Raw genomic sequence first — 92365 nt, 5'->3', positions numbered from 1 at the left:
AAGTCAGCGTGTAATCGCGTTGACTGCGTTTTGCGCCCGAATCCATTGCACACTCCTGAAAAGAAGCCAGAAGGTGTAAACCTTATTCAGGACGAGACACCGCTAATAAAAAAGCCCCGATCAAATCGGGGCTTTTTGTTTTCTCAATTCGACGACTCAAGCAGCGGTCGGCAAATCGTGGCGAGCGAGACGATTAGTCCCAGCTAAGCGCACCACCAGTTTGGTATTCAATCACACGAGTCTCAAAGAAATTCTTCTCTTTCTTCAAGTCCATAATCTCGCTCATCCAAGGGAACGGGTTAGTGGTCCCTGGGTACTCTTCCTTCAAACCGATCTGCGACAGACGACGGTTAGCGATGAACTTCAGATAGTCCTCCATCATCGCAGCATTCATACCCAACACACCGCGAGGCATGGTGTCACGCGCGTATTCGATTTCCAGCTGGGTGCCTTGCAGGATCATCTGCGAAGCTTCTTCCTTCATTTCGGCATCCCACAGGTGTGGGTTTTCGATTTTGATCTGGTTGATCACGTCGATGCCGAAGTTCAGGTGCATGGATTCGTCGCGCAGGATGTACTGGAACTGCTCGGCGACGCCGGTCATTTTGTTGCGGCGGCCCATGGAGAGGATCTGGGTGAAGCCGCAGTAGAAGAAGATGCCTTCCAGAACGCAGTAGTAGGCGATCAGGTTGCGCAGCAGTTCTTTGTCGGTCTCTACGGTGCCGGTGTTGAATTCCGGGTCGGAGATGGCGCGGGTGTATTTCAGGCCCCAGGCGGCTTTTTTCGCGACCGACGGGATCTCGTGGTACATGTTGAAGATCTCGCCTTCATCCATGCCCAGCGATTCGATGCAGTACTGGTAGGCGTGGGTGTGGATCGCCTCTTCGAACGCCTGGCGCAGGATGTACTGGCGGCATTCCGGGTTGGTGATCAGGCGGTACACGGCCAGGGCCAGGTTGTTGGCAACCAGGGAGTCGGCGGTGGAGAAGAAGCCTAGGTTGCGCATCACGATGCGGCGCTCGTCGTCGGTCAGGCCTTCCGGGTTTTTCCAGAGGGCGATGTCGGCGGTCATGTTGACTTCTTGCGGCATCCAGTGGTTTGCGCAGCCGTCCAGGTATTTCTGCCAGGCCCAGTCGTACTTGAATGGCACGAGCTGGTTGAGGTCGGCGCGGCAGTTGATCATGCGCTTTTCGTCAACGGCGACACGGGCGGCGGAGCCTTCGAGTTCGGCGAGGCCTTCGGCGACGTCGAGGGAATCCAGTGCAGCCTTGGCGCGGGCCACGGCGGCCGAGTCTTCCGCGGTCACGGCGCGGGCTTCGAGGGCGGCGGCACCGCCGGCGCTGTCGAGGCGGTCCATGTTGGCTTCGCTAGCGTGGCCGGCGTTGGCGCCTTTCACTGCTGCTACTTCACTGTCTTCTTTGTCGAATTCGTCCCAGCTCAGCATGACGTGTCGTCTCCTGCGTGAGGGCCTGTGCCCGTGTGAAAACTGATTGGTTGGTTTTTCACACGGCCGTACAGGCCGCGTTGGATGTCGTTTTTTGCAGCGGTGCTACGCAGGCAATAAACAGAAAATTTTTACGGGTTTCCGAGAGCCTCTGACGGGCGCAGGCCAGCGTTGTCGCTGCTGCGGGGCTTCAGAATGGCTTTGATCCCTGTAAGGGAATATTGCTGACCCGATTGGGCGGCATTATAGGGAAAAAAACACCGGCGTGGGGGAGGGCGAAACAGCGCAGGGTGGTCGAGCGCTGGGGTGATTTCGATCGGAGCGAGGGTTTACAGGGCTTTCGCCGGGATTGGCCCCGGAGAAATTTTTTTCATTAATTTTTTGGCGTGTGATTGATTGCTCAAAAAATGAGCAAAAAGCCGCGTTTTTCACTATATCTTGTGTTTTGCAACCCTTTTACGTCACTTCAAACACAACTGAGCCCGACCGAAGCCGGGCTGGAATCGACCCTCGATGTTGCGCTGAGTGATCCGATTCGGTGCAGTCTCAAACCATCAATTGGTGCAGCCGTTGCCCATGATGCTGTAACGCAGGATGTGGCGCTGGCCGGTGGAGTCGTCGTACTCCATTTTCATCGGTACGACTTCGCAGACATTTGGAACTTCGCTCATCGATACAACTTTGGCGATGTCCAGGTGAGTGGAGTAAGTGTATTCCTCGATGGCTGGTTGTTGCTGTGCGACATCAGTCGGGACCTCGTCTGCCATGGCGGTTGCGCACAGACTGCTGAGGGCCAGAACCAATAAAGCTTTCATTTGAAATTTACCTTCTTGAGGTCGAGTGGGGTCACGCAACCTTTTTGGGGTTGCGTGTGGAACTTCATCGTTTGGGTTTGTTACTTCAGAGCTGGATTAACGGCCTTCGTGGGGGCTGTAACGTTGTTAATCGCTTTGCCTTGTCGGCGAGGTGAATTTTAGGCAGGCGGGGTAGGGGTAAACAGACCCGGTTTTGATAAACACCTTTGGCAGATTTGGTAACAATCCCCCAAAAACCAAAATATCCCGGCCCGGGCCAATGCCTGAAAGGCCGTGGCCGACGGGGTTCGCGGCAATCGCCACATTTTGTAGGGGCTTGTTACTACCATCGTCGAATGGTTCTATACGGGCGCCCCGGCTACAACAGGGTCATACAAAAACAACTATTACACCGAGGTAGGAAAGATGAGTGCGGCTTCCCTGTATCCCGTTCGTCCCGAGGTTCTGGCCAATACGCTGACCGACGAGGCGACCTACAAAGCCATGTACCAACAGTCGGTCGTCAACCCTGACGGCTTCTGGCGCGAACAAGCCAAGCGCCTCGACTGGATCAAGCCTTTCACCACGGTGAAACAGACTTCGTTCGACGATCACCATGTCGACATCAAGTGGTTTGCCGACGGCACCCTGAACGTTTCCTACAACTGCCTCGACCGTCATCTGGCCGAGCGCGGCGATCAGGTCGCCATCATCTGGGAAGGCGACGATCCTTCCGAAAGCCGCAACATCACCTACCGCGAACTGCACGAACAAGTGTGCAAACTCGCCAACGCCCTGCGTGGTCAGGACGTGCACCGCGGCGACGTGGTGACCATTTATATGCCGATGATTCCCGAAGCCGTGGTCGCCATGCTGGCCTGCACCCGGATCGGCGCGATTCACTCGGTGGTGTTCGGCGGTTTCTCGCCGGAAGCCCTGGCCGGTCGCATCATCGACTGCCGCTCGAAAGTGGTGATCACCGCGGACGAAGGCATCCGTGCCGGCAAGAAGATTTCCCTCAAGGCCAACGTCGACGACGCCCTGACCAACCCGGAAACCAGCAGCATCCAGAAAGTCATCGTGTGCAAGCGCACCGGCGGCGACATCAAGTGGAACCAGCATCGCGACATCTGGTACGAAGACCTGATGAAAGTGGCGGGCACCGTCTGCGCGCCGAAAGAGATGGGCGCCGAAGAAGCGCTGTTCATCCTTTATACCTCCGGCTCCACCGGCAAGCCGAAGGGCGTGCAGCACACCACCGGCGGCTATCTGTTGTACGCGGCCATGACTCACGAGCGCGTGTTCGACTACCGTCCGGGCGAAATCTACTGGTGCACCGCCGACGTCGGCTGGGTCACCGGTCACTCCTACATCGTCTACGGCCCGCTGGCCAATGGCGCGACCACGCTGCTGTTCGAAGGCGTGCCGAACTATCCGGACATCACCCGGGTGGCGAAGATCGTCGACAAGCACAAGGTCAATATCCTCTACACCGCGCCGACCGCGATCCGCGCGATGATGGCCTCCGGCACCGCCGCTGTTGAAGGCGCGGACGGCAGCAGTCTGCGTCTGCTCGGTTCGGTCGGCGAGCCGATCAACCCGGAAGCCTGGGACTGGTACTACAAGAATGTCGGCAAGTCCCGTTGCCCGATCGTCGATACCTGGTGGCAGACCGAAACCGGCGGCAACATGATGAGCCCACTGCCGGGTGCCCATGCGCTGAAACCGGGTTCTGCAGCACGTCCGTTCTTCGGTGTGGTGCCGGCGCTGGTGGACAACCTCGGCAACATCATCGAGGGCGAGGCCGAAGGCAATCTGGTGATTCTCGATTCGTGGCCAGGTCAGGCACGCACCCTGTACGGCGATCACGACCGTTTCGTCGATACCTACTTCAAGACCTTCCGTGGCATGTACTTCACCGGTGACGGCGCCCGTCGCGATGCCGATGGTTACTACTGGATCACCGGTCGCGTGGACGACGTGCTCAACGTGTCCGGCCACCGCATGGGCACTGCCGAGATCGAAAGCGCGATGGTCGCTCACCCGAAAGTCGCCGAAGCGGCGGTGGTTGGTGTGCCGCATGACATCAAGGGGCAGGGCATTTATGTCTACGTCACCCTTAAGAATGGCGAAGAACCGAGCGAGCAACTGCGCCTGGAACTGAAGAACTGGGTGCGCAAGGAGATCGGGCCGATCGCTTCGCCGGACGTGATCCAGTGGGCGCCGGGGCTGCCGAAGACCCGTTCGGGCAAGATCATGCGCCGCATCCTGCGCAAGATCGCGACCGCCGAGTATGAAGGCCTGGGCGACATCTCCACCCTGGCCGATCCGGGAGTGGTGCAGCATCTGATCGATACGCACAAGACCATGAACGTCGCGTAAGCGGCGGGTCTGAAGGCTGAAAAGCCCCGTCCGGCATCACGCCGGGCGGGGCTTTTTGTTTTCCAATAATTATCGGATTCATCCGTCAGGCAATTCCCACTGTTACCCGTCCGCCTTCAAGTTACTGAATGTGTAACCGCCTGCTCCGCAACGGGGCATCCGGAAACGCATTGCCCCGTTTTCGGGCCTCAAAACCCCCGGTGAAAAATAAGACACAACCCCGCGCTTGCCGGATTAGAAGGGTTTGCGAATAATAGGCCCGCAATTTGCAGCATAGATCGGTTCACTGTCTTTCGCTCTTGCATGAAATTGCGGAGCTGTCAATGTGCTCAAGCGGGTTTCTCGGTGCATCTGTAATTAGTTGTCGCATTGAAGAAATATCGGCTTCGGGCCTGTCGTTAGAATGCCGATCACTCGCTCGTCGTGGCTCGTGTTGAAATCGCTGACGGTTTCAATGGGAAATTTCCCACGGATGCAGCACCGCTTTTCTGTTTCACCCATTCGCATATTGGGCTGTCGCTCACTCTGCCGTTTTTGCCCTTTACCGATGGAGTCCCAAGATGAAGAAACTTGTGCTGCTTGGCGCCCTGGCACTGTCCGTGCTGTCCCTGCCGACATTTGCCGATGAAAAGCCTCTGAAAATCGGTATCGAAGCGGCTTACCCTCCATTCGCCTCCAAAGCGCCGGACGGCAGCATCGTCGGTTTCGACTACGACATCGGCAACGCGCTGTGCGAAGAAATGAAGGTCAAGTGCCAGTGGGTCGAGCAAGAGTTCGACGGTCTGATCCCGGCACTGAAAGTGCGCAAGATCGACGCGATCCTGTCGTCCATGTCGATCACTGACGACCGCAAGAAGTCCGTGGACTTCACCAACAAGTACTACAACACCCCGGCCCGCCTCGTGATGAAGGAAGGCACTCAGGTCAGCGAAGGTCTGGCTGAGCTGAAAGGCAAGAACATCGGCGTGCAGCGTGGTTCGATCCACGAGCGCTTCGCCCGCGAAGTCCTGGCCCCGCTGGGTGCCGAGATCAAGCCGTACGGCTCGCAGAACGAAATCTACCTCGACGTGGCCGCCGGCCGCCTCGACGGCACCGTGGCGGACGCTACGCTGTTGAATGACGGCTTCCTGAAAACCGACGCCGGCAAAGGCTTCGCGTTCGTGGGCCCGGCGTTCACCGACGTCAAATACTTCGGCGACGGCGTAGGCATCGCGGTACGCAAGGGCGACGCCCTGAAAGACAAGATCAATACCGCCATCGCGGCCATCCGCGAGAACGGCAAGTACAAGGCAATCCAGGACAAGTACTTCGACTTCGACATTTACGGCAAGTAAAGACGTCGCTCGACCCGTCCGAAATGGCGCAAGCAACAGGATCTCTGCGGTTTGCGCCATTTTTTCATCCCAACTTTCGAGGACCTGAATCATGTTGAAAGGCTACGGGGCTGTCATCCTCGATGGCGCTTGGCTGACGCTTCAGCTCGCCTTGTCGTCCATGGCCCTGGCCATCGTTCTCGGGCTGATCGGCGTCGCGTTGCGCCTGTCGCCGGTGCGCTGGCTGGCGTGGCTGGGCGATCTGTATTCCACGGTGATTCGCGGGATTCCCGACCTGGTGCTGATCCTGTTGATCTTCTACGGCGGTCAGGACCTGCTCAACCGCGTCGCGCCAATGCTCGGCTATGACGACTACATCGACCTGAACCCGCTGGCCGCCGGTATCGGCACACTCGGTTTCATCTTCGGTGCGTACCTGTCGGAAACCTTCCGCGGCGCGTTCATGGCGATTCCCAAAGGTCAGGCCGAAGCCGGCATGGCGTACGGCATGAGCAGCTTCCAGGTGTTCTTCCGCGTGCTGGTGCCGCAGATGATCCGTCTGGCGATTCCGGGCTTCACCAACAACTGGCTGGTGCTGACCAAGGCCACCGCGCTGATTTCCGTGGTCGGTCTGCAAGACATGATGTTCAAGGCCAAGCAGGCGGCCGACGCCACCCGCGAGCCTTTCACCTTCTTCCTCGCAGTGGCGGCGATGTACCTGGTGATCACCAGTGTCTCGTTGCTGGCGCTGCGTCACCTTGAGAAGCGCTACTCGGTAGGCGTAAGGGCGGCTGATCTATGATCTTCGACTACAACGTCATTTGGGAGGCTCTGCCGCTGTACCTCGGCGGTCTGGTCACCACCCTCAAGTTGCTCGCGCTGTCGCTGTTCTTCGGTCTGCTCGCGGCCCTGCCGTTGGGACTGATGCGCGTATCCAAGAACGCTGTGGTCAACGGCGCGGCGTGGCTCTACACCTACGTGATTCGCGGCACGCCGATGCTGGTTCAGCTGTTCCTGATCTACTACGGTCTGGCGCAGTTCGAAGCGGTGCGTGAAAGTTTCCTCTGGCCGTGGCTGTCCAGCGCAACGTTCTGTGCGTGCCTGGCGTTCGCGATCAACACCAGCGCCTACACCGCCGAAATCATCGCCGGCAGCCTGAAAGCCACGCCGAACGGCGAGATCGAAGCGGCCAAGGCCATGGGCATGTCGCGCTTCAAGATGTACAAGCGCATCCTGCTGCCATCGGCCCTGCGCCGGGCGCTGCCGCAGTACAGCAACGAAGTGATCATGATGCTGCAGACTACCAGTCTGGCGTCCATCGTGACCCTGATCGACATCACCGGCGCGGCCCGTACCGTCAACGCGCAGTTCTACCTGCCGTTCGAGGCGTACATCACCGCCGGCGTGTTCTACCTGTGCCTGACCTTCATTCTGGTGCGCCTGTTCAAGCTGGCCGAGCGTCGCTGGCTGAGCTACCTGGCCCCGAGGAAGCACTGATATGGAACGCATCGACCACGTTCTGCCGTGGAGCCACCTGGGCAGCGAACGCAAGATTTCGGTTTTCCGCTTCGGTAGCGGCGAGCGCAAGGCCTACATCCAGGCCAGCCTCCACGCGGACGAACTGCCCGGTATGCGCACTGCCTGGGAACTGAAAAAACGCCTCGGCGAACTCGAAGCCAAGGGCTTGCTCAACGGCGTCATCGAACTGGTGCCCGTGGCCAACCCGCTGGGTCTGGGCCATTTGCTGCAAGGCAACCATCAGGGTCGTTTCGAGGCCGGCAGCGGCAAGAATTTCAACCGTGATTTCGTCGAGCTCAGCGCCCCCGTGGCCGCTACGCTGGAAGGACAACTCGGTGATGATCCGCACGCCAACATCCGTCTGATCCGTCAGGCAATGGCCGATCATCTGGCCGCATTGCCCGAGGCCAGCAGCCAGTTGCAAGGCATGCAGCGCATCCTGCTGCAACATGCCGCCACCGCCGATGTGGTGCTGGACTTGCATTGCGATTGCGAAGCCGCGCTGCACATGTACGCCTTGCCGCAGCATTGGCCGCAGTGGCGTTCGCTCGCCGCGCACCTGGATGTAAAAGTCGGCTTGCTGGCGGAAGATTCCGGCGGCAGCTCGTTCGACGAGGCTTGCTCGTTGCCGTGGCTACGTCTGTCGCGCCTGTTCCCGGACGCGCAGATTCCACTGGCGTGCCTGGCGACCACCGTCGAACTCGGCGGTCAGGCTGACACCACGCCGGCGCAGGCCGAAGCCTGGGCAGCAGGCATTCTGGCGTTCCTCGCCGAGCAAGGCCTGATCCGTGGCGACTGGCCGAGCGCGGCGCACGAGCCGTGCGAAGGCATGCCGTTCGAAGGCACTGAATTGCTCCTGCCGCCGCATCCTGGCGTGGTGAGTTTTCTGCGCAAGCCCGGCGAGTGGGTTGAAGCCGGTGACAAGATTTTCGAAGTGATCGATCCGCTGTCGGATCGGGTCAGCACGGTGTGTGCTGGTACGTCCGGGGTGCTGTTTGCCATTGAGCGGCTGCGTTACGCCCAACCCGGTTTCTGGCTGGCCAAAGTGGCGGGGCGCGATGCGCTGCGCGACGGCCCTTTGCTCAACGACTGACTGTTTTTGTGAGAACCGACCGCATGTACAAACTTGAAGTCCAAGACCTGCATAAACGCTATGGCAGTCACGAAGTGCTCAAGGGCGTTTCCCTGAAAGCGGCCGCCGGCGATGTGATCAGCATCATCGGCTCCAGTGGCTCCGGCAAAAGTACTTTCCTGCGCTGCATCAACCTGCTCGAGCAGCCGCACGCGGGCAAGATCCTGCTCAACAACGAAGAGCTGAAACTGGTGGCGAACAAGGACGGCGCGCTGAAAGCCGCTGATCCGAAACAGCTGCAACGCATGCGTTCGCGCCTGTCGATGGTGTTCCAGCACTTCAACCTGTGGTCGCACATGACCGCGCTGGAAAACATCATGGAAGCGCCGGTTCACGTGCTGGGCGTGTCCAAGGCCGAAGCCCGCGAGAAAGCCGAGCACTACCTGAACAAGGTCGGCGTGGCTCATCGTAAGGACGCGTTCCCGGGGCACATGTCCGGTGGCGAACAGCAGCGTGTGGCAATCGCTCGTGCGCTGGCGATGGAACCGGAAGTGATGCTGTTCGACGAACCGACTTCGGCCCTCGACCCGGAACTGGTCGGCGACGTGCTGAAAGTCATGCAGGCCCTCGCTCAGGAAGGTCGGACCATGGTGGTGGTGACTCACGAAATGGGCTTCGCCCGTGAAGTGTCGAACCAGCTGGTGTTCCTGCACAAAGGCGTCGTCGAAGAAAGCGGCAACCCGCGTGAAGTGCTGGTCAATCCGCAATCGGAACGTTTGCAACAATTCCTCTCGGGCAGCCTCAAGTAATCGCTCCCGTTATGCACCAAATTAGGTCATGCTGCGCAGCGCGCCAGATGGTCTAATTTGGTTGCAGCCGATTTCGGTTTTTCCCTCTGTTTACGTTTCGGATCGCCCGCCATGACTGCCCATCGAATTGGTTTCCTGATTTGGCCCAGCACTAAAGCTCTGACTTTGGCGCTGGCGGAGGAGGCCTTGCGTGTTGCCCAGCGTGTGCATCCGGACGTGGTTTACGAGCTGTCGTTCCTGCAGGCTGAAGCACCGACCGACGGTGAATGGCAACTGCCCGGCGAACCCTGGGCCGGCAAACTCGAAAACTTCCAGAAACTGTTCCTGCTCGCTGACGAGCCACCGACCACGTTGGCGCCGGCACTCAGCAGCGCGCTGAAACAACTGGTGCGAGCCGGTTGTGTGATCGGCGGTCTGTCGGCCGGTGTGTACCCGCTGGCGCAACTCGGTCTGCTCGACGGCTACCGCGCGGCGGTGCACTGGCGCTGGCAGGACGATTTCGCCGAGCGCTTCCCGAAAGTCATCGCCACCAGCCATCTGTTCGATTGGGATCGCGATCGTCTGACCGCGTGCGGTGGTATGTCGGTACTCGATTTGCTGCTGGCAGTCCTGGCCCGCGATCACGGTGCGGAACTGGCCGGTGCGGTCTCGGAAGAACTGGTGGTCGAGCGCATCCGCGAAGGCGGCGAGCGTCAGCGCATTCCATTGCAGAACCGTCTCGGCTCCAGCCATCCGAAGCTCACCCAGGCCGTGTTGCTGATGGAAGCCAACATCGAAGAGCCGCTGACCACCGACGAAATCGCCCAGCATGTGTGCGTGTCCCGTCGTCAGCTGGAGCGGATCTTCAAGCAATACCTCAACCGCGTGCCGAGCCAGTACTACCTGGAACTGCGCCTGAACAAGGCCCGGCAGATGTTGATGCAGACCAGCAAGTCGATCATCCAGATCGGCCTGTCGTGCGGTTTCTCTTCGGGGCCGCATTTCTCCAGCGCCTATCGCAACTTCTTCGGCGCCACGCCGCGGGAAGACCGCAACCAGCGGCGCAGCAGCAGTCCGTTCGAACTGTCGTCGGTGCCGCCAGAGCGCGGTTGATCCCTCGCCAACCACGCCATGGCATTGGCTGCCATGGCGCTGCACCCGTCAGTCTTCGATTTCCAGATCAGGCCTCATTTCCGGTGGGCGCGGCATGCCGTCGATGCCGTTGACGTTCAGGTTGTTGCCCGTTTCCTGATAGTAGGCCCGGACGCGTGCCAGGCTTTGCGGCGACAGCGGGTTGTTGCGCAAGTCGTAGCGGTCGCCGACTGACGCGGGCACATCCATGATTTCTTCCGGCACGTCCGTGATCGCATTGCCGGACAGGTCGATCTCGTTCCAGTGCAGGTTTTCCAGCGTCCCTTTGGGGATTTCGGTGATCCCGGTATCGCTCAGGTCGAGGTCGGTGAGGCTGTGCAGGTTGCTGATGTCGGGCGTCAGGCCCAGCGGGTTGTCGCGCAGGTTGAGCACTTCGAGTTTGTCCATGCTCGCCAGTGCTGCCACCGATTCAGGTGTCAGGCTGATTTCGCAGTCCGGCAGGCTCAGCGCCGTCAGTTGACTCATGGTGAAAATGTCCTTGGGAATATCGCCCAGATTGCATTCGCGAATGGCCAGGCTGTCCAGCCCGGGAAAGGCTTCAAGGAAGCGTCCAAGCCGTGACGAGTGGCCGTCACCCACCAGGAACAGGTCCGGCACATAGGGGAACCGGGCACCGAGTGTCGGCAGTTCGCCGAGGAAACTCACGGTGTGGCTGAACCCGTAGCTGTCGAGACTTGAATCCTCCATCGGGATTTTGTGCCAGCAAGTCAGCAGCGCTTCGGCGAACTGTGAGCGCAGTTGCTCCTGACGCAGGCGCGCGGTTTCGGGCAGTGGTTGGCCGTTGAGTGGGTTCACGGGGATGTCGCCGCTCCACTGCGCGAGGCTGCGGGTGAGATCGCTCAGCGCCATTTCCCGACGAGCCACTTCGTTGCGACCATCGGCCAATGTCCCGCTCAGGCGATAGATAAAAGTGCTGGCCTGCTCATTGTCCATCGCGGGATATAGCGTCTGTACCCTTGCCCGATCTGCCTCATCGGCAAGCACGCCGAGATCACCGCCGGTGCGCCGGAAGTAGTCCTTGACCCGCTCGCGTATCGCGGGGCTCAGGGGGTTGTTGCCGAAGTCGTAGCCATTGCCGATATCCGCCGGCAAGTTGAAGATCTCCTCGGGAATTTCGCTTATGCGATTGTTGTTGAGGATGACGATTTCCAGCTCCGGATGGTTGATGACGCCGTCGGGAACCTCGCTGATGGCGGTGCCGGCCAGGTCGAGAAAATCCAGTGCCGGCAGGGTGCGGATGTCTGGCGCCAGTCCCAGCGGATTGTTGTACAGGTCGAGTTTCTTCAGGCGTGTGAGGGTAGCGAGAATGGCGCGCCCTTGTGCATCCAGCACCACCGCGCAATTGCTCAGCACCAGATTTTCCAGGGTGGGCATGCGTTTGAGCGAGGCCGGCATTTGCTGCAAACCGAGATCGCGCAGCTCCAGGGTTTTCAGCCCTGTAAACGCGCCGAAGAAATCATCGCCGGCGCGCAGTTGGGCGTTACCCGTAATGGACAAGGTGGTGACGTGGCTGAAGTCAGCGTCCAGTGCTGGCAGCTCACCCATGAAAGGGAGGTTGAGCACCAGCCGGTCTGACCGCATTTCGGGCTGGGCGGTCGAGCGTGCACGCCAGAATGCTTGCAGATCCCGGCGGCATTGATCACGGCCGGAGCGTTCGACGACGTTGTCTTCTTCAGTGAGCGGGGTGCCGGTTGACGGATGTCGCTCGGGAATCTCCCCGACCCAGCGGCTGAGCGTGGTCTCCAGCTGTTGCCATTCCGATTCCCAGTGGCCGATTTGAAGTCGACCGTGATCGAGTGTTCCCGGTAACAGATACAACAGGCGACTCGCTTGCTCGGCATCCAGTTCTGGAAACAGGGCTAGCACGCGCCTGATATCGGCCTGCGGCATCGATACGCCGAAATTCTGTCGGGTGCGCTGGTAACGGGACTTGATCCGTTCGAGCGTCGCGAGGGACAGCGGGTTGTCCCCGAGAATGAATTGATTGGGCGAGAGCACGGGCAGGTCGAACAAGCTGTCTGGCAGTTCGCTGATCCGGTTGTGATCGAAGTTGGCCATGATCAGAGTCGGATGTTCGACCAGGCCTTCGGGCAGGTGAGTGATCCCGGTGTCGATCAAACGCACGTGAGTCAGTGCCGGCAATGCCTGCAAATCCGGTGCGGCGCCCAACGGGTTGTGGCTCAGGTTGAGCATCTGCAACCGGGTCATGGAGGACAGGCGGGACGGGGTTGGCGGTGTCAGGGTCAACTCGCAGTACTCAAGCACCAGACGCTCCAGCAACGGCATGCGTTCGCAAGCCTCGGGCAGTTGCTCCAGTTTGAACTCGTGAAGTTCCAGATGGCGAAGACCGGTGAAGGACGATAGGAAAGCGTCGACGCCGCTCAGGGTCGAGTTGCCGTCGAGAGTCAGTTCGGCGATGTGGCTGAAGTCTGCCGACAGCGCGGGTAGCTCGCCAATGAAGGGCAGTTCCGCGATCAGGACGTTGCCTCGTTCTGTGGGTTTTTCGGCAAACCGGAAGCGCCATAGTTCTTCGATCCGCTGAGCGAACAATCGCCTGTTTGTTTGCGTCACGAAGATTTGTCGTGGATTGAGCAATTGCCCCGTGGTCGGATGAACGCTGGGCCCGGCAACAGCCCATTGCGCGAGGTCGGCATTCAGCTGACGGATTTCGGCCTGCCAGTGCCGCAGTTGGCTGCGGCCGAGTTCGAGCGAGCCCGGCAAACTGTAGAACACGTCGCTGGCGTCCTGTGTGTCGAGGTCGGGAAACAGCTGCTGGGTGGTTTCGATATCCGCCGCGTCGGCGAGTACGGCGAAGTCCTGGCCGGTTTCGCGGCAGTACTGCTTGATCCGCTCGCGAGTGCCGGCGCTCAGCGGATTGTTTGAAAGGTCGTAGCTGTCACCGGCCTGGGCCGATAGCTCAAACAGGGCTTCGGGCAACTCGGTGATCTGGTTCTCGCTGAGGATGGCGGTCTTGATTTTCGGGTGATCGAGGAGGCCGGGCGGGACTTCCAGCAAGCCCGTGCGTGACAGATCAAGGTAGGTCAGGGTGTTCAGGGTTTGCAGGTCGGGCACCAGGTTCAGCGGATTGCCCGGCAGTTCCAGTGATTCGAGTCTGGGCATCGCGGCCAGTGCTGTCAGTGATTCGGCAGTGAAGCTCACGCCGCAATTATCCAGCACCAATACCTCCAGCATCGGCAGGCTATTGAGCGTCCGGGTCAGTTGATCCAGTTCGCCGTTACGCAGAATCAAGCGTTTCAACCGAGAGAAACTGCGCAGAAACGGCGCGTCACCGCGCAGGCCTTTGTTGCCGTTGAGGGTCAGTGCGGTGATGTGGCTGAAGTCGGCGCTCAGCTCCGGCAGGTCACCGATGAACGTGGCATCGGCCGTGAAGACATCGGCCCTGGCGTGAGGATGGATCTTCGAGCGGTGACGCCACAGGCGCAGCAACTTGCCGGCGAAAGTCTCGCGTGCGTCCTGTTCCGTGAAGCGCTCGTTGGCCTCAAGCATTGCGCCACTTACCGGGTGGCGGTCGGGGGTATCCCGTGCCCAAACGTTCAGGTCCGCGTTCAATGTGGCCAGCTCGGTTTCCCACGCGGTCAGTTGCAAGCGACCCTGGATCAGTGAACCGGGCAAGCGATAAATCAGGTTGCTGGCCTGGCCTTCGTCGATATCCGGAAAAAGCGCCCTGGTGCGGGTGATATCGGCTTGTTCGGCGCGCACGCCGAAATTGACGCCGGTGCCGGTGAAATAGGTCTTCACTTGCTCGCGTGTGACAGCGGAGAGTGGATTGCCGGAGAAGTCGTATCCGGCGCCGGCGACGGGCGAGAACTCGAACAGCGCTGGCGGCAGCGTGCTGATCCGGTTGTCGGTCAGCCAGGCGCTTCTGATCTGCGGATGGTCGATCAAACCGGGTGGGGTTTCGGAAATCCCGGTGCGGGACAGGTTGAGGTAGGTCAGCGATGGCATGAAGGTCATGTCAAAGCTCGTCCCCAGCGGATTGTCCTTGAGATCCAGCTCAACCAGCTCGTCGAGTGACGTCAGCAGCGCCTGGTTTTCCGGGGTCAGAACGATTCCACATTGACGCAGGCGCAATTGGCGCAGGGTCGGCATGGTCGAGAGGCCTTGCGGCAGGTTGTGCAGGTCGAAGTGCTGTAGATCCAGACGGGTCAGTCGAGGGAAGCGACCAATAAAGTTCTCGATGTCCGCCGATGTTCCACTGCCGCAGAGCTCCAGGCTGACGACGTGACTGAAGTCTGCCGTCAGCTCCGGCAGATCGCCCAGCAACGGTTCGATAAAACGCATGCGGTAGCCAAAGCGCTGCGGGGTTTCCCGGCGCCAGCAACTGAGCAGGGTTCGGGAGAAAAGCTGTCGATCGCGTGCGGCCGCTGCTCGCCGGGCTAGAGACAGTTCCTGGCCGGTTACAGGATCGACCAGCACGTCTCTCAGTCGCCACTGATCAAGGTCGATCTCCAGACGTGCGTATTCGAGGCGCAGGCGCGACAGCTCGGCAATCGGGTTCTCCAGATGGCTTTGCAGATGCTGCACCATCGCCCGCTGACCATCCTCGGTGATGCCGGGAAAAACATCGCGCACCCGCGCTTCCAGAGTGGGCGGAGAATCGTCGGGTGACACATTGCGTGAATAACCTTCAGCGCCCAGCAGACGCAAGGTGTCGACCTCACTGGCGGGAGCGCTTTCGACTGCCAGAGTGAGGCGCAGATTGGCGCGGGGCAGGGGATTGTCGCGAATCAGTTGCCGGAGTTTTGGTCCTTCGCCGATCTGCAGGTTCAGGGCCTGGCGTTGGGCATCAGGCAAGGCTTGCAGCACGCTGGTGTAGAAATCTGTCGGGCCGTGCAACTCCAGTCCGGTCTGATCAAACGGCTGCCACGTGCCATCGGCCCGGCGCACCAGAATTTTCTCGATGGCCGCACCCACGGGGCCGGTGGTGTCGACTCTGTTCCCTGTAAACGACTGGTCGCGGACTTCCAGACTCACAGCATCTGACCAACCCGACAGTAGCGGCAGGCTGTGCAGTGCCAGGGTTTCGGAATCCGGGTTGCGCACCGAATCGATTTCCAGTCCTTCATAGGCGCGGGTGATGCGCAGTTCGTGCAGGGCGGTTTCGCAAAGCTGCTGTTGACGCTCTGAAATTTGCCCTTCGCCCAGTTGCAGCAGCTCGGTGCCGGTGGCGGTGTGAATGAGTTCTTCGATGATTCGGGCTGGCAGCTCTGGTGCGTATCTGGCTACCTGTTGTTCGAGAGGGACATTGCGCGGCTGGCGTGACGCATAACGTTGTTCGAACAGGGCTGGCCGCTGTTGTTCGGCAATCTGCGCGAGCCGGATCCGGAGTTGGCGAGTGCGCACATCGAGGGCGATTTTTTGCCCGAAGTCTTCATTGAGCAGGGTGTTGATTTCGCCCTCGTCGAGGGTCAGCAACAGGGTCTTGAGCAAGTCGCCGTCTACCAGTCGGTCAGCGTGAATCTCGGTCAGTGTGGGCTGCGCATCGCCGGAGGACTGCCAGACCCTTTTGCCCCCGGCATCGATCAGGCGCAGACGCCGTGAGTCCGGCCACAAGTCCTGTTCGTGGAGTAACTGAAGCTGGATCAGCGGATCGGCCTTTCGATAAGTCGCTGGATCGTCGCTGCTCATCTGCTCGATGAACGTCTGCAAATCCTGATCGATCCTGAAACGCTCGAGGGTGTCGGCCAGCAGCGGCGGTATGCGCTCCTGATTCACGTGCATTTTGCGCAAACCGTCTTCGGTGTAACCGCTGACTTTCAGAATGCGTTCGCGCTGCGTCGGGGTAAACGACTCCACGCTGTGGCCGATTCGCTGCAACGCAGTGGTGCCGTCCCATCGCAACGGGTGTTCCAGCTCGGTGTGAAACGCCCCTTCGCCGTTATGCCGCACCACGGGTTCATAGGCGTCGGTGCGTGCAGGGTGTTCGATGCGCCACTTACCGGGCATTTCGTGATCGCTGACGACGTAATGTGCCTGATCCAGCGGTAGCAGTTTTTTACCCTCGTGCCGGTGCAGGCCCTGCGCGTCGGGTGTGGAATCTGCCGCTGGCACGGTGTCGCGGGCATAGTTTTGCAGATCCGGCTTCCAGTACAGGGTTTTGCCGTTGCGCAGTTTCACCGGCCGGAAGCGGTCCATGAACGCCACGACTTCGGCCGGCAACACCTTGGGCAGCTCGGCCATGGCAATGCCGGTGCCACCGCCGAAAGCGCCGAGCTGGATCAGTGATTCGAGCGCAGCAAAGAAATGTTCGCCGGCTTCGGTTGTCTGGCCTTCAGCCCATTCGATGACCGATTCGAAAACCTCGTCGAGCAGTTGGTAAGTGATGTACGCCATCATCATTTCACCCAGAAACGGGATGAACGGCAGGACGACGAACGCGGCGGTTTCCAGGACCGACGCCGCGACACTGACAAACGAATCCCAGCGTTTCCAGCGTGCGTTGCGATCGACCATGGCAGTGGGAACTGCGATCACTGCGGCATCGTTGAGAATTTTGTTCAACTTGCCTTGGTAAAGGTGTTCCAAAAATTGGCCGACGACGGGCGTGACTGCCCATTGCAGGTCAGGCTTTTCGATGGGGGTGTCGCGCCAGGGCGGCAATTGGCTGTCGGCCTGTGGTGGGTGCCATTTGGTTTCGCTCAGTCGTTGCCTGAGCTGGCCGAAAAATTGTCCACGCTGCTCGTGAGCGACGAAGCGGCTGAAGAATCGTTGGTACTCCGTATCGCGTAATTGCCGGGTCAGTTCCTTGGCAAGGTCTGCGGTGGAGCGGTATTCCTTTACCGGATGTTCAGGATCATCCGGAAAGTAAGCCACCACCGTGACTGCGGTTTTTGCGCGTTCGAGGTCTGGTGCAAATATCACGACTCCGGTCAGGGCGACCGACATCATCGTCAAGTCGTGGCAGCGCATTGGCTGACCGTTCATCAATACGGTAGACGCACCATCCAGCAATCGTTCAATCGAATGCCGATTCGCATGTCCGATATCGCCCTGCATGCGCGCCATCTTCAGCGCCGCGCGCAATGCGGTTTTTTGCGCTGTATTGACTCTGTGCCGCAGGACCGCAGCCGCTACCGGGCTGGAGATGGCGAGATTTTCTTCGAGATAAACCTTGTAGCGAGCGCCGATATCCAGCTCTCGGCAAAGATGGGAGAAAGCCGGGATACCGGGTTTTGCGTTCAGTGGTGCCAGCGTTTCGAATTGCCCTGTCGCCGACGGGCGGGTGATGAACGAGGAGCCGCTGGTGTAGGCATCTGCTTCTGTTTCGCCAGCCTCGAAGTTATGCAGGGCTGCATCCAGCAGTGACACCGTCCACGTACGGGTGCCGGTGGTGATGCCTGCTGCCTTCACCGGGATGTACAACTGCAGAAAGGTGTCGTTGACGTTCAGGTCCAGGTCAAACCGCGATTTCAGCGCCTCGGTCAGAATCGGCTCGGCAAAGGCGCTGGCGTTCTGTATCCGTTGGAGCATCTGATCGACGGCATTCTGCGCGGTCATGTGCTGCGTTATGGCGCTTCTGAGCGCTTGATGTTGATCTGCGGGTGCTGACCTGAACGGGTCGGGGAGGGCGCGATGGCTGTTCTTCAAGGCCGTGCGTCGGGCGGGTGACGCCTTGCCCAGCCATTCGGGGATCGCGTTCACCAGCGGTTCATAGTGCGAAGCGGGGTTTTGCGCGGTCGCACCGGGCGTGGGCGAACTGGCGGGCGGTTGCCCGGTGGTGGAAGGCATCGTTGGCGTCCTTGAGCGTCGAAAAAGAGCTCAAGCAGAGCAAAATGCATCCCGTGTCAGGTGGTACATATGTATGACAGGCCAGCCCTTCGCAATTGATAGGCTCGCAGGACTGCTGAAATGGCTGGCGGCAGTTTAAACTGCGCCTTTGCGACGCTATATGTCGCATTGCCGTAAACCCGGGAAAATCCGGGGTTTGCGCTATAAGAAGTTGTCGCTTGGCGACAAGGCCGGGCTGAAAACTGTCCTTACAATCCCCCCATCGCTCGCCAGTTTCAGGCGGGTGGCCCTCATCAGGAGACTCCGATGTCCGTTGAGCACGCTGCGGTACAACGCGCCGATTTCGACCAGGTTATGGTTCCCAACTACGCGCCTGCCGCTTTCATTCCTGTGCGTGGCGCCGGTTCCCGCGTCTGGGACCAGTCCGGCCGCGAGCTGATCGACTTCGCCGGCGGCATCGCCGTCAACGTATTGGGCCATGCGCATCCGGCGCTGGTCGGTGCCTTGACCGAGCAAGCGAACAAGCTGTGGCACGTGTCCAACGTGTTCACCAACGAGCCGGCCCTGCGCCTGGCGCACAAGCTGATCGACGCCACCTTTGCCGAGCGCGTGTTCTTCTGCAACTCCGGCGCCGAAGCCAACGAGGCCGCCTTCAAGCTGGCACGTCGTGTCGCGTTCGACCGTTTCGGCACCGAGAAGTACGAAATCATCGCCGCGCTCAACAGCTTCCACGGCCGCACCCTGTTCACCGTGAACGTTGGTGGCCAGTCGAAGTACTCCGACGGTTTCGGCCCGAAAATCACCGGCATCACCCACGTGCCGTACAACGACCTGGCGGCGCTGAAAGCCGCTGTTTCGGACAAGACCTGCGCGGTTGTTCTGGAACCGATCCAGGGCGAGGGCGGCGTGCTGCCGGCCGAGCTGGCTTACCTGCAAGGTGCCCGTGAACTGTGCGACGCGAACAACGCGCTGCTGGTGTTCGACGAAGTGCAGACCGGCATGGGCCGCACCGGCAACCTGTTCGCCTACCAGCATTTCGGTGTGGTTCCGGACATCCTGACCAGCGCCAAGAGCCTGGGCGGCGGTTTCCCGATCGCCGCGATGCTGACCACCGAAGCGCTGGCCAAGCATCTGGTCGTCGGCACTCACGGCACCACTTACGGCGGCAACCCGCTGGCGTGCGCCGTGGCTGAAGCGGTGATCGATGTGATCAACACCCCTGAGGTGCTGAACGGCGTCAACGCCAAGCACGACAAGTTCAAGACTCGCCTGCAACAGATCGGCGAGAAGTACGGCCTGTTCACCCAGGTGCGTGGTCTCGGTCTGCTGATCGGTTGCGTGCTGAGCGATGCCTGGAAAGGCAAGGCCAAAGACATCTTCAACGCCGCTGAGCAAGAAGGCCTGATGATTCTGCAAGCCGGCCCGGACGTGATCCGTTTCGCCCCGAGCCTGGTGGTTGAAGACGCGGACATCGACGCCGGTCTGGATCGCTTCGAACGTGCTGCGGCGAAACTGACTCAAGCCTGATAGACCCTTCGGCACCTGACTTGATCAGGCGCCGAACCCAATTTTGATGCCGGGCAAAATCAAATGTGGGAGCGGGCTTGCTCGCGAAGAGGGAGTGTCAGTCGCCATCTACGCTGACTGATACACCGCCTTCGCGAGCAAGCCCGCTCCCACACTGATCTCTGTTTATGCAGTCAGTGCCTGGTTATTTTTTCTGTGAATTTATAAGAGAAAGGAGTGACACCATGCTGGTGATGCGCCCCGCGCAAATGGCTGATCTGGGCGAGGTACAGCGTCTGGCTGCGGACAGCCCGATTGGTGTCACTTCCTTGCCGGATGACGTTGAACGCCTGAGCGACAAGATCGCTGCGAGCGAAGCCTCGTTTGCCGCCGAAGTGAGCTTCAACGGCGAAGAGAGTTACTTCTTCGTCCTCGAAGACACCGCCACCGGCAAACTGGTGGGCTGCTCGGCAATCGTCGCGTCGGCCGGTTATTCCGAGCCGTTCTACAGCTTTCGCAACGAGACCTTCGTGCACGCCTCCCGCGAGCTGAAGATCCACAACAAGATCCACGTGCTCTCGCAATGCCACGACCTGACCGGCAACAGCTTGCTGACCAGTTTCTACGTGCAGCGCGAGCTGGTGGGTTCGCCGTGGTCTGAGCTCAACTCCCGTGGCCGTCTGCTGTTCGTCGCCAGCCACCCGGAGCGATTCGCCGATTCGGTGGTGACCGAGATCGTCGGTTACAGCGACGAGAACGGCGACTCGCCGTTCTGGGACGCCATCGGTCGCAACTTCTTCGACCTGAACTACGCCGAGGCCGAGCGTCTGTGTGGCCTGAAAAGCCGTACGTTCCTCGCCGAGCTGATGCCGCATTACCCGATCTACGTGCCGCTGCTGCCGGACTCCGCTCAGGAAGCGATGGGCCAGGTGCACCCGCGTGCGCAGATCACCTTCGACATCCTGATGCGCGAAGGCTTCGAGACCGATCACTACATCGACATCTTCGACGGTGGCCCGACCCTGCATGCGCGCGTTTCGGGGATCCGTTCGATCGCCCAGAGCCGCGTGGTGCCGGTGAAGATCGGCGAGCCGGTCAAAGGTGCCGGTCGCCAGTATCTGGTGGCCAATGCCCAGTTGCAGGATTACCGCGCGGTATTGCTGGAGCTGGATTACGCGCCGGGCAAACCGGTGACCCTGGATCTGGAAGCGGCCGAAGCCCTGGGCGTCGGTGAAGGTGCCAGCGTGCGCCTGGTGGCGGTTTAACGCCTTAGCGAGTTTCACGGGTGGCCACGGCGGCCCGTTTGAGGAGATAGCATGATTGTTCGTCCCGTACGCAGCAGCGATTTGTCCGCTCTGATCGACCTTGCCCGCAGCACCGGCACCGGCCTGACCACCTTGCCGGCCAACGAAGAGCGCCTGACCCACCGGGTCGGCTGGGCCGAGAAGACCTTTCGCGGTGAAGCCGGCCGTGGCGACGCGGACTACCTGTTCGTGCTCGAAGACGATGACGGTCGCGTGGTGGGGATTTCCGCCATCGCCGGCGCCGTCGGTCTGCGCGAGCCTTGGTACAACTTCCGCGTCGGCCTGACCGTCAGCGCCTCGCAGGAACTGAACATCTATCGCGAGATCCCGACGCTGTTCCTGGCCAACGACCTGACCGGCAACTCCGAACTGTGCTCGCTGTTCCTTCACGCCGACTACCGCACCGGCCTCAACGGTCGCATGTTGTCCAAGGCGCGGATGCTGTTCATCGCCGAATTCCCGCAACTGTTCGGCAACAAGATCATCGCCGAGATGCGCGGCGTGTCGGATGACGCTGGCCGTTCGCCGTTCTGGGAAAGCCTGGGCCGTCACTTCTTCAAGATGGAATTCAGCCAGGCCGATTACCTGACCGGTGTCGGCAACAAGGCGTTCATCGCTGAACTGATGCCGAAATTCCCGCTGTACACCTGCTTCCTGTCGCCGGACGCGCGCAATGTCATCGGCCAGGTGCACCCGGACACCGAGCCGGCGCTGGCGATGCTCAAGAGCGAAGGTTTCAGCTATCAGGGTTACGTCGACATCTTCGACGCCGGCCCGGCCATCGAGTGCGAGACCAGCAAGATCCGCGCGGTGCGCGACAGCGAAGCGCTGGTGCTGGCCATCGGCACGCCGGGCGACGACGCCACGCCGTTCATCATCCATAACCGCAAACGCGAAGATTGCCGCATCACGGCTGCGCCGGCCCGTCTGGCCGCCGGCACCCTGGTGGTCGATCCGCTGACTGCCAAACGTCTTCAACTCAACGCTGGCGATCAGGTTCGCGCCGTGGCGTTGTCTGCTGCCCGGGAGTCGAAATAATGAATTCGCTATACATCGCAGGTGAGTGGCTGGCCGGTCAGGGCGAGGCCTTTCAATCGCTGAACCCGGTGACCCAGCAAGTGCTGTGGTCGGGGGAGGGCGCTACTGCCGCTCAGGTCGAGTCGGCCGTGCAGGCTGCGCGTCAGGCGTTCCCGGGCTGGGCCCGTCGTACCCTGGAAGATCGCATCAGCGTGCTCGAAGCTTTCGCCGCTGCGCTGAAAAACCACGCTGACGAGCTGGCCCGCACCATCGGTGAGGAAACCGGCAAACCGCTGTGGGAAGCCGCGACCGAAGTCACCAGCATGGTCAACAAGATCGCGATCTCGGTGCAGAGCTACCGCGAACGCACCGGCGAGAAGAGCGGCCCGCTGGGCGACGCCACCGCCGTATTGCGCCACAAGCCTCACGGTGTGGTGGCGGTGTTCGGCCCTTACAACTTCCCCGGTCATTTGCCGAACGGCCACATCGTGCCGGCGCTGCTGGCGGGTAACAGCGTGCTGTTCAAACCAAGCGAGCTGACCCCGAAAGTCGCCGAGCTGACGGTCAAGTGCTGGATCGAAGCCGGTCTGCCGGCCGGTGTCCTGAACCTGCTGCAAGGCGCCCGCGAAACCGGTATCGCTCTGGCGGCGAACCCAGGCATCGACGGTCTGTTCTTTACCGGTTCGAGCCGTACCGGCAATCACCTGCACCAGCAGTTCGCCGGTCGTCCGGACAAGATTCTTGCGCTGGAAATGGGTGGCAACAACCCGCTGGTGGTCGATCAGGTCGCTGATCTTGATGCGGCGGTGTACACGATCATTCAGTCGGCATTCATTTCCGCCGGTCAGCGTTGCACCTGCGCCCGTCGTCTGCTGGTGCCGCAAGGCGCGTGGGGCGACAGCCTGCTCAAGCGCCTGGTGGAAGTCAGCTCGACCATCGAAGTCGGCGCGTTCGATCAGCAGCCGGCGCCGTTCATGGGCTCGGTGGTTTCCCTTGGCGCGGCAAAAGCGTTGATGGATGCCCAGGCGCATCTGCTGGCTAACGGTGCAGTGTCGCTGCTGGCAATGACTCAGCCACAGGCGCAGTCGGCGCTGCTGACCCCGGGCATCATTGATGTGACGGCGGTTGCCGATCGCTCCGACGAAGAACTGTTCGGTCCGTTGCTGCAAGTGATCCGCTACGCCGATTTCGCGGCGGCGATTGCCGAAGCCAACGACACAGCATTTGGTCTGGCCGCTGGCCTGCTGTCGGATTCCGAAGAGCGCTACCAGCAGTTCTGGCTGGAAAGCCGTGCCGGGATCGTCAACTGGAACAAGCAACTGACCGGTGCTGCGAGCAGCGCACCGTTCGGCGGTGTCGGCGCTTCGGGCAACCACCGCGCCAGTGCCTATTACGCGGCGGATTACTGCGCGTACCCGGTGGCCTCGCTGGAAACTCCAAGCCTGGTGATGCCGGCGGCGCTGACGCCTGGCGTGAAGATGGCGTGATGCCCATTCGCGAGCAAGCTCGCTCCCACAAGGGCGATGAGAACCCTGTGGGAGCGAGCTTGCTCGCGAAGGCCGCGACTCGGTCTTATTGAATTGTTACCCGATGCCTATAACAACAGATTCTCGTGGAGCCTCGCTGATGAAATCCTATGAAGTCAATTTTGACGGTCTAGTGGGGCCGACCCATAACTACGGTGGTCTGTCCTACGGCAACGTTGCGTCCCAGAGCAACAGCCAGCAGTCTTCGAACCCGAAGGAAGCGGCGCTGCAAGGTCTGGCGAAAATGAAAGCGCTGATGGAAATGGGCTTTCAGCAGGGCGTGCTCGCACCGCAGGAGCGTCCGGATGTGGCTGCTCTGCGCCGCCTGGGTTTCAGCGGCACCGACGCTCAGGTGATCGAGCGCGCCGCCAAAGAAGCGATGCCGCTGCTGGTCGCCAGTTGCTCGGCGTCGAGCATGTGGGTGGCCAACGCCGCCACGGTCAGCCCGAGTGCCGACACCGCTGACGGTCGCGTGCATTTCACCGCCGCCAACCTGAACTGCAAATACCACCGCAGCATCGAGCACCCGACCACCAGTCGCGTGCTGGGCGCGATGTTCGCCAACCAGCAACACTTCGCGCACCACGCCGCATTGCCGGCAGTGGCGCAGTTTGGCGACGAAGGTGCAGCGAACCACACGCGTTTCTGCCGTGAGTACGGCGAGGCCGGCGTCGAGTTCTTCGTGTTCGGTCGCAGTGCGTTCGACACCCGTTACCCGGCACCGCAGAAATACCCGGCGCGCCAGACCCTCGAAGCGTCGCAAGCAGTCGCTCGTTTGCACGGCCTGCGTGACGACGGCGTGGTCTACGCGCAGCAGAATCCGGCGGTGATCGATCAGGGCGTGTTCCACAACGACGTGATCGCGGTGGGCAACGGCGAGGTGCTGTTCTATCACGAGGACGCGTTCCTCGACACCGATCAGATGCTGGCCGAACTGCAAGCCAAACTGGCCAAGGTCGGCGGCAACTTCCAGTCGGTCTGCGTGCCGCGTTCGGCGGTCACCGTGGACGACGCGGTGCGTTCCTACCTGTTCAACAGCCAGCTGTTGTCGCGTCCTGACGGTTCGATGCTGCTGATCGTGCCGGAAGAGTGCCGTGGCAACGAGCGCGTGTGGAATTACCTGCAAGGCCTGACCAGCTCCGGCGGCCTGATCCGCGAAGTAAAAGTCTTCGATCTCAAGCAAAGCATGCAGAACGGCGGTGGCCCGGCGTGCCTGCGACTGCGCGTCGCGCTCAACGAAACCGAGCTGGCGGCCGTCAACCCAGGGGTTATCATGACCGCCCCGTTGTACGGTTCGTTGACCGCATGGGTTGAAAAGCACTACCGCGACCGCCTGACCGAAAGCGATCTGGCGGATCCGCAATTGCTGCTTGAATGCCGGACGGCACTGGATGAACTGACGCAAATCCTTAAACTGGGCGCGGTTTATCCATTCCAGATCAATTGATGGCCGGCGCGTTGCCTGAACGCGGCGCGCGGCTTGTCTCCCCAACAGAGCGTAAAAAAGACATGAGCGATTCCCTGCGGCTGATCCTTGAAGACACCGACGGCAAGCAACTGGAAACTTCCTGCACCCGCGTCGCGGTCATGTGGCAAGGCAAAGAGCTGTGGATCCAGCAGGACGGCCGCGGCCAACTGTTGATCGGCGTGGACGTCGAAGAGGGCGACGAAGAGTACGCCAACCTGCTGTTGCGCCCATTGGCGACTAATCTGGTAAGTCTGCAACTGGAGATGGAACCGGCTGATCTCGGCGACGATGACGGCCACGTGCACGGCCCGGATTGCAATCACGACCACTAAGGAAACCGCTCTATGCTCGCCCTCGGCAAACTGCTTGAACTGACCCTCGCCGGCCGCGAACCGGCGGAGAAGACTCAACTGACTGTCGAAGGCGTGCGCATGCGCTGGTTGAGCGAGGGTGCGCTGGAAGTCCGGCCACCCGAAGCGCGCGACAATGGCCTGGACCTGCTGCTGTCGGCAGGCATCCACGGCAACGAAACGGCACCGATCGAATTGCTCGACCGGTTGCTGCATGACATCGCTCGCGGCGATCTGAAGCCGCGCGCACGCATTCTGTTCCTGTTCGGCAACCCGGAAGCGATTCGCAAGGGCGAGCGTTTCGTCGAGCAGGACGTCAATCGGCTGTTCAACGGCCGTCACGAACAAAGCAGCGGTTCCGAAGCCCTGCGCGCCTGCGAGCTGGAACGCCTGGCGGCAATTTTCTTCAGCCTTCCTGATCGTCAGCGCCTGCACTACGACCTGCACACCGCGATTCGCGGTTCGAAGATCGAGCAGTTCGCTTTGTATCCGTGGAAGGAAGGTCGCCAGCATTCCCGTCTTGAACTGGCCCGCCTGCGCGCCGCCGGTATGGAAGCGGTGCTGTTGCAGAACAAACCGTCGATCGTGTTCAGCTCCTACACCTATGACAAGCTGGGGGCCGAGTCCTTCACGCTGGAACTGGGCAAGGCGCGGCCATTCGGGCAGAACGCCGGGGTCAATGTGTCGCTGCTGGAAACCCGTCTGAAGCAGATCATCGAAGGCACCGAGCCGGAGATGGCCGAGCAGGGGCTGGACGGTCTTCAACTGTTCAGCGTGGCACGGGAAATCATCAAGCACAGCGATGCGTTCCGCCTGAACCTGCCGGCGGACATCGAAAACTTTTCGGAACTGGATGTGGGTTATGTGCTGGCCGAAGATCTGGCCAATACCCGCTGGATCATCGAAGAGCAGGGCGCGCGGATCATCTTCCCCAACCCCAAGGTCAAGAACGGCCTGCGGGCGGGCATTCTGATCGTGCCGACCACTGACGAAAATCTCGCCTGAAACTGAATCTCCCCCGCGCAGCGCGCGGGGGAGATCGTTATTGCATCAGACCGCTACGGCGCGCGGCTCGGTGCGGCGCAACGCACGCACTTTCTGCAGCGTATCCGCGCAGGTCTTCGCCGCTTCCTGACCCTTGTGCACGAAATGCTCGAAGAAGAACTTCTGGTGTTCTTCGCCGGCGTGGAAGTGGTGCGGGGTCAGCGATACCGAGAACACCGGCACTTCGGTTTCCAGCTGAACCTGCATCAGGCCGCTGACCACCGACTGGGCGACGAACTCGTGACGGTAGATCCCGCCGTCCACCACCAGGGCGGCGGCAACGATACCGGCATAACGACCGGTCTTGGCCAGCAGCTTGGCGTGCAGAGGCATTTCAAAGGCGCCGCCGACTTCGAAGAAATCGATGTCCGATTCCTGATAACCCTGAGCGATCATTTCGGCGAGGAAACCTTTACGGCTCTGGTCGACGATTTCCTTGTGCCAGCAGGCCTGGATGAACGCGACGCGCTCGCCGTGGGTGTGTTTGCTTTTGCTGTCGATAGCGGTGGGTTGCATGTTCTGACTCCTGTTTGTGTAAAAAACAGGGCGTTATGAATCGAAAGGGATTCAAGGGTACGCACGCTCGCGCGAACACGGCGGACGGCCCTTTGGCGTTAATCCCGTTCTCTCTTCATCCGGACTATGACCGTCGGCCCCGGAATCACACCGGGTCTGCTGACCTTGCCGCCGTTCACGGCTTTTGCCGTGTCCGTCACCAAGCGCTCGCGGGCTATGCGCATTGCGCGCAATTACCGCCGGTGGGGAATTGCACCCCGCCCTGAGAACGTTTCGCCGCCCTTTATCGGGCGGCGCAGCGTTTTTAACACAGATTGCCGGGCTGTGCATTGCGCCTTTGTGATGATTGCCATCGGATTTCTCGAAGCGCAGGAAACGACTTTTCCTTGCGCAAGGGTTGATTAATCCGCGCCATGCCCGCAGTAATTCCTCTTCGTAAAGGGATTTCCCCTGCTGACTTGAGGCCAGGTTCATGAGCGTTATCGATCTTCGCAGCGACACCGTCACTCAACCGACTCCCGCCATGCTCGACGCGATGACCCGCGCCGATACCGGCGATGACGTGTATGGCGAAGATCCGACGGTCAATCGTCTGGAAGCCGAACTGGCGAAACGGCTGGGTTTCGCCGCCGCGCTGTTCGTTCCGACCGGCACCATGAGCAACCTGCTGGGCCTGATGGCGCACTGCGAGCGCGGTGACGAATACATCGTCGGTCAACAGGCGCACACCTATAAGTACGAGGGCGGTGGTGCCGCGGTACTCGGTTCGATCCAGCCACAGCCGCTGGAAGTGCAGGCCGATGGCTCGCTGGACCTGGATCAGGTGGCAGCGGCGATCAAGCCTGATGACTTCCACTTCGCCCGCACCCGCCTGCTGGCGCTGGAAAACACCATGCAGGGCAAAGTGCTGCCGCTGGAGTATCTGACCCGGGCCCGTCAGTTCACTCAGGACAATGGCCTGCAGCTGCATCTGGACGGCGCGCGGCTGTACAACGCGGCGGTCAAGCTCGGGGTCGATGCCCGGGAAATCACCCAATATTTCGATTCGGTCTCGGTGTGCCTGTCCAAAGGCCTCGGTTCACCGGTCGGTTCGGTGCTGTGCGGTTCGTCGGCGTTGATTGCAAAGGCCCGGCGCCTGCGCAAAATGGTCGGTGGCGGCATGCGTCAGGCCGGATTGCTGGCGGCGGCGGGGCTATATGCGTTGGACCACAACGTCGAGCGTCTGGCGGATGACCATGCCAACGCCCAGTTTTTGGCCGAAGGCCTGCGCGAGGCCGGTTTCAGCGTCGAACCGGTGCAGACCAACATGGTTTACGTGCAGATGGGCGACCGTGCCGAGGCGATCAAGGCATTCGCTGCCGAGCGCGGGATCAAATTGAGCGCCGCCTCGCGGTTGCGGATGGTCACGCACATGGACGTCAATCGCTCGCAAATCGAGCAAGTGATCGCGACATTCGTCGAGTTTTCGCGCAAGTGACAGCGTTAGCCACCCAATTGACCGTTTCTATCGTATAAACACGCTGTACCCCGCGCGCAGGGCCGATATAATGCGGCCCTTTGCCGTCGTTTCGTCTGTTGACGTTTCGTACAGGCCTTTGGCCGCAGCCTCCGTGGAAGAACCTAATGAAAAGCGCAGAAATCCGTGAAGCCTTCCTTCGCTTCTTCGAAGAGCAAGGCCACACCCGTGTAGCCTCCAGCTCTTTGATTCCGGGCAACGACCCAACCCTGCTGTTCACCAACGCGGGGATGAACCAGTTCAAGGACTGCTTCCTGGGCCAGGAAAAGCGCGCGTACACCCGTGCGACCAGCAGCCAGAAATGCGTGCGTGCCGGTGGCAAGAACAGCGACCTGGAAAACGTCGGTTATACCGCCCGTCACCACACCTTCTTCGAAATGCTGGGCAACTTCAGCTTCGGTGACTATTTCAAGCACGACGCGATTACCTTCGCCTGGACCTTCCTGACCGGCGTCCTGAAACTGCCGAAGGAAAAACTCTGGGTCACCGTCTACGCCTCCGACGACGAAGCGTATGACATCTGGACCAAAGAAATCGGTGTGCCGGTCGAGCGCATGATTCGTATCGGCGACAACAAAGGCGCGCCTTACGCCTCCGACAACTTCTGGACCATGGGCGATACCGGCCCGTGCGGCCCATGCACCGAAATCTTCTACGATCACGGCGACCACATCTGGGGCGGCCCTCCGGGTTCGCCGGAAGAAGACGGCGACCGTTACATCGAGATCTGGAACAACGTGTTCATGCAGTTCAACCGCACCGCCGACGGCGTGTTGCATCCGTTGCCAGCGCCGTCGGTCGACACCGGCATGGGCCTGGAGCGGATCAGTGCGGTGATGCAGCACGTCAACTCCAACTACGACATCGACCTGTTCAAGAACCTGCTGAAAGCTTCGGCTGAGGCAATCGGTTGCGAAAATGGCGACCAGTCTTCGCTCAAGGTTGTTTCCGACCACATCCGTTCGTGCGGTTTCCTGATCGCCGACGGCGTGCTGCCGTCCAACGAAGGCCGTGGCTACGTGCTGCGCCGGATCATCCGTCGTGCCTGCCGTCACGGTAACAAGCTGGGCGCCACCGGCAGCTTCTTCTACAAGATCGTTGCGGCACTGGTCGCCGAGATGGGCGAAGCGTTCCCGGAACTGAAGAAGCAGCAATCCAACATCGAGCGCGTGCTCAAGGCCGAAGAAGAGCAGTTCTCCAAGACTCTGGATCACGGCTTGAAGATCCTCGAGCAGGACTTGCTGGAGCTCAAAGGCACCGTGGTGCCGGGCGACGTGGTGTTCAAACTCTACGACACCTACGGTTTCCCGATGGACCTGACCGCGGACATCGCTCGCGAGCGCAGCCTGACCATCGACGAAGTCGGTTTCGAACGCGAGATGGAAGCCCAGCGTGTTCGTGCGCGTTCGGCCAGTTCGTTCGGTCTGGACTACAACACGCTGGTCAAGGTGGATGTGGCCACCGAGTTCACCGGTTACACCGACACCAGCGGTTCGGCAAAAATTGTCGCTATCTATAAAGATGGCCAGTCGGTCGACGTCTTGAATGAAGGCGAAGAGGCGGTGATCGTTCTGAATCAGACGCCGTTCTACGCTGAATCCGGCGGCCAGGTGGGCGATTGCGGTTATCTGCAGGCCGGCAACAGCCGTTTCGACGTGCGCGACACCACCAAGACCGGCGGCGCGTTCCTGCACCACGGCGTGCTGGCGTCCGGCAGCCTGGTCATCGGCGCTCCAGTGGAAACCCACGTCGATGCCGAAGTGCGTCATGCGACTTCGTTGAACCACTCGGCCACCCACCTGCTGCACGCTGCATTGCGTCAGGTACTGGGTGAGCATGTTCAACAGAAAGGTTCGTTGGTCGACAGTCAGCGCCTGCGTTTCGACTTCAGCCACTTCGAAGCGATCAAACCGGAGCAGATCAAGGCGCTGGAAGACATCGTCAACGCCGAGATTCGCAAGAACTCCGCCGTTGAAACCGAAGAAACCGACATCGAAACCGCCAAGCAGAAAGGCGCGATGGCGCTGTTCGGCGAGAAGTACGGCGACAACGTTCGCGTGCTGAGCATGGGCGGTGATTTCTCCGTCGAGCTGTGCGGCGGTATTCACGCCAACCGTACCGGCGACATCGGCCTGCTGAAAATCATCAGCGAAGGCGGTGTGGCATCGGGCGTGCGTCGTATCGAAGCGGTCACCGGCGCTGCGGCGCTGGCTTACTTGAACGCTGCTGAAGAACAACTCAAGGAAGCGGCCAGCCTGGTCAAGGGCAGCCGCGACAACCTGATCGACAAGCTGTCGGCTGTGCTGGAGCGCAACCGTGCGCTTGAAAAGCAGCTCGAGCAGTTGCAGGCCAAGGCCGCTGCTGCCGCAGGCGACGATCTGTCGGCTTCGGCCGTGGACGTCAAGGGCGTGAAAGTGCTGGCCGTGCGTCTGGATGGTCAGGACGGCAAGGCGCTGCTGGCGCTGGTCGATCAGCTGAAAAACAAACTCGGCCGCGCAGTGATCCTGCTCGGCAGTGTCCATGAGGAAAAGGTCGTATTGGTTGCAGGCGTAACCAAGGACCTGACTGGCCAACTCAAAGCCGGTGATTTGATGAAACAGGCTGCTGCGGCAGTGGGCGGGAAGGGCGGTGGTCGTCCGGACATGGCGCAGGGCGGCGGTGTCGACGCCGGCGCGCTGGATGGCGCACTGGCGCTGACCGTTCCATTCGTCGAGCAGGGTTTATAAGACGGCCCGTCGGGCCCGCAGTCTAGTGGCGGGCCCGGCGGCTGTTCGAGTGATTATTGGGCGCCCTTCATGGGCAGAGGCGGCTTTGAAATGGCTTTGATCGTACAGAAATTTGGAGGCACCTCGGTCGGCACTGTCGAGAGAATCGAGCAGGTCGCCGACAAGGTTAAGAAATTCCGCGATGCCGGCGATGACCTGGTGGTTGTGCTGTCTGCAATGAGCGGCGAAACCAACCGTCTGATCGATCTGGCCAAGCAAATCAGTGGCGAAGATCAACCGGTTCCCCGTGAACTGGACGTGATCGTTTCCACCGGTGAGCAGGTGACAATCGCCTTGTTGGCGATGGCGCTGATCAAGCGCGGTGTGCCGGCGGTGTCGTATACCGGCAACCAGGTACGGATCCTGACGGACAGCGCGCACAATAAAGCGCGTATCTTGCAGATTGATGACCAGAAGATCCGCGGTGACTTGAAAGCAGGTCGCGTGGTGGTGGTCGCCGGTTTCCAGGGCGTCGACGAGCACGGCAACATCACGACCCTGGGTCGTGGCGGTTCCGACACCACCGGCGTGGCGCTGGCCGCTGCGCTGAAGGCTGACGAATGCCAGATCTACACCGACGTCGATGGTGTCTACACCACTGACCCGCGTGTGGTATCGGTCGCTCAGCGTCTGGACAAGATCACCTTCGAAGAGATGCTGGAAATGGCCAGCCTCGGTTCCAAGGTGCTGCAGATCCGCGCCGTGGAGTTCGCCGGCAAGTACAACGTTCCGCTGCGCGTACTGCACAGCTTCAAGGAGGGTCCGGGCACCCTCATTACTATTGATGAAGAGGAAACCATGGAACAGCCGATCATTTCCGGCATCGCTTTCAACCGCGATGAAGCCAAGCTGACCATCCGTGGCGTGCCAGACACCCCGGGCGTGGCGTTCAAGATTCTCGGCCCGATCAGTGCCGCGAACATCGAAGTCGACATGATCGTGCAGAACGTCGCGCACGATAACACCACCGACTTCACCTTCACCGTGCACCGCAACGACTACCAGTCCGCGCAAACCGTGCTGGAAAACACCGCTCGCGAGATCGGTGCCCGTGAAGTGGTTGGCGACACCAAGATTGCCAAGGTCTCGATTGTCGGCGTCGGCATGCGTTCCCACGCAGGCGTGGCCAGCCGCATGTTCGAATCCCTGGCAAAAGAAAGCATCAACATCCAGATGATCTCGACCTCGGAAATCAAGGTTTCCGTGGTGATCGAAGAGAAGTACCTGGAACTGGCCGTGCGCGCCCTGCACACGGCTTTCGAACTGGACGCTCCGGCCCGTCAGGGCGAGTAATCCTGGTCAATGAAGGGCGCGGTCTGACCGCGCCCTTTATTTTTTGAATGGCGTGAGCCCTGAACTGTTCTTTTGCTCGCGCTGGTCAATACTCAGGCATGTAGGGCTACGATCGCTCCGGTTGTAGGTCGGGTGCCTTTTTTTTGCAGACTGTTGTCCCTGAAATGATTCGCGTGAGGAGAAAGGTATGCTGATTCTGACTCGTCGGTGCGCAGAAAGCCTGATTATCGGTGATGGCGAAATCACCGTGACCGTGCTCGGCGTTAAAGGAAATCAAGTGCGTATCGGCGTCAACGCCCCGAAAGAGGTGGCCGTGCACCGTGAAGAAATCTATCTGCGTATAAAGAAAGAGAAGGACGAAGAACCAAGCCATTAATTTTTATCGATTTTTATGTTTGCAAACGGGGAAGAAGGTGGTTAATATACGCCCCGTGTTGCGGAGAGCTGGCCGAGTGGCCGAAGGCGCTCCCCTGCTAAGGGAGTACACCTCAAAAGGGTGTCGGGGGTTCGAATCCCCCGTTCTCCGCCATTATTTGCTTAGTACGTTGTAATCTGGCTTTTTCTGTAAGTTGTTGAAATTTATAGAAAAAGTGGTTGGAATAGAGATTAGACGGGCTATAATGCGGCGCAACAAATGCACTCGTAGCTCAGCTGGATAGAGTACTCGGCTACGAACCGAGCGGTCACAGGTTCGAATCCTGTCGAGTGCACCATTTAAGAGTCAATTGCAGCGATGTAAATGACTCGGCATCAACCAGTTGTGATCTGGTCTAAAAACACAAAATGCACTCGTAGCTCAGCTGGATAGAGTACTCGGCTACGAACCGAGCGGTCACAGGTTCGAATCCTGTCGAGTGCACCATTTAAGAGTCAGTTGCAGCAATGCAGATGACTTGGTTACAGCCAGTTGTGGTCTGGTCTAAAAACACAAATTGCACTCGTAGCTCAGCTGGATAGAGTACTCGGCTACGAACCGAGCGGTCACAGGTTCGAATCCTGTCGAGTGCACCATATACCGAAAAGCCCGCGTTTAACGCGGGCTTTTTGCTGTCCGGGATTTGGCTTTTCCCGTCACGCATCCTTTCTCATCAAAATGGATTTGAGCACTGCGGCCTCGCTTGAGGTCGTAACGATAACTCGTTGCCGAATTGCGGATGCTCACCTTGTCGGGTTTGCCCAAGGCGCTTTCAACCTCCTGTTGGCTCATGCCGGCGATGATTCGTTGATTGATGATTGCCTCGCGTTTCTGTCGCGCGTCGATCAGATCTCCACATTTATCGTGAGTGCGCCCGACGACGGCCATTTCTCGCTTTCTGATATTCATACCGGATATTTCTTCGTGCCGGGCTTCGGGTATCAGGGTGACTGTCGAGCCAGGCGAGTAGGGGCGAACTTCCTGCAATGAAAGGTGCTCATCGTTCGCGCAGCTCAGCGTGGTGAACGTGACGCGACCATCAGAAGCTTCGCAGCGATGAAGTGTCGTTGCGCTCCCGATGGCGGGCAGGCAGAGCAGGGTGGTCAGCATGAATCGGGATGTTTTCGATGGCATTCGGCGTCCTCCGTGACGATTGTCCCCAAGCGTAGTCGGCAGTTTTTTCACCGCCGGTGTGTTTTCTTTTCAGGATGAGTCGTCGCAGTGTGAAGGATCAGGACAGCGCTCAGCTTTGTCTCGCAAGCGCTTGTTTCAGCCACTATTTTTTAACGTTTAAAACCGTCAGGCGGTGTATCATTGCGCCCGTCAGCCCCGCCGGGGCTTATGGAAAACCTCCATGGACTTACCCAGTAGTTATTCAGTAACCCGTTTCACCAATCATGAATTGACTGATTGATCCTTCCGGCGTGCCCCGCTGCTGGGAGTGGAGTTCGCCTATGTCCGAAATCGAAGTAAAGAAAACACAGGAAAGCCTGCAGGATCGCCTGGCTCAGGTCGTCGAACTGCTGCAGCGCCAGCGGGTCGTCGAAGACCTGACTCATCGCCAGGAAGGCCCGCATCATGACCGGGTCGAGAACCTGGTCCACCGGCAAAATCTCGTCGAGCTGCAACGCAAGCTCGATGATCTGCACTCCGCTGACGTCGCCTACATCCTTGAAGCCCTGCCGCTGGACGATCGTCTGACGCTCTGGCAACTGGTCAAGGCCGATCGCGACGGCGACATTCTTCTCGAAGTATCCGATTCCGTCCGTGAAACGCTGATCGCCGACATGGACGATCACGAGCTCCTGGCTGCGGCCAAGGACATGGATGCCGACGAACTTGCTGACCTGGCCTCCGAGCTGCCGCGAGACGTCGTCCATGAGCTGATGGAGACTCTGGACCAGCAACAACGCGAACGTGTGCGTTCGGCCCTCTCCTACGACGAGGAGCAGGTCGGTGCGCTGATGGACTTCGAGATGGTGACCATCCGTGAGGATGTCAGTCTCGAAGTGGTTCTGCGTTACCTGCGTCGCCTCAAAGAATTGCCGGGCCATACCGACAAACTGTTCGTCGTCGACTACGACGGCGTGCTCAAGGGCGTGCTGCCGATCAAGCGTTTGCTGGTGAATGACCCGGAGAAACAGGTTTCCGAAGTCATGGCCAGTGACCCGGTGAGTTTTCACCCGGATGAAGACGCCTACGACGCCGCTCAGGCGTTCGAGCGTTACGACTTGATCTCGGCCCCGGTGGTCGACAAGAACGGCAAGCTGATCGGCCGTCTGACCATCGACGAGATGGTCGACCTGATTCGTGAGGAGAGCGAAAGCGAAGTCCTCAACATGGCGGGTCTGCGTGAAGAGGAAGACATCTTCGCCTCCGTCTGGAAATCCCTGCGCAACCGTTGGGCGTGGCTGGCGATCAACCTGATCACTGCATTCGTCGCATCGCGGGTGATCGGCCTGTTCGAAGGTTCGATCGAGAAGCTGGTGGCTTTGGCGGCGCTGATGCCGATCGTGGCAGGCATTGGCGGCAACTCCGGCAACCAGACGATCACCATGATCGTTCGCGCCATGGCGCTCGACCAGGTCAGCACCGGCAACACCTCGCGTCTGATGCGCAAAGAGCTGGCTGTGGCGTTGATCAATGGCCTGGTCTGGGGTGGAGTGATCGGTGTGGTCGCTTACTTGCTCTACGGCAGCTGGTCGTTGGGTGTAGTGATGACTGCCGCCATGACGTTGAACCTGTTGCTGGCGGCGTTGATGGGGGTATTGATCCCGATGACCCTGGCCAAGATGGGCCGCGATCCGGCGATGGGCGCCAGCGTGATGATCACGGCCATGACCGACAGTGGCGGCTTCTTCATCTTCCTGGGACTGGCGACGATTTTCCTGCTCTGACTGACTGCAATGAAACAGCCCGCCGATTGGCGGGCTTTTTTTCGCCCCTGAAAAACCCGAATTGCAGGCAAAAAAAAGCCAGCATTCATGCTGGCTTGAGATGTTCGGTTTGACTCAGGATGCGTCTGCGGCCATTTCGGCGTCGTGGGCGATCAGAGAAACCAGCGCGTTCTGCTGGCGATGGGAGAGCTGGCGGAAGCGTTGCAGCAGCTCGCGTTCGTGCAGCGACAGCTCCGGGCTGTCCAGGCGCATGCTCAGCTCTTCGCCCAGTGCACCTTCCTGAATAAGACTCTGCTCAAGGCGCGCAATGATCTCGGAGTTCATGCTGCGATGATGATTGCGAGCCACCTCGGCAATGCGTTCACGCATTCCGTCTGGCAGACGTACGACGAACTTGTCAGCCGTACGGCTGGAATAAATTGCCTGTTTCAATGGGCGCATATATTTAACCGGTTAGTTCAGGGGAGCGGTTCTCGGGATTGGCCGCAGGATGTGTGGTAGGACAAGCATCCGCGCCAAATGGTTCAACCTGAATTGTTAAGAGGCGCGCATCATGCCTCAAAATTGCCAGATCATTGGCGTCAATTCTGTGACAAATATTGATCCGGGTAAAGGCGTAATGCCAGCACCAATTATCAGAAATGCGGACTGGTTTGAAAAGAAAGCATCGGTCCATATCGCTGACCGCGTCCTGAAACACGTCGACTGATGCCCGAAGGCGTCAGAACGTGCATGCTATGCGGGTTGAATCGTTGTTCCTTACCTTGTACAGGATAGTGGCAAATGGCCGATTTACTAGGGGCAAATGCCCGCCGGAGGGCGTTTTCAGGATGGATGGCAGGCTGATTTACCTGATGGGACCTTCCGGCTCAGGCAAGGACAGTCTGATCGAGGCTGCGCGGGAACCCTTGCGGGCGTTGAACTGCGAAATCATCAGACGAGTGATCACCCGTTCGGCCGAATCCGTGGGTGAGGATGCGATCGGCGTGACGCCCCAGGAGTTCGAGCAGCGTCAGCGCGCCGGCGAGTTTGCACTGGCGTGGGAGGCCAATGGTCTCGCCTACGGGATTCCGGTGGAAATGGACCAATGGTTGAAAGCCGGGAAACACGTCCTGGTGAACGGCTCTCGGGCGAACCTCCGGCAGGCGCTGGAAAGCTATCCGACACTGGTGCCGGTGTTGCTGACGGTTCGAGATAACGTCTTGCGTGAGCGCCTGCTCCGGCGTGGCCGGGAGACGCTTGAGCAGATCGATGCGAGGCTGGCCCGCAACACGCTATTCAAGGACAGGCGATCAACCGATAGCCCTGTGCACCTGATCGACAACTCGGGCGACCTGGCCGACGCCGTCCATCATCTGCTGGAGCTGGTCAGGCTTAGCGCAATACCGGATCAAACTTGATCTTGCGACCGGCCACCAGCGCCAATACGAACAGCGCCGAGAAGACGCCGCAACCGATCAGCGGCAGGGATATTTCGGTTTCCTCGAACAGCGAAAAATGCCCGAGGCCACTCAATAAGGCGAGGATCAGAAATCCTGCAGCTGACTTGGACATGCTGTACTCCTGAAGATATTTCAAAACACCAGACGTTCAGTCGAATGCGCCGGCAACGCCTGTTCAGACTCGCTGACCGCTTGCGGGGCGAAGCTCTGATCGCTCAACACCGCCCATTGCGGCGCCTTCTGCACTTGCAGGTAATGCGGCATGCGCCCGGCCACTTCCTCGTTGTCCTCGGGGACGAAGTGAAAGCCCACCAGGACAGCCAGTGCGATTGCGTTTGCGAACACGAGGGCGCTGTTCATGAGACGAGTCTCCGATTGTTCTTTTATATCAACCGGTAAAGCAGCCGTCGTGCCAATAGTCTAACCGCTGTTAAGTCCTTTAAAAACAAGCATTTAACAGGGTTTTTCGAAGAGGGCGCATTGCATTCTGCAATGATGGCTTTTTGCGGTGATGCAAATTGCACGGTAAAACGTCCGGCCACCTTGCAGGGCGCCTGCCTACACTTAAAAACCCCTGCGGACGACATGACAAATCAGGGCCCGGCCGTTAACATGCACGCCGTCTGTCGCACCGACAGTCCTGTGTCCCAGTAGCTCAATTGGATAGAGCATCCCCCTCCTAAGGGGAAGGTTGGCAGTTCGAACCTGCCCTGGGACACCATCTATTGAAAAGCCCCGCGCAGAGTGATCTGCGCGGGGCTTTTTGTTTTCACGAATTTATAAGCGGAAGCGACTGACCATTGTGTTGAACGACGCCGCCAGGTTGGAGAGTTCCTGAGTCGAGGCGCTGGTCTGATGCGCGCCTGCCGCTGTCTGGGTGGAAAGATCCTGAATGTTGACCAGATTTCGGTCCACTTCACGAGCAACGTGTGCCTGTTCTTCCGAGGCTGTCGCGATGACGAGGTTGCGGTCATTGATCTGCGAGATGCCGTCGGCAATCAGCTCCAGGGCCTGGCCGGTCGCTTGCGCCAGTGACTGGGTTTCGCTGACCAGCGCCTGGCTTTTCCCCATGGCGCCGACGGCCTCGTCTGCACTGTTGCGAACGTCGTTGATCATGCCTTCGATTTCCCCCGTCGAAGCCTGGGTTCTCGCCGCCAGGGCTCTTACCTCGTCGGCAACGACGGCAAAACCTCGACCTTGCTCACCCGCGCGTGCAGCCTCGATGGCGGCGTTAAGCGCCAGCAGATTGGTTTGCTCTGCTATCCCCCTGATGACATCCAGAACCTTGCCGATGTCCCGTACTTTCTCTGCCAGATCCTTGACCATGGTCGTGGAGGTAGCGATTTCCGTGGTTGCATGGTTGATCGCGGCAACGGCGTTTCGCGCCTGGTCGCGGCCGTTGCTGGCTTCCCGGCTGGTGGTCTGGGAGGCCTCGGAAGTGGATACCGCGTTGCGCGCAACCTCCTCCACAGCGGAGGTCATCTCCGTGACGGCGGTCGCAGCCTGCTGGATCTCGTCATTCTGACGTATCAAGCCACGGCTTCCATTGTCAGTGACGGCGGTGAGTTCTTCTGCAGCTGAAGCCAGTTGATCTGCCGCGCTGGCGATCTGCTGGATAGTGCTTTTCAGACTGCCCTGCATCTCGGCCAGGGCCGTGAGCAACTGACCGGCCTCGTCGCGGCCGGTGCTGGCGATGTTTTGAGTCAAGTCGCCCCCAGCGATGCTTCGGGCGCTTTCAACGGCTTTGGAAATGGGGCGGCTGATCAGTCGGCTGATGAACAGGCCGAGCAAAATTGCAGCGACGAAGGCCAGCACGATGCCGATGTACAGCGACGTCTTGGCGGAAGACTCCGTAAGAACCGATCGTTTTGCGGCTTCGCTGACTTGCATATCGTTGGAGTTGGTCATGATGGTCAATTCGTCCATGACGACGCGGTAGTTTTTCTGCAGGTCGCCGAGCAGCAGTTCGCGGCCATTTTCCAGGTCGCCGGCCTTCATCAGGGCCAGATACCTTTGCACGATCGCCTGGTAAACGGGCCAGGCTTTTTCCATTCGGTCACCGGCCGCACGTTCGTCGTCGGCAAGCTCGGTTTTTCGGTATTCGGCAAAGGCTTTTTCGCTCGCCAACTGGTTGGCGCTCATCGAGGCGAGGAATTCGTCCTTGGTGCTCTGTGGCAGGTTGGCGGCTGTGGCGACGTAAAGCCGATACATGTCACGGGTCTGTCCGACAGCCTTGATTTTGGTCTGCGCAATGTTGGCGACGGCGACCAGGTTGTTGCCGAACACCGATCTGAGGCTCGTCGAAAGCTCGGTCACTCCCCGGCTTCCCAGCAGGCCCACCCCCAAAGTAATGAAGGCGCACGCCGCGAAGGCCGTGATCAATTTCGTGGAAAGTCTTGCGTCATTCAACCAACTCATAAGGGGCATCCTGCTGACATGTGGGGGCGGGTCAATATCGAGCGCAGCTCGTAGGTAAATGACGTGTCGTCGTACATCTTTCGGCTGCGGAGTCCACAACTGTAGGGTTACCAGTTGTTTCTTATCTAAATATATTCCGCATTAAACCCCCTTGTAACCAGCGTTTTAGAGCATTCAGCACATACATACAAAAGATGGCACTTGGCCTTTTCTATTTGTTGCCAAGTGTTACATTGTGTGGAATATTCCAATAAATACGTACGACATCGTACCTCTTCGTCCTCGGTTTACGAGATGGCGAGGATGCCGTGTTCGTGCTCGCCGGAACCGTGAAAAAAAAGAACGAAGCAGCCTAGGGTAGGACTCATGTCGCGTCGCATTGATAAAGGGAAACGCAGGGGGTACGCCTCTGCCGGATTGGTTACGCTGCTGATCGCCATAGCTGGCACCGCGTACGGCGAGACGCTCGACAGCACCGCGTCGGTGGGCAAGCGTCTGGCGGTAGCCGCTGACTGTGTGGCTTGTCATACGGCGCCAGGCGGCAAGGCTTTTGCGGGTGGCTATCCGCTCGGCTCACCGATGGGCACGATCTACTCGACCAACATCACGCCTTCGAAAACGGCGGGTATCGGCAATTACACGTCTGAGCAATTCGCCCGTGCGGTGCGTGACGGGGTGGCGGCCGATGGCACTCGGTTGTACCCGGCGATGCCCTACACCTCTTATTCGAAGATGACCGACAGCGACATTGCTGCGCTCTACGACTACTTCATGCATGAGGTGACGCCGGTCGATACGCCGAACCAGAAAACCGCTCTGGATTTCCCGTTCAATATTCGTGCATCGATGATTGGCTGGAACGCGCTGTTCCACAGCAAAACACGCTTCACACCGGATCCGGCCAAGTCCGCCGAGGTCAATCGTGGCGACTATCTGGTCAACGGCCTGGCTCACTGCGACACCTGTCATACACCGCGCAATGTCCTGATGGCGGCCGACAGCGCAAAACCGTTGGCCGGCGGATCGCTGGGCAGTTGGTATGCCCCCAATATCACTTCCGACAAAGTCAGCGGCATCGGTGCCTGGTCAAACGACGAGATCGTGGCGTATCTGCGTACCGGTCACGTCGAGGGCAAGGCCCAGGCGGCAGGTCCAATGGCCGAAGCGGTGGAGAACAGTCTGCAGCATCTGAGCGATGTGGATCTCAAAGCCATCGCGGCCTATCTGCTGCAGACGGCGCCGATCAAGACCGGAGAGAGCAAGGCCCGGCACGAGTACGGTCAGGCTTCGGTCGATGAATTGACGCTGCGCGGAGGCAAACCGGGGGACAACCCGGGCTGGCACATTTTCAGTGGCACTTGCGCCAACTGCCATCAGCCGAACGGTCAGGGCACCCGGGAATATCCATCGCTGTTTCACAACACCGCCACCAGTCGCAGCGACAACCTGATTGCGGCCATCGTGTATGGCGTGCACCGCGAAGTCGACGGTGTGGCCATCGACATGCCGGGTTTCGGCCCTGACGCGCTGTTCACCGACCGCCTGAACGACCAGCAGATTGCCGACGTCAGCAACTACGTGCTGTCGCGCTACGGCAATGCCGACACGATTGTCACCGCCGCCGATGTGGCGCAGGTACGGGAAGGTGGTCCCAAGGCACCGCTGGCAGTGATGGCGAAGTTTACGATCCCGGTCATCATTCTCGTGTGCTTGCTGATCGGCCTGGGCGCATGGGCCTTGATGGCACGTCGGCGCAAGGAGGCCTGAGCAATGGACACTTCAATGACGCACAAACACGAAAAAATTCAAACCGAAAGCTCGACGGGGCTCACTCGCCGCAATCTGTTGCGCGGTTCCGTGACGCTGGGGCTGGCGGCGATGATCGGCAGTGCGCTGCCCTGGCAATCGGTGCTGGCAGCCCAGGTATCGAGCGACGATTTCATTGCGCTGTCGCAGTTTCTGGTCAGTCCTGCGGTCAATCCGGTTCTGGCCGGTCGTTACTACGCCGCACTGGAAAAGCGCGCGCCGAATTTCTCGACCAATGTAATTGCCCTGAAGCAATTGATCGGCGCACAGGGGTACAGGCATGTCGACGAATACCTGGCGCAGCCGAATCCGGATCCATCGCTGCGAGCCACGGCCACCAGCATCATTTCCGCCTGGTATCTGGGCATTGTCGGTGAGCCGGCGGATGCCGAGCTGATCAGCTATTCCCTCGCCATGATGTATCAGCCCACTCACGGCATTCTCATCATTCCAACCTACGGTGGCGGCCCGGATTCATGGGGTCCCAAACCAGCAGTCAATCAGGACTCGACAGTATGAGCAGCGATCAATTCGATGCCGATGTGGTGATCATCGGCTCCGGTGTCATGGGCGGCCTGATCGCCACGGGCCTGGCCAAAGCGAACAAGTCGGTGATCGTGCTCGAGGCCGGTCCTCGGGTGAATCGCCGTGATGTGGTGGAAACGTTCCGCAATGCTCCGGTGAAACTCTCGCTGGCCAATGCGAAGCTGCAGGGTGCCGGGTCGCCTTATCCGAGCCTGCCCCATGCGCCCTCTACCTATGGCGACTATCTGCAGCAGGTAGGGCCGGTGAAATACAACACCTCTTATCTGCGTGTGGTGGGCGGCACCACCTGGCATTTCGGGTCATCGCTGTGGCGCATGCTGCCCAACGATTTTCGTCTCAAGTCGTTGTATGGCCGTGGTCGTGACTGGCCCATCAGTTATGACGAACTGGAACCGTATTACGCTCGAGCTGAAATCGAACTGGGCGTTTCCGGCGTCGACGGCCAGGACGAAAGCGGGCAGGGCGGAGACGCCTATCCACCGCGCTCGATTCCCTATCCGATGGAAGGCCTGAAACCGAGCTACATGTTCAAGCGCCTTTCCGAATTGCTCAGCAAGGGCGGGTATAACCCGATCCTCGAGCCGAATGGCCGGGCAACCCGCCCCTATGGCAAACGGCCTCCCTGCGCCGGCAACAACAACTGCAACCCGGTGTGCCCGATCGCGGCGAAGTACGACGGTTCGATGCATATCGATGAAGCCGAGCGTCATGGCGCCAAGGTGCTAGACAACTCCGTGGTCTACAAGATCGAGGCGGGCGACGATGGAAAGATCACCGCGATCTGGTACATGCGCCCCGACAAGTCCAAACACAAACTGACCGCACGGGCCTTTGTGCTGGCGGCTTACGGTATCGAGTCGCCGAAGCTGCTGTTGATGTCGACCTCGGAAAAGTATCCGAACGGGATTGCCAACTCGTCGGATCAGGTCGGGCGCAACCTGATGGATCACACCGGCATCAGCATGAACGTCATGACCAAGGAAGACATGTGGCCGGGCGAAGGGCCGACGCAATTGCTGGTTTATCTGAACAGCCGCGATGGTGCGTTTCGCAACGATTATCCGAGCTACAAGATCAAGGTGCGCAACACCGTGCCGACGTCGCAGATCACTTCGAACCTGATTGCCAAAGGCGTGCTGGGCTCGAAGCTCGATGAGCAGATCCGGCTGCAATCGGCGCGCTCCCTGAACTGGGCTGTCGACTTCGAAACCTTGCCACTGCCGGAAAACCGGGTCACCCCGAGCAAGACCAAGTTCGACGCAATCGGTCTGCCGGTTCCCGAGATCTACTACAGCGTTCCCGACTACTGGCACGCCGGCAAAGAGAAGGCTCTGGAGGACTTCAAACAGTTTGCGAAACTGCTCGACGCCGACATCCTCAGCACCGACACGGGCTTCCAGAATCGGCAGCACATCATGGGCACCACCATCATGGGCGATGACCCGAAAGACTCCGTGGTGGACCGCGATTGCCGCAGTCACGACCATTCCAATCTGTTCATCGCGGGCACGAGCGTCATGCCATCGTCCTCCTGCGTGAACCCGACGCTGACAGGTGCGGCGTTGAGTATCCGGATTGCCGATGTGTTGGTGGCGGAGGTCTGAGAAGCGCCCTGAATTGAAAAGCCCCATGCAGAGAAAACTGGTGGGGCTTTTTTGTATTTCGAAGGGCGCGAAGCTTTAGAGACTTTCAGCTCCGCCTTCGGTTTTGCCGACTGATGTGCTGACCTGGGTGATATGTCGGCGCCCGTTCACTGAATAACTGCGCTGCGGATCTTCGGACTCCGGCTTGCGCATCAACAGTAACGCAGGAAGACCGTTTTTTTCGTCGTAGGTACCGAACCAGTTGATCAGTCTTGCGACATAACAATCATCACCAATGATCACGGGGAAGTCGGCGACAGGTTCGATCGCGTAGTAGCTCGCACCGTAGCCGTAGTACTCCTCAATGTCCTTGGCGGATTGGGGGATGGGGCAGAGCGGCTTTTTCTGCTGTCCCGTCATCCCCGCATGTGCGTCCAGACCGGTCACAGCTTTGGCGAGCACCTTCTGCAGGGACGGTTCCAGTTCGTAGGCTTTATCGCTGTCCTCGATGTACTGAGTTTGCGGAACGGTCAGTTGGTAGTCGTAGCGCACGCTGATCGTCGGCACCTGCCGGTTGATCTTCAGGGGGTTGAGCAGGTAGACCTGATCTTCGCCGTAGCTGCCGTTCTGGTAGGCGAAATAGATTTTTCCGCGAGCACCGATCAGGTACACGGCCTGATTGGCACCGCGGTCATTGGTATAGAAAAGGACGCTGTCGTTACTGTTCTGAGGGGCAATCTCAGCCTTTCTCCTGATAAACCTGCTGTCGCCCCGACGCCAGGTTTCCGTGTAATGAAACATCCCGGTTCCGCCGGCGTAGGTTTCCACGATGAGGTCGCGCTGGCCGTCACCATCCAGATCCATCAGGGTGTACGAGGTTTGGCCGGACTCTGCGGCCCCCTTGATGTCGGATGCTTGCAGTGCTTTCCACTCGTCTTGCGTGACATCTTTGGGGATGATCGTGGGGAAGAGCGGTTGCTCATCCTCATCCAGCTCGGCTGAAAACGAGCTGCCGACGTAGCCAAGGGTCAGAGAATCCAGCGCCCGCTCCAGCGCAAACTCCGGATTCTCCTTGCTCATCTCCCGAACCCGCTGCTGCAGATCCTCCATGACCTGTTTATCGATCTCGTCCGGTTTGTAGGCCACCGCGTCGATCCACTGCGCGTGCAAGACCTGCAAACGATCCTGATAACGCTGGCTCAGACAACTGACCTCCTCGCCACATCGATCACGCTCCTTCAGCCACTGACGCTGGGCCTTTTTCACGTCGGCCTGCGCCTGTGCAGCCTTCATCAATTTCCGGTAAGCCGCCCCCATCTGCGCATCCAGCTCATACAACGGCTTCTCCGCGCAAATCGCTTTCTCCACAACACTCGCCGCCTTTGTGCAGTCCATTCCGCTCGCCAGTGCCTGCTGAAAAAACAGCAGCGCACAGGCCGACACGATGTAGCGTCCCTTGATGTACACGATGAATCCTTTGCCGTTGGAAGGTGAGAACCGCCGCGCAGGGTAATCCTTGCGCAACGAATCTTGAACCCTCGCTTCAAGAGAACCGCTGATCCGGCCGATAACCCGTTCGGTGACTTCAGAGTCGCGCGAAATCGCTTGATAGCATTTGGCCGGCAGCTATCATCTGCGCGCCTGGAAATGGTCCATCCTCTTCAATTGCCTGGAAATCCTCGATGCTGTCGTATCACCAAAAGAGTTTTCTGATCGTCGATGATTTCTCGGATTTCCGCAGTTCCGTGCGTTCCATGTTGCGCGAGTTGGGCGTCAAGGATGTGGACACCGCCGACACCGGTGAGCAGGCGCTGAAAATGTGTGCGCAGAAGTCCTACGATTTCATCCTCCAGGACTTCCACCTCGGTGACGGCAAGAAGAACGGTCAGCAGGTGCTGGAAGACCTGATGATGGAGAAGCTGATCAGCCACGAAGCGGTGTTCGTGATGGTCACGGCCGAGACCAGTCAGGCGATGGTGCTCAGTGCCCTGGAGCACGAGCCGGACGCGTACCTGACCAAACCGTTCAACCGCTCCGGCCTCGCTCAGCGGCTGGAGCGTCTGGAGCAGCGCAAGACCCTGCTCAAGCCGATTCTGCAAGCTCTCGACCGTGGCAAACCGGTCGAAGTGCTCAACGCCTGCATCGCCCTGTGCAAACAGGACATCCGCTATTCGCCGCTGTGCCTGCGCTATCGCGCCGATGCGCTGCGCGACATGAACCAGAACGAAGCGCTCGAGCGCCTATACGACGGCATCATCGCCGACCGGCCGTTGCCGTGGGCGTTTGCCGGGTTGGGCAAATTGCTGTTCAAGCGCGGGCAGGTCAGTCAGGCCAAGGGCGTTTACGAAAAAGCCCTGAAGGTCTTCCCGATGATGCCGGCGCTGTACGACGGCATGGCCGACGTGCTGGTCGCCGAAGGCGATACCAAAGGCGCGCAGCAAGTGCTGGAGGAGGCGATTCGCCTGTCGCCGCTGGCGGTGCGCCGTCAGGCGTTGCTGGGCAAGCTGGCGATGGCCAACGAAGATTTCGACACCGCCTCCCGGGCTTATCGCCAGGCGGTGAATCAGGGCGCGCAATCGCGCTTCAAGGATCCGGAAAGCAATCTCGGCCTGGCCCACGCGCTGATCAGCAAGGGCAGCGAACGCGGGCTCGACACCCGCACGCGTCTGGAGATCAACACCACACTGAGTGCGGTGGCGAAAGAAAACCCGACCGATCCGGGCCTGCAGATTCGCGCGCGTCTGATGAAGGCCACGAGCCTGTTGCTCAACGATGCCGAGACCGCCGAGAAGCTCACCGAACAAGCGCTGATGCGCCTCGACGGCATGGAACAGTTCATGAGCCCCGAGGCGGCGCTGCTGGTCGCCAAGCAATTGCAGATGCTCGGCCAGGCCGAGGCGGGCACTTCGATGCTCAAGAGCTGTGCGGAAATCTACGGCGATGACCCGACGGTGATGAAAGACATCGCCAAGCTCACCGACGACCCGACTATTCTCAGCTCCAGCAACGCTGCCGCCGACCTCAACCGTCAGGGCGTGCGCGTGTACAAGACCGGCAACCTGGTGGAGGCCCGCGAGGTGTTCCGCAAGGCGCTGAAGATGCAACCGAAGAACATCAGTATCGCGCTGAACATGGCCCAGTCGCTGCTGCACGGCACCGACACCAATGTGCCGTCGGCGGAGCTGGAAGAATGTCGGGCCTGCCTGAAACTGGTGGGCATGATGCCCGATACCGACGCGCGTTATCCGCGTTATCAGAAGCTGAAAAGCAAGGCGTTTGGCGAATGAACCAAGACGAGCAGGCACTGGATTTTTCCACGGTGATCGCCTCCACCGTGCACGACATGAAGAACTCTCTGGCGATGCTGATGCAGGCCCACAGCCAATGGCTGACGCGTCTGCCCGAGGCGCAGCGCCAAGGGGCGGAGCAGGGCGTGATCGACTTCGAGTTCGCCCACCTCAATGGCATGCTGGTGCAGTTGCTCGGGCTGTACAAGCTCGGGGTGAATCAGATGCCTTTGCAGCCGGCCTATCACGAGCTGGACGATTTCATCGAGGCGCAACTGGCGGCGCATCAGGAAGTGTTCGCCAGTCGTGGAATCATCGCCACTTACGAAGTCGATCCGCTCAGTCCCTTGGGCTTTTTCGACCGTGAACTGATCGCCTCGGTGCTGGGCAACTGCATCAACAACGCGATCCGCTACGCCCGTGAATCGCTGCTGATCACCGTCAGCGACGAAGCCGGTCAACTGGTGCTGAGCATCAATGACGACGGCGACGGTTACCCGGCCGAAATGCTCGAGCGTCAGTCCGATTACGTGCAGGGCATCAACCACAGCAGTGGCAGCACCGGCCTTGGTCTGTACTTCGCCGGACGCATCGCCGCGCTGCATCAGCGCAACGGTGTTGGCGGCCGGACCGAGATCCGTAATGGCGGCCCGTTGGGCGGTGGCGTGTTCAGTATTTACCTGCCCTGAATCACGGATTCATCGACCGGAATTCTTTTTGTTGGCTGCTGCTTGATATTCCGAACAGCCGAAGCCTATTTTGTCCGGGTCGCCGTTCGCGGCTCGCACAATAACAAGGATTGCGTCATGACAACCGATGGCCAGCGTTCACTCGCGCAGCGATTGACGGGCATTGATGAGATTGAATGTGTCACGCCGGATTTGAATGGTGTGCCACGGGGCAAGGTAATGACCGCCGAGGGCTTCCTCGAAGGGCGGCGTTTGCAGTTGGCCCGGGGGGTGCTGCTGCAATGCATCATGGGCGGTTATCCCGCCGCCAAATTCTATGGCAGCGATGACGGCGATCTGGCGCTGGTGGCCGATCCTGCGCAGATCCATCCGTTGCCTTGGAGCGAAGAGCCACGGGCCTTTGCCATCTGTGATGCCGACGAGCTGACCGGCGAAAGCTCCAACCTGTCGACCCGTGGTCAGCTCAAGAAAGTCATTGCCCGCTACGCAGCCCTCGGTCTGGCGCCGGTGGTGGCGACCGAACTCGAATTCTTTGTGTTCGCTCCTAACACCGACCCGACCCAGCCGTTCCAGCCGCCCGTCGGTCTCGACGGTCGTCGCGAGGACGGTCACTCGGCGTTCAGCGTCAGCTCCAATAACGGTCTGCGGCCGTTCTTCAGTGAAGTCTATAAATGCATGGCGGCCCTCGGCCTGCCGCGCGATACCTTCATGCACGAAATGGGCGTCAGCCAGTTCGAGATCAACCTGCTGCACGGTGATCCGCTGCTGCTGGCCGACCAGACCTTCCTGTTCAAGCACCTGCTCAAGGAAGTCGCGCTCAAGCACGGCCTGACCGTGGTGTGCATGGCCAAGCCGCTGGCGCACACGCCGGGCAGTTCGATGCACATTCACCAGAGCATCGTCGAGATCGGCAGCGGCAAGAATGTGTTCAGTGATGCGGACGGTCAGCCGACCGCGATGTTCCGCCACTTCATCGGCGGGCAGCAGGCGGGCATGGCTGACTTCACCGCGCTGTTTGCGCCGAACGTCAATTCCTATCAGCGCCTGTGCCATCCGTTTGCTTCGCCGAACAACGCTTGCTGGTCCCACGACAACCGCGCTGCCGGCCTGCGTATTCCGGCCAGTTCGCCGGTCGCCCGTCGGGTCGAGAACCGTTTGCCGGGCGCCGATGCCAACCCGTATCTGGCCATCGCTGCGAGCCTGGCCGCCGGCTTGTACGGCATCGAGCATGAGCTGGAGCCAAGCGAAGCGATTCAGGGCGAGTTCGACGTGCCGGACCATCTTTCGCTGCCGTGTACCTTGCACGCGGCGCTCGAACGTCTGAAGCGCAGCCAGCTTGCAAAGGAACTGTTCGGCACGGAGTTCATCGAAGGCTACATCGCTTCGAAGACCATGGAGTTGACCAGTTTCTTTGACGAAATCACTCCCTGGGAACGCCGTGTTCTAGCAGCCCAGGCCTGACGAAATGTCGCCGTCGGGCTATCGTTTGATAGCCCGATACTTACCGCAAGGAGCCGCTCGGAACGCCGATGCGCCAAATCTGGAAATCCTTTCGAGCGCTGTATTTCGCCTCGCTGATGATGTTGATCGGCTCGGGCCTTCTTTCTACTTATCTGGCTTTGCGTCTGGCTGCCGACCATGTCGACGGGTTGTGGGTCGGTGCGTTGATGGCGGCCAACTATTTCGGTCTGGTGCTGGGCGGCAAGATCGGTCACCGCCTGATTGCCCGGGTCGGGCATATCCGCGCCTACTCGGCGTGTGCCGGGATCGTCGGCGCGGCGGTGCTCGGTCATGGTCTGGTGGACTGGCTGCCGGCCTGGCTGGTGCTGCGGACCATCGTTGGTCTGGGCATGATGTGCCAATACATGGTCATCGAGAGCTGGCTGAACGAGCAGGCCGACGCCAATCAGCGCGGTCTGGTGTTCAGCGGCTACATGATCGCGTCGTACCTGGGGCTGGTGCTCGGTCAGCTGATTCTGGTCATGCACCCGGGCCTTGGCCTGGAACTGCTGATGCTGGTCGCGCTGTGTTTCGCCCTGTGTCTGGTGCCGGTGGCGCTGACCCGGCGGATTCACCCGGCACCACTGCATCCGGCGCCGATGGAGCCGCGCTTCTTTATCAAGCGCGTGCCGCAGTCGCTGAGCACGGTGCTCGGGGCCGGGCTGATCATCGGTTCGTTCTACGGTCTGGCGCCGCTGTATGCCTCGCAGCAGGGGCTGTCCACCGAGCAGGTCGGTCTGTTCATGGGTAGCTGCATTTTTGCCGGGCTGGTGGTGCAATGGCCGCTGGGCTGGTTGTCCGACCGCTATGACCGGGCGCTGCTGATCCGCTGTTTTGCTTTCTTCCTGGCGATTGCCGCGTTGCCGCTGGCGATTCTGCCGCAGGTGCCGCTGGAGGTGCTGTTCGTGGTCGGCTTCCTCTGCTCGCTGGTGCAGTTTTGCCTGTACCCGTTGGCGGTGGCGTTCTCCAACGACCACGTCGAAGGCGAGCGCCGGGTGTCGCTGACGGCAATGTTGCTGGTGACTTACGGCGTGGGGGCGAGTATCGGGCCGCTGGCGGCCGGGGTGCTGATGAAACTGTTCGGGCCGCAGAGCCTGTATGCGTTCTTCACCTTTTTCGCGTTGGTGCTGGTGTGGCGGATCCGCCCGAAAGCCGTGACCAATCTGCACCAGGTCGACGATGCACCGCTGCATCACGTGGCGATGCCGGACAGCATGTCCAGTTCGCCGCTGGTAGCAGCGCTTGATCCGCGGGTTGACGAGCAGGTGGTGCAGGAGCAGATGCAGAATACGGTCGCTCCTGAACCGGAGCCAGAACCTGAACCAGAGCCAGAATCTGCCGCGCCCACCGACTCGACAGTCGAAGACGAGGGGCCGGACATCACTCCCGCCAAGCCGTGATCCGGGCATAAAAAACGGGCAGTCACCGCAGTGACTGCCCGTTTTTTATGCCTGCCGATCAGAGATCGTCTTTATCGAACCGACGCGCTTCGCGCTGCAGTTGATAAACGAAACGCTCGACGTTGCGGGCCGCCGGGCCGCTGATGTTGTGAAAGCGCAGGCCGGCGAAGGTGATGTTGAGCTTTTCTTCGAAGTGCAGGTAACGCAGCTCGACCGATACCGGTTGGTTGCCGAACAGCGGCGCGGCGATCAGGCGATCATAGACCTGGCCCAGTTGCAGGCGGTCAGTGATGTCGCCTTCGAAACGCAGCTTGCAACCGGTGGCAGAGATATCCAGCAGTTTGCCGCCGATCGGCGACTTGAGCTTTTCGCCACCCAGTTCGACGCTGACCAGGTCGGTCAGCTTCAGGGCGGCGCGAAAGGCATTGCGGCGCTGGTGATAAACCACTTCGGTGGGCAGGTCGCCGGTGTAGAAGCGGTCGCCGTCGGAATCCTTGATGCTCAGCGTTCCTGTACATTCCCAGGCGATGCGCACGCCATCATGAAAGCCCTCAACCTTGAACGGTTCGCCTGCTTCCAGAAAACGTTCGCCGTCGCGCGGGATCATTTCATCAAGCTTGATCGAACCGTTTTCGCGATCGACTTCAATCAGGTAGCTCTGGAAGCGCTGGCTACGCTCGTGGAAGGTGATGATCAGCGGATCGTGGCTCTCTTGCAGCTGGCGCAGATTGCTGGAGATCTCCAGGGGCGTGGTGAGCACCTTTGGGGGCTGCGGAGCGTCATCGTTGGACACGTTAAATCAATCTCCAGACAAAATTTGACTACGGCTGGCCAGTATTTTGCCAGCATGTTTCGCACGTTGATAGGGCGCAAGCATAGAAGAAAGCATCACGCCTGGCTGAGCGCGCGCGGTTTCTGCAGTTTGGAGAAGGTGCCACTGGCATCGTAGAGCGCGGGAGGCTCGCCGCCGGTGAGGATTTTCAGCTGATTGGCCGTGGCGGCCTGCTGCATGATGATCGACTGGCCGTTCTTGACGTTGGCTGCCTGGCACTGGGCAATCAGGTCGGTCAGGACATCGCTCTGGCTCAGCAACTGGTCGCCGATGCTCGACTGGCTGGCCAGTTGTTCCAGACCTGCGCGGTCGAGGGACAGGTTGAGACTGGCGAGGATTTCGCTGCGCTTGCGGCCATGCTGTTCGAGCAGAATGATCAATGCCTGTTTGCGCGCCAGAATTTCTTCCAGCAGAGGCATGTCGCGACCGTGCAAGGCGAGGGACTCGGTTTGCAGTAACTCCAGCAATTGTTGAGCTGGAGCAAAGTCGTCGGTGATCAGTTGCAATAAATTAGTGTCGTGCATGGCTGGCCTTGGGTTTTAAGCGTCCAAAAGCCTGGCGCTGACCGAGGCCTAGCGCTGGGCTTCGAAATTGAGCAGTTTGCTGGCTACACGGTTGCTGTCGACTTTGTAGCTGCCATCGGCAATCGCTGCTTTCAACTCGGCCACGCGGGCTTTATCGACGGCAGGCTGATCGCGCAGCTTGTCAGTGACCTTCTGCAACTGTTGAGCCTCATTGCTGAGGTGTACCGATTCCCCGCTTTTTGCGGTACTGGCCTGTTCGGCCGGGGTATTCAGCGGCGCGGAGGTGCCGGTTTCGGCGGTTTCCTTGGCGTTGCTGGTACGCGTACTACCCGTAAGTGACGAGGAGCTGTTCAAACGGCTGAAATCGATGACCATGTTAAAAACCTCTGGGAATTTGGACGCTTGCCATGTTCTCGGCCATCCCCTGGAAAACTTTAGGCTCATTTAGCAATGAGCTTGCATGCGCCGTTGCAGAACCTGCTGCGGCACAGTTTAGGGAACAGCTCTGGTCAGCGCCAGTTTTCTGCTTGAGTACTCAGGGGCTTTTCAAATATCCGTTCATACAGCCGCTCACATCACCGCTACATGGCCGTTCACATGGCAACTTCCACCTGGCCGGGCGCGATAACCTGCGCCTTGATAACCCGTTGGGAATTGAGGTTTTTCACCCGAATCTGTTCTTTCAGGCCACCGTTCGACAGGGCTTCGCCCGGCATGCGGACGGCGAGGGTGCCGCTGCGGGCGGTGATCACCACTTGATCGCCCTTGCGAACCACTTCCGCCTGTTCCAGATGCACCAGGGTGATGACTTGATCGGCTACCGTTGGTCGGGTCAATTTCTGCCCGATGGCTTCATCCACCGACGTCAGAAAACCCTGATTGATCGTGCTGACGTCGCGCTCGCGCAAGGTCACGTCCTGAGGCTCGATGATGCCGGCGCGTTTGAGTGGCCGCGTGGTGGTGACAATCTCGCGAAACAGGCGGACTTGAGCGGGCACGAACACCGTCCAGGGGGAGGCGCCTTCGCAGCGGACCTTGACCGTGACACGGCCCAGAGGGCGTGCCGGACTCTCCAGTGTCGCTGTCAATTCCTTGTCGCACATAGGCATGCGCATGCGGGGATCGAGCTGGTTGACCTCAATTTCATAACGGCCTTCCGTTTGACTGGTAGCCAGATAGTCTTCTACGGTGAATTCAAGAAAGCCCTGAGTGACGCCGATAAGCATGTCAGGCAAGGTAACCGCATCAGCACCGGCAGGGCTGCCAGCGAAAAAAAGGCAAACGGCGGACATCGCGCAAAGCCCTCTGCGGAGGGGAGATGTCAGGCGTCGGAAAAATGTCGTTTGAGCGTTCATACGAGTTAAAAAGCAAGCGCCGTGCCGTTTAGCAATGAATGTGCGTCGCAACAACACTTGGCGTTGGTGTAGGAGTCTGGGCATGGCTGGTGTAATGGATTCGGTGAACCAGCGCACGCAACTGGTGGGGCAGAATCGCCTGGAGCTGTTGTTGTTCCGTCTCGACGGCCAGCAGCTCTACGGGATCAACGTGTTCAAGGTTCGGGAAGTGCTGCAATGCCCGCAACTGACGGTGATGCCCAAGTCCAGTCCTGTCGTGTGCGGGGTGGCGAATATCCGGGGGGCGACCATTCCGATCCTTGATCTGGCGATGGCGACCGGCTCCGGTGCTTTGAAAGACAAGAACAGCCCGTTCGTGATCATCACGGAATACAACACCAAGACCCAGGGTTTCCTGGTGCGCTCGGTGGAACGTATCGTGAACATGAACTGGGAAGAGATCCATCCGCCGCCCAAGGGCACCGGGCGCGATCATTACCTGACCGCTGTGACTCGGGTCGACAATCAGTTAGTCGAAATCATCGACGTCGAGAAGGTGCTGGCGGAAGTTGCGCCGACCCCGGAAGCGATTTCGGTCGGCGTGGTGGATGTCGAGACCCAGAGCAAGGCGTTGTCGCTGCGGGTGCTGACGGTCGATGACTCGTCGGTGGCGCGCAAGCAGGTGACGCGTTGCCTGCAGACGGTCGGTGTCGAAGTGGTGGCGTTGAACGACGGCAAGCAGGCGCTGGATTACCTGCGCAAGCTGGTCGACGAGGGCAAGAAGCCGGAAGAAGAGTTCCTGATGATGATCTCCGACATCGAAATGCCGGAGATGGACGGGTACACCCTGACGGCCGAGATCCGCAGCGACCCTCGGATGCAAAAGCTTCATATCATCCTGCATACTTCGTTGTCGGGTGTGTTCAATCAGGCGATGGTCAAGAAAGTCGGTGCCGATGACTTCCTGGCCAAGTTCCGTCCTGATGACCTGGCATCCCGGGTAGTCGACCGGATCAAAGCAGCAGATATCAGCTAAGGGCCTTCTGCCCCTGGCGTTCAACACGATTTAAGAGGCGGCATCATTTGTCTACGGGTAATTTGGATTTCGAACAGTTCCGGGTCTTCCTGGAAAAAGCCTGTGGCATTTTGCTCGGTGAAAACAAGCAGTACCTGGTGTCGAGCCGTCTCAACAAACTGATGGAGCAGCAAGGCATCAAGTCCCTGGGTGAGCTGGTACAGCGCATCCAGACCCAGCCGCGCAGCGGTTTGCGCGAGCAGGTGGTCGATGCCATGACGACCAACGAAACCCTGTGGTTTCGTGACACCTATCCGTTTGAAGTCTTGAAGAACAAGGTGCTGCCCGAGGCCATCAAGGCCGCTCCCAACCAGCGTCTGCGGATCTGGTCGGCGGCCTGCTCGTCGGGTCAGGAACCCTATTCGCTATCGATGTCGATCGACGAGTTCGAGCGGACCAACATCGGCCAGTTGAAGATGGGCGTGCAGATCGTTGCCACGGATCTGTCCGGCAGCATGCTGACCAACTGCAAGACCGGCGAGTACGACAGCCTGGCGATCGGTCGCGGTCTGTCCGCCGATCGTCTGCAGCGCTACTTCGACCCGAAAGGGCCGGGGCGCTGGGTGATCAAGGCGCCGATCAAGAACCGGGTGGAATTTCGCTCGTTTAACCTGCTCGACAGCTATGCAGCGCTGGGCAAGTTCGACATCGTGTTCTGCCGCAACGTGCTGATCTACTTCTCCGCCGAGGTGAAGAAGGACATCCTGTTGCGCATTCACAGCACGCTGAAGCCGGGCGGTTATCTGTTCCTTGGCGCTTCCGAGGCGCTGAACGGTCTGCCGGATCATTACCAGATGGTTCAGTGCAGTCCGGGGATCATCTACCAGGCGAAGTGATCAAGACCGGCAACACAAGAAACGGGAGTCCTCAGGGGCTCCCGTTTTTTTATGCCTGAAGGTTTTGCCGGTGGCAGGTGGCGGCAGAAAAGCGGCATCCGGCGGAAACCGGTTGCCGCTTTTCTGGCATTGCCGCGTTGCCGGTTCCGCGCAAAGCCCCGTAATCCGGGGCTTTCTCAAACTGGCACGCCGCTTGCTATAACCCTGTTACGAAAAATCCGGTCACCTGAAGGTTCCCGACATGAGCATCAGCTTCGATAAAGCGCTCGGCATTCACGAAAAGGCTCTGGGCTTCCGCGCCCAGCGTGCCGAAGTGCTGGCCAACAACATCGCCAACGCCGACACCCCGAACTACAAGGCGCGGGATCTGGAGTTCTCCAAAGTGCTCGAAGCACAGAGCCAGAAGAACGCCAACGGCACCATCGCCCTGAACATGACCAACAGCCGTCACATCGAAGCTGAAGGCCTGGGCAATGGCGACGAGTCGCTGATGTATCGCACGCCGATGCAGCCGTCGATCGACCAGAACACCGTGGACGCCCAGCTGGAACAGTCGAACTACGCGGAAAACGCGGTCGGCTTCCAGGCCAGCTTCACCCTGCTCAACAGCAAATTCAAAGGGCTGGTCTCAGCCCTGCGCGGAGAGTAATCCATGTCCCTGTCCAGCGTTTTCAACATTGCCGGCAGCGGCATGAGCGCCCAGACCACCCGTCTCAACACCGTGGCGTCGAACATCGCCAACGCCGAGACCGTCTCGTCGAGCATCGACCAGACCTACCGCGCCCGTCACCCGGTATTCGCCACCATGTTCCAGGGCGGCCAGAGCGGCGGCAGCAATTCGCTGTTCCAGAACCAGGACGCAGCCGGCCAGGGCGTGCAGGTCATGGGCGTGGTCGAAGACCAGAGCAACCTCGAAGCGCGCTACGAGCCGAACCATCCGGCGGCCGACGCCAAAGGCTACGTCTACTACCCGAACGTCAACGTGGTGGAAGAAATGGCTGACATGATTTCCGCGAGCCGGTCGTTCCAGACCAACGCCGAAATGATGAACACCGCCAAAACCATGATGCAGAAGGTACTGACCCTCGGTCAGTAATAAGGGGCGACTGCCATGAGTGTTACCGATACCACCAGCAGCCTGACGATGAACGACATACTGGCCAATTCTTCGAAGAAGACCAGTAGCACCACCGCCGGCGGCATCGCTTCGGCCACCAACAGTTCGACCGGCGGCCAGGCCTTGGGCAAGGACGCGTTCCTGCAACTGCTGGTGACCCAGCTGAAGAACCAGAACCCGCTCGACCCGCAGGACAACAGCGCATTCGTTGCCCAGCTGGCGCAGTTCAGCAGCCTTGAGGGGATTACCACCCTCAACAGCACTGTCAGTTCGCTGGCCGGCAACTACAACTCGTCGCAAGCCCTGCAGGCTTCGTCGCTGGTCGGCCGCAACGTGATCGTGCAGACCAACTCGGTCCAGCTCGACGATCCGAGCAAAGGCATGACCGGTTCGGTCACTGTTCCTTCGTCGATTGCCGGCGGTACCGTCTCCATCACCGACAGCAGCGGCACCGTTGTTCGCACCATCGATCTGGGCAGTCGCGCCGCAGGCGACGCGAGCTTCACCTGGGACGGCAAGGACAAGGACGGCAACCTGGTGAAAACCGGTACCTACACCGTCAAGGCCAACGCCTCGATCAACGGCACCGCGACCGACCTGGCGACCTACCTGCCAGCCACGGTCACCAGCGTGACGATCAGCCAGACCGGTGGCGAGCTGATGCTCAACCTGTCCGGCAAGGGCACCGTTGCCCTGTCCAAAGTACAAACCATTGGTATATAGAGCCGACTAACCGGCACAAAGGAGTGGAATATGTCTTTCAATATCGGCCTTAGCGGTCTCTATGCAGCCAACAAGCAACTGGACGTGACCGGCAACAACATCGCCAACGTTGCGACCGCCGGTTTCAAATCGTCCCGTGCAGAATTCGAAGACGTCTACTCGGCCACTCGCCTGGGTAGCGGCAGCAAGGTCATCGGCAACGGTGTGCGTCTGGCCAACGTTTCCCAGCAGTTCACCCAGGGCGACATCAACAACACCGGCAACGTGCTGGACATGGGCATCAACGGTTCGGGCTTCTTCACCCTGAGCAACAACGGCTCGATCTCCTACACCCGTGCCGGTACGTTCAAGGTCGACAAGGACGGCTTCATCACCAACACCGACTACACCTCGCGTCTGCAAGGCTACGGTGTGGATTCCAACGGCAAGGTCATTAACGGTGTGTTGACCGATCTGAAGATCGACACCTCGAACCTGGCGCCGAAGTCCACCTCGCTGGTGACCTCGACCATCAACCTGAACTCGACCGCTCCGGTGATCGACGACACAGTGGCGGCCGGCAAGTTCGACCCTAGCAAGACCGAGACTTACACCAAGTCGTTCAGCACCCCGATCTATGACAGCCAGGGTAACTCCCACGTCATGGACCAGTACATGGTGAAAACCGGTGCCAACACCTGGAAGGTCTACACCCTGGTGGACGGTCGTAACCCGGATGCTACCGGTAGCGATCCGAAAGTCACCGCACCTGTTGCTTCGACCATGACCTTCGACTCCACCGGTCAACTGACTCAGGTCAGCACGCCGCCTGCCGTGATCAGCAGCGACCTGAAACTCACTGGCTGGGTACCGGGTACTGTCACCAACGGCGTGTGGAAGGCCAACGGCGCTTCGGCGAACCCGGCTGGCATCACCATTTCGATGGCCAAGACCACTCAGTTCAACGCTGACACCGCGCGTTCGATCCCGACTCAGGATGGTTACGCGACTGGCCAGATCACCAACCTGACCATCGACGGTACCGGTACGCTGTTTGCCAACTTCAGCAACAACCAGAGCAAGGCCATCGGCCAGGTTGCGCTGGCGAGCTTCACCAACGAGCAGGGTCTGCAGCCTATCGGTGGTACCAGCTGGAAAGAGACTTACGCTTCGGGTATTCCGGGCTACGACGCGCCGGAGACCGGTACGCTGGGTTCGGTTGTTTCGAACTCGCTGGAGGAGTCGAACGTAAACCTGACCAATGAGCTGGTTGATCTGATCAAGGGTCAGAGCAACTATCAGGCGAACGCCAAGACCATTTCGACTCAGAGCACTATCATGCAGACCATTATTCAGATGACCTGATTCTGGGTTTTGGCTGGTTAAGGAGCCCCTCTTTTTGAGGGGCTTTTTTTTGGCTTGGGTTTGGGGGTGGATCCGTTGCTTCGGGTGTTGCGGATTATGGTTCCGCCCTTACGGCGGGTCACTTTGGCAAACGCCCCAAAGTAACCAAAGGTCTGGACCCCGGCGTTCGGCCCCTCGCTTTGGCTCGGTGTTCCTTCGTTCCGGGATTCATCCGGGGGCATCGCCTACGGTTTGCTTCGCTGCACCTCCTCTCGATGCATGCGGCTTCGCCGCACGGTCGCTGCGCTCCCACCCCCGGATAAATCCCTCCACTCAGCCTTCCGATGGGGCCGGCACGTCAAAAGCGGTACTCGAGCTAACGCTCATCGTGTTGAGTGGTGGGAAGCCAAAGCCAAAGCAGAAGAAGCAGCAGGAGTCGAGTTGCATGCTTTTTAAAACCCGAGTTCAAATCGGTATTTCACGTCGGCGTACCTCCCCAAAACACCTCGGTCAGTTCCCTCTCCCTCTGGGCGGTCCGACGTTTCGGGAGGGTTAGGGTGAGGGCGGCTTTTGCTTTTTGCGCGGGCAAAAGAAAACCCCCGACAAACCAGAAGTCTGTCGGGGGGTTCTCGGATCAGGCGTTTCGCAACGCCTGATTCAGCTCAGCTTATTGGCAAGCTTCGCAATCCGGCTCGTCGATGGCGCAAGCCTTCGGTACTGGAGCAGGGCCGGCAGGGGCTGCCAGGACCGAGTCGTCGCCGTGGTTGCCGCCGCTGGATACAGCGTTCAGCTTGCCGGTGTTGATGGTCGACTTCTCGGTGCTGGTCGCGGCCAGGGCACGGAGGTAGTAGGTGGTTTTCAGACCACGGTACCAGGCCATGCGGTAGGTCACGTCCAGCTTCTTGCCCGATGCGCCGGCGATGTACAGGTTCAGCGACTGGGCCTGGTCGATCCACTTCTGACGACGACTGGCGGCGTCAACGATCCACTTGGTGTCCACTTCGAACGCGGTCGCATAGAGCTCTTTGAGTTCTTGCGGGATGCGCTCGATCTGCTGAACCGAACCGTCGTAGTACTTCAGGTCGTTGATCATGACCGAGTCCCACAGACCGCGAGCCTTCAGGTCGCGAACCAGGTACGGGTTGATCACGGTGAATTCGCCCGACAGGTTCGATTTCACATACAGGTTCTGGTAGGTCGGTTCGATCGACTGCGATACGCCGGTGATGTTGGCGATGGTCGCGGTCGGTGCGATGGCCATGATGTTCGAGTTACGGATGCCTTTCTGTACACGGGCGCGAACCGGTGCCCAGTCCAGGGACTCGGTCAGGTCGACGTCGATGTACTTCTGGCCACGTGCTTCGATCAGGATCTGTTGCGAATCCAGCGGCAGTACGCCTTTGGACCACAGCGAACCCTGGAACGTCTCGTACGAGCCGCGCTCGTCAGCCAGGTCGCAGGAAGCCTGGATCGCGTAGTAGCTGACCGCTTCCATCGACTTGTCGGCGAACTCGACGGCAGCGTCGGAGCCGTAAGGAATGTGCTGCAGGTACAGCGCGTCCTGGAAGCCCATGATGCCCAGGCCGACCGGACGGTGGCGGAAGTTGGAGTTCTTCGCCTGCGGTACCGAGTAGTAGTTGATGTCGATCACGTTGTCGAGCATGCGCACGGCTACGTCGATGGTGCGCTTGAGCTTGGCGGTGTCCAGCTTGCCGTCGACGATGTGGTTCGGCAGGTTGATCGAGCCCAGGTTGCAGACCGCGATCTCGTCCTTGTTGGTGTTCAAGGTGATCTCGGTGCACAGGTTCGAGCTGTGAACAACGCCGACGTGCTGCTGCGGGCTACGCAGGTTGCACGGATCCTTGAAAGTCAGCCATGGGTGGCCGGTTTCGAACAGCATCGACAGCATCTTGCGCCACAGGTCTTTGGCCTGGATGGTCTTGAACAGTTTGACCTTGCCTGGGTACTCGGTCAGGGCTTCGTAGTACTCGTAGCGCTCTTCGAAGGCCTTGCCGGTCAGGTCGTGCAGGTCCGGTACTTCGGACGGCGAGAACAGGGTCCACTTGCCGTCATCGAAGACGCGCTTCATGAACAGGTCAGGGATCCAGTTGGCAGTGTTCATGTCGTGGGTACGACGACGGTCATCACCGGTGTTCTTGCGGAGTTCGATGAACTCCTCGATGTCCATGTGCCAGGTTTCCAGGTAGGCACACACAGCGCCTTTGCGCTTGCCACCCTGGTTAACGGCCACGGCGGTGTCGTTCACCACTTTCAGAAACGGAACCACGCCTTGCGACTTGCCGTTGGTGCCCTTGATGTACGAACCCAGTGCACGCACCGGAGTCCAGTCGTTGCCCAGGCCGCCAGCGAATTTCGACAGCATGGCGTTGTCGTGGATCGCGTGGTAGATGCCCGACAGGTCATCCGGCACGGTGGTCAGGTAGCAGCTCGACAGCTGTGGACGCAGGGTGCCGGCGTTGAACAGGGTCGGGGTCGAAGCCATGTAGTCGAACGAGGACAGCAGGTTGTAGAACTCGATCGCACGGTCTTCTTTCTGCTTCTCTTCGATCGCCAGGCCCATGGCCACGCGCATGAAGAAGATCTGCGGCAGTTCGAAGCGCACGCCATCCTTGTGGATGAAGTAACGGTCGTACAGGGTCTGCAGGCCCAGGTAGGTGAATTGCTGGTCGCGCTCGTGGTTGATCGCCTTGCCCAGTTTTTCCAGGTCGAAGGAGGCCAGCACAGGGTTCAGCAGTTCGAACTCGATACCTTTGGCGACGTAGGCCGGCAGGGCCTTGGCGTACAGGTCGGCCATCTCGTGGTGAGTGGCGCTCTCGGCCACGCCCAGGAAGCCCAGGCCTTCGGCACGCAGGGTGTCCATCAGCAGGCGTGCGGTCACGAACGAGTAGTTCGGCTCGCGCTCGACCAGGGTACGGGCGGTCATTACCAGCGCGGTGTTGACGTCGTTCAGGGCCACGCCGTCGTACAGGTTCTTCAGGGTTTCGCGCTGGATCAGGTCGCCGTCGACTTCAGCCAGGCCTTCGCAGGCTTCGGTGACGATGGTGTTCAGACGGCCCATGTCGAGCGGCGCGAGGGTGCCGTCGGCGCGAGTGATGCGGATCGACGGGTGCGCCTGTACCGGTTCTTCGGCGGTGGTGCGAACGGCGCGTTCCTTGGAACGGGCGTCACGGTAGATCACGTAGTCGCGAGCCACTTTCTGCTCGCCGGCACGCATCAGGGCCAGTTCGACCTGGTCCTGGATTTCTTCGATGTGGATGGTGCCGCCCGACGGCATGCGACGCTTGAAGGTCGCGGTGACCTGTTCGGTCAGACGGGCAACGGTGTCGTGGATTCGCGACGAAGCGGCAGCGGTGCCGCCCTCAACTGCGAGAAACGCTTTGGTGATAGCGACGGTGATCTTGTCATCGGTGTAAGGAACGACAGTGCCATTACGCTTGATCACACGCAGTTGGCCAGGCGCGGTGGCAGCCAGATCCGAATTCGAATCGGCGGCCTGCGGCAAGGTGCCCTGCGGGTTCTCGCGAGTTGTGTCGGTTTGCATGGGTGTCTCCACGTTCTCTATGTTTGTTTGGGCACCATCACGGTGCCCACCGTTCCGTCCTGAAGCACTACGACCGGCAGTTGCCGGGTAACGACTTCGGGACAGTTCAGGAAGGGGGCCTTGTGGGCGCCGCTTCCATGCCGAAGTCTTCGGTTCGCGCGATACGCGTGAAACCGCATTCCTTTCGGGGAGCAGTTTGGGACTGCAACACCCGTACCGTTTACGCCGTGATCGGCTGAAAAACGGTAGCCATCCGCAGGCGCGGTTTGGGCTTCTGAAAATACGTTTGGTTCAACCCGACAATGGCAATAAAAAGCCTTGAATTCACTGTCCGGTTTGTGTTTGGTTTTTTGGCCTCAACCCCTACATGTAGGGTTTTTTCAAGCGCGGGCTACAAGATAATGCGTTTTGGGGGAGGATTGCAACGGACAGCCTGTGGATAACCCTGTGCGTAAATTGTGTGCGAAATGTCGAATTCACGTGTAGGCCGCGAACCTGCTGAGCTAGACCGTTTGTCACTGTTTTCCACCGCAAAAAAATGCCGCGGCGGAATTTTGAGGGCGCGAACCCTATCACAAAAATCCGCCTTGTCCGAACGCATTTACCGACTTGTGTTCTGGCTGTACGCCGTTTATACAATCGGCCCATGCGCACGCATTCTTATCCTCCTAAAAGATGACAAAAAGACGGGAGGATCCTTCCTTTATAAGCAGCATCGGCAAGCAGAGGTCACCCGTGGAGCAAGAAGCCTGGCAGGTATTGATAGTCGAGGACGACCAGCGTCTGGCCGAACTGACCCGTGAATACCTGCAAGCCAACGGATTGCGCGTGGAGATCGAAGGCAACGGGGCGCTGGCGGCGGCGCGGATCATCAAGGAACAGCCGGACCTGGTGATCCTCGACCTGATGCTCCCCGGCGAAGACGGCCTGAGCATCTGCCGCAAGGTCCGTGACCGTTACGACGGGCCGATCCTGATGCTCACCGCGCGCACCGATGACGCCGACCAGATCCTCGGCCTGGATCTCGGCGCCGACGACTATGTCTGCAAACCGGTGCGCCCGCGACTGTTGCTGGCGCGTATCCAGGCGCTGCTGAGACGCAGTGACACACCAGAGCCGCCAGCGGGCAATCCGCGTCGTCTGCAGTTCGGTCCGCTGGTGGTGGACAACGCGTTGCGCGAAGCCTGGCTCAGCGACAGTGGCATCGAGATGACCAGCGCCGAATTCGATCTGCTCTGGCTGCTGGTATCCAACGCCGGGCGGATCCTGTCCCGGGAAGAAATCTTCACCGCACTGCGCGGCATCGGTTACGACGGCCAGGACCGCTCGATCGATGTACGCATCTCGCGCATCCGCCCGAAAATCGGCGACGACCCCGATCACCCGCGCCTGATCAAGACCATCCGCAGCAAAGGCTATCTGTTCGTGCCGGAAGCCTGCGCAGACCTGCCGCTGTGAATTCGATCTTCCTGCGCATCTATGGCGGCATGTGCGCGGCGCTGATTCTGGTGGCGGTGCTCGGCGTGCTCGCGCTGCACCTGCTGAACCAGGTGCGCAGCGAGCAATACCGCGAGCGTCTGGCCCACGGCACGTTTTCGCTGATGGCCGACAACCTGCAACCGATGAATGAAACCGAGCGCCATCGCGCCTTGCTGGTGTGGGAGCGGCTGCTCGGTATTCCGCTGGCGCTGAAGACCTTCGCCCAGACCGACCTCGACCTGACTCAGCGCACCCGGGTACAGCGTGGGCAGGCGTTGGTCGAGCAGACCGGCCCGCACGCGGCCAAGGTCTATCGGCTGGTCAGCGACAAGGATCAACTGGTGCTGGTAGGCGAGGTGCAGCAGATCAGCGAGCAGCTGGCCCGGGCGACCATTTACCTGTTGGCCGATGAACTGGTGCGGGTGCCCGTGGGCGAGCAGCCCAAACGACTGGCGCAGTTGAAAGAAGACAAAGGCTTCGGCTTCGATTTGCGGCTGGTCACGGTCAGCGATGCCGACATGGACGAAGACCAGAGCCGTCGGGTGTCCGAGGGCGATACGGTGATGGCGCTGGGCAAGGGCGGCGATTCGATCCGGGTGTTCGCCGGCATGGTCGGCACGCCGTGGGTGCTGGAAATCGGGCCGCTGTATCAGATGAACCCGTACCCGCCGGAATGGCTGGTTTTGATCGCTGCCCTCGGCCTGACCCTGATCGGCCTGATTGTCTATCTATTGGTGCGCCAGCTCGAACGGCGTTTGCGCGGGCTCGAAGCCGCTGCCACGCGCATCGCCAAAGGCAGCCTGGAAACCCGGGTGCCGGCCCGTGGTGCCGACTCGGTGGGCAAGCTGGCGGCGGCGTTCAACGGCATGGCCGAGCATTTGCAGCAGTTGCTCGCGATCCAGCGTGAACTGGTGCGCGCGGTGTCCCACGAATTGCGCACGCCGGTGGCGCGCCTGCGTTTCGGTCTGGAGATGATCGGCTCGGCCACCACCCCGCAGGCGCTGGAAAAATACCGCGAGGGCATGGACCACGACATCGAGGACCTCGACAAACTGGTCGATGAAATGCTCACGTACGCCCGGCTGGAGCAGGGCTCGCCGGCGCTGACCTTCCAGCGCATCGATCTGGATGCACTGGTCAATCAGGTGATCGAAGAGCTGGCGCCTCTGCGCGCCGAAGTCACGGTACAGCGCGGTCTGTGCCTGTCGGCGGCGGATTGCGATGACGCCTGGGTCGAGGCCGAGCCGCGTTATCTGCATCGGGCCCTGCAGAATCTGGTGAGCAACGCCATGCGCCATGCGCGCTCGAAGGTCACGGTCAGTTATCAGGTCGGGCAGATGCGCTGTCGGGTAGATGTCGAGGACGACGGGCCCGGTGTGCCGGAAACCGCCTGGGAGAAAATCTTCACGCCGTTCCTCCGTCTCGACGACAGTCGCACCCGGGCGTCCGGCGGGCACGGGCTGGGCCTGTCGATCGTGCGGCGGATCATCCACTGGCACGATGGCCGGGCGCTGATCGGCAAGAGCAAGAGTCTGGGCGGAGCGTGCTTCAGCCTGAGCTGGCCGAGGAATCAGGAGCGGCGCTGATCTCGCATTGCTCAATGCTGACCCATTCGCGAGCAAGCTCCTCCCACCCGCAAGCGCGCAGACCTGTGGGAGCGAGCTTGCTCGCGATAGGGCCATTCCAAACAGTACAAACCTTCAGGCAGGAATGCTGACCAGACTCAGCAACTGCCCGTCCTGCACGCCGAACTGAGCGTCCAGTTCTGTGCAGTTGCGCCATTCGCTGGACAGGTCCGTCAGCAGCCGCAGCCGCACCTGACCCTGTTCATTCCACTCCAGTACCTCGGCGTGTTCGAAGTAGAAGCGCTGCTGCACGATCGGGTACAGCGCCTTGAACAGGCTTTCTTTCACCGAAAAGGTCAGGGTCACCCAGAGCGCGATCTGATCCCGGGAACCGGCGGCCATGCGCTGCAATTCCGGCGGGGTCAGGATCTCTCCGGCCAGTCGTTCGGCGCGTTCGGCGTTGAGCAGGTTTTCCAGGTCCATGCCCAGTCCGCGCCAGTGCTGTTTGTTGGCGACAATCGCCGCCGCGCGGCCGGTGCTGTGGGTGATCGAGCCGCAGATGTGCGCCGGCCAAATGGGCGCGCGATCCTCGCCAATCGCCGGAACAGTGCTCGAGCCTTCCAGCTGCTGCAACGCCGCCCGGGCACAAATCCGCCCGGCAAGGAATTCCGCCTGCCGCTTGGCCACCGAACGCTGAATGCTCGGCGGCGTCTCGATGGCGCTGCGCCGGAAGTCATCGCCCAGCAGTAGCGACGGATCGAAATGGGTGCTCAGAAACACGGTGTCGGGCAACACCGTCGGCAGCGGCCAATGGGCATCGAGCGGGGTGCAGCAGGCGGGGAGGAAAGGGCTGGCAGTCATGTCGGGCATTTTGCCGGGTTGTCTTCGGGCTGGATAGTGCAGAGGAAGTGATCGTTCCCACGCCGAAGCCTCGATCCATGATCGTTCCCACGCTCCGCGTGGGAATGCATACAGTGACGCTCCGCGTCACACAGCGAAGGGACGCGGAGCGTCCCGGGCTGCATTCCCACGCGGAGCGTGGGAACGATCAGCATCAGCGCGAGGGGGCGACCGGGTTCAGCCAAAGATCTTCTTGAAGAACGCCTGCATGTCCGCCCAGGATTTTTCATCGGCAGCCTTGTTGTAGCCGATATCCGGGCCACCGTGATCGCCGTGGCTCAGGCGATCCGCATCGGGATTGCTGAACCCGTGCTTGGCACCGTCGAGGCTGACGAATTGATAGTCGGCGCCGGCCTTGTCCATTTCCGACTTGAACGCCGTGACGTTGTCCGGGGTGACCATGCTGTCCAGCGCGCCGTGTTCGACGAGGACTTTCGCCTTCACGCTGCCCGGCGTAGCAGGAGTCTTGGTGGCCAGCGCACCGTGGAAACTCACCACGCCGGCCAGCGGCACACCCTGACGTGCCGCATTCAGCACCACGCCACCGCCGAAGCAGTAACCGATGGCGGCGATTTTATCCTTGTCGGTCTGCGGCTGTTTCTTCAACAGATCCAGCCCGGCCTCAAAGCGCTTGCTGGCCGCATCGGCGTTTTGCGTGGCCGCCTGCATGAACGCCATCGCGTCTTTCGGGTGCTCGGTGTTCTTGCCTTCACCGTACATGTCGATGGCCAGCGCGCTGTAGCCGAGCCCGGCGAGATCCCGGGCGCGGCGCTTGGCGTAGTCGTTCAGGCCCCACCATTCATGCACCACCACCACGCCGGGGCGCGGGCCCTTGATCGCGTCGTCGTAGGCGTAGTAACCGATCAGCTTCGTGCCGTCGGCACTCTGATAGGGAATTTCCTCGGTCTTGATCGCAGCCTGGCTGAGGCCGCTGAAGACAAGGAGGGCGAGGGTTAGAAGCAGGCGCATGATCGGGTCTCCGGACAATAAGGGGTCAAAACAGCCTAGTTCATTTCATTCAGGCGAGGTTCAGAGAGCGTTCAGGGGCGGTACAGGGGAGGGTCAGTAACCTTGCGCCATACCCGAAGAGCACAACTGAGGAACACTCAATGACTCGTTTGAACAAACTGCTGCTGGCTTTCACCGTCATGAGCGCAAGCATCGCCGCCCATGCCGACACCACCACCAACTTCGCCGGCCTGACCTTCGGCCAGACCAGCGACAAGATCAAGAAATCCAACGCCCTGAACGACAACCTCGGCCACCCGGACGCCACCGCGGCCATCGACGGCAACAACACCTACGGCCTGCGCCTGGGTCAGCAAAACAGCCAGGGTCGCTACTACGCCACCTACGACAACGTGTCCGGCTCGCACAATGGCATTAAACTGCGCCAGGAAAACCTGCTGGGCAGCTACGATCTGTTCTACCCGGTGGGCAGCAGCACCAAGCTGTTCGGTGGCGCCACGGCCGGTCTGACCAAGTTGACCCAGGATTCGCCAAGCTACAGCCGCGACAGTGACATCGGTTACGCCGTCGGCGGCCAGTTCGGTGTGCTGCAGCAAGTCTCGCAGAACACCTCGGTAGAACTCGGTTACCGTTACCTGCGCAGCAACGCCAGCACCGAGATGAAAGAGAGCGGCGGCAGCAAGCAAGGCTCGCTGGATTTGACCAGCAGCGCCCAGACTTACCTGTCGGCCAACTACGCTTTCTAAAGCACGGCTTGCACTAGCCCCTGTGGGAGCGGGCTTGCTCGCGAAAGCGGTCTGTCAGTCGACAACAATGTTGGCTGATACATCGCCTTCGCGAGCAAGCCCGCTCCCACAGGTGGTTGTCTGGAGATTTCGTTTTACCCGGGAGAAGGTTATGAAACTGTTGGTCGTCGAAGATGAAGCGCTGTTGCGCCATCACCTGCAAACCCGCCTGACGGAGAGCGGTCACGTGGTCGAGTCCGTGGCCAATGCCGAAGAGGCGTTGTACCAGACCGGGCAATTCAACTTTGACCTGGCGGTGATCGACCTCGGCCTGCCGGGTATGGGCGGGCTCGATCTGATCCGCCAGTTGCGCTCGGGCGGCAAGACCTTTCCGATCCTGATCCTCACCGCGCGCGGCAACTGGCAGGACAAGGTCGAAGGCCTGGCCGCCGGCGCCGACGATTACGTGGTCAAGCCGTTCCAGTTCGAAGAACTCGAAGCGCGGCTCAATGCCTTGCTGCGCCGATCCAGCGGTTTTACCCAGTCGACCATCGTCGCCGGCCCGTTGTTGCTGGACCTCAATCGCAAGCAGGCGACTCTCGACGAGCAACCGCTGGCGCTGACCGCCTACGAATACCGGATCCTCGAATACCTCATGCGCCATCACCAGCAAGTGGTGCCCAAGGACCGGTTGATGGAGCAGCTGTACCCGGATGACGACGAGCGCGATCCGAACGTGATCGAAGTGCTGGTCGGCCGTCTGCGCCGCAAGCTCGAAGGCCCGGCCGGGTTCAAGCCGATCGACACCGTGCGCGGCCTCGGCTACCTGTTCAATGAGCGCTGCACTTGATCCGTTCCCTTCGCGTCCGGCTGATGCTCGCCGCCACCACCCTGGCGGTGTTGTTCATGCTCGCGTTGCTCCCGGCGATGCAGGGCGCGTTCAGCCTGGCGTTGCAGGACTCGATCGAGCAGCGGCTGGCGTCCGACGTCACCACGCTGATCTCCGCCGCGCGGGTTGAAAACAACCGCTTGATGATGCCGGCACAGTTGCCCGACGAGCGCTTCAACCTCACGGACAATCGCCTGCTCGGCTACATCTATGACCGCGAAGGGCATCTGGTCTGGCGCTCGAAGGGCACCCAGGAAGAGAAGATCAACTACACGCCGCGCTACGACGGCCTCGGCAACGAGTTCGCGCGGATCCGCGAAGCCAACGGGCAGGAATTCTTCGTCTATGACGTCGAAGTCAAACTGCTCGGCGGCAAAAGCGCAGCCTTCAGTATCGTGGCCCTGCAACCGGTGCGCGAATACGAAACCACCCTCGAAGGCCTGCGGGAAAATCTCTACCTCGGTTTCGGTGCGGCGTTGCTGGTGCTGCTGGCGCTGCTGTGGATCGGCCTGACCTGGGGCCTGAAAGCCTTGCGCCGGCTCAGCCAGGAACTCGACGAAATCGAAGGCGGAACCCTCGAAAGCCTCAGCGAACAGCACCCGCGTGAACTGTTGCGCCTGACCGGTTCCCTCAACCGCCTGCTGCACAGCGAGCGCCAGCAGCGCAGCCGTTACCGCGACTCCCTCGACGATCTGGCCCACAGCCTGAAAACCCCGCTGGCGGTTTTGCAAGGCGTCAGCGAAGACATGGCCCAGCGCCCCGAAGACCGCGATCAGGCCTGGGTGTTGCAAACCCAGATCGAACGCATGAGCCAGCAGATCGGCTACCAGTTGCAACGCGCCAGCCTGCGCAAAAGCGGTCTGGTGCGCCACCAGGTGCGCCTGCGCCCGGTGCTGCAAAGCCTGTGCGACACGCTGGACAAGGTCTACCGCGACAAACACGTACGCGTCGCCTTCGATCTGCCGGAGCACTGTTACGTGCCGATCGAGCAGGGCGCCTTGCTGGAAATGATGGGCAACCTGCTGGAAAACGCCTATCGCCTGTGCCTGGGCGAAGTGCGCATCAGCGTGCGCGAAGGCCTGGACGGAATCGAACTGTGCATCGAAGACGACGGCCCCGGCGTACCACCGGATCAGCGCGCACGGATTCTCGAACGCGGCGAACGTCTGGACCGCCAGCATCCAGGGCAGGGGATTGGTCTTGCGGTGGTCAAGGACATCATCGAGAGCTACAGCGCCAAGTTGACCCTGGGGGATTCGCCGATGGGCGGGGCGGCGTTCAGGATTCATTTTCCGGCGGTGTGAAAGCGTTGGATAGAAGCGCCGCTCGTCTGAAAGACCTTCTTACCTGTTATTTCTGACAGTAGCCGTCTTTACCGAAATAGCATCAGATGAATGTTCAGAGTTTTCTTGCGTTTGGAGAGAGTGATGGATATCCAGTCTTCGCTGCTTACTCAATTGTTTGTGCTCTATTCAGTCATTATTCAGGGCTGGGTATCGCCAGTAAAACCACCGGCTATTGCGGACGGTGGTATTCCTAAATCCATTTACGATGATCAACCGAAGGGGCTCGAATGCCTGGTTGATCCATGGGCTGAGCTACAGACGCGATCCTCGACCATGGTGGCGGATGATCGAGTCGACTTATATGTAAACGACGAACCCAATCCTGTGACCGGCCATACCGTCAAGGCGGGCGAAGAACAGCTTCGGATCGCCCTGTATGTACCGCACGGTAGGCTACGACACGGCGTCAACCGATTGCATTACAAAGTCAAACGCGCCAGCGGAAACGGCAGCGAAGACTCCCGTGATTTGAACGTCCTTTATCATCTGCGGCTTGCCGATGGCCTCGAACTGCTCTTCCCTCCAGAAATTGAAAAGAATGGGGTAGGTGCCGAAGAGGCGAGAAAAGGAGTTGAGGCGACCTTTAAATACAACAACCGGCGTTCTTTCGACCGAATCCGTTGCCTGATTGGTGATGCAACTGTCGAATTTGAGGTACCCGACGCGCCTGCCCCGATTACGAAAACGCTGTTTACTGAGTTTTTCGAACAAGCGGGGGATCACCCAAACTCCATTGCGGAGTTCCAGGCATTCGACCAGTTGGGAAATGTCGTCGCTTCTTCACAACAACATTTGGATATCCATCTGAATCGAGAGGAGCCGCAGGAGCCGTTTGTTGAAGACTTCGACTCTACTCCAACGACGATCATCAACCCTGGCGGAACCATCAGCCTGCGCTATTTCGATATTTTCTATGCGTTGGGTGACGCTTCCAGCCAGGTGGCAATTGCGCCATACCATGTTTCAGAGGGTGAAATTAAAGGTCAGAGACTCCATGCCTCTTTTAATGGTAGCTCGAACTACACGAGCACCATTCAAATCCAGCTTAAATTGAAGATGCAATGTTCTCGAGTATCTTTTTTTAGTGGCTCGGTCAGCGCACCTGCATCGGTCAGCTTTTACAACGCATCGGGTGTTTTTTTGGGGGCACGACCGATTCCGCATGTATCGAGTGGTTCAATTTATTACCTGACGGATTTCTCGGCGGACGAGATTAGCCTGATTACGCTCTTCCTAACTGGAGATGATTTGTGTTTTTTCGACGGGTTTTCGCTTTGGCCACAAAAAAATTGACTAATGCTCCTGCGCCCGATAAGCCCCCGGCGTCAGCCCCGTCCACTTCTTGAACGCCCGATGAAACGCCGACGGCTCGGAAAATCCGAGCTGTTCGGCGATCTGTTGCAACGACAGATCCGCCCGCCCCAGGTGATAAATCGCGATGTCCCGCCGCAGCTGATCCTTCAATTCCTGAAAACTGGTGCCTTCCTCGCGCAAATGCCGGCGCAGGGTTTGTGGGCTGATGTGCAGGTGCGCGGCCACGGCTTCGAGGTCCGGCCAGCGTGCGCTGTCGTGGCTGAGCAAACGGCGCAGTCGGCTGCTCAGGCTGTTGCCGTCGTCCGGGCGGGACAGCAGGTCGGCAGGGGAGCGTTCGAGGAAATGCTTGAGGGTGCGTTCGTCCTGCAACAGCGGCATGTGCAAATAGCGGCTGTGAAACACCAGGCTGCTTTGCTTTGCAGAAAATTCCAGCGGGCATGAAAACAGCAGGTCGTATTCCGCCCCGTGTGCCGGTTTCGGGTAGCTGAAGCTCGCCTGTTCAAGGCGAATCCGCTGGCCGATCAGCCAGCTGCCGAGACGGTGCCAGATCACCAGCAGGCTCTCGCTGAGAAAGTGATCCGGGTCCCACAATTGCGCATCGTCGAGGCTCAGGCGCACCCATTCGTCTTCATGGGTCAGGGTCAGGCGCGGGGCTTCGGGGAATAGGCTATAAAACAATAAGCCGCGTTGCAGAGCCTTCTCCAGGCTGCGGCAGTGAATGATCGCGTGGCACATCATGGCAAAGCTGCCGGGTTTGCTCGGCGCGTTGCCGAAGCCCAGGTATTCGTCGTCCAGGGCCAGCCACAGGTTCTGGATCAGTTGGGTGAATTGCTCCGGGGCGATCCGCGCGCGCGGCTCGTCGAGCAGTTCGAGGCTGATGCCCAGTTGCTGCAGCAGGTCCGAATAGTCGTAACCTGAGCGCCGCGCGCCACCAAGGGCGGCGCGGGCAAAGTGACTGGCGATGGTGCGTTCGCGCATGAGCGGCAGATCCTTTCTCTAGCGACCGATGGTAGCGGCTGCCTTTGATCGGTAACAAGGCGGATTTCCGCCAAATTGTAGGACGAGGTCGGGCGAGTTGGCGGAAATCCGCCACACTTGAGTAACCGAACGGTGACACAGAAAAAGCCGTATCCCCTGATATCAAAAGGCTTGCAGCGATTTGCACCAAAGTGGCACGACGTTTGCGATAAGAGCGACAGAAGCGTGCGCCGAGCCGGTCCGGAAAAGCGCCGTTCGACACAACAAATCCCTCCAGTGCAGGAGGGTTCGCAATTCAAGTGTCGCGTACAACAGATGGATGTTGCCGCGCGGGACTCTTGAGGAACTTTGCAATGACGACTCGTCAGCCACTGTACAAATCCCTGTATTTCCAGGTGATCGTTGCAATCGCCATCGGCATCCTGCTCGGTCACTTCTACCCTCAGACCGGCGTGGCGCTCAAGCCACTGGGTGACGGGTTCATCAAACTGATCAAAATGGTCATCGCACCGATCATCTTCTGTACCGTTGTCAGCGGCATCGCCGGCATGCAGAACATGAAATCCGTGGGCAAGACCGGCGGCTACGCGCTGCTGTACTTCGAAATCGTTTCCACCATCGCCCTGCTGATCGGTCTGGTCGTGGTCAACGTTGTGCAACCGGGCGCCGGCATGCACATCGACGTCACCACCCTGGACGCCTCGAAAATCGCCACCTATGTGACGGCCAGTAAAGACCAGAGCATTGTTGGCTTCCTCCTCAACGTGATCCCGAACACCATCGTCGGCGCGTTTGCCACCGGTGACATTCTGCAAGTGTTGATGTTCTCGGTGATCTTCGGCTATGCACTGCATCGCCTGGGTTCGTACGGTCGTCCGCTGCTGGACCTGATCGATCGTTTCGCCCACGTCATGTTCAACATCATCAACATGATCATGAAGCTGGCGCCGCTGGGTGCGCTGGGTGCCATGGCCTTCACCATCGGTGCCTACGGTGTCGGCTCGCTGGTGCAACTGGGCCAGTTGATGATCTGCTTCTACATCACCTGCATCCTGTTCGTGCTGGTGGTGCTGGGCGGGATCTGCCGTGCCCACGGTTTCAGCGTGCTGAAGCTGGTGCGTTACATCCGTGAAGAACTGTTGATCGTACTGGGTACGTCCTCGTCCGAATCGGCGCTGCCACGCATGCTGATCAAGATGGAGCGTCTGGGCGCGAAGAAATCGGTGGTGGGTCTGGTCATCCCGACCGGCTACTCGTTCAACCTCGACGGTACTTCGATCTACCTGACCATGGCGGCCGTGTTCATCGCTCAGGCGACCGACACCCACATGGACATCACCCATCAGATCACCCTGCTGCTGGTGCTGCTGTTGTCCTCCAAAGGCGCAGCCGGTGTGACCGGTTCGGGCTTCATCGTACTGGCGGCCACCCTGTCGGCCGTAGGTCACCTGCCGGTGGCCGGTCTGGCACTGATCCTGGGTATCGACCGCTTCATGTCCGAAGCCCGTGCCCTGACCAACCTGGTCGGCAACGCCGTTGCCACCATCGTTGTGGCCAAGTGGGTCAAGGAGCTGGACACCGATGTGCTGCAATCCGAGCTGGCCTCGGGCGGTCGCGGTATCTCCGACGAGCGTGAAGAAGATGACCTGGGTGTGGCCGAAGGCCCGACCCCGAGCAATGTGAAGTAAGCATCGCTTGAATGGAAAAACCCGCTTCGGCGGGTTTTTTCTTGTCTGCTGTTTGAGCGCAACGGTCAGCGCATCTGATGGATCCGGTAATTGCCCCATCGCCGATGGCTGCCTAGGCTGCATGCATCGTTGATGGAGATCGCCCATGTCTGCACCGCTGGCCTCACTGAAGATTCTGGATTTCTCGACCCTGCTGCCGGGGCCGTTCGCCTCGCTGCTGCTGGCGGACATGGGCGCCGAGGTGCTGCGCATCGAATCGCCGACCCGCCTCGACCTGTTGCGGGTGTTGCCGCCGCACGATCACGGCGTCTCGGCCAGTCACGCTTATCTCAATCGCAATAAACGCAGTCTGGCGCTGGACCTCAAGCAGCCCGAGGCGCTGGAGTTGGTGAAGCAGTTGCTGGCGGATTACGACATCGTGCTGGAGCAGTTCCGCCCCGGTGTGATGGCGCGGCTGGGGCTGGGTTACGAGGCGCTGAAGGCGATCAATCCGAAGCTGATTTATGTGTCGATCACCGGTTACGGCCAGACCGGGCCGTACAAGGATCGCGCCGGCCACGACATCAACTATCTGGCGCTGGCCGGGCTCTCCAGCTACACCGGGCGCGCCGACAGCGGGCCGTTGCCGCTGGGCATGCAGGTGGCGGATATCGCGGGTGGCTCGTTGCACGGGGTGATCGGCCTGCTGGCGGCGGTGATTTCCCGCCAGCAGACCGGGCAGGGCACCCATCTGGACGTGAGCATGACTGATTGCGCATTCAGCCTGAACGCCATGGCCGGTGCCGGGTATCTGGCCTGTGGCGAGGAGCCGGGCTGGGAGGATCAGATGCTCAATGGCGGCAGCTTCTACAATTACTACCGCTCCCGCGACGGGCGCTGGATGTCGGTGGGCAGTCTGGAACCGGCCTTTATGCAGCAACTGTGTGCGGCGCTGGGTCGGCCGGAACTGGCGGCGCAGGGCTTGTCACCCAGACCCGAGCAACAGCGGGCGCTCAAGGACGCCTTGAAGGTCGAGTTCGAGAAGCATGATTTTGGCGAATTGTGCGAGCTGTTCGCCGGGATCGATGCCTGTGTCGAACCGGTGTTGAACCTGGGCGAGGCTGTGCGGCATCCGCAATTGCAGGCGCGGGAACTGGTGACGCAAGTGCCGCGTGGGGATGGCTCGGCGCAGGCGCAGATCGCTTGCCCGCTGAAGTTTTCCGAAGCGTTGCCGGCGCCGCGACATGTTGGCGCGGCGCTGGGGCAGCATACGGATCAGGTGTTGGCGGAGTTGGGGTTGAGCCCTGAGCGAATTGCCGAGCTGCGTGCCGCGAAAGTGGTTTTGTAACTCGTTCCCACGCTCTGCGTGGGAATGCCGCCATGGACGCTCCGCGTCCACTGTGACGCAGAGCGTCACGGGATACATTCCCACGCAGAGCGTGGGAACGAGATGGGGACTTACTCGACCCGCATCTCGCCACTGAACACCAATGTGTTCCGGCATCGGCGGCACAAATACCGACGCCCCTGCCTGACCAGGCTATGGCGCTGCGCCGAAAACGGAAAATCGCTATCCGCACACGGGCATTTGTAGATGTAGCGGGTCACGCTACGCCGTTTGATTTCATAGGTATGGCAGCGGTCCGGTGGCAATTCGTAAACGCCGCGCATGATCAGTTGCCACTCCTCGCCGTGGGGCTGGATGCGGTCGCCGAAGAGTTGATGGGCGATCAGGTGCGCGACTTCGTGGGCCACGGTCTGCTTGAGGAAATGTTCGGTGTTTTCCCGGTACAGCTGCGGATTGAAGCGCAGCAGGTTCTCGTGCAGATGCGCGACCCCGGCTTTTTGCCCGCGCAGCTTGAGGCTCACCACGGGGCGTTTGAAGGGACGTTTGAAAAAGGATTCAGCGAGTTGGAAACAGTCTTCGACGCGGGTATTGAGTTGCTCGGGCATGCTTGATGGATCTCCAGAGATTTGGAGTATGCCGCAACCTTTCGGCGTTGCGTATCGCCAAACTGCCGAATGGTCGCGACGTTTATTCCAGGCATGAGAAGGCCGCCTTGCGGCGGCCTGTGTTGGCGGATCTTGTTTTTCTCGGGATGAACCGATTGCTAATTGGTGTAGACGGGCCCCACGCCCAGACCCCAGACAATCACGGTAAACGCCATGATGGCGACCAGCACCACCAGACCCACCGCCAGCACTGAGCTTGAAAACAGGAAACCCTCGTCGGACGGAATGTTCATGAAGGTCGGCAGCCCCACATACAACAGGTACACCGTGTAGCAGATGGCCGCCGTGCCGACGATCATCCCCAGCCACATGTGCGGATAGAGCGCCGCCAGCCCGCCGACAAACAACGGTGTCGCGGTGTAGGTGGCAAATGCCACGCAACGGGCCAGGCTCGGGTTGGCGTCATAGGTGCGGGCCATCCAGTGCACGAAGGCACCCATGACCGCGACCCCGCCGAGCATTGCCAGATAAGACATGATCGTCATCCACAACGCGCTTTCGACGGTGAGCATCACCGGTGCGCGGTTGCCGATCACCCAGCCGACCTGAGTCGTGCCGATAAATGCCGAAACAGCGGGGATCGCCGCCAGAATCAGCGTGTGCGTCAGGTACATGTGGCTGATGCTTTCTTCCTGGTCGCCACGGATTTCCTTCCATTCCTGATCGGGGTGGGTAAAAAGTCCCACTACGTGATGGATCATGCCAGTCACTCCTCTCGTTATTGCCATCGCCCCCCAGCGGAGCGCCTACGGGCCAATGCGGCCGAGCAAATACAGGTCTTCAGATTGTGTGCGACCTTATGTCGCAGTATAGAAAGGTCTTAACCGCACAGGTGATAGGGGCTTAGAGCAAATCGCGCTGTAAAACCTCGGGGTAATCGCGTCGGGGTCTGTGTAAGCAGGCACTTGAGGGGGCGACAACCTGTGGCCACAAGCCAAGTGTTTTTGCGTAAAATGCCCGCCTTTCGTCACACCTCACGGATTTCGCGTCATGGGCACTCTTACGGTCAACCAGAACAAACTGCAAAAGCGCCTGCGCCGCCTGGCCGGCGAAGCCGTCACCGACTTCAACATGATCGAAGACGGCGACAAGGTCATGGTCTGCCTGTCCGGGGGCAAGGACAGCTACACCATGCTCGACGTGCTGATGCACCTGCAGAAGGTTGCACCGATCAAGTTCGAGATCGTCGCCGTGAACATGGACCAGAAGCAGCCGGGCTTTCCCGAGCACGTGCTGCCGGCCTACCTGAAAGAGCTGGGCATCGAGTACCACATCGTCGAGAAGGACACCTACTCGGTGGTGAAGGAACTGATCCCGGAAGGCAAAACCACCTGCTCGCTGTGCTCGCGCCTGCGTCGCGGCACGCTGTACACCTTCGCCGACGAAATCGGCGCGACCAAAATGGCCCTCGGTCATCACCGCGACGACATCGTCGAGACGTTCTTCCTCAACATGTTCTTCAACGGCAGCCTCAAGGCCATGCCGCCGAAGCTGCGCGCCGACGACGGGCGCAACGTGGTGATCCGTCCGCTGGCCTACTGCAACGAGAAAGACATCCAGGCCTACTCGGACTTCAAGCAATTCCCGATCATTCCGTGCAACCTCTGCGGTTCCCAGGAAAACCTGCAGCGTCAGGTGGTCAAGGAAATGCTGGTGGACTGGGAGCGCAAGACCCCGGGCCGCACCGAAAGCATTTTCCGCAGCCTGCAGAACGTGATCCCGTCGCAGCTGGCTGACCGTAACCTGTTTGATTTCACCAGCCTGAAGATTGATGAAACCGCCGCTTCGCGATTCGTCAACGTCGTAAACCTGTAAACACAATCCAAGTGGGAGCGGGCTTGCTCGCGAAGGCGGCGTACCAGTCGATGCATGAGTCGACTGACACTCAGTCTTCGCGAGCAAGCTCGCTCCCACATTGGTTTTTCGTTTCATTCAAAAGGAGAGGGCATGCGCGACTACAAGTGGCTGCACGAATACTGTCTGAACCGCTTCGGTTCGGCGGCTGAACTGGAAGCCCATCTGCCCGTTCCCAAGACCCCGGCGCAACTGCGCAAGATCAGCGACGACCGTTATCTCTCGACCATGGCCCTGCGGGTGTTTCGTGCCGGGCTCAAGCACAGTCTGGTGGACGCCAAATGGCCGGCCTTCGAGGAAGTGTTCTTCAAGTTCGACCCGGAAAAGGTCGTGCTGATGAGCGCCGAACACCTTGAGCGGCTGATGCAGGATGCGCGGATCATCCGTCATCTGGGCAAGCTGAAAAGCGTGCCGCGCAATGCGCAGTTTATTCTGGACGTCGAGAAAGAGCAGGGCAGTTTCGGCGCGTTGCTGGCCGACTGGCCGGTGACCGACATCGTCGGCCTGTGGACCTACCTGAAAAAGCACGGCCATCAATTGGGCGGGCTGTCGGCGCCACGGTTTTTGCGGATGGTCGGCAAGGATACGTTTGTGCCGAGCTACGACGTGGTCGCGGCGTTGAATGCACAGAAGATCGTCGACAAGGCACCCACCAGCCTGCGGGATCTGGCGACGGTGCAGAATGCGTTCAACCAGTGGCATGAAGAGAGTGGCGGACGGCCGATGAGCCAGATCTCGATGATGCTGGCGTATACCGTCAACCATTGAGCCTAGGGTGATCGTTCCCACGCTCTGCGTGGGAATGCCGCCCGGGACGCTCTGCGTCCCTGAGACGCGGAGCGTCTCTTGATGCATTCCCACGCGGAGCGTGGGAACGATCTTGGAGTTGGAGCGCAGTCAGGCGACGGAGATTTTGCCTTCGCCCGCCAGTTTGCGATTCAACTGATACCGCCACCGCACATACAACAGCGCCGAGCAGAACACCGCCAGACTGGCGATCATCTCCAGCACGCCAAACAGCTGCCGGCTCGGGTCATACGCGGCCAGTGCGCCCTTGATGAAATACAGATTCACCACAAAGCACATCCATGAATGCCCGCGTGCGCTGCCCATGATCATGCCCGGTGCGAGCACGATCCACGGGATCAGCTCGATCAGCAGAATCACCCACGGCCGTGCGCCGTGCAGGTCGGCGAACACCAGGTAATACGCGGCGAGCAGTCCGGCCAGGCCGAAAAAGCACAGCAGACTGATCACCCGCATGGCCCGCACCCGTGGCTCGAGCCATTCGACGGCGGGCAGGACTTTCGGCTTTCTGGCCATCTCAGTTCCCCAGTTTCTGGGCCGTCTTGGCCAGGCGTGCGCCGAGGGCGCGGCACAGCGCCACTTCGTGTTGATCGAGACCGCTTTTACCGTCGGCCCCGGCGTGATGGCTGGCACCGTACGGCGTGCCGCCGCCCTGGGTTTCCAGCAGCGCCGATTCGCTGTAAGGCAGGCCGGTGATCAGCATGCCGTGGTGCAGCAGCGGCAGCATCATCGACAGCAGGGTGGTTTCCTGACCGCCGTGCAGGCTGGCGGTGGAGGTGAACACCCCGGCCGGTTTGCCGACCAGCGCGCCGGTCAGCCACAGGTTGCTGGTGCCGTCGAGGAAGTACTTGAGCGGCGCGGCCATGTTGCCGAAACGGGTCGGGCTGCCGAGGGCCAGGCCGGCGCAGTTCTTCAGGTCATCCAGCGTGGCGTACAGCGCTCCTTCATCAGGAATGTCCGGCGCCACGGCTTCGCACTCGGTGGAGATCGCCGGCACGGTGCGCAGTCGCGCTTCGAGGCCGGCCTGCTCGACGCCACGGGCGATCTGCCGGGCCATCTCGTTGGTCGAACCGCTGCGGCTGTAATACAGAACCAGAATGTACGGCGTACTCACGGCAACAGCTCCAGGATCTGCTCCGGTGGACGGCCGATGACGGCTTTGTCGCCGGCTTCGAGAATCGGTCGCTCCATCAGCTTCGGATGCGCCGCGATCGCTTCAATCAATTGTTTTTCGGTGAGACTGGCGTCGGCCAGGTTCAGGGTCTTGTACTCGTCTTCGCCGGTGCGCAGCAGTTGCCGTGCACTGATTCCCAGCTTGCCGAGCAAGGCCTTGATCTGCGCGGCGTCCAGCGGGGTTTCGAGGTAGCGCACCACGTTCGGCGTCAGGCCTCGGGCTTCGAGCAGTTCGAGCGCACCGCGGGATTTCGAGCAGCGCGGGTTGTGATAAAGCGTCAGATCGGTCATGGGCGGGTCGCTTCTTGCGTAGAGTGGCGGCTATTCTAACTGTGCAGCGCGCAATCCAGAACCTTGGGAGGCGATGGGTCGCAGGCGCATTCAATTTTTCACAAGGAACACGACATGACACGGGCACTGGCAGCGGCATTGACGATCATCGGGGCGTTGATGCTGGGGGGCTGCGGTAACGACTACGGCATCGACCAGAACGGACAGAAAGTGGCGTCCGAGCGCCTCGACAAACAATGGGTCGTGCTCAACTACTGGGCCGAATGGTGCGGCCCGTGCCGCACGGAAATCCCGGAACTCAATCACCTGGCCGACGAGCTCAAGGGCAAGAAGATCGGCGTGTTCGGGGTCAACTTCGACAACGTGCAGGGTGAAGAGCTGAAGAGCGCCAGCGAGAAGCTGGGCATCAAGTTCACCGTGCTGGCGCAGGATCCGTCGGAACTGTTCGAACTGCCGCGCAGTGAAGCCTTGCCGGTGACTTACATCATCGACAACAAGGGCAAGGTGCGGGAACAGTTGATGGGCGAGCAGACGGCGGCGGGGGTGATGGCGAAGCTTGAGGCGTTGCAGGCGACCAACTGATTCGCCTTGGCTGATCGTCGCTGATCGTTCCCACGCTCTGCGTGGGAATGCATCCCGTGACGCTCTGCGTCACAGCGGACGCGGAGCGTCCGGGGCGGCGTTACCACGCAGAGCGTGGGAACGATCACGCGCTGTGCGTGGGAACGATTCGAAGGATCAACCTTCTTCCAGCCACCAGCGCAACGGCTTGCCTTCAGCAGGCCAGAAGCGCATCTGCTCGATCGGCGAGATGTCCCAGCGTTCCACGTGTTCCAGGGCCTGGAGGAAGCGTTGCTCCTGCTCCATCAGTGCCGGTGCGCAGAGTTTGCGGGTCTTGCCGATCTTGCCGAAGCTCAGCTTGTCGCCTTCCAGGGTGTACGGCGCGAACCAGTGGTTGCAGCCGCCATTACCGTACGCCCGGCCATCATCGCCGAGGGTCACGGTCAGGTGGCTGTAGTCCATCAGCGGACGCTCGCCGATCCATTCCAGAATGTAACTGCGGTTCTGTTGCAGTTGTACAGGCTCCGCGGCGCAACCCATCAGGCCGGCGCCGACAGCGGCGGTCAGGGCCAGGTGTTTCATCACGCCGGCTCCTGGCATTTCGGGCACAGGTGCTTGTCGCCGACGGCTTTCCAGCCCAGCTCCGCAATACGTGCCGTGGCGGCCGGTTTTTCCGCAGGCTTGCCCAGTTTGGCGTCCACCGCGAATTCGAAGCTCAGCTCTTTGGCGCAACTGTCGCAGTTGACCTGCCAGGTGTGGATCGCCAGCTCACCGAACACCGGGCCGGTGGTCATAGCAGTCCATTGACCCGGCGGGTTGATCAGGTGGCGGACGGTGTCGACGGTCAGGCGCATGGACAAGTCCTTGCTGCCTTTGAGGGTCACGACCAGCACGTCGCCGATGCGGATCGAGCCACCGTTGCCGGTGACCTGATAACGGCCCGGAACCAGGGCGCGGCATTCGGTGAGGGTGTGTTGCGGGTTCATCAGGGTGTAGCGGAAATCGTGTTCGACCATGGGTCCTCCAAATATGCGCGACATGCTAGCACGGGCTTGATTGCAGAATGATGCGCGCGTGCGACCTTCGATCAGGTTCAAATCGACACCGCAGTCGTGGCAAACTGCCGCCTTCATTTTCAAGGAACGGAACATGGCGCTGATCGAATGTTATGAATGCAAGCGGAGCATCAGCTCCGAAGCCACGGCGTGCATTCATTGCGGGGCTCCGCTGGCAGATGCACAGGCTCCTCACGCCGAAAAGGGCGCGTCGACGATTTCCTTTGGCAGCCTGCCGCGTAACAAGGCAGTGCCCGAGGCCTTCGTTCCGCCGCCGGCTCCCGAGCGGCCGAAGATCATGCCGGCGGCGGCGGGGCGACGCCGTCGTTCGCAGCCTGTCGAACCGGTGTTGAACCCGGACGGTTCGCGCCCGGTGGAAGGCTGGCTGAAGATCATGGCGTTTCTGATGCCGCTGGTGTTTGTCTGGTTCCTGCTGCGCAGCGGCCACTCCCTCAAGCAACGTTTGCTGGGGTTCGGCTGGCTGGCGCTGTTGATCCTGTGCGTGGCGATTACCCCGACGCCGCCCCCGGTCTGAGTCCGATCCCTCAGCCTTCGACCTGGTTCTGCGGCGTACCTGCCGCCCAGGTCGCGATGTTGTGCAAGGTGGTCGCGGCAATCGCGCCCAGCGCCTCATGGGTCAGGAATGCCTGATGCGCAGTGACGATCACATTCGGGAACGTCAGCAGCCGCGCCAGCACGTCGTCCTGTAGCGGCAGATCGGAGCGATCTTCGAAGAACAGCTGCGCCTCCTCTTCATATACATCCAGTCCCAGATAACCGAGCTGGCCGTCCTTCAGGGCGTCGATGAGCGCCGGCGTGTCCACCAGACCGCCGCGCCCGGTGTTGATCAGCATTGCCCCCGGTTGCATGTGCGCCAGCGAATCGCGGTTGATCAGGTGACGGCTCTGTTCGTTGAGCGGGCAGTGCAGGCTGATGATACGTGCTTGCGCCAGCAGGTCCGGCAGGCTCAGGTAGCGTGCGCCCAAGGCTTCGACGGCAGGGTTCGGATAAGGGTCGTAAGCCAGCAGTTCACAGCCGAAACCGTGCATGATCTTCGCAAAGGTCGCGCCGATCTGTCCGGTGCCGACGATGCCGACGGTTTTGCCCACCAGATCGAAACCGGTGAGCCCGTGCAGGCTGAAATCACCTTCGCGGGTGCGGTTGTAGGCGCGGTGCAGACGGCGGTTGAGGGCGAGGATCAACGCCACCGCATGTTCGGCCACCGCATGGGGCGAGTAGGCCGGTACGCGCACGACAGCCAGCCCCAGACGTTTGGCGACGGCCAGATCCACATGGTTGTAGCCGGCCGAACGCAAGGCGATCAGGCGAGTGCCGCCCGCAGCCAGACGTTCGAGCACCGGCGCGCTCAGGTCATCGTTGATGAACGCGCAGACCACTTCGTGATGTTCGGCCAGCGCTGCGGTATCGAGGCTGAGCCGGGCTGACTGGAAGTGCAGTTCGATCCCGGCCGGGCAGTCGGCGGCGAGGAAACTGTCGCGGTCGTAGGTCTGGCTGCTGAAAACGATCGTGCGCATGAAATCCTCCTGGAGCATCGACGCGGGCGCAAATCACCCGCGACAACTTTAGCTGCGTCGGCGTTGACCGGCATTGCCGTGGATCAGGCGCTGATCTTCGCCTGGGCCGCCAGACGATTGATCGCCCGTTCCAGCTCGTCCAGCGCGGTCGAGGCTTTGGGATCCTGTTGCTTGAGCAGGGTTTCGCTGCGCTGGCAGGCGGCGCGCAATTGCGGCACACCGCAGTAACGCGTGGCGCCGTGCAGGCGGTGCACCCGTTCGAGCAGACTGTTCTGATCCTGATTGTCGCGGGCCGTGCGGATGGCTTCGCGATCAGCCTCGAGCGAGGCCAGCAGCATCGCCAGCATGTCCGCCGCCAGATCCGCTTTGCCGGCGGCCAGGCGCAAACCTTCCTCGTGATCGAGAATCGGCAGTTCCTGATTGCCCAGCAGGCTTTCGCCGCCACGGTCCGGCGCCTGATTGCGCAACGCAAGGCCCGTCCACTTCAGCACCACCTGCGCCAGTTGCCGCTCGCTGATCGGCTTGGTCAGGTAGTCGTCCATGCCGCTTTGCAGCAGCGCGCGTTTTTCATTGGCCATGGCGTGAGCGGTGAGGGCAACGATTGGCAACGGCGTGCAGTGCCGCTCGCTTTCCCACTGGCGAATGGTTTCGGTGCTCTGGCGTCCGTCCATGCCGGGCATCTGCACGTCCATCAGCACCAGATCGAAGGTTTCGTTCTGCACTGCCTTGACCGCGGCGTAACCGCTTTCCACGGCCAGCACCTTGGCGCCCATGTCTTCGAGCAGCGTCTGCACCAGCAACAGGTTGGCCGGGTTGTCGTCGACACAAAGCACTTTCGGTGCGCGGCTCGACAACGGTTCGCCCGGTTCGCTGCGCGGCTGGCGCGGGTTGACCATGTCTGACAAGGCCCGGCGCAGTTTGCGGGTGCAGGCCGGTTTCGATTGCAGCTGACTGTGAGGGTTGGGCACCGACAGGTGATAAAGCGTCAGCTCGGTGGTCGGGCACAACACCAGCACCCGGCAACCGAGGTGTTCAAGGTCCCAGATGTGCTGGTTGAGGCGTTCCGGCGGCATGTCATTGCTGGTGATGCCGAGCACGGCCAGATCGATGGCCTGATCGGTCTGATGGGCGCCGGTAACGCCATTGGTCAGGCTTTCCAGGGTATTGAACGGCGTGACGTCGAGGCCGCAGTCTTCCAGTTGATGCTGCAGGGCCTGACGCGCCAGTTCGTGGTTTTCCAGTACCGCCACCCGACGCCCGAGCAAGGGCGCGGAAGGCAGGTCTTCGGCGTCGTCGCGGGTCTTGGGCAGGTTCAGGCTGATCCAGAATTCCGAGCCTTCCCCCGGCGTGCTGTCGACGCCGATCTCGCCGCCCATCTGTTCGATCAGGCGCTTGGAAATCACCAGCCCCAGACCGGTGCCGCCGGGTTGGCGCGACAGCGAGTTGTCAGCCTGGCTGAAGGCCTGGAACAACGCGCGCACGTCCTGGTTCGACAAACCGATGCCGGTGTCCTGAATGCTGATGCGCAACTGCACGCTGTCGTCGTTTTCTTCTTCGAGCATGGCGCGGGCGACGATGGTGCCTTCGCGGGTGAACTTGATCGCGTTGCTCACCAGGTTGGTCAGGATCTGCTTGAGGCGCAGCGGATCGCCGACCAGCGACAGCGGCGTGTCGCGGTACACCAGACTCACCAGTTCCAGCTGCTTGGCGTGGGCAGCGGGGGCGAGGATGGTCAGGGTGTCCTGCAACAGGTCGCGCAGGTTGAACGGGATATGGTCGAGCACCAGCTTGCCGGCCTCGATCTTCGAGAAATCGAGGATCTCGTTGATGATCCCCAGCAGGCTGTCGGCGGACTTTTCGATGGTGCCCAGGTAGTCGAGCTGGCGCGGGGTCAGCTCGCTTTTCTGCAACAGGTGGGTGAAGCCGAGAATGCCGTTGAGCGGCGTGCGGATTTCATGGCTCATGTTGGCGAGGAATTCGGATTTGATCCGGCTCGCTTCCAGCGCTTCCTTGCGGGCCAGGTCCAGCTCGATGTTCTGGATCTCGATGGTTTCCAGGTTCTGGCGCACGTCTTCGGTGGCCTGATCGACGCTGTGCTGCAATTCTTCGCGGGCGTTTTGCAGGGTGCCGGCCATGCGGTTGATGCCGGACGCCAGTTCATCCAGTTCCTGGCTGCCCAGCGGTGGCAGACGGGTTTCCAGGTGACCGTCCTTGAGCTGCGCGACGGCCTGTTTGATCTGGCTCAGCGGGCGGTTGATCGTGCGGCCCATGCGCAAGGCCAGCAGCGCGGCGCCGGCCAGTCCTGCGCCGATCAGCAGCAGGCTGGCGAACAGGCTTCGATAGCCGCGCAACAACATGCCGTTGTGCGACAGCTCCAGTTCGACCCAGCCGAGCAGGCGGTCGGACTCTTGCGGGATCAGCTCGCCAGCGAGGTTGCGGTGTTTGCCGAAGACCGGCAGCAGATAGCGGGTGGCGTCGTTGCCGCTGCGTCGCAGCAAGTGCGCGCTGTCGCCGCTCGGTGCCTGATTGAGCATGGTCGGGCCGGCGTGGGCGAGGGGAGCGCGGTCGGGCGCGAGGAAAGTCACGGCGCGCACGTCCGGTTGTTCGAGGGACTGGGTGGCGATGCGCTCGAGCAGTTCGGCATCGCCGTGGCCCATGGCCGGTGCCACCAGCGGAGCCAGTTGCTCGGCGATCATTTCGCCGCGCTGCATCAGTTGGGTTTGCAGGTCGGACTGCTGCGTCCAGGTGAAATACCCGCCCAGCACCAGTGCCATCAGGCTGGTCGGCAACAGGGTCAGCAACAATACGCGACCTTTGATTCCCAGTTTCTTGAGCACGCCTTTCTCCTGCATCCCGCTGATCGTTGACTCACACGTGCGTCCGGCACGCGGTATCGGCGCAGTGTAGCGATTTGCTTGCGGGCAATCTTGGGAAAAATGATGTCGTCGTCCTTCGCTTGGGGAGCGGTCATCTGTCCGACAGGTCAAGCTTGGGTTGCCGGGCGCCGGGCAATCTTGAATAATCGCCCAACTGAGAATTATTTGCAGATAGTCATGACTCCTGTCTCTATTGGCCAGCCCCGCATTCTTTCCATCGAAGACGATCCCGTCCTCGGTGCCTATGTCCATGAGCAACTGGGCCGCAGCGGCTTCCAGGTCACCTGGTGCCAGAACGGCAGTGAAGGCCTGAGCATCGCCCGGCGTCAGCCGTTCGACGTGGTGTTGATGGATATTCTGTTGCCGGGACTCGACGGATTGAATGTCCTGACCCAACTGCGCCAGAGCCATTCCACGCCGGTGTTGCTGATGTCGGCCCTCGGTGCCGAAGCCGACCGTATCAGCGGCTTCCGTCTCGGCGCTGACGACTATCTGCCCAAACCCTTTAGCATGGCCGAGCTGCATGTGCGGATCGAAGCGATCCTGCGCCGGGTCGCCCTCGACCGTCGTCCGGCTGCCGTCACCCCGGTAGTGCCGGTCGGCGGGCTGCGTTTCGACGACGAGCAGTGCGACGTGTTCTACCTCGACCAGCCCGCCGGCCTGACCCGCAGCGAATACCGCCTGCTGGAAACCCTCAACCGCAACGACGAGGAAGTGCTTAGCAAGGCCTTCCTTTATCAGCATGTCCTGCAACGCGGTTATGCGGCCCACGATCGCAGCCTCGACATGCACATCAGCCAGATCCGCCGCAAACTCAAGTCGGTCGGCTACACCGAGCGTGAAGTGCGCACGGTGTGGGGCAAGGGTTACGTCCTGAGTGCCGTCGATGAAAGTGTCTGACCTGCCGGGCCGGCACTCGCTGTTCTGGAAACTCGCCTGCCTGCTGGTGGCGTTCTGTCTGCTGATGATCTGGCTGAGCTGGTCCTGGGGCCGGTACATGGAACAGCGCAATCAGTTCCTCTCCGATGACGCCCGTCGCACCCTGAGCCGTTATGCCGCCGAGGCCGAGCGCGCCTGGCAGCAGGGCGAGCGCGATGGCATCGATAGCTGGTTGCAAAGCATGGAGCTGCGCGAAGCCGGCTGGGTCGGCGTGATCGGCGGCAATCTGCAGTCGCTGGGCAGCCAGCCATTGAACGCTCAAGAGCTTCAGCACCTGACTTTCCTGCGAGGCCTTGACTGGCCGATTCACAAAAAGGGTCGGCCGTGGCTGCGGGTACCGTTCCCCACTGACCCGACTGCCGGCAGTCTGGTCATCGAGTTGCCCGAGCGATTTCTGCCCGGGAAATACCGAGTGTTCTGGCGGGTCATCACCAACGGTGTGATTCCCGGCCTGTTCACCTTGCTGCTGTGCGTCGGCCTGTATCGCCTGCTGGTGGTGCCGCTGAACAATCTGCGCGAGCAAGCCAATGCGTGGCGCGCCGATCAATTGAATGTGCGGTTGTCGAGCGGCATCACCCAGCGCCCCGATGAACTCGGCGAACTGGCCCGTGCCTTCGACTCGATGTCCGAACGCCTGCAATCCACCGTGGCCCTGCAACAGCAACTGCTGCGCGATTTGTCCCACGAACTGCGCACACCCCTGAGCCGGCTGCGGGTCGCCAGCGAAAGCGAGCAGCAACTGCAACCGTTGCGCGAGCGCATCGGTCGCGAAGTCGACGTGATGCAGCGACTGGTGGAAGACACCCTGCAACTGGCCTGGCTCGACACCGAGCGCGCACCGTTGCCGGACGAAGCGATCCAGATTCAGGCGCTGTGGGAAATGCTCACCGAAAACGCCTGCTACGAAAGCTGCTGTCCGGTCGGGCAGTTGCAGTGCGGGGTTGAAGCTTCCTGCTGGGTACGCGGCAATCTCAACACCCTGGCCCAGGCCCTGGAAAACATCCTGCGCAACGCCATTCGCCATTCGCCACCGGGCGGCATCGTGCGGCTCGACGGTCGACGGGATGGCGATTACTGGCACCTGTGGCTGGAGGACGAGGGCGGCGGCGTGGCCGAAGCGGATCTGGAACGGATCTTCTCGCCCTTCATCCGCCTCGACGGCTCGCGGCCGGGGGACGGTGGATTTGGTCTGGGCCTGAGCATCGCGAGGAACGCGGTGCAACGCCAGGGCGGAACCCTGTGGGCCGAGAACGGACCGTCGGGATTGCGACTGAATCTGCGGTTGGTGGCGGATGACAGTGCTGCCAGTCCCGACGTCTTCGCTGGCAAGCCAGCTCCCACCGTGGACTTGAGCCGCCCGCAGATTGTGTGAGCGGCACAGGAAAGTGTCAGCACTGCTGACACTCTTTTAAAAAAGTCTCACCACTGGTGAGACTTTTACTGCTTATTCCAAGAAACCATAAACACCACACTTTGCGTGATATGGCCTGCGCAGGTTTGCCGGTATGATAGGCGCCCCCGCTGTCCGGATTGCGAAAAACGCCATGACCTTGCAGTACCCAACCATCGCCGATTGCGTCGGCAACACGCCGCTGGTGCGTTTGCAGCGCCTGCCCGGTGTCACCAGCAACACCCTTTTGCTCAAGCTCGAAGGGAACAACCCGGCGGGTTCGGTCAAGGATCGTCCGGCGCTGTCGATGATCACCCGTGCCGAGTTGCGCGGGCAGATCCACGAAGGCGATACGCTGATCGAAGCGACCTCGGGCAACACCGGGATCGCCCTGGCGATGGCCGCCGCGATCAAGGGTTACAAGATGATCCTGATCATGCCGGACAATTCCAGCGCCGAGCGTAAAGCGGCGATGACCGCGTACGGCGCGGAGCTGATTCTGGTCAGTCAGGAAGAGGGCATGGAAGGCGCTCGTGATCTCGCCCAGCGGATGGAAGCCGAAGGCCGTGGCAAGGTGCTGGATCAGTTCGCCAACGGCGACAATCCTGAAGCGCACTACACCACCACCGGCCCGGAAATCTGGCGTCAGACCCAGGGCTCCATCACCCATTTCGTCAGCTCCATGGGCACCACCGGCACCATCATGGGCGTGTCGCGCTACCTCAAGGAGCAGAACGACAACGTGCAGATCGTCGGCCTGCAACCGATGGAAGGCTCGGCCATTCCCGGCATTCGCCGCTGGCCGCAGGAATACCTGCCGAAGATCTATCAGGCCGAGCGTGTCGACCGCATCGTCGACATGGCGCAAAGCGAAGCCGAGGACGTGACTCGTCGTCTGGCCCGCGAAGAAGGCATCTTCTGCGGCGTGTCCTCGGGCGGTGCAGTGGCAGCGATGCTGCGCCTATCCAAAGAGGTTGAAAACGCGGTGATCGTCGCGATCATCTGCGACCGTGGCGACCGTTACCTGTCGACCGGCATTTTCGACGCGCCCAACTGATGGCCAAGCACGAGAGAGGCCTGCGCTTCCAGCCCACCGGCGGCAGCAAGGCCCCGCAAATCCCGACCGGCAAAAAGCAGCGCCTGAGCATCGAGCGCCTGGCTAATGACGGTCGTGGCATCGCGTTTTTTGAAGGCAAAACCTGGTTCGTCCTCGGCGCCCTCGCCGGTGAAGAGGTCGAAGCCCGGGTGCTCGGCGCCCACGGCAAAGTGGTCGAGGCGCGCACCGAGCGCGTATTCACCGCCAGTGAATTGCGCCGTCCCGCACCTTGCCAGCACGCCGGCCGCTGCGGCGGTTGCAGCGTTCAGCATCTGCCCCACAACGAACAGCTTGCCCTGAAACAGCGCATGCTCGCCGAGCAGTTGTCGCGAGTCGCCGGTGCCGAACCCGAGGAATGGGCGGCGCCGTTGACCGGTCCCGAATTCGGCTACCGTCGCCGCGCCCGGATCGCCGTGCGCTGGGACAGCAAGGCCAAAAAGCTTGAGGTCGGTTTCCGTGCCGCCGGCAGCCAGGACATCGTCGCGATCAGCGAATGCCCGGTGCTGGTACAGCCCTTGCAGCCGATCATGACCCGCTTGCCGGAGATGCTTCGTCGCCTGAGCAAACCTCAGGCGCTGGGGCATGTCGAATTGTTCAGTGGCTCGTCACTTGCCGTACTGCTGCGTCACATGGCGCCGCTGTCCGAAGCCGACCTGACGATCCTCAAGGATTTCTGCGCGTTCCATGAAGCGCAGCTCTGGCTGCATGGCGAAGGCGAACCGCAGCCGGTGGATGATGCACAGTCGCTCGGTTACCGCCTGGAACAATGGGATCTGCAACTGGCCTACCGGCCGGGGGATTTCATTCAGGTCAACGCCGGGGTCAACGAGGCCATGGTCGCGCAAGCGCTGGACTGGTTGAAACCGACGAGCGATGAACGCGTGCTCGACCTGTTTTGCGGTCTGGGCAACTTCGCACTGCCGCTGGCGAAAGCCGCGCGTGAAGTGGTGGCGGTCGAAGGTGTGCAGACCATGGTCGATCGTGCGGCGGCAAATGCCGCCAGCAACAATTTGCATAACACAAAGTTTTTTCAGGCCGATTTATCCCAGCCTTTGACCGATGCTCAGTGGATCGGAAACGGCTTTTCTGCGGTACTCTTGGATCCACCGCGTGACGGTGCTTTCGAGGTGGTGCGCAAGCTGGCGACCCTGGGCGCCGAACGGTTGGTGTACGTGTCGTGCAACCCTGCAACTCTGGCGCGCGATACGGTCGAATTGATCAAGCAGGGCTACCGGTTAAAACGTGCCGGGATTCTCGATATGTTTCCTCAGACGGCACATGTCGAGGCCATGGCGTTATTTGAAGCGAGCCAGGATGGCTCGTCTGATCCGACTGGTCGTCCGTAGCGCTCGCATTGGCCCCGCGAGCGCGAACGGGCATTGAAGGTCAGTGATTTGACGCATTGAATCTGCGTCGTAGGGAAGGTAAAGCAAGATGGTACAGGTGAGAGCACACCAGCCGATCAACACTGACGGCAGTATCAATCTCGAGGCTTGGCTCGATCATGCGGTCAGTGTCGATCTGGCACTGGATCGCGAAGCCTTGAAAGAGGCCTGCGAGTACGCTCGCCAGGCCGAGCAACAATCCAATGCGGCGAAGAATCTCTGGTCCGAAGGCAGCGGCAGTTTCAGCACGGGCCTTGAGATCGCCGAGATACTCGCCGACCTCAAGCTCGATCAGGATTCGCTGGTGGCTGCGGTTCTCTATCGCGGCGTGCGCGAAGGCCAGATCGAACTCGCGGCGGTCAGCCAGCGCTTCGGCCCGGTGGTCGCCAAGCTGATCGACGGCGTGCTGCGCATGGCGGCGATCAGTGCCAGCCTCAGCCCTCGCCAGTCGATGGTCCTCGGCACCCAGGGCCAGGTGGAAAACCTGCGCAAGATGCTGGTGGCGATGGTCGACGACGTGCGTGTCGCGCTGATCAAACTCGCCGAACGCACCTGCGCGATCCGCGCGGTGAAAACCGCCGACGACGAAAAACGTAACCGGGTCGCCCGGGAAGTGTTCGACATCTATGCGCCGCTCGCGCATCGACTCGGCATCGGTCATATCAAATGGGAACTGGAGGACTTGTCCTTCCGTTACCTGGAACCCGATCAGTACAAACAGATCGCCAAGCTGCTGCACGAGCGGCGGCTGGATCGCGAGCGTTTCATCGCCGACGTGATGACCCAGCTCAAGGACGAATTGCAGGCCACCGGCGTCGAAGCCGACATCAGCGGCCGGGCCAAACACATCTATTCGATCTGGCGCAAAATGCAGCGCAAGGGTCTGGAATTCAGCCAGATCTATGACGTGCGTGCGGTGCGCGTGCTGGTGCCGGAAATGCGCGACTGCTACACCGCGCTCGGCATCGTCCACACCCTGTGGCGGCACATCCCGAAAGAGTTCGACGACTACATCGCCAACCCGAAAGAGAACGGCTACCGCTCGCTGCACACGGCGGTGATCGGTCCGGAAGGCAAGGTGCTGGAAGTCCAGATCCGTACCCATTCGATGCACGAAGAGGCCGAGCTCGGCGTCTGCGCGCACTGGCGCTACAAGGGCACCGACGTCAAGTCCGGCTCGAACCACTACGAAGAGAAAATCTCCTGGCTGCGTCAGGTCCTCGAGTGGCACGAAGAGCTGGGCGACATCGGTGGTCTCGCCGAACAGCTGCGAGTCGATATCGAGCCGGACCGGGTCTACATCTTCACCCCGGACGGTCACGCCATCGACTTGCCGAAAGGCGCGACGCCGCTGGACTTCGCCTACCGCGTGCACACCGAAATCGGTCACAACTGCCGTGGCGCGAAGATCAACGGGCGCATCGTCCCGCTCAACTACAGCCTGCAGACCGGCGAGCAGGTCGAGATCATCACCAGCAAGCACGGCACCCCGAGCCGCGACTGGCTGAACCCGAACCTGGGCTACGTCACCACGTCCCGGGCGCGGGCGAAGATCGTGCACTGGTTCAAGTTGCAGGCGCGCGACCAGAACGTCGCGGCGGGCAAGACCCTGCTCGAACGCGAACTCAATCGCCTCGGTCTGCCGGCGGTGGATTTCGACAAGCTGGCCGACAAGGCCAACATGAAAACCGCCGAAGACATGTTCGCCGCCCTCGGGGCTGGCGACCTGCGT

The 92365-nt window shown here is 60.3% G+C and carries 77 protein-coding genes, 5 tRNA genes and 1 riboswitch (1 of these 83 only partly in view); of the genes, 55 read left to right on the top strand and 27 right to left on the bottom strand.

Annotation, left to right across the window (positions count from 1 at the left end):
* Positions 1–193: 193 nt before the first annotated feature.
* Positions 194–1444 carry a ribonucleotide-diphosphate reductase subunit beta gene (locus CAF90_RS16255; protein ID WP_007951068.1) on the bottom strand — a complete coding sequence of 417 codons (1251 nt, stop codon included), beginning with the start codon at positions 1442–1444 and terminating at the stop codon, positions 194–196.
* Positions 1445–1998: 554 nt separating this feature from the next.
* On the bottom strand, positions 1999–2259 hold the full coding sequence (locus CAF90_RS16250; protein ID WP_007951066.1) for a DUF2790 domain-containing protein: 261 nt from the start codon (positions 2257–2259) through the stop codon (positions 1999–2001).
* A gap of 405 nt (positions 2260–2664) precedes the next feature.
* Here CAF90_RS16250 and acs point away from each other — a divergent pair, with 405 nt between their 5' ends.
* The 7 genes from acs (at position 2665) to argR (ending at position 10424) form a co-directional block, all read left to right on the top strand.
* Positions 2665–4620, top strand: coding sequence for an acetate--CoA ligase (gene acs / locus CAF90_RS16245; protein ID WP_007951065.1), 1956 nt, complete (start codon positions 2665–2667; stop codon positions 4618–4620).
* Positions 4621–5180: 560 nt separating this feature from the next.
* Positions 5181–5954, top strand: a complete 774-nt coding sequence (locus tag CAF90_RS16240) for an ABC transporter substrate-binding protein (protein ID WP_011335541.1) — start codon at positions 5181–5183, stop codon at positions 5952–5954.
* 91 nt (positions 5955–6045) lie between these two features.
* A complete protein-coding gene (locus CAF90_RS16235) occupies positions 6046–6735 on the top strand; it encodes an ABC transporter permease (protein ID WP_007951063.1) in 690 nt (229 codons plus the stop codon).
* Entirely contained in the window at positions 6732–7430 is a 699-nt protein-coding gene (locus tag CAF90_RS16230; RefSeq protein WP_007951062.1) for an ABC transporter permease, read from the top strand. Before CAF90_RS16235 ends, CAF90_RS16230 begins: the two co-directional genes overlap by 4 nt.
* A 1-nt stretch (position 7431) precedes the next feature.
* Complete coding sequence (locus tag CAF90_RS16225; protein ID WP_085607462.1) at positions 7432–8544, top strand: succinylglutamate desuccinylase/aspartoacylase family protein; 1113 nt, start codon at positions 7432–7434, stop codon at positions 8542–8544.
* Positions 8545–8567: 23 nt separating this feature from the next.
* A complete protein-coding gene (locus tag CAF90_RS16220; protein ID WP_003227281.1) occupies positions 8568–9332 on the top strand; it encodes an ABC transporter ATP-binding protein in 765 nt (254 codons plus the stop codon).
* A 111-nt stretch (positions 9333–9443) separates the two neighbouring features.
* Complete coding sequence (gene argR, locus CAF90_RS16215; RefSeq protein ID WP_085607460.1) at positions 9444–10424, top strand: transcriptional regulator ArgR; 981 nt, start codon at positions 9444–9446, stop codon at positions 10422–10424.
* A 48-nt stretch (positions 10425–10472) separates the two neighbouring features.
* Here the strand turns inward: argR and CAF90_RS16210 are convergent, their stop codons facing one another.
* Positions 10473–18212 carry a dermonecrotic toxin domain-containing protein gene (locus CAF90_RS16210; RefSeq protein WP_085607458.1) on the bottom strand — a complete coding sequence of 2580 codons (7740 nt, stop codon included), beginning with the start codon at positions 18210–18212 and terminating at the stop codon, positions 10473–10475.
* Positions 18213–18518: 306 nt separating this feature from the next.
* Between CAF90_RS16210 and CAF90_RS16205 the strand changes: the two genes are divergently transcribed.
* The 7 genes from CAF90_RS16205 to astE all read left to right on the top strand — a co-directional run bounded on the left by CAF90_RS16205 (position 18519) and on the right by astE (position 26388).
* Positions 18519–19739 carry an aspartate aminotransferase family protein gene (locus tag CAF90_RS16205; protein WP_007951058.1) on the top strand — a complete coding sequence of 407 codons (1221 nt, stop codon included), beginning with the start codon at positions 18519–18521 and terminating at the stop codon, positions 19737–19739.
* Positions 19740–19963: 224 nt separating this feature from the next.
* Positions 19964–20983 (top strand): arginine/ornithine succinyltransferase subunit alpha, encoded by a 1020-nt coding sequence (aruF, locus tag CAF90_RS16200; protein WP_007951057.1) that lies wholly within the window; start codon positions 19964–19966, stop codon positions 20981–20983.
* Positions 20984–21034: 51 nt separating this feature from the next.
* The gene (astA, locus tag CAF90_RS16195; protein WP_007951056.1) at positions 21035–22060 is read left to right on the top strand and encodes an arginine N-succinyltransferase; all 1026 of its coding nucleotides are present in this window, start codon (positions 21035–21037) and stop codon (positions 22058–22060) included.
* Entirely contained in the window at positions 22057–23526 is a 1470-nt protein-coding gene (gene astD, locus CAF90_RS16190) for a succinylglutamate-semialdehyde dehydrogenase (RefSeq protein ID WP_170929397.1), read from the top strand. Before astA ends, astD begins: the two co-directional genes overlap by 4 nt.
* Before the next feature lie 139 nt (positions 23527–23665).
* Positions 23666–25012, top strand: a complete 1347-nt coding sequence (astB, locus tag CAF90_RS16185; RefSeq protein WP_085607454.1) for an N-succinylarginine dihydrolase — start codon at positions 23666–23668, stop codon at positions 25010–25012.
* Between the two features lie 62 nt (positions 25013–25074).
* Positions 25075–25365 carry a hypothetical protein gene (locus CAF90_RS16180; RefSeq protein ID WP_064598799.1) on the top strand — a complete coding sequence of 97 codons (291 nt, stop codon included), beginning with the start codon at positions 25075–25077 and terminating at the stop codon, positions 25363–25365.
* A gap of 12 nt (positions 25366–25377) precedes the next feature.
* Complete coding sequence (gene astE, locus CAF90_RS16175; RefSeq protein WP_085607452.1) at positions 25378–26388, top strand: succinylglutamate desuccinylase; 1011 nt, start codon at positions 25378–25380, stop codon at positions 26386–26388.
* A 45-nt stretch (positions 26389–26433) separates the two neighbouring features.
* Here the strand turns inward: astE and CAF90_RS16170 are convergent, their stop codons facing one another.
* Positions 26434–26943 carry a 6,7-dimethyl-8-ribityllumazine synthase gene (locus tag CAF90_RS16170; RefSeq protein ID WP_011335530.1) on the bottom strand — a complete coding sequence of 170 codons (510 nt, stop codon included), beginning with the start codon at positions 26941–26943 and terminating at the stop codon, positions 26434–26436.
* 102 nt (positions 26944–27045) lie between these two features.
* Positions 27046–27217, bottom strand: a riboswitch (FMN riboswitch).
* Positions 27218–27415: 198 nt separating this feature from the next.
* On the opposite strand from CAF90_RS16170, the gene ltaE reads away from it, so the two are divergent.
* From ltaE to CAF90_RS16130, 8 genes are all read left to right on the top strand, one after another.
* Positions 27416–28420 (top strand): low-specificity L-threonine aldolase, encoded by a 1005-nt coding sequence (ltaE, locus tag CAF90_RS16165; RefSeq protein WP_085607450.1) that lies wholly within the window; start codon positions 27416–27418, stop codon positions 28418–28420.
* Between the two features lie 146 nt (positions 28421–28566).
* A complete protein-coding gene (gene alaS, locus CAF90_RS16160) occupies positions 28567–31185 on the top strand; it encodes an alanine--tRNA ligase (protein ID WP_085607448.1) in 2619 nt (872 codons plus the stop codon).
* Between the two features lie 90 nt (positions 31186–31275).
* Positions 31276–32517 carry an aspartate kinase gene (locus CAF90_RS16155; protein ID WP_007951048.1) on the top strand — a complete coding sequence of 414 codons (1242 nt, stop codon included), beginning with the start codon at positions 31276–31278 and terminating at the stop codon, positions 32515–32517.
* A 187-nt stretch (positions 32518–32704) separates the two neighbouring features.
* Complete coding sequence (gene csrA, locus CAF90_RS16150) at positions 32705–32893, top strand: carbon storage regulator CsrA (RefSeq protein ID WP_002554426.1); 189 nt, start codon at positions 32705–32707, stop codon at positions 32891–32893.
* 62 nt (positions 32894–32955) lie between these two features.
* Positions 32956–33046: transfer RNA gene (locus CAF90_RS16145), tRNA-Ser, on the top strand.
* 107 nt (positions 33047–33153) lie between these two features.
* A tRNA-Arg gene (locus tag CAF90_RS16140) sits at positions 33154–33230 on the top strand.
* Positions 33231–33302: 72 nt separating this feature from the next.
* Positions 33303–33379: transfer RNA gene (locus tag CAF90_RS16135), tRNA-Arg, on the top strand.
* 72 nt (positions 33380–33451) lie between these two features.
* A tRNA-Arg gene (locus tag CAF90_RS16130) sits at positions 33452–33528 on the top strand.
* A 19-nt stretch (positions 33529–33547) separates the two neighbouring features.
* On the opposite strand, the gene CAF90_RS16125 is transcribed toward CAF90_RS16130, so the two are convergent.
* Positions 33548–34066: a cell envelope protein SmpA gene (locus tag CAF90_RS16125; RefSeq protein ID WP_085607446.1), complete on the bottom strand. Its 519-nt coding sequence runs from the start codon at positions 34064–34066 to the stop codon at positions 33548–33550.
* 320 nt (positions 34067–34386) lie between these two features.
* Between CAF90_RS16125 and mgtE the strand changes: the two genes are divergently transcribed.
* Positions 34387–35829 carry a magnesium transporter gene (gene mgtE / locus CAF90_RS16120; protein WP_007960287.1) on the top strand — a complete coding sequence of 481 codons (1443 nt, stop codon included), beginning with the start codon at positions 34387–34389 and terminating at the stop codon, positions 35827–35829.
* Between the two features lie 114 nt (positions 35830–35943).
* Here the strand turns inward: mgtE and CAF90_RS16115 are convergent, their stop codons facing one another.
* The gene (locus tag CAF90_RS16115; RefSeq protein WP_003178899.1) at positions 35944–36270 is read right to left on the bottom strand and encodes an Arc family DNA-binding protein; all 327 of its coding nucleotides are present in this window, start codon (positions 36268–36270) and stop codon (positions 35944–35946) included.
* 389 nt (positions 36271–36659) lie between these two features.
* Here CAF90_RS16115 and phnN point away from each other — a divergent pair, with 389 nt between their 5' ends.
* The gene (phnN, locus tag CAF90_RS16110; RefSeq protein WP_085607472.1) at positions 36660–37229 is read left to right on the top strand and encodes a phosphonate metabolism protein/1,5-bisphosphokinase (PRPP-forming) PhnN; all 570 of its coding nucleotides are present in this window, start codon (positions 36660–36662) and stop codon (positions 37227–37229) included.
* On the opposite strand, the gene CAF90_RS16105 is transcribed toward phnN, so the two are convergent.
* Both CAF90_RS16105 and CAF90_RS16100 read right to left on the bottom strand, forming a co-directional pair.
* Positions 37204–37383 (bottom strand): PA3371 family protein, encoded by a 180-nt coding sequence (locus tag CAF90_RS16105; protein ID WP_007960291.1) that lies wholly within the window; start codon positions 37381–37383, stop codon positions 37204–37206. The two genes, phnN and CAF90_RS16105, sit on opposite strands and share 26 nt — an antisense overlap.
* A gap of 20 nt (positions 37384–37403) precedes the next feature.
* Complete coding sequence (locus CAF90_RS16100) at positions 37404–37631, bottom strand: hypothetical protein (protein WP_085607444.1); 228 nt, start codon at positions 37629–37631, stop codon at positions 37404–37406.
* Positions 37632–37915: 284 nt separating this feature from the next.
* Here CAF90_RS16100 and CAF90_RS16095 point away from each other — a divergent pair.
* A tRNA-Arg gene (locus CAF90_RS16095) sits at positions 37916–37992 on the top strand.
* A 56-nt stretch (positions 37993–38048) separates the two neighbouring features.
* Here CAF90_RS16095 and CAF90_RS16090 read toward each other — a convergent pair.
* The gene (locus CAF90_RS16090; RefSeq protein ID WP_085607442.1) at positions 38049–39689 is read right to left on the bottom strand and encodes a methyl-accepting chemotaxis protein; all 1641 of its coding nucleotides are present in this window, start codon (positions 39687–39689) and stop codon (positions 38049–38051) included.
* A gap of 366 nt (positions 39690–40055) precedes the next feature.
* On the opposite strand from CAF90_RS16090, the gene CAF90_RS16085 reads away from it, so the two are divergent.
* From CAF90_RS16085 to CAF90_RS16075, 3 genes are read left to right on the top strand one after another with little or no spacing between them, the layout of a single operon-like run.
* Positions 40056–41456, top strand: a complete 1401-nt coding sequence (locus tag CAF90_RS16085; protein ID WP_085607440.1) for a cytochrome c — start codon at positions 40056–40058, stop codon at positions 41454–41456.
* Between the two features lie 3 nt (positions 41457–41459).
* Positions 41460–42014 (top strand): sugar dehydrogenase complex small subunit, encoded by a 555-nt coding sequence (locus CAF90_RS16080; RefSeq protein ID WP_085607438.1) that lies wholly within the window; start codon positions 41460–41462, stop codon positions 42012–42014.
* The gene (locus CAF90_RS16075; protein WP_039772094.1) at positions 42011–43645 is read left to right on the top strand and encodes a GMC family oxidoreductase; all 1635 of its coding nucleotides are present in this window, start codon (positions 42011–42013) and stop codon (positions 43643–43645) included. The genes CAF90_RS16080 and CAF90_RS16075 overlap by 4 nt, the downstream gene beginning before the upstream one ends.
* A 75-nt stretch (positions 43646–43720) precedes the next feature.
* Here CAF90_RS16075 and CAF90_RS16070 read toward each other — a convergent pair whose 3' ends face one another.
* Positions 43721–45091, bottom strand: coding sequence for a lysozyme inhibitor LprI family protein (locus CAF90_RS16070; RefSeq protein ID WP_085607436.1), 1371 nt, complete (start codon positions 45089–45091; stop codon positions 43721–43723).
* A 215-nt stretch (positions 45092–45306) separates the two neighbouring features.
* On the opposite strand from CAF90_RS16070, the gene CAF90_RS16065 reads away from it, so the two are divergent.
* The 4 genes from CAF90_RS16065 (at position 45307) to CAF90_RS16050 (ending at position 50500) form a co-directional block, all read left to right on the top strand.
* On the top strand, positions 45307–46911 hold the full coding sequence (locus tag CAF90_RS16065) for a tetratricopeptide repeat-containing response regulator (protein ID WP_085607434.1): 1605 nt from the start codon (positions 45307–45309) through the stop codon (positions 46909–46911).
* Positions 46908–47600, top strand: coding sequence for a sensor histidine kinase KdpD (locus CAF90_RS16060; RefSeq protein ID WP_085607432.1), 693 nt, complete (start codon positions 46908–46910; stop codon positions 47598–47600). Before CAF90_RS16065 ends, CAF90_RS16060 begins: the two co-directional genes overlap by 4 nt.
* Before the next feature lie 219 nt (positions 47601–47819).
* Positions 47820–49061 carry a glutamine synthetase family protein gene (locus CAF90_RS16055; RefSeq protein ID WP_162831797.1) on the top strand — a complete coding sequence of 414 codons (1242 nt, stop codon included), beginning with the start codon at positions 47820–47822 and terminating at the stop codon, positions 49059–49061.
* 68 nt (positions 49062–49129) lie between these two features.
* Positions 49130–50500, top strand: a complete 1371-nt coding sequence (locus CAF90_RS16050; RefSeq protein ID WP_085607430.1) for an MFS transporter — start codon at positions 49130–49132, stop codon at positions 50498–50500.
* A gap of 58 nt (positions 50501–50558) precedes the next feature.
* On the opposite strand, the gene CAF90_RS16045 is transcribed toward CAF90_RS16050, so the two are convergent.
* From CAF90_RS16045 to flgA, 4 genes are all read right to left on the bottom strand, one after another.
* On the bottom strand, positions 50559–51293 hold the full coding sequence (locus CAF90_RS16045) for a flagellar brake protein (RefSeq protein WP_085607428.1): 735 nt from the start codon (positions 51291–51293) through the stop codon (positions 50559–50561).
* 95 nt (positions 51294–51388) lie between these two features.
* Positions 51389–51856, bottom strand: a complete 468-nt coding sequence (locus tag CAF90_RS16040) for a flagella synthesis protein FlgN (RefSeq protein ID WP_007960323.1) — start codon at positions 51854–51856, stop codon at positions 51389–51391.
* A 48-nt stretch (positions 51857–51904) separates the two neighbouring features.
* Positions 51905–52231 (bottom strand): flagellar biosynthesis anti-sigma factor FlgM, encoded by a 327-nt coding sequence (gene flgM / locus CAF90_RS16035; RefSeq protein ID WP_007960324.1) that lies wholly within the window; start codon positions 52229–52231, stop codon positions 51905–51907.
* Between the two features lie 218 nt (positions 52232–52449).
* The gene (gene flgA, locus CAF90_RS16030; protein ID WP_081493604.1) at positions 52450–53211 is read right to left on the bottom strand and encodes a flagellar basal body P-ring formation chaperone FlgA; all 762 of its coding nucleotides are present in this window, start codon (positions 53209–53211) and stop codon (positions 52450–52452) included.
* 82 nt (positions 53212–53293) lie between these two features.
* On the opposite strand from flgA, the gene CAF90_RS16025 reads away from it, so the two are divergent.
* From CAF90_RS16025 to flgE, 6 genes are all read left to right on the top strand, one after another.
* On the top strand, positions 53294–54226 hold the full coding sequence (locus tag CAF90_RS16025) for a chemotaxis protein CheV (RefSeq protein WP_085607426.1): 933 nt from the start codon (positions 53294–53296) through the stop codon (positions 54224–54226).
* A 47-nt stretch (positions 54227–54273) separates the two neighbouring features.
* Complete coding sequence (gene cheR / locus CAF90_RS16020; protein ID WP_085607424.1) at positions 54274–55101, top strand: protein-glutamate O-methyltransferase CheR; 828 nt, start codon at positions 54274–54276, stop codon at positions 55099–55101.
* Between the two features lie 241 nt (positions 55102–55342).
* Complete coding sequence (gene flgB, locus CAF90_RS16015) at positions 55343–55750, top strand: flagellar basal body rod protein FlgB (RefSeq protein ID WP_007960328.1); 408 nt, start codon at positions 55343–55345, stop codon at positions 55748–55750.
* Positions 55751–55753: 3 nt separating this feature from the next.
* Positions 55754–56197, top strand: coding sequence for a flagellar basal body rod protein FlgC (flgC, locus tag CAF90_RS16010; RefSeq protein WP_007960329.1), 444 nt, complete (start codon positions 55754–55756; stop codon positions 56195–56197).
* 15 nt (positions 56198–56212) lie between these two features.
* On the top strand, positions 56213–56941 hold the full coding sequence (gene flgD / locus CAF90_RS16005) for a flagellar hook assembly protein FlgD (protein WP_085607422.1): 729 nt from the start codon (positions 56213–56215) through the stop codon (positions 56939–56941).
* A 30-nt stretch (positions 56942–56971) separates the two neighbouring features.
* Positions 56972–58285 carry a flagellar hook protein FlgE gene (flgE, locus tag CAF90_RS16000; protein ID WP_085607420.1) on the top strand — a complete coding sequence of 438 codons (1314 nt, stop codon included), beginning with the start codon at positions 56972–56974 and terminating at the stop codon, positions 58283–58285.
* A 646-nt stretch (positions 58286–58931) separates the two neighbouring features.
* Here the strand turns inward: flgE and CAF90_RS15995 are convergent.
* Positions 58932–61826: a ribonucleoside-diphosphate reductase subunit alpha gene (locus tag CAF90_RS15995; RefSeq protein WP_085607418.1), complete on the bottom strand. Its 2895-nt coding sequence runs from the start codon at positions 61824–61826 to the stop codon at positions 58932–58934.
* A gap of 735 nt (positions 61827–62561) precedes the next feature.
* Between CAF90_RS15995 and CAF90_RS15990 the strand changes: the two genes are divergently transcribed.
* Together CAF90_RS15990 and CAF90_RS15985 are read left to right on the top strand one after the other, a co-directional pair.
* Positions 62562–63284 carry a response regulator gene (locus CAF90_RS15990; protein WP_085607416.1) on the top strand — a complete coding sequence of 241 codons (723 nt, stop codon included), beginning with the start codon at positions 62562–62564 and terminating at the stop codon, positions 63282–63284.
* Entirely contained in the window at positions 63281–64891 is a 1611-nt protein-coding gene (locus CAF90_RS15985) for an ATP-binding protein (RefSeq protein ID WP_007957745.1), read from the top strand. Before CAF90_RS15990 ends, CAF90_RS15985 begins: the two co-directional genes overlap by 4 nt.
* A 114-nt stretch (positions 64892–65005) precedes the next feature.
* Here CAF90_RS15985 and CAF90_RS15980 read toward each other — a convergent pair whose 3' ends face one another.
* Both CAF90_RS15980 and CAF90_RS15975 read right to left on the bottom strand, forming a co-directional pair.
* Positions 65006–65731: a 4'-phosphopantetheinyl transferase gene (locus tag CAF90_RS15980; protein WP_085607414.1), complete on the bottom strand. Its 726-nt coding sequence runs from the start codon at positions 65729–65731 to the stop codon at positions 65006–65008.
* A gap of 216 nt (positions 65732–65947) precedes the next feature.
* Positions 65948–66739: a dienelactone hydrolase family protein gene (locus CAF90_RS15975; RefSeq protein WP_085607412.1), complete on the bottom strand. Its 792-nt coding sequence runs from the start codon at positions 66737–66739 to the stop codon at positions 65948–65950.
* Positions 66740–66879: 140 nt separating this feature from the next.
* Between CAF90_RS15975 and CAF90_RS15970 the strand changes: the two genes are divergently transcribed.
* The 4 genes from CAF90_RS15970 to CAF90_RS15955 all read left to right on the top strand — a co-directional run bounded on the left by CAF90_RS15970 (position 66880) and on the right by CAF90_RS15955 (position 70992).
* Complete coding sequence (locus CAF90_RS15970) at positions 66880–67485, top strand: hypothetical protein (RefSeq protein ID WP_007957751.1); 606 nt, start codon at positions 66880–66882, stop codon at positions 67483–67485.
* Between the two features lie 151 nt (positions 67486–67636).
* The gene (locus CAF90_RS15965) at positions 67637–68314 is read left to right on the top strand and encodes a response regulator transcription factor (protein WP_007957754.1); all 678 of its coding nucleotides are present in this window, start codon (positions 67637–67639) and stop codon (positions 68312–68314) included.
* Positions 68311–69657 carry an ATP-binding protein gene (locus tag CAF90_RS15960; protein ID WP_085607411.1) on the top strand — a complete coding sequence of 449 codons (1347 nt, stop codon included), beginning with the start codon at positions 68311–68313 and terminating at the stop codon, positions 69655–69657. The genes CAF90_RS15965 and CAF90_RS15960 overlap by 4 nt, the downstream gene beginning before the upstream one ends.
* Before the next feature lie 123 nt (positions 69658–69780).
* On the top strand, positions 69781–70992 hold the full coding sequence (locus CAF90_RS15955; RefSeq protein WP_085607409.1) for a hypothetical protein: 1212 nt from the start codon (positions 69781–69783) through the stop codon (positions 70990–70992).
* Here CAF90_RS15955 and CAF90_RS15950 read toward each other — a convergent pair whose 3' ends face one another.
* Positions 70993–71991: an AraC family transcriptional regulator gene (locus tag CAF90_RS15950; RefSeq protein WP_085607407.1), complete on the bottom strand. Its 999-nt coding sequence runs from the start codon at positions 71989–71991 to the stop codon at positions 70993–70995.
* A gap of 353 nt (positions 71992–72344) precedes the next feature.
* On the opposite strand from CAF90_RS15950, the gene CAF90_RS15945 reads away from it, so the two are divergent.
* Positions 72345–73679: a dicarboxylate/amino acid:cation symporter gene (locus tag CAF90_RS15945; RefSeq protein WP_085607405.1), complete on the top strand. Its 1335-nt coding sequence runs from the start codon at positions 72345–72347 to the stop codon at positions 73677–73679.
* A 145-nt stretch (positions 73680–73824) separates the two neighbouring features.
* Positions 73825–75006, top strand: a complete 1182-nt coding sequence (locus CAF90_RS15940; RefSeq protein ID WP_085607403.1) for a CaiB/BaiF CoA-transferase family protein — start codon at positions 73825–73827, stop codon at positions 75004–75006.
* 110 nt (positions 75007–75116) lie between these two features.
* On the opposite strand, the gene CAF90_RS15935 is transcribed toward CAF90_RS15940, so the two are convergent.
* Complete coding sequence (locus CAF90_RS15935; RefSeq protein ID WP_085607401.1) at positions 75117–75611, bottom strand: SprT family zinc-dependent metalloprotease; 495 nt, start codon at positions 75609–75611, stop codon at positions 75117–75119.
* Between the two features lie 158 nt (positions 75612–75769).
* On the bottom strand, positions 75770–76372 hold the full coding sequence (locus CAF90_RS15930; protein WP_007957761.1) for a Yip1 family protein: 603 nt from the start codon (positions 76370–76372) through the stop codon (positions 75770–75772).
* A 289-nt stretch (positions 76373–76661) separates the two neighbouring features.
* Here CAF90_RS15930 and ttcA point away from each other — a divergent pair, with 289 nt between their 5' ends.
* Both ttcA and CAF90_RS15920 read left to right on the top strand, forming a co-directional pair.
* On the top strand, positions 76662–77486 hold the full coding sequence (gene ttcA / locus CAF90_RS15925) for a tRNA 2-thiocytidine(32) synthetase TtcA (RefSeq protein WP_064598661.1): 825 nt from the start codon (positions 76662–76664) through the stop codon (positions 77484–77486).
* Between the two features lie 132 nt (positions 77487–77618).
* Positions 77619–78293, top strand: a complete 675-nt coding sequence (locus CAF90_RS15920; protein WP_085607399.1) for a DNA-3-methyladenine glycosylase I — start codon at positions 77619–77621, stop codon at positions 78291–78293.
* A gap of 129 nt (positions 78294–78422) precedes the next feature.
* Here CAF90_RS15920 and CAF90_RS15915 read toward each other — a convergent pair whose 3' ends face one another.
* The 3 genes from CAF90_RS15915 to arsC are packed head-to-tail and all read right to left on the bottom strand — an operon-like array spanning position 78423 to position 79796.
* Entirely contained in the window at positions 78423–78848 is a 426-nt protein-coding gene (locus CAF90_RS15915) for a DUF2069 domain-containing protein (protein WP_085607397.1), read from the bottom strand.
* A 1-nt stretch (position 78849) separates the two neighbouring features.
* Positions 78850–79446: an NAD(P)H:quinone oxidoreductase gene (gene wrbA / locus CAF90_RS15910; RefSeq protein ID WP_085607395.1), complete on the bottom strand. Its 597-nt coding sequence runs from the start codon at positions 79444–79446 to the stop codon at positions 78850–78852.
* The gene (arsC, locus tag CAF90_RS15905; protein WP_011335489.1) at positions 79443–79796 is read right to left on the bottom strand and encodes an arsenate reductase (glutaredoxin); all 354 of its coding nucleotides are present in this window, start codon (positions 79794–79796) and stop codon (positions 79443–79445) included. The genes wrbA and arsC overlap by 4 nt, the downstream gene beginning before the upstream one ends.
* Before the next feature lie 114 nt (positions 79797–79910).
* Here arsC and CAF90_RS15900 point away from each other — a divergent pair, with 114 nt between their 5' ends.
* Positions 79911–80378 (top strand): TlpA disulfide reductase family protein, encoded by a 468-nt coding sequence (locus tag CAF90_RS15900; protein ID WP_007957768.1) that lies wholly within the window; start codon positions 79911–79913, stop codon positions 80376–80378.
* 156 nt (positions 80379–80534) lie between these two features.
* Here the strand turns inward: CAF90_RS15900 and CAF90_RS15895 are convergent, their stop codons facing one another.
* Positions 80535–80939, bottom strand: a complete 405-nt coding sequence (locus CAF90_RS15895) for an META domain-containing protein (protein WP_007957769.1) — start codon at positions 80937–80939, stop codon at positions 80535–80537.
* Positions 80939–81373 (bottom strand): hypothetical protein, encoded by a 435-nt coding sequence (locus CAF90_RS15890; RefSeq protein ID WP_007957770.1) that lies wholly within the window; start codon positions 81371–81373, stop codon positions 80939–80941. The genes CAF90_RS15895 and CAF90_RS15890 overlap by 1 nt, the downstream gene beginning before the upstream one ends.
* Positions 81374–81506: 133 nt before the next feature.
* On the opposite strand from CAF90_RS15890, the gene CAF90_RS15885 reads away from it, so the two are divergent.
* Complete coding sequence (locus CAF90_RS15885; protein WP_085607393.1) at positions 81507–81947, top strand: hypothetical protein; 441 nt, start codon at positions 81507–81509, stop codon at positions 81945–81947.
* Positions 81948–81957: 10 nt separating this feature from the next.
* Here CAF90_RS15885 and CAF90_RS15880 read toward each other — a convergent pair whose 3' ends face one another.
* A complete protein-coding gene (locus CAF90_RS15880; RefSeq protein WP_085607391.1) occupies positions 81958–82947 on the bottom strand; it encodes a 2-hydroxyacid dehydrogenase in 990 nt (329 codons plus the stop codon).
* A gap of 83 nt (positions 82948–83030) precedes the next feature.
* Entirely contained in the window at positions 83031–85784 is a 2754-nt protein-coding gene (locus CAF90_RS15875) for a response regulator (protein WP_085607470.1), read from the bottom strand.
* Positions 85785–86000: 216 nt separating this feature from the next.
* Here CAF90_RS15875 and CAF90_RS15870 point away from each other — a divergent pair, with 216 nt between their 5' ends.
* From CAF90_RS15870 to relA, 5 genes are all read left to right on the top strand, one after another.
* Entirely contained in the window at positions 86001–86723 is a 723-nt protein-coding gene (locus tag CAF90_RS15870; protein ID WP_085607389.1) for a response regulator transcription factor, read from the top strand.
* Entirely contained in the window at positions 86710–88134 is a 1425-nt protein-coding gene (locus CAF90_RS15865) for a sensor histidine kinase (RefSeq protein WP_085607387.1), read from the top strand. The genes CAF90_RS15870 and CAF90_RS15865 overlap by 14 nt, the downstream gene beginning before the upstream one ends.
* Positions 88135–88306: 172 nt before the next feature.
* Complete coding sequence (cysM, locus tag CAF90_RS15860) at positions 88307–89209, top strand: cysteine synthase CysM (RefSeq protein ID WP_045121847.1); 903 nt, start codon at positions 88307–88309, stop codon at positions 89207–89209.
* Positions 89209–90594: a 23S rRNA (uracil(1939)-C(5))-methyltransferase RlmD gene (gene rlmD / locus CAF90_RS15855; RefSeq protein ID WP_085607385.1), complete on the top strand. Its 1386-nt coding sequence runs from the start codon at positions 89209–89211 to the stop codon at positions 90592–90594. The genes cysM and rlmD overlap by 1 nt, the downstream gene beginning before the upstream one ends.
* A gap of 88 nt (positions 90595–90682) precedes the next feature.
* Positions 90683–92365, top strand: partial view of a GTP diphosphokinase gene (relA, locus tag CAF90_RS15850; protein ID WP_007957789.1) — the 5' portion only. Its footprint extends 561 nt past the window's final position; 1683 of the gene's 2244 nt are visible here — the first part of the coding sequence; it begins with the start codon at positions 90683–90685; the stop codon falls past the right edge of the window.

The organism is Pseudomonas sp. B37(2017) (assembly GCF_002112885.1).
Classification (GTDB): Bacteria; Pseudomonadota; Gammaproteobacteria; order Pseudomonadales; family Pseudomonadaceae; genus Aquipseudomonas; species Aquipseudomonas paraglycinae.
This window is presented reverse-complemented; position numbering and strand designations above follow the sequence as displayed.

What these genes read in the sequence shown, in the direction of transcription:
- CAF90_RS16255 (WP_007951068.1), bottom strand. Translation starts at nt 1,444, where the DNA reads ATGCTGAGCTGGGACGAATTCGACAAAGAAGACAGTGAAGTAGCAGCA.
- CAF90_RS16250 (WP_007951066.1), bottom strand. Translation starts at nt 2,259, where the DNA reads ATGAAAGCTTTATTGGTTCTGGCCCTCAGCAGTCTGTGCGCAACCGCC.
- acs (WP_007951065.1), top strand. Translation starts at nt 2,665, where the DNA reads ATGAGTGCGGCTTCCCTGTATCCCGTTCGTCCCGAGGTTCTGGCCAAT.
- CAF90_RS16240 (WP_011335541.1), top strand. Translation starts at nt 5,181, where the DNA reads ATGAAGAAACTTGTGCTGCTTGGCGCCCTGGCACTGTCCGTGCTGTCC.
- CAF90_RS16235 (WP_007951063.1), top strand. Translation starts at nt 6,046, where the DNA reads ATGTTGAAAGGCTACGGGGCTGTCATCCTCGATGGCGCTTGGCTGACG.
- CAF90_RS16230 (WP_007951062.1), top strand. Translation starts at nt 6,732, where the DNA reads ATGATCTTCGACTACAACGTCATTTGGGAGGCTCTGCCGCTGTACCTC.
- CAF90_RS16225 (WP_085607462.1), top strand. Translation starts at nt 7,432, where the DNA reads ATGGAACGCATCGACCACGTTCTGCCGTGGAGCCACCTGGGCAGCGAA.
- CAF90_RS16220 (WP_003227281.1), top strand. Translation starts at nt 8,568, where the DNA reads ATGTACAAACTTGAAGTCCAAGACCTGCATAAACGCTATGGCAGTCAC.
- argR (WP_085607460.1), top strand. Translation starts at nt 9,444, where the DNA reads ATGACTGCCCATCGAATTGGTTTCCTGATTTGGCCCAGCACTAAAGCT.
- CAF90_RS16210 (WP_085607458.1), bottom strand. Translation starts at nt 18,212, where the DNA reads ATGCCTTCCACCACCGGGCAACCGCCCGCCAGTTCGCCCACGCCCGGT.
- CAF90_RS16205 (WP_007951058.1), top strand. Translation starts at nt 18,519, where the DNA reads ATGTCCGTTGAGCACGCTGCGGTACAACGCGCCGATTTCGACCAGGTT.
- aruF (WP_007951057.1), top strand. Translation starts at nt 19,964, where the DNA reads ATGCTGGTGATGCGCCCCGCGCAAATGGCTGATCTGGGCGAGGTACAG.
- astA (WP_007951056.1), top strand. Translation starts at nt 21,035, where the DNA reads ATGATTGTTCGTCCCGTACGCAGCAGCGATTTGTCCGCTCTGATCGAC.
- astB (WP_085607454.1), top strand. Translation starts at nt 23,666, where the DNA reads ATGAAATCCTATGAAGTCAATTTTGACGGTCTAGTGGGGCCGACCCAT.
- CAF90_RS16180 (WP_064598799.1), top strand. Translation starts at nt 25,075, where the DNA reads ATGAGCGATTCCCTGCGGCTGATCCTTGAAGACACCGACGGCAAGCAA.
- astE (WP_085607452.1), top strand. Translation starts at nt 25,378, where the DNA reads ATGCTCGCCCTCGGCAAACTGCTTGAACTGACCCTCGCCGGCCGCGAA.
- CAF90_RS16170 (WP_011335530.1), bottom strand. Translation starts at nt 26,943, where the DNA reads ATGCAACCCACCGCTATCGACAGCAAAAGCAAACACACCCACGGCGAG.
- ltaE (WP_085607450.1), top strand. Translation starts at nt 27,416, where the DNA reads ATGAGCGTTATCGATCTTCGCAGCGACACCGTCACTCAACCGACTCCC.
- alaS (WP_085607448.1), top strand. Translation starts at nt 28,567, where the DNA reads ATGAAAAGCGCAGAAATCCGTGAAGCCTTCCTTCGCTTCTTCGAAGAG.
- CAF90_RS16155 (WP_007951048.1), top strand. Translation starts at nt 31,276, where the DNA reads ATGGCTTTGATCGTACAGAAATTTGGAGGCACCTCGGTCGGCACTGTC.
- csrA (WP_002554426.1), top strand. Translation starts at nt 32,705, where the DNA reads ATGCTGATTCTGACTCGTCGGTGCGCAGAAAGCCTGATTATCGGTGAT.
- CAF90_RS16125 (WP_085607446.1), bottom strand. Translation starts at nt 34,066, where the DNA reads ATGCCATCGAAAACATCCCGATTCATGCTGACCACCCTGCTCTGCCTG.
- mgtE (WP_007960287.1), top strand. Translation starts at nt 34,387, where the DNA reads ATGTCCGAAATCGAAGTAAAGAAAACACAGGAAAGCCTGCAGGATCGC.
- CAF90_RS16115 (WP_003178899.1), bottom strand. Translation starts at nt 36,270, where the DNA reads ATGCGCCCATTGAAACAGGCAATTTATTCCAGCCGTACGGCTGACAAG.
- phnN (WP_085607472.1), top strand. Translation starts at nt 36,660, where the DNA reads ATGGATGGCAGGCTGATTTACCTGATGGGACCTTCCGGCTCAGGCAAG.
- CAF90_RS16105 (WP_007960291.1), bottom strand. Translation starts at nt 37,383, where the DNA reads ATGTCCAAGTCAGCTGCAGGATTTCTGATCCTCGCCTTATTGAGTGGC.
- CAF90_RS16100 (WP_085607444.1), bottom strand. Translation starts at nt 37,631, where the DNA reads ATGAACAGCGCCCTCGTGTTCGCAAACGCAATCGCACTGGCTGTCCTG.
- CAF90_RS16090 (WP_085607442.1), bottom strand. Translation starts at nt 39,689, where the DNA reads ATGAGTTGGTTGAATGACGCAAGACTTTCCACGAAATTGATCACGGCC.
- CAF90_RS16085 (WP_085607440.1), top strand. Translation starts at nt 40,056, where the DNA reads ATGTCGCGTCGCATTGATAAAGGGAAACGCAGGGGGTACGCCTCTGCC.
- CAF90_RS16080 (WP_085607438.1), top strand. Translation starts at nt 41,460, where the DNA reads ATGGACACTTCAATGACGCACAAACACGAAAAAATTCAAACCGAAAGC.
- CAF90_RS16075 (WP_039772094.1), top strand. Translation starts at nt 42,011, where the DNA reads ATGAGCAGCGATCAATTCGATGCCGATGTGGTGATCATCGGCTCCGGT.
- CAF90_RS16065 (WP_085607434.1), top strand. Translation starts at nt 45,307, where the DNA reads ATGCTGTCGTATCACCAAAAGAGTTTTCTGATCGTCGATGATTTCTCG.
- CAF90_RS16060 (WP_085607432.1), top strand. Translation starts at nt 46,908, where the DNA reads ATGAACCAAGACGAGCAGGCACTGGATTTTTCCACGGTGATCGCCTCC.
- CAF90_RS16055 (WP_162831797.1), top strand. Translation starts at nt 47,820, where the DNA reads ATGACCGCCGAGGGCTTCCTCGAAGGGCGGCGTTTGCAGTTGGCCCGG.
- CAF90_RS16050 (WP_085607430.1), top strand. Translation starts at nt 49,130, where the DNA reads ATGCGCCAAATCTGGAAATCCTTTCGAGCGCTGTATTTCGCCTCGCTG.
- CAF90_RS16040 (WP_007960323.1), bottom strand. Translation starts at nt 51,856, where the DNA reads ATGCACGACACTAATTTATTGCAACTGATCACCGACGACTTTGCTCCA.
- flgM (WP_007960324.1), bottom strand. Translation starts at nt 52,231, where the DNA reads ATGGTCATCGATTTCAGCCGTTTGAACAGCTCCTCGTCACTTACGGGT.
- flgA (WP_081493604.1), bottom strand. Translation starts at nt 53,211, where the DNA reads ATGAACGCTCAAACGACATTTTTCCGACGCCTGACATCTCCCCTCCGC.
- CAF90_RS16025 (WP_085607426.1), top strand. Translation starts at nt 53,294, where the DNA reads ATGGCTGGTGTAATGGATTCGGTGAACCAGCGCACGCAACTGGTGGGG.
- flgB (WP_007960328.1), top strand. Translation starts at nt 55,343, where the DNA reads ATGAGCATCAGCTTCGATAAAGCGCTCGGCATTCACGAAAAGGCTCTG.
- flgC (WP_007960329.1), top strand. Translation starts at nt 55,754, where the DNA reads ATGTCCCTGTCCAGCGTTTTCAACATTGCCGGCAGCGGCATGAGCGCC.
- flgD (WP_085607422.1), top strand. Translation starts at nt 56,213, where the DNA reads ATGAGTGTTACCGATACCACCAGCAGCCTGACGATGAACGACATACTG.
- flgE (WP_085607420.1), top strand. Translation starts at nt 56,972, where the DNA reads ATGTCTTTCAATATCGGCCTTAGCGGTCTCTATGCAGCCAACAAGCAA.
- CAF90_RS15995 (WP_085607418.1), bottom strand. Translation starts at nt 61,826, where the DNA reads ATGCAAACCGACACAACTCGCGAGAACCCGCAGGGCACCTTGCCGCAG.
- CAF90_RS15980 (WP_085607414.1), bottom strand. Translation starts at nt 65,731, where the DNA reads ATGACTGCCAGCCCTTTCCTCCCCGCCTGCTGCACCCCGCTCGATGCC.
- CAF90_RS15975 (WP_085607412.1), bottom strand. Translation starts at nt 66,739, where the DNA reads ATGCGCCTGCTTCTAACCCTCGCCCTCCTTGTCTTCAGCGGCCTCAGC.
- CAF90_RS15970 (WP_007957751.1), top strand. Translation starts at nt 66,880, where the DNA reads ATGACTCGTTTGAACAAACTGCTGCTGGCTTTCACCGTCATGAGCGCA.
- CAF90_RS15965 (WP_007957754.1), top strand. Translation starts at nt 67,637, where the DNA reads ATGAAACTGTTGGTCGTCGAAGATGAAGCGCTGTTGCGCCATCACCTG.
- CAF90_RS15955 (WP_085607409.1), top strand. Translation starts at nt 69,781, where the DNA reads ATGGATATCCAGTCTTCGCTGCTTACTCAATTGTTTGTGCTCTATTCA.
- CAF90_RS15950 (WP_085607407.1), bottom strand. Translation starts at nt 71,991, where the DNA reads ATGCGCGAACGCACCATCGCCAGTCACTTTGCCCGCGCCGCCCTTGGT.
- CAF90_RS15945 (WP_085607405.1), top strand. Translation starts at nt 72,345, where the DNA reads ATGACGACTCGTCAGCCACTGTACAAATCCCTGTATTTCCAGGTGATC.
- CAF90_RS15940 (WP_085607403.1), top strand. Translation starts at nt 73,825, where the DNA reads ATGTCTGCACCGCTGGCCTCACTGAAGATTCTGGATTTCTCGACCCTG.
- CAF90_RS15935 (WP_085607401.1), bottom strand. Translation starts at nt 75,611, where the DNA reads ATGCCCGAGCAACTCAATACCCGCGTCGAAGACTGTTTCCAACTCGCT.
- CAF90_RS15930 (WP_007957761.1), bottom strand. Translation starts at nt 76,372, where the DNA reads ATGATCCATCACGTAGTGGGACTTTTTACCCACCCCGATCAGGAATGG.
- ttcA (WP_064598661.1), top strand. Translation starts at nt 76,662, where the DNA reads ATGGGCACTCTTACGGTCAACCAGAACAAACTGCAAAAGCGCCTGCGC.
- CAF90_RS15920 (WP_085607399.1), top strand. Translation starts at nt 77,619, where the DNA reads ATGCGCGACTACAAGTGGCTGCACGAATACTGTCTGAACCGCTTCGGT.
- CAF90_RS15915 (WP_085607397.1), bottom strand. Translation starts at nt 78,848, where the DNA reads ATGGCCAGAAAGCCGAAAGTCCTGCCCGCCGTCGAATGGCTCGAGCCA.
- arsC (WP_011335489.1), bottom strand. Translation starts at nt 79,796, where the DNA reads ATGACCGATCTGACGCTTTATCACAACCCGCGCTGCTCGAAATCCCGC.
- CAF90_RS15900 (WP_007957768.1), top strand. Translation starts at nt 79,911, where the DNA reads ATGACACGGGCACTGGCAGCGGCATTGACGATCATCGGGGCGTTGATG.
- CAF90_RS15895 (WP_007957769.1), bottom strand. Translation starts at nt 80,939, where the DNA reads ATGAAACACCTGGCCCTGACCGCCGCTGTCGGCGCCGGCCTGATGGGT.
- CAF90_RS15890 (WP_007957770.1), bottom strand. Translation starts at nt 81,373, where the DNA reads ATGGTCGAACACGATTTCCGCTACACCCTGATGAACCCGCAACACACC.
- CAF90_RS15885 (WP_085607393.1), top strand. Translation starts at nt 81,507, where the DNA reads ATGGCGCTGATCGAATGTTATGAATGCAAGCGGAGCATCAGCTCCGAA.
- CAF90_RS15880 (WP_085607391.1), bottom strand. Translation starts at nt 82,947, where the DNA reads ATGCGCACGATCGTTTTCAGCAGCCAGACCTACGACCGCGACAGTTTC.
- CAF90_RS15870 (WP_085607389.1), top strand. Translation starts at nt 86,001, where the DNA reads ATGACTCCTGTCTCTATTGGCCAGCCCCGCATTCTTTCCATCGAAGAC.
- CAF90_RS15865 (WP_085607387.1), top strand. Translation starts at nt 86,710, where the DNA reads ATGAAAGTGTCTGACCTGCCGGGCCGGCACTCGCTGTTCTGGAAACTC.
- cysM (WP_045121847.1), top strand. Translation starts at nt 88,307, where the DNA reads ATGACCTTGCAGTACCCAACCATCGCCGATTGCGTCGGCAACACGCCG.
- rlmD (WP_085607385.1), top strand. Translation starts at nt 89,209, where the DNA reads ATGGCCAAGCACGAGAGAGGCCTGCGCTTCCAGCCCACCGGCGGCAGC.